At 66.3% G+C, this 115343-nt stretch carries 106 protein-coding genes and 2 pseudogenes (2 of these 108 running past the window's edge); 66 read left to right on the top strand and 42 right to left on the bottom strand.

Features of this window, described 5'->3' with window-relative positions; all coding sequences use genetic code 11:
* Window positions 1–327: the 5' portion of a DUF4126 domain-containing protein gene (locus U1701_RS03290; protein WP_332781095.1), read on the bottom strand. The gene continues 129 nt to the left of window position 1, outside the view; the window shows 327 of its 456 coding nt (coding positions 1–327); its start codon is at window positions 325–327; the stop codon falls past the left edge of the window.
* A 109-nt stretch (window positions 328–436) separates the two neighbouring features.
* On the opposite strand from U1701_RS03290, the pseudogene U1701_RS03285 reads away from it, so the two are divergent.
* Both U1701_RS03285 and U1701_RS03280 read left to right on the top strand, forming a co-directional pair.
* A pseudogene (locus U1701_RS03285) lies at window positions 437–598 on the top strand (DUF72 domain-containing protein); the annotation flags it as partial.
* A gap of 410 nt (window positions 599–1008) precedes the next feature.
* A pseudogene (locus tag U1701_RS03280) lies at window positions 1009–1095 on the top strand (excalibur calcium-binding domain-containing protein); the annotation flags it as partial.
* Window positions 1096–1222: 127 nt separating this feature from the next.
* On the opposite strand, the gene U1701_RS03275 reads toward U1701_RS03280, so the two are convergent.
* Genes U1701_RS03275 through U1701_RS03260 form a run of 4 tightly spaced genes read right to left on the bottom strand, consistent with a single transcriptional unit; the run spans window position 1223 to window position 5768 of the window.
* Entirely contained in the window at window positions 1223–1846 is a 624-nt protein-coding gene (locus tag U1701_RS03275; RefSeq protein WP_332781094.1) for an acetyltransferase, read from the bottom strand.
* On the bottom strand, window positions 1839–3785 hold the full coding sequence (locus U1701_RS03270) for a polysaccharide biosynthesis protein (RefSeq protein ID WP_332781093.1): 1947 nt from the start codon (window positions 3783–3785) through the stop codon (window positions 1839–1841). The genes U1701_RS03275 and U1701_RS03270 overlap by 8 nt, the downstream gene beginning before the upstream one ends.
* A gap of 11 nt (window positions 3786–3796) precedes the next feature.
* The gene (locus tag U1701_RS03265) at window positions 3797–4762 is read right to left on the bottom strand and encodes an NAD-dependent epimerase/dehydratase family protein (protein WP_332781092.1); all 966 of its coding nucleotides are present in this window, start codon (window positions 4760–4762) and stop codon (window positions 3797–3799) included.
* 10 nt (window positions 4763–4772) lie between these two features.
* A complete protein-coding gene (locus tag U1701_RS03260) occupies window positions 4773–5768 on the bottom strand; it encodes a GDP-mannose 4,6-dehydratase (RefSeq protein WP_332781091.1) in 996 nt (331 codons plus the stop codon).
* A 126-nt stretch (window positions 5769–5894) separates the two neighbouring features.
* Between U1701_RS03260 and U1701_RS03255 the strand changes: the two genes are divergently transcribed.
* The 17 genes from U1701_RS03255 to U1701_RS03175 all read left to right on the top strand — a co-directional run bounded on the left by U1701_RS03255 (window position 5895) and on the right by U1701_RS03175 (window position 28995).
* Window positions 5895–6515: a sugar transferase gene (locus U1701_RS03255; RefSeq protein ID WP_332781090.1), complete on the top strand. Its 621-nt coding sequence runs from the start codon at window positions 5895–5897 to the stop codon at window positions 6513–6515.
* A 98-nt stretch (window positions 6516–6613) separates the two neighbouring features.
* Entirely contained in the window at window positions 6614–7771 is a 1158-nt protein-coding gene (wecB, locus tag U1701_RS03250; protein ID WP_332781089.1) for a non-hydrolyzing UDP-N-acetylglucosamine 2-epimerase, read from the top strand.
* A complete protein-coding gene (gene wecC / locus U1701_RS03245; RefSeq protein WP_332781088.1) occupies window positions 7768–9012 on the top strand; it encodes a UDP-N-acetyl-D-mannosamine dehydrogenase in 1245 nt (414 codons plus the stop codon). The genes wecB and wecC overlap by 4 nt, the downstream gene beginning before the upstream one ends.
* A 9-nt stretch (window positions 9013–9021) precedes the next feature.
* Window positions 9022–10050, top strand: a complete 1029-nt coding sequence (locus tag U1701_RS03240; protein ID WP_332781087.1) for a glycosyltransferase family 4 protein — start codon at window positions 9022–9024, stop codon at window positions 10048–10050.
* Window positions 10047–11348: a polysaccharide biosynthesis protein gene (locus U1701_RS03235; protein ID WP_332781086.1), complete on the top strand. Its 1302-nt coding sequence runs from the start codon at window positions 10047–10049 to the stop codon at window positions 11346–11348. Before U1701_RS03240 ends, U1701_RS03235 begins: the two co-directional genes overlap by 4 nt.
* A gap of 1 nt (window position 11349) precedes the next feature.
* Window positions 11350–12636: an O-antigen polymerase gene (locus U1701_RS03230; RefSeq protein ID WP_332781085.1), complete on the top strand. Its 1287-nt coding sequence runs from the start codon at window positions 11350–11352 to the stop codon at window positions 12634–12636.
* 5 nt (window positions 12637–12641) lie between these two features.
* The gene (asnB, locus tag U1701_RS03225; RefSeq protein ID WP_332781084.1) at window positions 12642–14588 is read left to right on the top strand and encodes an asparagine synthase (glutamine-hydrolyzing); all 1947 of its coding nucleotides are present in this window, start codon (window positions 12642–12644) and stop codon (window positions 14586–14588) included.
* A gap of 4 nt (window positions 14589–14592) precedes the next feature.
* Window positions 14593–16710, top strand: coding sequence for a bi-domain-containing oxidoreductase (locus tag U1701_RS03220; RefSeq protein WP_332781083.1), 2118 nt, complete (start codon window positions 14593–14595; stop codon window positions 16708–16710).
* A 101-nt stretch (window positions 16711–16811) separates the two neighbouring features.
* Window positions 16812–18542 (top strand): heparinase II/III family protein, encoded by a 1731-nt coding sequence (locus U1701_RS03215; protein ID WP_332781082.1) that lies wholly within the window; start codon window positions 16812–16814, stop codon window positions 18540–18542.
* 5 nt (window positions 18543–18547) lie between these two features.
* Window positions 18548–19783 carry a glycosyltransferase family 4 protein gene (locus tag U1701_RS03210; protein WP_332781437.1) on the top strand — a complete coding sequence of 412 codons (1236 nt, stop codon included), beginning with the start codon at window positions 18548–18550 and terminating at the stop codon, window positions 19781–19783.
* A gap of 250 nt (window positions 19784–20033) precedes the next feature.
* Complete coding sequence (locus tag U1701_RS03205; protein WP_332781081.1) at window positions 20034–21413, top strand: O-antigen ligase family protein; 1380 nt, start codon at window positions 20034–20036, stop codon at window positions 21411–21413.
* 46 nt (window positions 21414–21459) lie between these two features.
* Window positions 21460–22170, top strand: a complete 711-nt coding sequence (locus U1701_RS03200; protein WP_332781080.1) for a polysaccharide biosynthesis/export family protein — start codon at window positions 21460–21462, stop codon at window positions 22168–22170.
* A 7-nt stretch (window positions 22171–22177) separates the two neighbouring features.
* Window positions 22178–24361, top strand: coding sequence for a GumC family protein (locus U1701_RS03195; protein WP_332781079.1), 2184 nt, complete (start codon window positions 22178–22180; stop codon window positions 24359–24361).
* An 8-nt stretch (window positions 24362–24369) separates the two neighbouring features.
* A complete protein-coding gene (locus U1701_RS03190) occupies window positions 24370–25557 on the top strand; it encodes a hypothetical protein (protein ID WP_332781078.1) in 1188 nt (395 codons plus the stop codon).
* Window positions 25558–25589: 32 nt separating this feature from the next.
* Window positions 25590–26696, top strand: coding sequence for a DegT/DnrJ/EryC1/StrS family aminotransferase (locus tag U1701_RS03185; RefSeq protein ID WP_332781077.1), 1107 nt, complete (start codon window positions 25590–25592; stop codon window positions 26694–26696).
* A gap of 17 nt (window positions 26697–26713) precedes the next feature.
* Window positions 26714–27979 carry a hypothetical protein gene (locus U1701_RS03180; protein ID WP_332781076.1) on the top strand — a complete coding sequence of 422 codons (1266 nt, stop codon included), beginning with the start codon at window positions 26714–26716 and terminating at the stop codon, window positions 27977–27979.
* Between the two features lie 221 nt (window positions 27980–28200).
* Complete coding sequence (locus U1701_RS03175) at window positions 28201–28995, top strand: DUF72 domain-containing protein (RefSeq protein ID WP_332781075.1); 795 nt, start codon at window positions 28201–28203, stop codon at window positions 28993–28995.
* Here U1701_RS03175 and U1701_RS03170 read toward each other — a convergent pair.
* The gene (locus tag U1701_RS03170; RefSeq protein ID WP_332781074.1) at window positions 28992–30626 is read right to left on the bottom strand and encodes a uroporphyrinogen-III synthase; all 1635 of its coding nucleotides are present in this window, start codon (window positions 30624–30626) and stop codon (window positions 28992–28994) included. The genes U1701_RS03175 and U1701_RS03170 overlap by 4 nt on opposite strands.
* Window positions 30623–31531: a hydroxymethylbilane synthase gene (gene hemC, locus U1701_RS03165; protein ID WP_332781073.1), complete on the bottom strand. Its 909-nt coding sequence runs from the start codon at window positions 31529–31531 to the stop codon at window positions 30623–30625. The genes U1701_RS03170 and hemC overlap by 4 nt, the downstream gene beginning before the upstream one ends.
* Before the next feature lie 66 nt (window positions 31532–31597).
* Here hemC and tsaD point away from each other — a divergent pair, with 66 nt between their 5' ends.
* Together tsaD and U1701_RS03155 are read left to right on the top strand one after the other, a co-directional pair.
* Complete coding sequence (gene tsaD / locus U1701_RS03160; RefSeq protein ID WP_332781072.1) at window positions 31598–32623, top strand: tRNA (adenosine(37)-N6)-threonylcarbamoyltransferase complex transferase subunit TsaD; 1026 nt, start codon at window positions 31598–31600, stop codon at window positions 32621–32623.
* Window positions 32620–33591, top strand: a complete 972-nt coding sequence (locus U1701_RS03155) for an NAD(P)H-dependent glycerol-3-phosphate dehydrogenase (protein ID WP_332781071.1) — start codon at window positions 32620–32622, stop codon at window positions 33589–33591. The genes tsaD and U1701_RS03155 overlap by 4 nt, the downstream gene beginning before the upstream one ends.
* Before the next feature lie 137 nt (window positions 33592–33728).
* Here U1701_RS03155 and U1701_RS03150 read toward each other — a convergent pair whose 3' ends face one another.
* Complete coding sequence (locus tag U1701_RS03150) at window positions 33729–33890, bottom strand: DUF1674 domain-containing protein (protein ID WP_332781070.1); 162 nt, start codon at window positions 33888–33890, stop codon at window positions 33729–33731.
* 65 nt (window positions 33891–33955) lie between these two features.
* On the opposite strand from U1701_RS03150, the gene U1701_RS03145 reads away from it, so the two are divergent.
* From U1701_RS03145 to purH, 4 genes are all read left to right on the top strand, one after another.
* Window positions 33956–35263, top strand: coding sequence for an RsmB/NOP family class I SAM-dependent RNA methyltransferase (locus tag U1701_RS03145; RefSeq protein ID WP_443025982.1), 1308 nt, complete (start codon window positions 33956–33958; stop codon window positions 35261–35263).
* A 141-nt stretch (window positions 35264–35404) separates the two neighbouring features.
* The gene (gene rpe, locus U1701_RS03140) at window positions 35405–36064 is read left to right on the top strand and encodes a ribulose-phosphate 3-epimerase (RefSeq protein ID WP_332781068.1); all 660 of its coding nucleotides are present in this window, start codon (window positions 35405–35407) and stop codon (window positions 36062–36064) included.
* Window positions 36061–37785, top strand: coding sequence for a heparinase II/III family protein (locus U1701_RS03135; protein WP_332781067.1), 1725 nt, complete (start codon window positions 36061–36063; stop codon window positions 37783–37785). Before rpe ends, U1701_RS03135 begins: the two co-directional genes overlap by 4 nt.
* A gap of 182 nt (window positions 37786–37967) precedes the next feature.
* Entirely contained in the window at window positions 37968–39530 is a 1563-nt protein-coding gene (purH, locus tag U1701_RS03130) for a bifunctional phosphoribosylaminoimidazolecarboxamide formyltransferase/IMP cyclohydrolase (RefSeq protein WP_332781066.1), read from the top strand.
* A gap of 122 nt (window positions 39531–39652) precedes the next feature.
* On the opposite strand, the gene U1701_RS03125 is transcribed toward purH, so the two are convergent.
* From U1701_RS03125 to nadB, 4 genes are all read right to left on the bottom strand, one after another.
* Window positions 39653–41173 (bottom strand): lipopolysaccharide biosynthesis protein, encoded by a 1521-nt coding sequence (locus U1701_RS03125; RefSeq protein ID WP_332781065.1) that lies wholly within the window; start codon window positions 41171–41173, stop codon window positions 39653–39655.
* A gap of 124 nt (window positions 41174–41297) precedes the next feature.
* Window positions 41298–44054, bottom strand: coding sequence for a DNA polymerase I (polA, locus tag U1701_RS03120; RefSeq protein ID WP_332781064.1), 2757 nt, complete (start codon window positions 44052–44054; stop codon window positions 41298–41300).
* Window positions 44055–44231: 177 nt separating this feature from the next.
* Window positions 44232–45332, bottom strand: a complete 1101-nt coding sequence (locus U1701_RS03115) for a serine hydrolase (RefSeq protein WP_332781063.1) — start codon at window positions 45330–45332, stop codon at window positions 44232–44234.
* Window positions 45333–45551: 219 nt separating this feature from the next.
* A complete protein-coding gene (gene nadB / locus U1701_RS03110; RefSeq protein WP_332781062.1) occupies window positions 45552–47129 on the bottom strand; it encodes an L-aspartate oxidase in 1578 nt (525 codons plus the stop codon).
* A gap of 382 nt (window positions 47130–47511) precedes the next feature.
* On the opposite strand from nadB, the gene U1701_RS03105 reads away from it, so the two are divergent.
* The 3 genes from U1701_RS03105 (at window position 47512) to U1701_RS03095 (ending at window position 51680) form a co-directional block, all read left to right on the top strand.
* On the top strand, window positions 47512–50244 hold the full coding sequence (locus U1701_RS03105; RefSeq protein ID WP_332781061.1) for a DUF3857 domain-containing protein: 2733 nt from the start codon (window positions 47512–47514) through the stop codon (window positions 50242–50244).
* A gap of 102 nt (window positions 50245–50346) precedes the next feature.
* Window positions 50347–51243 (top strand): CPBP family intramembrane glutamic endopeptidase, encoded by an 897-nt coding sequence (locus U1701_RS03100; protein WP_332781060.1) that lies wholly within the window; start codon window positions 50347–50349, stop codon window positions 51241–51243.
* Window positions 51244–51383: 140 nt separating this feature from the next.
* Window positions 51384–51680, top strand: coding sequence for a hypothetical protein (locus U1701_RS03095; RefSeq protein ID WP_332781059.1), 297 nt, complete (start codon window positions 51384–51386; stop codon window positions 51678–51680).
* A 4-nt stretch (window positions 51681–51684) separates the two neighbouring features.
* Here the strand turns inward: U1701_RS03095 and U1701_RS03090 are convergent, their stop codons facing one another.
* Together U1701_RS03090 and U1701_RS03085 are read right to left on the bottom strand one after the other, a co-directional pair.
* Entirely contained in the window at window positions 51685–52212 is a 528-nt protein-coding gene (locus U1701_RS03090) for an rRNA large subunit pseudouridine synthase E (protein WP_332781058.1), read from the bottom strand.
* An 8-nt stretch (window positions 52213–52220) separates the two neighbouring features.
* Entirely contained in the window at window positions 52221–53147 is a 927-nt protein-coding gene (locus tag U1701_RS03085) for an ABC transporter ATP-binding protein (RefSeq protein ID WP_332781057.1), read from the bottom strand.
* 227 nt (window positions 53148–53374) lie between these two features.
* Between U1701_RS03085 and U1701_RS03080 the strand changes: the two genes are divergently transcribed.
* Together U1701_RS03080 and tldD are read left to right on the top strand one after the other, a co-directional pair.
* The gene (locus U1701_RS03080; RefSeq protein WP_332781056.1) at window positions 53375–53608 is read left to right on the top strand and encodes a zinc-finger domain-containing protein; all 234 of its coding nucleotides are present in this window, start codon (window positions 53375–53377) and stop codon (window positions 53606–53608) included.
* 18 nt (window positions 53609–53626) lie between these two features.
* Complete coding sequence (tldD, locus tag U1701_RS03075) at window positions 53627–55051, top strand: metalloprotease TldD (protein ID WP_332781055.1); 1425 nt, start codon at window positions 53627–53629, stop codon at window positions 55049–55051.
* Between the two features lie 4 nt (window positions 55052–55055).
* On the opposite strand, the gene U1701_RS03070 is transcribed toward tldD, so the two are convergent.
* Entirely contained in the window at window positions 55056–55352 is a 297-nt protein-coding gene (locus tag U1701_RS03070; RefSeq protein WP_332781054.1) for a CcdB family protein, read from the bottom strand.
* Window positions 55353–55589: a type II toxin-antitoxin system CcdA family antitoxin gene (locus U1701_RS03065; RefSeq protein WP_332781053.1), complete on the bottom strand. Its 237-nt coding sequence runs from the start codon at window positions 55587–55589 to the stop codon at window positions 55353–55355. It lies immediately after the preceding gene.
* A gap of 166 nt (window positions 55590–55755) precedes the next feature.
* Here U1701_RS03065 and U1701_RS03060 point away from each other — a divergent pair, with 166 nt between their 5' ends.
* The 4 genes from U1701_RS03060 to U1701_RS03045 all read left to right on the top strand — a co-directional run bounded on the left by U1701_RS03060 (window position 55756) and on the right by U1701_RS03045 (window position 58431).
* Complete coding sequence (locus U1701_RS03060) at window positions 55756–56301, top strand: pyridoxamine 5'-phosphate oxidase family protein (protein WP_332781052.1); 546 nt, start codon at window positions 55756–55758, stop codon at window positions 56299–56301.
* Window positions 56302–56311: 10 nt separating this feature from the next.
* The gene (locus U1701_RS03055; protein ID WP_332781051.1) at window positions 56312–56509 is read left to right on the top strand and encodes a putative signal transducing protein; all 198 of its coding nucleotides are present in this window, start codon (window positions 56312–56314) and stop codon (window positions 56507–56509) included.
* A 142-nt stretch (window positions 56510–56651) separates the two neighbouring features.
* Window positions 56652–56990 carry a P-II family nitrogen regulator gene (locus U1701_RS03050; RefSeq protein WP_332781050.1) on the top strand — a complete coding sequence of 113 codons (339 nt, stop codon included), beginning with the start codon at window positions 56652–56654 and terminating at the stop codon, window positions 56988–56990.
* A 13-nt stretch (window positions 56991–57003) separates the two neighbouring features.
* On the top strand, window positions 57004–58431 hold the full coding sequence (locus U1701_RS03045; protein WP_332781436.1) for an ammonium transporter: 1428 nt from the start codon (window positions 57004–57006) through the stop codon (window positions 58429–58431).
* Between the two features lie 234 nt (window positions 58432–58665).
* Here U1701_RS03045 and U1701_RS03040 read toward each other — a convergent pair whose 3' ends face one another.
* From U1701_RS03040 to recQ, 3 genes are read right to left on the bottom strand one after another with little or no spacing between them, the layout of a single operon-like run.
* A complete protein-coding gene (locus U1701_RS03040) occupies window positions 58666–59046 on the bottom strand; it encodes a hypothetical protein (protein WP_332781049.1) in 381 nt (126 codons plus the stop codon).
* Entirely contained in the window at window positions 59043–59471 is a 429-nt protein-coding gene (locus tag U1701_RS03035; protein ID WP_332781048.1) for a protein tyrosine phosphatase family protein, read from the bottom strand. The genes U1701_RS03040 and U1701_RS03035 overlap by 4 nt, the downstream gene beginning before the upstream one ends.
* Window positions 59468–61237, bottom strand: a complete 1770-nt coding sequence (recQ, locus tag U1701_RS03030; RefSeq protein WP_332781047.1) for a DNA helicase RecQ — start codon at window positions 61235–61237, stop codon at window positions 59468–59470. Before recQ ends, U1701_RS03035 begins: the two co-directional genes overlap by 4 nt.
* A gap of 147 nt (window positions 61238–61384) precedes the next feature.
* Between recQ and U1701_RS03025 the strand changes: the two genes are divergently transcribed.
* From U1701_RS03025 to U1701_RS03010, 4 genes are all read left to right on the top strand, one after another.
* Window positions 61385–62008, top strand: coding sequence for a retropepsin-like aspartic protease family protein (locus tag U1701_RS03025; RefSeq protein WP_332781046.1), 624 nt, complete (start codon window positions 61385–61387; stop codon window positions 62006–62008).
* 94 nt (window positions 62009–62102) lie between these two features.
* The gene (locus tag U1701_RS03020; RefSeq protein WP_332781045.1) at window positions 62103–63047 is read left to right on the top strand and encodes a hypothetical protein; all 945 of its coding nucleotides are present in this window, start codon (window positions 62103–62105) and stop codon (window positions 63045–63047) included.
* A gap of 173 nt (window positions 63048–63220) precedes the next feature.
* Window positions 63221–63514: a metalloregulator ArsR/SmtB family transcription factor gene (locus U1701_RS03015; RefSeq protein WP_332781044.1), complete on the top strand. Its 294-nt coding sequence runs from the start codon at window positions 63221–63223 to the stop codon at window positions 63512–63514.
* On the top strand, window positions 63496–64155 hold the full coding sequence (locus U1701_RS03010) for an SdpI family protein (protein WP_332781043.1): 660 nt from the start codon (window positions 63496–63498) through the stop codon (window positions 64153–64155). Before U1701_RS03015 ends, U1701_RS03010 begins: the two co-directional genes overlap by 19 nt.
* Window position 64156: 1 nt before the next feature.
* Here U1701_RS03010 and U1701_RS03005 read toward each other — a convergent pair whose 3' ends face one another.
* Window positions 64157–65983, bottom strand: coding sequence for an ABCB family ABC transporter ATP-binding protein/permease (locus U1701_RS03005; protein ID WP_332781042.1), 1827 nt, complete (start codon window positions 65981–65983; stop codon window positions 64157–64159).
* Between the two features lie 98 nt (window positions 65984–66081).
* Between U1701_RS03005 and U1701_RS03000 the strand changes: the two genes are divergently transcribed.
* Window positions 66082–66312, top strand: a complete 231-nt coding sequence (locus U1701_RS03000; protein WP_332781041.1) for a hypothetical protein — start codon at window positions 66082–66084, stop codon at window positions 66310–66312.
* Between the two features lie 99 nt (window positions 66313–66411).
* Here U1701_RS03000 and U1701_RS02995 read toward each other — a convergent pair whose 3' ends face one another.
* The 4 genes from U1701_RS02995 to crtY all read right to left on the bottom strand — a co-directional run bounded on the left by U1701_RS02995 (window position 66412) and on the right by crtY (window position 70856).
* On the bottom strand, window positions 66412–67359 hold the full coding sequence (locus U1701_RS02995) for a phytoene/squalene synthase family protein (RefSeq protein WP_332781040.1): 948 nt from the start codon (window positions 67357–67359) through the stop codon (window positions 66412–66414).
* A gap of 88 nt (window positions 67360–67447) precedes the next feature.
* Window positions 67448–68029: an LOG family protein gene (locus U1701_RS02990; protein WP_332781039.1), complete on the bottom strand. Its 582-nt coding sequence runs from the start codon at window positions 68027–68029 to the stop codon at window positions 67448–67450.
* A gap of 185 nt (window positions 68030–68214) precedes the next feature.
* Window positions 68215–69693 carry a phytoene desaturase gene (locus U1701_RS02985; protein ID WP_332781038.1) on the bottom strand — a complete coding sequence of 493 codons (1479 nt, stop codon included), beginning with the start codon at window positions 69691–69693 and terminating at the stop codon, window positions 68215–68217.
* Window positions 69694–69695: 2 nt separating this feature from the next.
* The gene (gene crtY / locus U1701_RS02980) at window positions 69696–70856 is read right to left on the bottom strand and encodes a lycopene beta-cyclase CrtY (RefSeq protein WP_332781037.1); all 1161 of its coding nucleotides are present in this window, start codon (window positions 70854–70856) and stop codon (window positions 69696–69698) included.
* A gap of 186 nt (window positions 70857–71042) precedes the next feature.
* Here crtY and U1701_RS02975 point away from each other — a divergent pair, with 186 nt between their 5' ends.
* From U1701_RS02975 to thiC, 8 genes are all read left to right on the top strand, one after another.
* The gene (locus U1701_RS02975; protein ID WP_332781036.1) at window positions 71043–71600 is read left to right on the top strand and encodes a GNAT family N-acetyltransferase; all 558 of its coding nucleotides are present in this window, start codon (window positions 71043–71045) and stop codon (window positions 71598–71600) included.
* Between the two features lie 310 nt (window positions 71601–71910).
* The gene (locus U1701_RS02970; protein ID WP_332781035.1) at window positions 71911–72612 is read left to right on the top strand and encodes a hypothetical protein; all 702 of its coding nucleotides are present in this window, start codon (window positions 71911–71913) and stop codon (window positions 72610–72612) included.
* Window positions 72613–72851: 239 nt separating this feature from the next.
* Window positions 72852–73664, top strand: a complete 813-nt coding sequence (locus U1701_RS02965) for a sterol desaturase family protein (protein WP_443025981.1) — start codon at window positions 72852–72854, stop codon at window positions 73662–73664.
* Window positions 73618–74019 carry a DUF2141 domain-containing protein gene (locus U1701_RS02960; protein ID WP_332781034.1) on the top strand — a complete coding sequence of 134 codons (402 nt, stop codon included), beginning with the start codon at window positions 73618–73620 and terminating at the stop codon, window positions 74017–74019. The genes U1701_RS02965 and U1701_RS02960 overlap by 47 nt, the downstream gene beginning before the upstream one ends.
* Before the next feature lie 70 nt (window positions 74020–74089).
* Window positions 74090–74956, top strand: a complete 867-nt coding sequence (locus U1701_RS02955; protein WP_332781033.1) for a MipA/OmpV family protein — start codon at window positions 74090–74092, stop codon at window positions 74954–74956.
* 199 nt (window positions 74957–75155) lie between these two features.
* Window positions 75156–76181, top strand: coding sequence for a ferritin-like domain-containing protein (locus tag U1701_RS02950; protein WP_332781032.1), 1026 nt, complete (start codon window positions 75156–75158; stop codon window positions 76179–76181).
* 21 nt (window positions 76182–76202) lie between these two features.
* On the top strand, window positions 76203–77213 hold the full coding sequence (locus tag U1701_RS02945) for a ferritin-like domain-containing protein (protein ID WP_332781031.1): 1011 nt from the start codon (window positions 76203–76205) through the stop codon (window positions 77211–77213).
* A gap of 239 nt (window positions 77214–77452) precedes the next feature.
* Window positions 77453–79390: a phosphomethylpyrimidine synthase ThiC gene (thiC, locus tag U1701_RS02940; protein WP_332781030.1), complete on the top strand. Its 1938-nt coding sequence runs from the start codon at window positions 77453–77455 to the stop codon at window positions 79388–79390.
* An 82-nt stretch (window positions 79391–79472) separates the two neighbouring features.
* Here thiC and U1701_RS02935 read toward each other — a convergent pair whose 3' ends face one another.
* Complete coding sequence (locus U1701_RS02935; protein ID WP_332781029.1) at window positions 79473–81188, bottom strand: hypothetical protein; 1716 nt, start codon at window positions 81186–81188, stop codon at window positions 79473–79475.
* 371 nt (window positions 81189–81559) lie between these two features.
* Between U1701_RS02935 and U1701_RS02930 the strand changes: the two genes are divergently transcribed.
* Genes U1701_RS02930 through U1701_RS02920 form a run of 3 tightly spaced genes read left to right on the top strand, consistent with a single transcriptional unit; the run spans window position 81560 to window position 82807 of the window.
* Window positions 81560–82030 (top strand): GNAT family N-acetyltransferase, encoded by a 471-nt coding sequence (locus U1701_RS02930; protein ID WP_332781028.1) that lies wholly within the window; start codon window positions 81560–81562, stop codon window positions 82028–82030.
* A gap of 13 nt (window positions 82031–82043) precedes the next feature.
* Entirely contained in the window at window positions 82044–82463 is a 420-nt protein-coding gene (locus tag U1701_RS02925; RefSeq protein ID WP_332781027.1) for a VOC family protein, read from the top strand.
* 41 nt (window positions 82464–82504) lie between these two features.
* Window positions 82505–82807 carry a LysR family transcriptional regulator gene (locus tag U1701_RS02920; protein ID WP_332781026.1) on the top strand — a complete coding sequence of 101 codons (303 nt, stop codon included), beginning with the start codon at window positions 82505–82507 and terminating at the stop codon, window positions 82805–82807.
* Between the two features lie 192 nt (window positions 82808–82999).
* Here U1701_RS02920 and U1701_RS02915 read toward each other — a convergent pair whose 3' ends face one another.
* From U1701_RS02915 to U1701_RS02895, 5 genes are all read right to left on the bottom strand, one after another.
* Entirely contained in the window at window positions 83000–84478 is a 1479-nt protein-coding gene (locus U1701_RS02915) for a S41 family peptidase (protein ID WP_332781025.1), read from the bottom strand.
* 83 nt (window positions 84479–84561) lie between these two features.
* Window positions 84562–84855 carry an alkylphosphonate utilization protein gene (locus tag U1701_RS02910; RefSeq protein ID WP_332781024.1) on the bottom strand — a complete coding sequence of 98 codons (294 nt, stop codon included), beginning with the start codon at window positions 84853–84855 and terminating at the stop codon, window positions 84562–84564.
* The gene (gene ung, locus U1701_RS02905; protein ID WP_332781023.1) at window positions 84852–85559 is read right to left on the bottom strand and encodes a uracil-DNA glycosylase; all 708 of its coding nucleotides are present in this window, start codon (window positions 85557–85559) and stop codon (window positions 84852–84854) included. The genes U1701_RS02910 and ung overlap by 4 nt, the downstream gene beginning before the upstream one ends.
* Complete coding sequence (locus U1701_RS02900; protein ID WP_332781022.1) at window positions 85556–85681, bottom strand: hypothetical protein; 126 nt, start codon at window positions 85679–85681, stop codon at window positions 85556–85558. The genes ung and U1701_RS02900 overlap by 4 nt, the downstream gene beginning before the upstream one ends.
* A gap of 46 nt (window positions 85682–85727) precedes the next feature.
* Entirely contained in the window at window positions 85728–86195 is a 468-nt protein-coding gene (locus tag U1701_RS02895) for a DUF1810 domain-containing protein (RefSeq protein WP_443025979.1), read from the bottom strand.
* Window positions 86196–86228: 33 nt separating this feature from the next.
* Between U1701_RS02895 and U1701_RS02890 the strand changes: the two genes are divergently transcribed.
* Both U1701_RS02890 and U1701_RS02885 read left to right on the top strand, forming a co-directional pair.
* On the top strand, window positions 86229–86732 hold the full coding sequence (locus tag U1701_RS02890) for an Ivy family c-type lysozyme inhibitor (RefSeq protein WP_332781021.1): 504 nt from the start codon (window positions 86229–86231) through the stop codon (window positions 86730–86732).
* Between the two features lie 2 nt (window positions 86733–86734).
* The gene (locus U1701_RS02885) at window positions 86735–87373 is read left to right on the top strand and encodes a YbhB/YbcL family Raf kinase inhibitor-like protein (RefSeq protein WP_332781020.1); all 639 of its coding nucleotides are present in this window, start codon (window positions 86735–86737) and stop codon (window positions 87371–87373) included.
* A 391-nt stretch (window positions 87374–87764) separates the two neighbouring features.
* Here U1701_RS02885 and U1701_RS02880 read toward each other — a convergent pair whose 3' ends face one another.
* Both U1701_RS02880 and U1701_RS02875 read right to left on the bottom strand, forming a co-directional pair.
* Window positions 87765–88790: a GGDEF domain-containing protein gene (locus U1701_RS02880; protein WP_332781019.1), complete on the bottom strand. Its 1026-nt coding sequence runs from the start codon at window positions 88788–88790 to the stop codon at window positions 87765–87767.
* Window positions 88791–88865: 75 nt separating this feature from the next.
* A complete protein-coding gene (locus tag U1701_RS02875) occupies window positions 88866–89411 on the bottom strand; it encodes a peroxiredoxin (RefSeq protein WP_332781433.1) in 546 nt (181 codons plus the stop codon).
* 67 nt (window positions 89412–89478) lie between these two features.
* Here U1701_RS02875 and U1701_RS02870 point away from each other — a divergent pair, with 67 nt between their 5' ends.
* The gene (locus U1701_RS02870; protein WP_332781018.1) at window positions 89479–90327 is read left to right on the top strand and encodes an inositol monophosphatase family protein; all 849 of its coding nucleotides are present in this window, start codon (window positions 89479–89481) and stop codon (window positions 90325–90327) included.
* Between the two features lie 119 nt (window positions 90328–90446).
* Here the strand turns inward: U1701_RS02870 and U1701_RS02865 are convergent, their stop codons facing one another.
* Complete coding sequence (locus U1701_RS02865) at window positions 90447–92600, bottom strand: AsmA family protein (RefSeq protein WP_332781017.1); 2154 nt, start codon at window positions 92598–92600, stop codon at window positions 90447–90449.
* A gap of 179 nt (window positions 92601–92779) precedes the next feature.
* Here U1701_RS02865 and rpmI point away from each other — a divergent pair, with 179 nt between their 5' ends.
* From rpmI to U1701_RS02830, 7 genes are all read left to right on the top strand, one after another.
* Window positions 92780–92983: a 50S ribosomal protein L35 gene (rpmI, locus tag U1701_RS02860; protein WP_147083819.1), complete on the top strand. Its 204-nt coding sequence runs from the start codon at window positions 92780–92782 to the stop codon at window positions 92981–92983.
* Between the two features lie 18 nt (window positions 92984–93001).
* A complete protein-coding gene (gene rplT / locus U1701_RS02855; RefSeq protein ID WP_056054375.1) occupies window positions 93002–93367 on the top strand; it encodes a 50S ribosomal protein L20 in 366 nt (121 codons plus the stop codon).
* Between the two features lie 193 nt (window positions 93368–93560).
* A complete protein-coding gene (locus U1701_RS02850) occupies window positions 93561–93881 on the top strand; it encodes a GIY-YIG nuclease family protein (protein WP_332781016.1) in 321 nt (106 codons plus the stop codon).
* A 119-nt stretch (window positions 93882–94000) separates the two neighbouring features.
* A complete protein-coding gene (gene pheS / locus U1701_RS02845) occupies window positions 94001–95095 on the top strand; it encodes a phenylalanine--tRNA ligase subunit alpha (protein ID WP_332781432.1) in 1095 nt (364 codons plus the stop codon).
* Window positions 95096–95216: 121 nt separating this feature from the next.
* A complete protein-coding gene (gene pheT, locus U1701_RS02840; protein WP_332781015.1) occupies window positions 95217–97631 on the top strand; it encodes a phenylalanine--tRNA ligase subunit beta in 2415 nt (804 codons plus the stop codon).
* Window positions 97632–97716: 85 nt separating this feature from the next.
* Entirely contained in the window at window positions 97717–98592 is an 876-nt protein-coding gene (locus U1701_RS02835) for an aldose 1-epimerase family protein (protein WP_332781014.1), read from the top strand.
* A 161-nt stretch (window positions 98593–98753) separates the two neighbouring features.
* Entirely contained in the window at window positions 98754–100322 is a 1569-nt protein-coding gene (locus U1701_RS02830) for a peptide chain release factor 3 (RefSeq protein WP_332781013.1), read from the top strand.
* 10 nt (window positions 100323–100332) lie between these two features.
* On the opposite strand, the gene U1701_RS02825 is transcribed toward U1701_RS02830, so the two are convergent.
* The 5 genes from U1701_RS02825 to rpmF form a co-directional block, all read right to left on the bottom strand.
* Window positions 100333–100683: a MerR family transcriptional regulator gene (locus U1701_RS02825; protein ID WP_332781012.1), complete on the bottom strand. Its 351-nt coding sequence runs from the start codon at window positions 100681–100683 to the stop codon at window positions 100333–100335.
* Window positions 100684–100688: 5 nt separating this feature from the next.
* Window positions 100689–100985: an integration host factor subunit alpha gene (locus tag U1701_RS02820; protein ID WP_332781011.1), complete on the bottom strand. Its 297-nt coding sequence runs from the start codon at window positions 100983–100985 to the stop codon at window positions 100689–100691.
* Between the two features lie 70 nt (window positions 100986–101055).
* Window positions 101056–102024, bottom strand: a complete 969-nt coding sequence (locus U1701_RS02815; protein ID WP_332781010.1) for a beta-ketoacyl-ACP synthase III — start codon at window positions 102022–102024, stop codon at window positions 101056–101058.
* Window positions 102021–103049: a phosphate acyltransferase PlsX gene (gene plsX / locus U1701_RS02810; protein ID WP_332781009.1), complete on the bottom strand. Its 1029-nt coding sequence runs from the start codon at window positions 103047–103049 to the stop codon at window positions 102021–102023. The genes U1701_RS02815 and plsX overlap by 4 nt, the downstream gene beginning before the upstream one ends.
* A 109-nt stretch (window positions 103050–103158) precedes the next feature.
* Window positions 103159–103338: a 50S ribosomal protein L32 gene (rpmF, locus tag U1701_RS02805; RefSeq protein ID WP_332781008.1), complete on the bottom strand. Its 180-nt coding sequence runs from the start codon at window positions 103336–103338 to the stop codon at window positions 103159–103161.
* A 200-nt stretch (window positions 103339–103538) separates the two neighbouring features.
* Between rpmF and U1701_RS02800 the strand changes: the two genes are divergently transcribed.
* Complete coding sequence (locus U1701_RS02800; protein WP_332781007.1) at window positions 103539–105170, top strand: M28 family metallopeptidase; 1632 nt, start codon at window positions 103539–103541, stop codon at window positions 105168–105170.
* A gap of 187 nt (window positions 105171–105357) precedes the next feature.
* On the opposite strand, the gene U1701_RS02795 is transcribed toward U1701_RS02800, so the two are convergent.
* On the bottom strand, window positions 105358–106017 hold the full coding sequence (locus tag U1701_RS02795; RefSeq protein WP_332781006.1) for an MBL fold metallo-hydrolase: 660 nt from the start codon (window positions 106015–106017) through the stop codon (window positions 105358–105360).
* A gap of 77 nt (window positions 106018–106094) precedes the next feature.
* Between U1701_RS02795 and pabB the strand changes: the two genes are divergently transcribed.
* From pabB to msrA, 4 genes are all read left to right on the top strand, one after another.
* A complete protein-coding gene (pabB, locus tag U1701_RS02790) occupies window positions 106095–107828 on the top strand; it encodes an aminodeoxychorismate synthase component I (RefSeq protein ID WP_332781005.1) in 1734 nt (577 codons plus the stop codon).
* A gap of 50 nt (window positions 107829–107878) precedes the next feature.
* Entirely contained in the window at window positions 107879–109078 is a 1200-nt protein-coding gene (locus U1701_RS02785) for a pyridoxal phosphate-dependent aminotransferase (protein WP_332781004.1), read from the top strand.
* Window positions 109079–109231: 153 nt separating this feature from the next.
* On the top strand, window positions 109232–109375 hold the full coding sequence (locus U1701_RS02780; protein WP_332781003.1) for a hypothetical protein: 144 nt from the start codon (window positions 109232–109234) through the stop codon (window positions 109373–109375).
* Between the two features lie 73 nt (window positions 109376–109448).
* Window positions 109449–110108 carry a peptide-methionine (S)-S-oxide reductase MsrA gene (msrA, locus tag U1701_RS02775; protein ID WP_332781002.1) on the top strand — a complete coding sequence of 220 codons (660 nt, stop codon included), beginning with the start codon at window positions 109449–109451 and terminating at the stop codon, window positions 110106–110108.
* A gap of 87 nt (window positions 110109–110195) precedes the next feature.
* On the opposite strand, the gene pdeM is transcribed toward msrA, so the two are convergent.
* Window positions 110196–110858, bottom strand: a complete 663-nt coding sequence (gene pdeM / locus U1701_RS02770; RefSeq protein WP_332781001.1) for a ligase-associated DNA damage response endonuclease PdeM — start codon at window positions 110856–110858, stop codon at window positions 110196–110198.
* A gap of 101 nt (window positions 110859–110959) precedes the next feature.
* On the opposite strand from pdeM, the gene U1701_RS02765 reads away from it, so the two are divergent.
* Entirely contained in the window at window positions 110960–112921 is a 1962-nt protein-coding gene (locus U1701_RS02765; protein ID WP_332781000.1) for a potassium transporter Kup, read from the top strand.
* A 137-nt stretch (window positions 112922–113058) separates the two neighbouring features.
* Here the strand turns inward: U1701_RS02765 and U1701_RS02760 are convergent, their stop codons facing one another.
* Both U1701_RS02760 and U1701_RS02755 read right to left on the bottom strand, forming a co-directional pair.
* The gene (locus U1701_RS02760) at window positions 113059–114459 is read right to left on the bottom strand and encodes a M20/M25/M40 family metallo-hydrolase (RefSeq protein WP_332780999.1); all 1401 of its coding nucleotides are present in this window, start codon (window positions 114457–114459) and stop codon (window positions 113059–113061) included.
* 92 nt (window positions 114460–114551) lie between these two features.
* Window positions 114552–115343, bottom strand: the 3' portion of a protein-coding gene (locus U1701_RS02755) for an aspartyl protease family protein (RefSeq protein WP_332780998.1). 147 nt of this gene lie beyond the right edge of the window; the window shows 792 of its 939 coding nt (coding positions 148–939); its start codon lies off the right edge, out of view; the stop codon is at window positions 114552–114554.

Raw genomic sequence — 115343 nt, 5'->3', positions numbered from 1 at the left:
CACCGCGCCGACGATGCCGAGACCGACGCCGGGCCACAGGCTGCCGATCGACGCGCCGATCGCGCCGCCGCTTAGCCCGCCCATCAGCATCCGCGCGATGAACTGCGGTGGCACCTTGCGACTGGGCGTGCCGGCCAGCTTGTCGGTGACGAGTTCGCCGAGCGCCAGCAGCGTGAGGATCCACGGCGTGAAGCGATAGCCGAGAAAGGCGAGCAGCGTGCCGTCGAGCGGCAGCCCGCCGGAATGCGCCGCCCAGCTGACGGCGGCAGGGGCGGTGAGGGCGCGAAGGCCGGCGATGATGCCGATAAGCAAGGCGAACAGAAGCATGGCAGTCTCCCCATGGTGTTCCGGCGCCAGGATAGGCGATCTTTCCCGTTATACCAGCATCGAGATGGCACGCGTCGCCACGGCGCGATGTTGGCGTATACTGGCGCGCATGACCATGCGAATCGGTATTGGCGGCTGGACCTACGAGCCGTGGCGCGGGACCTTCTATCCCGAGAAATGGCCGCAGAAGCGCGAGCTGGAGTACGCCGCGAGCCACGTCACCGCGATCGAGATCAACGGCACCTATTATGGCAGCCAGAAGCCCGCGACCTGCTCGTCGCAGTTCTGAGCCTGCCATTCTGGCACTCGCATCCCGTATTGGTGATTGTCGGCTGGATCATGGCTCTCCTAGGAACCGGCGGCGAAGCCCAAACAGCCCGGCGTTGACCGGGCATTGCTTTTGACCACGCCGAGGCAGCAACGGCGGTATACGGGCGGTACGCTCGCGGCCGTCGGCGTTGTGGCGTTCCTAGTCGGACGGTGGTCCGGCACGCCGGAAGCGCCGACGAGGTCGGCACCGACAATGTCGCTTGTCGAGGCAGGGGCTCAACCGGCTCTGTGGATGCCGCCGAAGAGTCGATGACCGACCATCTGACGACGGCCGCGGACGAGCCGCGCGATGACCGCGTATACGGAACGACTGATGAGCCGGTCTATTACCGGAACTGATCTGCCGCGCGCGCCGCGGGGGTCACGCCGATCCGTGCGGGTGATCCGGGGTTTGCTTCGCATCTAGATCGTGATGGGGACGGAGTGGCTTGCGAATAAAGTTCGATGAAGAACGATCAGGCGGAGACTATCCTGAATGCCAGCTGCGATCGCATGCGGCTCGATCGGCATATTCCGGAAATCCAGAATCATGTGCCAATAGAGATTGCGCACAGCCAAACGGCCTCTAGATCGCCGCAACCGCCTTGACGACCGTACCTGGTGGGACATTCCGCGTGACGATCGCTCCCATGCCGATAAATGCCCCCTCGCCAATTACCAACGGCGCATCAGGCTGACCTTGCCGGATCATCGCGCCCGTTCCGATAAACACGTTGTCCCCAATATGGACGTTTCCGTTGCAACTGACGCGAGGCGACATCGTGACGAAATCGCCAACGATACATTCATGCGCGACATAGCTGTGAAGGTTCGCGTGGAAATGCCGGCCAATGCGACAATTCGCCTCGATGATCACGCCATGGGCCAGAATGGCGCCGGGACCCATTGCAGCCGCCCGAGACACGATTGCCGTGTCAGCCACCAGCCTGTCCCAGACTAGATCATCGCGCCGTCCAGCGACCAAGCGCCGAGTTTGCGGCCGTGAAATCGCAATGACCGCGCGGCCCTGCGAGGGAACATCGGCGACGTCCACCACGGGATATCCGGCCATTTCAGCAATCGCTGCATCGTCAGCAATGACGATGGACCGTCCCTGCGCCGCCAACTGATCAAGCGTATCCAGCATCTGCAAGGCAAATCCGCCTGCGCCCAGGACATACAACGGCTTCTTCGTTTCCCGGTCAGGCATGGCTGCGGACGGACACCGATCGCCGAGCGCTGACACTCTCGCGCATCCAGTCGACCGTCTCTCGCTCGGGCGTAAATTCCGGCACTAGCTCGCGCAGGAATGCAATGGCCCGCTCACCATCCTCGTCGCGCGCTGCCTCTGCAAGTGGCGCCAAAAAGGATTCGAGCTCGCTAATTGGAATATAGGGTTCTTGTGCCATAAAGATTCGCGGGTGAGATGTGGTTAGTGGGTTGTTGCCGATGAGCAATTCTTCGTAAAGCTTTTCGCCTGGGCGCAGTCCCACCGATACTATCTCGATTTCGCCGTCGGGATTGCCCGCATCCCGCCGGGTCAGACCGCACAGCTGGATCATCTTCTCGGCTAGATCGAGTATTTTGATCGGTTCTCCCATATCCAGAACGAAGACCTCGCCTCCCTCGGCCATGGCGCCCGCCTGAATCACGAGCTGGGCCGCCTCCGGTATAGTCATAAAGAAGCGGACGACGCCGAAGTCGGTAATGGTGATTGGCCCCCCCGCCGCGATCTGGCGCCGAAACAACGGGACTACAGAGCCGCTTGATCCCAGGACGTTGCCGAACCGGACCATATTGAAACAGGTGCTCGGATATTCCCTGTCGAGAGCTTGCAGCGTCAGTTCCGCCGCCCTCTTGGTTGCTCCCATCACATTCGTCGGACGCACCGCCTTGTCCGTGCTCACCAAAACGAAGTTTTTGACCTTCTTCCGGCCGGCGAGGCGGGCGATCGTCAGCGTGCCGAAGATATTGTTCTGAATACCCTGTGACACATTGTGTTCAACCAACGGCACATGCTTGTATGCGGCGGCATGATAGATCGTGTCCACTGCCCATGTATCAAGCAGGGCCTCGAAGCGGTTCGCGTCAAGTACCGAACCGATGATCGGAACGCATTCGACTGAGGAATCAAGCAGAACGGTGTTCAATAGCTCCTGATGAATGGAGTATAACGCATATTCGTTCAATTCGAACAGTATGAGCCGCGTTGGTCCAACAGCCGCGATTTGACGGCACAGTTCGCTTCCGATCGAGCCTCCGGCGCCGGTCACCAGCACGGTCTTTCCAGCAATCGTTCGAGACAGCAACACGGCATCGGGTTCGATTGCCGGGCGTCCCAGCAGGTCCTCGACATCGAGTTCGCGCAAATCGGTGACGCTCACCCGCCCGCTCGCCAAATCGATAATGCCCGGCAGGGTGCGCACGTGGACGCCGGTATGTTTGAGTTCCTCAATGATCTGCTGGCGCCGGATCCGCGGGACCGACGGCAGCGCCAGATAGATTTCGGCCACGTTCAATCGTGCGACCGCCACCCGTGCCGCGGCTGAAGGGATGATCGGAACGCCGTCGATCGTGCTTTGATGAAGCGCGGAATCATCATCAATGAAACCCACGACGCGGATTTCCCCGGATCCCCGCAATGCTCCGGCCAACTGGCGGCCCGATGCCCCGGCGCCATAGATCAGGACGCGGGGACGATCCTTCACGCTTGTCAGGTCGCTTAGCCAAACCTGCGCAAACACGCGCGAGATCGACATCAATAGAAACAGCAAGATGGGCTGAAGGACCCCCACCGTCCGCGGAACACCTGATATGCTCCCGAACGTGAACACGGTGGCGTAGAACAATCCATAGATCAGGACGGCGCGACCGATCACCAACAGTGCTCGCGACCCAGCCTGACTGAAGATCGTGCGGTACAGACCCCCAACGGCAAAAACGGGAAATGCGAGACAGACGGCCACAATCGTAGCCGGCCACAATTGTAGGCCCGATTGCGGGATCTCCCCCAGTCGCAACCACACCGCGAGATAAACAGATACCCCACCGAGTGCGGCGTCGAGAAGTGCGACGAGTCCACGCTTGGAGCCTCGCGACATTAGCGAAATCCAGCGAGCCAACGAGCGGTGAAAGAAAGTGGTCGCCACGACGTATGATCCTAGTTGATTCGACTGCGCCAGAACGCCAGGATGTCGGAAAGCGTCGCTTCGAATGGGATGACCGGCTGCCAATCTAGCATCATTCTTGCTCTATCGGCATTCCCCCCGGCATAGCCGGTTTCCGCTCGGCGGATAAGGGCGGCGTCCTGCAGGACCGAAACCTTTGCCGTACTGAGAGACAAGAGCAGGTTCAGCATGTCCCCGATGCAAATGCGACGGCCGCCAGCGATATTCACGACCGTCCCCCGCCAACAGGGGGCTGGAGCCTCGAATGCCAGCGCATAGGCCCTGGCGACATCGCGCACGTCGAGAAATTCACGCGTAGCTGAGAGATCGCCAACCTTCATCACCGGCTCGCGCCGACCCGCCTCGATTTCGGCGATCTGGCGCGCAAACGCGCTTACCACGAAGCGATCGTCCTGCCCGGGGCCAATATGGTTGAAGGGGCGAAGCCGAATGACTTGCAGACCATTGGCCGCCGCGGCTCCCAGCGTAAGATCCCCCGCCGCCTTGGACAGAGAATAAGCGTTCAACGGTGCGATAACTGCGTCTTCGGCTAACGGCATCGCACTGGTCTGCAGCGTTGCGCCGTAGACGTCGGCGCTACCCACATGGACCAAGCGCGCGGCGGGCACGTATGTCAGCAAAGACTGCGCCAGATGCCGCGTACCGTGCAGGTTGACGTCATAGGCGCGCAAGACGTCCGCTTCGGCATCATGCACTGCAGAAATGCCCGCCAGATGCAGGACGCCGTCGGGCCGATGGCGGGATATGAAGCTCTCAACGGCGGTCTGCTCGGTCACGTCCAAGCGCTCGATGGACGCTTCGATCGGCAGGCGCCACGTCGCCTGCCATTCACCGCGCGTCGTCAGGATCAACGACGCACCAGGAAAACGTTGCGTCAGTGCCTCGACCGCCCAACGGCCGACAAAGCCATCCGCACCTGTGATGACGATACGCTTCATACCGCTTCGATCAGTTCCGTCGGTCCAGGCCCTGCCGGATACGGAGGAGGTCGGCGTCGACCATTTCGGTGATCATCTCTTCTAGCGTGATCGCCGGTTCCCAGCCAAACGCCGCCTTTGCCTTGGAGGCATCGCCAAGCAGCACCTCGACTTCGGCCGGGCGGTAGAATGCGGGATCGATCACGACATGATCGTCCATGTCCAGCCCGACATGGGAAAAAGCGATCCGGCACATGTCGCGCACCGTCACGGTGCGCCCGGTGGCGATCACATAGTCGTCCGCTATTTCCTGCTGCAGCATCAGCCACATGGCCCGGACATAATCACGTGAATGGCCCCAATCGCGCTTGGCGTCGATATTGCCCAGCCGCAGTTCGGTGTCGAGCCCGAGCTTGATGCGGGCAACAGCATCCGTCACCTTACGGGTAACGAATTCGACCCCGCGCAGCGGGCTTTCGTGATTGAACAAGATCCCCGACGAGGCGTGCATGCCAAAGCTCTCGCGGTAATTGACGGTAATCCAATGTCCGTAGAGCTTGGCGACCGCATAGGGCGAACGGGGATAGAAGGGCGTTTGCTCGTCCTGCACCGGCTGCTGGATAAGGCCGTACATCTCTGAGGACGAGGCCTGGTAAAATCGGATGTCAGGATTAACGAGTCGGATCGCTTCCAATGCATTGGTCACGCCTAATGCAGTGATGTGCCCGGTCAGCAGCGGCTGCGCCCAAGACGATGCGACAAAGGATTGCGCAGCCAGATTGTAGAACTCTGCTGGGTTCACATCCTTCACCACCCGCATCAGCGATGACATGTCCAGAAGATTTGCATCATGCAGCCGGACATCCTTTTCGATACCGAGCCATCGCAAGCGATGATCTGCGATACCGGCATGTGAAGACCTGCGTACGACACCGTGAACTTCATAGCCTTCTTTAAGCAAAAGCTGGGCTAGATAAGCGCCATCTTGACCAGTGATACCGGTGATAAGCGCTGTTTTCTTGCCCATCTTCTTCCCTTATTCTTTTACGTGTGCGCAACAAACTGCGGTCTTGCGCCTGCGTGCCTCCCCCTACAAGGCAGGTTCGATTTTGCAAGTGGACAATCTAGAACGCCAACGGCAAGGCGGGGCCGCATGAAAAAAGCACGAACTGCCTATCTGGTGGCAAAGCGAGTACTCGACATCGTGGCGGCGGCCGGTGCGTTGACCCTTGCCGCCGTGCCTCTGGCGGTCGCGGCGATCCTGATCCGTGTGCGCCTCGGTGCACCGATCTTGTTTCGGCAGGTGCGGCCTGGGCGGGGCGGCAGGCCGTTTATGATCTTCAAGTTTCGCACAATGTCGGACGCACGAGATCCGTCGGGGCAACTGCTTCCCGACGAGGTCCGGCTCGGTGCCTTTGGTCGCGCCTTGCGGCGGTGGAGCGTTGACGAACTACCACAATTGTTCAACGTATTGCGCGGAGACATGAGCTTCATCGGCCCACGTCCGCTCCTGATGCAGTATCTGCCGCTCTACGATGCCTGGCAATCGCGGCGGATGGAGGTGCGTCCTGGAATCACCGGCTGGGCGCAGGTCCGCGGTCGCAACCGGTCGACATGGCCCCAACGCTTTGCCGATGACGTCTATTATGTGGATCATGTGAGCCTCGGCCTCGATCTGCGCATTCTTCTGCTTACCCTGCGCAAGGTGGTGAGCGGGGACGGCGTCAGCGCGGAGGGCCAAGCGACGGTAGAGCCGTTTCGCGGGAACCCCTAGTCCGGCGCGGAAGCGCATGATCCCCATCAAAGGTGGACAGGCAGGCGGTCGTGTGCGAGGCGGGCGCCGCTTTTTTGTGTGATTAACGAGGGATTGAGATGCTGAAGGTCCTTACGATCGTTGGAACTCGGCCCGAGGCAATCAAGATGGCGCCGTTGATCCGTGCTCTGGCCGAAGCAAGCGATATAGAGGCACGTCTGTGCCTGACCGCGCAGCACCGCGATATGCTTGATCAGGTGCTTGAGGTCTTCGATCTTCGTCCCGACTTCGATCTCGATCTGATGCGGGCCGGGCAGGATCTAACCGACGTGACCTGCGGTATTCTGGCGGGGCTCAAGGATGTCTTTTCGCAGTGGCGGCCAGACATCGTTCTTGTCCACGGTGATACCGCCACGACGCTGGGCGGTGCCCTGGCCGCCTATTATCATCGCATTCCGCTCGGCCATGTTGAGGCTGGTCTGCGAAGCGGAGATCTCGCGTCGCCCTGGCCCGAGGAGGGCAACCGGCGCCTGACCAGCGTGATCACCGCGCTTCATTTCGCGCCAACGGAAACGGCCAAAGCGCATCTTCTGCGCGAAGGCTCGGATCCCAAAACCATCCTTGTGACCGGCAATACCGTGATCGATGCGCTTCTCAGTGTCGTTCCGGAGACGTCCGCTCCGCAGCGGGCGGCCGAACTCGACGCCGCATTGCCGATGATTGCGGCAGATGCGCGGATTCTGCTCGTCACGGGCCATCGACGTGAGAGTTTCGGCGGCGGTTTCGAGCGTATCTGTCAGGCGTTGTCGATCATTGCCGCACGGTATCCGGAACTGCAGATCGTCTACCCCGTGCACCTCAACCCCAACGTGCGCGAACCCGTCAATCGGTTGCTCGCGGACCGCAGCAATGTCCATTTGATCGAACCGCTGGGCTATTTGGGTTTCGTGCGCCTGATGTCGCGCTCTCATCTGATCCTCACTGATTCCGGGGGCGTGCAAGAAGAGGCGCCTTCGCTGGGCAAGCCGGTACTGGTGATGCGCGACGTGAGCGAGCGGCTGGAAGCCGTGGATGCAGGCACCGTCGTCCTGGTCGGCACAGACGTCGATCGGATCGTCGCTGAAGTCTGCTCTCTGCTCGACGATGCGGATCGCTACGACACGATGAGCCGCGCCCATAATCCCTATGGCGATGGCCACGCCTGCGCGCGGATCCTGGATGGGTTGCGCGCCTGGTATGGCTCCACCGTCACCCCTGCTCTAGGAAAACGTTCATGAAAGTCTGCATTGTCGGCCTGGGCTATATCGGCCTTCCTACAGCGGCGGTTATCGCGGGTCGTGGCATTCAGGTTGTCGGCCTCGACGTGAGCCAGGTCGCGGTAGATGCGGTCAATGCCGGCCGCCCCCATATCGTGGAGCCCGGGCTGCCCGAGCTAGTGGCGGATGTGGTTCAGAAGGGCCACCTGCGCGCAACCGTCACGCCCGAGCCGGCCGATGTGTTCGTGGTTGCCGTGCCGACCCCCTTTACCGAGGATCGCCAGCCCGATCTGAAGTACATTTCGTCGGCCATCCGGACGATCGCCCCATTGGTCGAGCCCGGCAACCTGATCATCCTGGAATCAACCTCGCCCGTCGGCGCCACCGAGCAGATGGCGCGTTGGCTCGCAGAGGTCCGTCCGGATCTGAAGCTGCCTCTCGGCGAAGCCGCCGGGCAGGCCGAGGTGCGCATCGCGCACTGCCCCGAGCGCGTGCTGCCGGGCAAGATCATCCGCGAACTGGTCGAAAACGACCGCGTCATCGGTGGCCTGTCGCCGGCCTGCTCGGAAACCGCACGCGATTTCTATCGCAGCTTCGTCGAAGGCGAATGCATCGTTACCGACGCGCGTACCGCCGAGATGTGCAAGCTGGCAGAGAACAGCTTTCGCGACGTCAACATCGCCTATGCGAACGAAATGTCGGTGATCTGCGATCGTCTGGGCATTGACGTCTGGGAGCTGATCGCGCTCGCCAACCGTCACCCGCGCGTCAACATCCTGTCCCCCGGCCCGGGCGTCGGCGGCCATTGCATCGCCGTCGATCCCTGGTTCATCGTTGCATCGGCACCTGATCAGGCGCGGCTGATCCGCACGGCGCGCAACGTCAACGACGATAAGGAGCAATGGGTCATCGATCGCGTCGCCGATCGTCTGGCCGGCAAGGATGCCGCAGGCGGGCGGGCGACCGTCGCTTGCTACGGCCTGGCCTTCAAACCGGACATCGACGATCTGCGCGAAAGTCCGGCGGTGGCAATCACGCGCCGTTTGAGCGAGATGTTCGGCGATCGCGTCATTGCGGTGGAGCCCAACATCGATGAGATGCCCGCCCAACTCGCCGCGGTGCGTTTGGTTGATCTCGAAACCGCGCTGGACACCGCCGACCTTCACGTCCTGCTCGTCGATCACCAGCCGTTCCGCGCCTTGGCACGCGAGCGGCTGGCCGATCTGGACATCATCGACACCCGCGGCGCATGGCTCCGATAGGATAGACCGATGCGCATCTGTTTCTATGCCAACCTTGCGGCGCATCCGGACCGCAAGGAACTGTTGCGTCGCATTGAGTTTTACCGTCTCGACCTCGAACTGCTGCGGGATCTCGGTCACGAGGTCGTAGAGGCGACGCGTCCCAGCGAGGTCGTTTGGGACGCCGATCTCTATTACAGTTGGTGGTGGGGCCATGCCATCGTTCCACTGGCGATCGCGCGGCTGCGCCGACGACCGATCATCGTCACCGGCGCGTTCGATTACGCCACCTGTCGGGGTGAGATACCTGGGCTCTGCTATTTGGAACGTCCCGCGTGGCAGCGCTCCCTTATGCGCATCGTATTGCGAAGCGCGGATACCAATCTATTCATCTCGCAATATGAATATGACGAAGTGACCGACCATCTCCCGGTTCGCCGCCCAGTCGCGCTGCCGCTGGCGATCGATACCGAGACGTACCGCCCCGACCTTGATCCCTCAACGGTGCGGGAGCCCTATTTCTTTACTGTTTCGCTCCTGACCGAAACCAACGTCCGGCGTAAGGGTGTAGGAACGACAATTGAAGCGTTCGCCCGGCTTGCCGACCGCTTTCCTGAGGCGCGGCTGAAGATCGCGGGCAAACACGGCGACTACATAGACGTCTTGCGGCAACGCTGCGCTGCGCTGAACATCACCTCACGCGTCGATTTTCTCGGACTGATTCCGGAAGAAGAGAAGCTATACCATTACCACCACTGCTCGGCCTATGTGCAGCCGACCTTGTACGAGGGGTTTGGTCACGCCATTGGCGAAGCTGTATCGTGCGGCACGCCGGTGGTTACGTCCCTGCGCGGGGCGGTACCCGAAGTCGTGGGTCCATACGGCACCTGTGTCGATCCGCATGACCTCGCCGCGCTGACCGAAGCTATGGCTGCCGCCCTCGGGCGTGCCGCTGATCCCGTCTCGGCTGAGGCGGCGCATCAGTGGATCGTCGATCATTTCTCTATTGCGCGCCGACGCGAACGTTTGAGCGCGGCCATCGGGTCTGTCGCGCGGTGAGCATCGTGACCAGGACAGCCACGCTGGTCCGTCAATTCGAGAAAAATGGTTATCTTCCCCTCCTGATGCTCACCGTTGCGATCCAGGGCACGGTGCTGATCAGTCAAACGCTAGCTTCGCTGTTGCTTCCATTGGAGAAAACGGGGGCCATTCGTACCTTCGAAAGCGTTGCCTCGGTTACTATTCTGTGCGCCAGCCTGGGTACGCAGACGCTCGCGGTTCGCGAAATTGCGGCGGCTCGCAACGACGAAGATCGAACGCGCATTTTCGGCGAATTGCTTGCCCTTCCGTTCATCGGTGTCGGCGTGTTGGCGCTCGTAGCGCTGACATCGCTGGCGATGGGCCGCGCGCCGGGCGGCATTGGCCTCGCGTCGTTGCTGCCCGCAGTCGCCCTCGTCTTGTTGGTCAGCATGACCCGGCTGCTGTCAGGCGCCGCGCAAGGGTTGTTCAAGGTCGGCGCGATCTACCGAAGCGTGATAGTCGGGTCGGGCATCGCGGTCGTATTCCACCTATTCGGCGCGCTGAGCGGGTCGATTACCGGATGGATCATCGGACGCTGCCTGGGCGAAGCCGCGCTGTTGGCTGCGGTCGCGACATCGCTTGCGAAGGCCTATCCGTTCCTGTCTCGCATCGGCGAGGCGTCCCGCCGGGGCATTTTCAAGCAGCTCCGCACCGGCATTTCAGTGAATCTAGCGCTAATCCTGCGCATGACTGCGGATGCGCTGCCGATCGTTATGATGGGCAGTGCCAGCTCGGCGCTGGTGATCGGGCAGTTCGGCATCGCGACATTGGCGCTGACGCTAGCGATATTGCCCATCGCCGTCCTGACGCAGCTTGCCCTCCCGCGTCTCACCGCGGCGAGCTCGACGGAGCAGAAGCGCGCTTTCCGCCGGCTGGCGCTAAGCGTCTTCGGCGGCGCGATCGTTCTGGCGGCGGCTGCCTCGTTGCTCGGCATTGTGGTCCGGCCGGCGATGACGCCGCCCGTGCAGGCCAGCATCGTCGCAGTGCTCGTCATCCTCTGGACCTTGCCGCTGCGCTCGCTCGCGCTGGCGTTCGGTTCCCTTTCGTTGGCACGCTCCAACTATTTCGGGCCCTTGGCAGTCAATGTCTTCGAGGTATTGGCGGTGATCTCCGTCATGACAATCCGCCCGTTTGGCGGTACGATCTGGACATCGTTGGTCGCGGTCTGTATCGGAGCTGGCGTCTCGCTGCTTGGCATGATTATCCAGACTTTGCTGATCGGAACTCGGGAAAACCCCTCGGGCAACAGGCTGGATGAAATGGCGATGGTGGATTAAAGTGCGCGTTGATTGGCTGTCTCCTGTCCCGATTTTTCTATTTATCGTCATAATGGGCGTGATATTACCGGTATTTTCTTTCCTGAACTATACCGATTCATTCAGTATCACGTGGCCTTTTCTTTTCGTCGACAAAGTTCATACGGCTGAACAAGCGTTGGCGATCTATGTTGCCATCACCATCTTGTTCGTCTTTTCCTGCCAGCGCGGCATTGCGTCGGTCGGCAAGGCTTCGGGGTCCCGTCAGGAGGGCCGCGGAAGCATAGCGCTGCCACCCGGCCGTTTTCATGTCATAGCCGCAATCCTGGGCGGCTTTACTATTCTGGTCTTTGGGGCCCTTGTTATCGCCTTTGGCGGGATCGGCGAAATTCTGGCCGGCGCGTCGGATCGTACGCGGGCCTTCGCGGGGTTTCAGGGCCTCTTCCTCGCGCTCAATGTTGGCGTATCTGTCGTATTGGTCTGGTTTGTCCAGGCGCTGCGCTATCGGTCCGGCGTGGCGGACTGGACGGCCTTCATCGGGTTCGCGCTCATCGCGCTGCTGATCGTCGCGTTGCAGGGGCAGAAATCGACGATCTTCATCGTCATCGCTGCGCTCGCGGTCGTGTACAATCGCCGCGTACGCCGGATTGGTCTGGCGCCTTTGCTGGTAGGTATCATCGTCACCTTCGTCGGTCTGATGGCGTACCACGTCTACAAGCAAGAATATCTCGTGTTGGGCCGCGTGGTTTCGTTCAGTGGCGGTAAGCAATTCTGGTCGTCGGCAAGCGAATTTCTCGATACCCAGCTCTTCGGGAACTTCATGCAGGTCCAGACCATGTCTGTCCTGATCGAAGGCATGCCGGAGCCACTGCCGTTCCAATGGGGATACACGTATATCGCCGGCGTACTGACCTTGATTCCGCGAGTCATCTTTCCTGACAAGCCGTTGCCCTCGACGGGAACGTTCACGCAGGCTTTTTGGCCCGATCAATGGAACAACTTCGGCACAACCCTGCCCGCCGGCGTATTCGGCGAAGCCTATATGAACTTCGGCGTTTCAGGCGCTCTATTGGGTGCGTTGCTGCTGGGCTGGTTCACTGGCCGCATCTACGGACGCCACCTCCGCAATCCGGAGGACGACGCGTATCTTTTGGATTATGCGATCGCACTCGCCGCACTGCTACATTTCTTCCGCGGCGAGTTCACCTCCGTCATGATCCTTCTTCTGTCGATTGCCCTACCCATGCGTCTGATGATCGAGCATCGTAAGAAGGCCGTTGACACGGCGACAGCCCAGATCACGAGGTAATCGATATGTGTGGTATTTATGGCGTGGTCGGTCGTTGGTCCAAGCCGGACATCGGTTTGGCCGCGATTGGTCGGCGGGGACCGGACGGATGCGATCGCTGGATGGATCGCGATGCCGGCTGCTATCTCGGCCATGGCCGACTGGCGATCCTCGATCCGACGCCGGCTGGTCGGCAGCCCATGGTCTCGCCCGACGGTCGCGTCGTGATGGTGTTCAATGGAGAGATTTACAATTTTCCGACGTTGCGCGCCGAGCTCGAGGGCAAGGGTGAGGCGTTCCGCAGCGACTGCGATTCCGAGGTCCTTCTCCGCCTGTTCGCACGGGAGGGCACGGCTTGCTTCCAGCGGCTGAACGGCATTTTTGCCGTGGCGTTTTGGGAACGGGATAGCCGAACCCTTACCCTTTGCCGGGACGAAATGGGCGTGAAGCCGCTGTACGTCGCGGCCGATGGCCAACGGATAGCCTTTGCCAGTGAAATGAAGGCGCTGATCCGGGCGGGCGACGTACGGGCGCAAGTGAACCCGAAGGTTGCCGCCCGTCATATCGGACTGCTCTGGGCGCCCGGCTCGGAAACGATCGCGGAGGGCATCATCAAGTTGCTTCCCGGTCAGGTCATGCGCTTTCGTGACGGCACGCTGATGGAGGACAGCCTTTATGCGGATGCCGCACACCCCCATCCCGCACCCTTGACCGGAGGGGTTGACGAAGCGATCGCGGGCGTTCGCCGCGAAGTCACTGCTGCCGTCGAGCGGCAGCTGATTTCCGACGTGCCGCTTGGCGCCTTTTTGTCGGGCGGTCTCGATTCCTCGTCCATTGTCGCGATCGCAGCCGCACGGCTGCGCGAGCAGGGCCAGCGGCTGCAATGCTTCTCCATGGAACTGGTCGGCGCCGACATTGCCGCCGAAGGCTTCGCAGACGATCTGCCTTATGCCAAGCGCGTAGCCGATGCGCTCGACGTGGATTTGCACATCGTGAAAGCGGATCCGTCGATGATGGATCGGCTGGCCGAGATGGTCTATCTGCTCGACGAGCCCACGCCCGACCCTTCCGCCCTGAATACGGAACTGATCGCCGGGCTCGCACGCCAGAATGGCATAAAGGTGCTGTTATCCGGTGCGGGCGGAGACGACATCTTTACAGGCTATCGTCGACACTATGCGCTTCAGCAGGAACGCTGGTGGGGATGGATGCCCGCACCTGCCCGCCAATTGCTGGCTGCCACGGCCAACGGCCTGCCGCAAAGCAATGCCTATACGCGACGGATCGCGAAGGCATTCCGCTACGCCGGGGAATCGACGGATTCCCGGCTGGCTCATTATTTCCTTTGGCTCGATCCAGCCAACGTCCGGCGTCTGTTTACCCCCGAACTACGGGCTGCGATGGACGACGACATGCTGTTGGCGCCGCTCAAGCAATCGCTGGCACGGATCGACGACGTCACCGATCCGCTGGCGCGGATGCTTTACCTCGAGTGCCGCCACTTCCTGGTGGATCACAACCTCAACTTTGCCGACAAGATGGGCATGGCTGCCGGGGTCGAAATTCGCGTTCCGCTGATCGATCGCGACCTCGTGCGCTATGCCATGACGCTGCCGACTTCGATCAAGCAAAAGGGCGCGACCGGTAAATGGGTGTTCAAGAAGGCCATGGAGGGCTTGTTGCCAGACGAGGTCATCTACCGCCCCAAGACGGGCTTCGGCGCGCCGTTACGCAAATGGCTGCACGGTCCGATGGCGCCATTGATCGACGACTGCCTAAGCGCCGATCGTCTGAGGGCACGTGGAATATTCGACCCTATAGCGGTCGCCGACCTTCGCGCGAATGATCGCGCGGGCAGGATCGATGCGGCCTATCCCATCCTAGGTCTTGCGTGCATCGAGCTCTGGTGCCGCCAATTCGTCGACGGCAACTACGTCCTCGACGCGGACCTTCCCGAAATGAAAGCCGCCTAACATCATGCGTCAGCTTATTCAGCACCTCGATAGCGGCACCACGGAGCTCATCGAGGTTCCCTATCCCGCCGATCGCGCCCATCATCTCGTGATCGAAAGCCGCGCTACGCTGATCTCGGCCGGCACGGAAAGAATGCTCGTCGATTTTGCCAAGGCAAGTCTCCTCAGCAAGGCACGCCAGCAGCCGGAGCGGGTGAAGGAGGTGCTCGACAAGGCAATGACGAACGGCCTGCTCACGACCATCGACGCCGTCCGCTCGAAGCTCGGCCAACCGATAGCGTTGGGGTATTGCAACGTCGGTGTCGTGCGATCCGTCGGCAGCAACGTCTCTGGGTTCGCCGTAGGAGATCGTGTGGCTTCGAACGGAGCGCACAGCGAGGTCGTGCGCGTTCCTGCGAATTTGTGCGCCAAGGTTCCAGATGGCGTCGACGACGAGAGCGCTGCCTTTACCGTGCTCGCGAGCATCGGCCTGCAGGGGATCCGGCTTGCCCAGCCAACGCTGGGGGAACGTTTCATGGTCATCGGTGCAGGCCTTATCGGCCTTGTCACCATTCAGATGCTCGTCTCGAACGGCGTGCGGGTGCTGGCGGTCGACGTGGACGACAGCCGGCTGGAACTGGCCCGCCGGTTCGGCGCCGAAACATGCAATCCCGCAGAGCAGGACCCGGTGGTTGCAGCGCAGATGTTCAGCAATGGCATCGGCGTGGACGCGGTGCTCATCACCGCCTCCACAACCGCCAACACGCTTGTAAACCAGGCCGCCGACTCGTGTCGGCAGCGCGGTCGCATCATCCTGATCGGCGTCACGGGACTCGAGCTGGATCGTGCGAAATTCTACAACAAGGAAATCAGCTTTCAGGTTTCCTGTTCCTATGGACCGGGCCGCTACGACCCGTCCTATGAGGAAGGGGGTAACGATTACCCGATCGGTTTCGTGCGTTGGACGGAACAGCGCAACTTCGCGACTATCCTGGATCTCATGGCGGCGGGTCGGATCGACACGCAATCGCTGGTCACACATCGTTTCGCCTTTAGCGACGCGACCCAGGCCTATGCCGCGCTGACCGAATCCAAGAGCACGCTCGGCGTCGTCATGCGCTATGCCGCTCAGGAGACGGCCCCCAGCCGGACCGTAACCCTCGCCACGCCCGATTTCCGTACCGACAAGCCGGTGCTGACGTTGATCGGGGCGGGCAATTACGCTTCGCGTGTGCTTATCCCGGCTCTGCGCGCCAACAACGCGCAGCTAGATACGATCGTGACGTCCGGCGGCTTTGCCGGCGTCGTCAATGCCCGTCGTGCCGAGTTCGCGCGCAGCAGTACCGATGCAAGCGCCGCCATCGCGGATCCGCGTTCCAATACAATCATCGTCGTCACGCGGCATGACAGCCATGCGGCATTCGTCCTCCAGGCGGTCAATCTGGAAAAGCACGTCTTCGTCGAAAAACCGCTGGCGCTAAAGTTGGAAGAGGTGGACGCGATCGAAGCATCCTACCGCCGACAGGACAATCCGCGTCAGATCATGGTCGGATTCAATCGCCGCTTCGCGCCGACCGTCCGCGCGTTGAAGAAGGCGCTCGATACGATAACCGAGCCCAAGGCGTTGGTCCTGACGATGAATGCCGGTGCGCTGCCGCGAAGCCACTGGGCTCAGGATTCGGCAATCGGCGGTGGGCGGATCATCGGCGAGGCCTGTCATTTCATCGATCTCGCCCGCTTCCTGATCGGCGCCCCGATCCAGGAAGTCATTTCGCGGGCCATGACGGTACCGGACAGCAGTGGGACGGCGGACGACAAGGCCAGCATCATCCTGACGTTCGCCGACGGCAGCATCGCCACCATCCACTATCTTGCCAATGGCGGCAGTGCTTTTCCAAAGGAAAGGATCGAGGCGTTCGCCGGCGGGCGAACCGCACAGATCGATAATTTCCGCGCCTTGCGCACGTTCAACTGGCCCGGTCTGGCGAACAGCCGTTCGATGCGCCAAGACAAGGGTCAGGAAGCCTGCATCGGCGCGTTCCTGCAGGCGATCGAGACGGGCACGCCGGCGATCGATCCAACCGAGATCTTCGAGGTTGCTCGTATCACGATCGAGGCAGCCCGGCAGATTGCGGGGTCGTGAGTTCGTGGCGCATTCGGGCTCGCAGTTACGCCGCACTCGGGTGGCGCAATCTGGGCCGGGTCGGCGTGTATCGGATGGGACTGCGGACGGGGCTTCATCCCGTGCTACGTGCGCGTCCCGTTGCGAACGCCGCGTGCGACGCATTCTTCACGGGCGTTGCCGGCGGCCCCGTTCCACATGAGAGAAACCGAGCCTGGGACGACCGCCTGAGGCTTTACGGTCACCATCAGGTGGCGCAACGATCATCGTCCTCGCCGGATTTTCTCGCCAATCCGATGACTGGCAGTCGTTGGCGCGCGGCCGAGCAGCCCTGGTTTCATATCCCGGATTTCGATCCCGAGAACGGGGACGTGAAGATGGTGTGGGAATTGTCGCGGTTCGAATGGGCGCCCGCCTTCGCGCAAGCCGCACGCCAGGGTCAGGCGGGCATGCTGGATCGGCTCAACGACTGGCTGGATCGTTGGGAAGAACAGAACCTGGGATACGTCGGTCCAAACTGGAAGTGCGGTCAGGAGGCGAGCTTACGCGTACTGCATCTCGCGCTCGCTGCGGTGATCTTGGATCCGCAGCCGTCCGTGACTGTTCGGTTGCTGGACTTCATTGAAACCCATCTCCGCCGGGTCCGCCCCACCCTGTCCTACGCTCTGGGTCAGGACAATAATCACGGTACATCGGAAGCGGCCGCCCTGTTCGTGGGGGGGCTCTGGCTCGCTTCCGCCGGGCGTACGATCGGCCGGCGGTATGCACACGTTGGGCGTCGCTGGCTGGAGGAACGCGCCCACCGACTGTTCCTGCCCGACGGTACCTTCAGCCAATATTCTGTCAATTATCACCGTTTGGCGTTGGATACCTTCGTCATAGCCGAGTTATCCCGGCGTCGCTTCGAGCAGCCGGAGTTCAGCAAAGGGTTACGCGATCGGCTGTGCGCCGCGACCGACTGGCTGCATACGCTGGTTGATCCCCTGACCGGCGACGCGCCCAATCTGGGTCATAATGACGGCGCGCGTATCGCGGTCCTCACCGATTCTCTCTATCGGGATTATCGCCCCAGCGTCGCACGCGGCAAAGCGCTGTTCTGCGATCAGCAGGCGTATGACGATCCGTTGGTGACAGCGGATCTGGCCTGGTTGAACATTGAGCCGGGCAAACGGCCTGCAGCCCCGCCGACGTCTCGCCTGTTCGCCGATGGCGGTCTGGTGGTGCTGCGCCAGGGTCCAGCGATGGCGCTGTTACGCTATCCCCGGTTTCACTTCCGGCCGGCGCATGATGACATCATGCACGTCGATATGTGGTTGAACGGTCGCAGTATCCTGCCTGACGGCGGCAGCTACAGTTACAATGCCGGCGAGGAATGGATCCGCTACTTCATGGGTTCGGAAAGCCACAACAGCATATCCTTCGACGCGCGCGGGCATATGCCCAAGGTCAGCCGCTTTCTTTTCGGTGCATGGCCGCAGGGACAGATCGATGTGGCGCTGGACGAAACGGACGGTGGCGTTCGCTTTGCCTGCCATTATCGCGACTGGCACGGGGTCCAACATCGCCGCGAATTGCGATTGTCGGAGTCCAGACTAACGGTGATCGACCAGTTCACGGGCGTTGCGTCGAAAGCGACGCTGCGATGGCGACTGGGTGGGGGGCAATGGACGGCCGACGCGGATGGCATGTCGCGCGACACCGTCCGTATCGGCGTGCAATCGAGTCCGCCGACCGCCGCGGAGCGGACCTTGGAGGGCTACGAATCTCTCCATTATGGCGAAAAGTCCTCGGTCCAGGTCTGGGAATTGGACACGAGCGTTCCGGGATGCTTCGAAACGACGGTAAGTTGGTGACCCAGATGCATATTCTCTACATCCATCAGCATTTTACGACGCCCCAAGGCAAGGGCGGCGTCCGATCGTACCAAATGGCACGCCGACTGGTAGACCGCGGCCATCGCGTGACCATGGTCTGCGGTACGTTCGATGGCGGCAACACCGGCATCACCGCCCCATTCGTCGACGGAATGCGACGGGGTAACGTCGATGGTATCGACGTGATCGAGGTCAACCTTGTCTATTCCAACCAATTGAGTTTTATCGAGCGATCGCGTCTCTTCTTCCGCTTTGCCTTTGTTTCGAGCCGGCTGGCGATGACGGAAAGATACGATCTCATCTTTGCGACGACGACTCCGTTGACGGTTGCCGTACCGGGCATTCTCGCGCGGTGGCTGCGACGAAAGCCCTTCGTCTTCGAGGTGCGGGATCTCTGGCCCGAACTGCCCAAAGCGATGGGCGTTATCACCAACCCGGTCGTGCTTGCCGCAATGGCAACGCTGGAACGCACCGCCTATCGTTCGGCCGACCGGGTGATCGGGCTGGCACCGGGCATCGTCGAAGGTATCCGCCGCCACGGCATTCCCGCCGACCGCGTCGTTTCCGTCCCCAACGGATGCGATATGGATATCTTCGCGTCGGCCGCTCCCGTTGCTATTCCAGGAGTAGGGGCCGGCGAGACCATAGCGATCTTCACGGGAACGCACGGCATCGCCAACGGGCTCGATCAGCTGCTCGACGGTGCGGAGATACTGCAGCGCCGCGGGCGGACCGATATTCGTATCGTCCTGGTGGGCGACGGCAAGTTGAAAGCGGATCTCATCCGATCCGCCGAGCGGCGTAAACTCGGCAACGTCCTTTTTCTGCCGCCTGTCAGCAAGCACGTCTTGGCCAGCTATCTGAAAGCTGCGGATATCGGTGTGCAATGCCTTAAAAATATCGAGGCGTTTTACAACGGAACGTCGCCGAACAAGTTTTTCGATTATCTCGCGTCCGGTCTGCCGGTTTTGATCAACTATCCAGGATGGATCGCGGACATGGTCCGTACCAACGACTCCGGACTTGCCGTACCGCCCGGCGAACCCGAAGCGTTGGCGACAGCTTTGGAACAGATGGCGGACGATCCTGTCCGACGGGACATGATGGGGCGAAACGCGCAGGATCTGGCTCGCCGCGAGTTCGATCGCGACGTACTCGCTGCGCGATGGGTGCAGACGATAGAGGCCACCGGGCCCGGTACCGGGCGTTCGGCACATTAGCTGTTGAGTGCGCTGTGTCGCCACCTTCATCTCGCCATGCGCCGCGTTGGCGGCTGGAATCATCGACTTCGGATTGCGCGACCGACGATCGATGACGCACTTGGCATGTGGATGGCGCCTGGCGACATGTTGCGACCATATAGCGAGATTCCGATTGAGCACATGTCCGGCCAGTCATTACTAGGAAGAGAATGTTTGGCCGGCATCGGACGGCCGATGCCGCGGTTCAAGATTAGAGACAGGATATGTAATGATCACAGGGCAGCATAAAACGCCTCCCATTCCCGTCATGCTGGCGTGGTTATGGCTTGGTTGCCTTACTCTGTTCGGTGGTACTGCACAGGCCCGGGATTTTCATAACGTAATACTTGAAGTAATCGCGATACCTATCGGCGCGTTCTTGCTATGGAGAAATCCCAGCCTGTTTCATCCACGGGGCATCATGATTTTCATGTATGCCGTGGTAGCGGTGGCGATATCACAGATTGTACCGTTGCCCTATAGTCTGTGGGCCATGATGCCGGGGCATGACATTTACGCAGATGCGCTAAAACAAGCGGCAATCATCCCGCGAGCGCGACCATGGTCTTTGACGCCCGATTTGACGCTTGCATCATTGACCGGGCTCATTCCACTCGTCGTAACCGTTGTTACGATGCGTGCAATGGACGCTAAGCAGCGCCGTCAGTTGATCATACCGGTCTTCGTCATCGTTTTTCTAGGCGCCATCCTCGGTAACGCTCAGATGGCGCAAGGGGCGGACAGCCCGTTGCGCCTGTATCGCCTCAGCACGGCCGATGGTCCCGTAGGCTTTTTCTCGAACCGAAATCACCACGCATTGTCGCTGGCCATGGCTATCCCGTTGGCCGTCGTCGTACTTCAGGTAACCCGGTCGCGCGATAAGTCGTGGTTGACGCCGTGGTTGACGCTTGGTGTTGCTGCCTTGTTTGCACTGGCCGTCGTCATTGCCGGCTCGCGCGGTGCTTTGCTGATCGCGATTCCTGGCCTGGCGTTCTTGATTCTACCCTTTCGCAGCTTGATCCAACGCGGCGTGCTCAAACGTCGTGGTTGGGGTCTGGGTGCGGTGGCCGTTCTGGTCATCGCGGCGTTCGGCCTGGTCGCGCTGATCCTGACCAATTCTGGACGAGCCCTATCACTGACTCGACTGTTGCACACGGCGACCACGGATGAATTGCGTTGGCGAAGCCTTGGCCCGATCTGGCATATCGCATCCGCGTATTTTCCCTTTGGCAGCGGTTTCGGATCGTTCGACACCGTATTCCGCGCCGCTGAACCGATGAGCTTGCTAAAACCAACTTATCTCAACCAGGCGCATAACGAGCCCTTGCAAGTATTGCTCGAGGCCGGGGTGCCGGGGATCGCCATCGTCGTGATCATGCTGATCGTCATCGGCCGTCTTGCCCTCGGAGTGATTGCCGCCAAAGAGGGGAGGCGAACATTCGGTTTCCTGGGGCTGATGATTCTGGTCCAGCTCGGGTTGACCAGTCTGGCGGATTACCCGTTGCGCACGCCTTTGTTGGCATCGCTTGCGCTGGTGGCGTGCTTCTGGCTCGCCGATGCGTCGGCGCACGATGAGGGTGCGGTTGCGTCCCCGTCGCGGATATCCTAGGCAGCCCGCGTCACTTACTTCCTATTTTGGCCGATAAAGCTAACCCATGCGCTTTCCTTTTTTTGCTGCGACGATGAGCGTCTTGGTTGCCGGCTGCGCCGGTAACCCTCCGCTCGGGGATCCCCGTTATCCAAGCGCCGTCCGGGTGGCGGAAACCCTGCCGCCACCCAGCGGCCGCGATGTCATCCTGTCGGCGCAGTCGTACATCATTGGTCCGCTCGACAAACTGAACGTGTCGGTCTTCGGTATCGGCGAGCTTAGTGGCGATGTTCAAGCGGACGCCAGCGGGCAAATCACGCTGCCGTTGATCGGTACGATCGAAGCGGCAGGCAATACGCCCGTTCAGCTTTCACGTATCATCACAAGCGCCTACGACCGGTACGTTCGTAACCCCGTCGTATCGGTCAACATCCGCGAGGCGACGAGCCAGACGTTTACCGTCGATGGCCAAGTGACCGAGCCGGGCATCTATCCTGTTGTCGGCAACATGTCGCTGATGCGCGCGATCGCGAACGCCAAGGGCGCTGCGGAATTCGCGAAGCTCGATGACGTGGTGGTCTTCCGCACCGTGAACGGCGAGCGCATGGCGGCTCTGTACAACCTTGGGGCTATTCGGCGCGGCATGTATGCCGATCCCCAAATCTATTCGAACGATATCATCGTGGTGGGCGAGTCGTCTTCGCGCCGACTGTTTAAAGACTTCCTACAGGTAGCACCGGCACTGGCGGCTCCAGTCGTGCTCCTGCTGCAGAATTGATAGGTATATGAACGTGGAAGCCGGCTTTACCAAGGCGCTGTCTGGCGTGCCAGATGCCGATGTTGCGGTAGTCAAAACGCCGCTCCTGGCGCAAATCGGGCGGATTGCTTGGCGTCGTCGCTGGTTGATCGCGAGCGGTACCGCTGCGGCGGTGATTTTGGGTCTCATCATCACCTTGCTGATGACGCCGCTGTATACGGCGACGAGCCAGATCGAGATCTCGCGCGAAGGCAATCGGGTAACCGAAATCCAGGGCGTCGAGCGCGAGGCGACCACCTCCGACCTAGAATTCTATCAGACGCAATACGGATTGCTCCAATCGGAAAGCTTGGCTCAGCAGATCGCCCGCGACCTAAAGCTCGCCGATAATCCCCAGTTTTTCAAAATGTTTAACGTCAATCCGGACAAGCGATTTAGTGCGGTCAACGGCGCCGGCAAGCCCGCGACCCGTGAGCAGCGCGTCCGCGCCGCAGCTACAGTGCTGCTTGATAACGCGACGATTGCCCCGATCCGCGGGTCTCGTCTGGTGGATATCAGCTTTACCAGCCCTGACCCTGCTTTGTCGCTGGGTGTCGCGAATGCGTGGGGTAAGAACTTCATTTCTACGAACCTTGCGCGGCGGTACGATGCGACGAGCTACGCGCGCAACTTCCTAGAAAGCCGGTTGGCAGGTCTGCGCGAACGGCTGGAGCGTTCCGAACGCGAGCTGGTCGCTTACGCGCAGCGTAGTGGCATCATAAACTTGCCCGGTAACATCGACCGGCAGACCGGGGCGACTACGGGCGAACGGTCGCTGACCGCCGACACGCTCGAGAAGCTCAACGCCTCGCTGAGTGAAGCGATCGCGGAGCGGATCGCCGCGGAGAGCCAGGTGCAGAACGGTAGCGGGGCGAGCAACGCCGAGACGATCCGTAACACGGCGATCAACCAGCTTCGCGAACGCCGCGCCGAGCTTTCCGCAGACTACGCCAAGCTGATGACCCAGTTCGAGCCGGAGTATCCCGCTGCCCGTGCTCTTCAAAGTCAGATCGCCGCATTGGATCGCAATATCCAGCGCGAAGAAGCACGTGTCAGTTCCTCCTTCTCAACGGCGTATAACGCCAGCCGCGAGCGCGAACGAAACCTGGGCGAGAACGTCGACCAGTTGAAGAAGTCGCTTACCGGTTTGCGGACGCGGTCCATCCAGTACAATATCCTTCAGCGAGAGGTAGATACCAACCGCCAATTGTATGACGGTCTGCTTCAGCGCTATAAGGAGATCGGCGTCGCGGGCGGCGTTGGTAACAACAACATCTCGATCGTGGATCAGGCAGAACTGCCGACCAAGCCTTCGAAGCCACGCCTTGCGCTGAACCTCTTCCTCGCTTTGATCGCCGGTCTGTTGCTGTCGAGCGGTGCTGCATGGTTGCTGGAGCATGTGTCCGAAGGGATCAATGATCCGTCCGACCTGCCGCAGAAGCTGGGTATCCCGCTGCTCGGTACGGTTCCGATCAGTGATGGTGATGCATTGGCCGATCTGGACAATCCGAAGTCGGAACTGATCGACGCGTATCTGGCAATCCAGACCAATCTGGCGCTAGCTACGCCGGAAGGGTTCCCGCGGTCGCTATCGATGACGAGCACCCGCCCCAAGGAGGGCAAATCGACCTCGGCGTACGCCCTGGCCCATGCGTTGGCTCGTCGGGAGCGGCGCGTGGTACTCGTCGACGGCGACATGCGGGCACCGATGGTGCATAAAGAATTCCACCTGTCGAACGATACGGGCCTGAGCAATTTCCTGTCGGGCAATGAGGACATTACAAAATCCCTCCATTCCGCCACACAGGCTAACCTCACGATCATGACTGCTGGCCCGACGCCGCCAAATGCTGCGGACCTGCTGGCCGGACCACGCCTGCGCATGTTGGTGGATAGGCTGCTCGAAAGTTACGATCATGTGATCATCGACTCCCCGCCGGTAATGGGCTTGGCCGACGCTCCTTTGATCGCGCGTGCGGTTACGGGTACGATCTATGCGGTAGAGTCGCATAATCTGCGGACGAGCCTGGCCGTCGTGGCGCTGGGGCGCCTCCGTTCGGCGAAGGTCAATGTTTTGGGCGCGGTGATGACCAAGTTCAACGCCAAGCAATCCAGCTATGGTTATGGCTATGACTATGGCTACGGCTATGGACACCAAACCAGCGCGAAGTAATCAGGCCCATGCCGCTTATGACGCGCTCCTTTGATTGGCGGCCGTTTCGCCTGATACCCGTCGTGGTCGGGGCGCTGGTTCTGTTGGTCGTCGTAGCCGGATCCGGTCTAGGCCGCGTATCGCAGGTATCGGATCCGGCGCGCGCCCAAGCGATGTGGCCGTGGAATCCGGTGGCCCCCATCGCCATCGCGCAAGCGATATTGGTTGCCAAGCCCGATGCCGCCGGGGCTGACCGAGCGGAATCCCTTGCCCGGCGGGCGCTGCAACTGGATGCGTCTCAGGCGCTCGCATACTCGGTTCTCGGCATGGCGATGGACGTGAAGCACGACCCGAGGGGGCGTGAATTGATCCTTTTGTCGGATCGCTTCAGCCGGCGGTTGTTGCTGTCGCGGATCTGGCTGATCGAAGATGCTGTGAATCGAGGCGATATCGATACCGCTCTGCGGAACTACGATATCGCGCTGCGTACGTCTGGGGAGGCACCCGCTCTGCTCTTTCCCGTGCTCTTGAACGCGGCCGCCGACCCGAACATCACCGATAAGCTAGCAAAGCTGTTGCGTGCGCGGCCGTTGTGGCGCGACGCCTTTCTGGCCGAGCTGACGCAAAAGGGTGATCCGCTTGTTGCCTACAGCGTGCTTCGTGCGGGAGTGGGGAGCAAGATCCCCGAGTCCGCGCGGCAATCGCTGGTCGCACGATTGGTGGCGGCTAATCGCCCCGATCTCGCATACGGTCTGGCTGCGGCGGGCATAACGCCGCTGCACAACGATGTCGCGGTCGATCTGGCGCGATCCCCCGGGCGCCTGGCTCCATTCGGGTGGAGTCTATCGACGACGGACATGGTCGATGCCTCGCAGGACATCGATGGTACCTTCGTTGCACAAACCAGAAGCAATACCCCGCAAACGGCGATCAGTCGGCTCGTCGCGCTTGCGCCGGGGCAATATGTCATGGCGGCCCGCGGCGAATTCCGGTCGGGGAGTGGCACTGCACGCTGGACGGCGAGTTGCTTCGGCGGAAACCCGCTCGGTGCCATACCGGCGACGGGAGGCTCTAGCTCGACCGGCTTTTCCGTACCCGCGGGTTGCGCTTTTCAGTGGCTCCGGTTGGAAGTCACTGCGTCGCTCGATGCCGACCACGTGGAAGCAGTAATAACCTCTTATCGCGTGGCCCCGCTTACCGCCGCCGCCAAGGATTGATCTCCGCCATGCTATATCTTTCCCCGCCGCACATGAGCGGACGCGAGCGTGTTCTGGTTTCGGAAGTCTTCGATTCCAACTGGATCGCGCCGATCGGACCTATGGTCGATGCTTTCGAACGAAAGCTCGGCGAATTGACGGGCATGCCTCACGTTGCAGCATTGTCTAGCGGCACAGCGGCGTTGCACCTGGCGTTGCGGATAGCGGGTATCGGCGAAGGCGATGCCGTTTGGTGCCCCAGCATGACGTTCATCGGAGGAGTGGCGGCGATTGGCTACGTCGGTGCGCGGCCGGTGTTCGTGGACTGCGCCGATGATGGCGATATGCTGATCGATCTCGACCTGCTGGAAGAGGCGCTCTCGAGTGACGCCCTGGATCAGCGGCCGCGTGCGGTGATCACGACCGACCTCTACGGCAACGTCGTCGATATGCAGCGCATGCGAAATCTAGCCGACCGCTACGGTTTCGTGTGGATCAGCGATACGGCCGAAGCGGTGGGATCCTATAGGAAGGATCACCACGCGGGCTACGGCGCCGATTTCGTCATCCTTTCGTTTAATGGCAACAAGATCATTACCACGTCCGGCGGGGGAGCACTGGCCAGCTCGAACGCGGCATACATCGAGCAGGCGCGGTTCTTAGCGACGCAGGCGCGCGATCCGGCACCGCATTACGAGCATTCCACCACCGGTTATAACTATCGCCTGAGCAACGTGTGTGCGGCCATCGGGGTCGGACAGCTCGAGGTGCTCGCTGATCGGGTGGCGGCTCGCCGAGGGGTCTACCGAAGGTATTACGAGCGGCTGTCGGCATTGCCCGGGATCGCGATGAACGACGATCCGGCGGGAACGATGCCCAACAGATGGCTGACGACGCTATTCATCGACCCTGTCGAAGCACCCTTTGATCGCGAGTCCGTACGCCTCGCGCTGCTCGCAGAAGAGATCGAAAGTCGTCCGTTGTGGAAGCCGATGCACCTCCAGCCGGTTTACGCCGGCACCCGGATGATCGGCGACCGCGGCCATGCGGAAAGGGCGTTTGAACTCGGCCTTTGCCTTCCGTCCGGATCGAGCATGACCGAAGAGGACGTCGATCGCGTTTGTGGGGTTATTGAGCAGCTCGCGTCTGCGCGCGGCTGATGTTCAGCAGACGGCAGATGATGGTCACGGGCGGGGGCGCTGCGGTGGCCCTGGCGATGTTCTCCGACTGCCGTGCTGGCCCTGCTGCGACACGGTCGCTCGCCGATTTCCGGCGGTCGAAGGAAAGCTGGACGGATACGTGGCTCCGCGCGCTCGCGGCGATCGAACCTGGCACCACGCTGATGATTCCGGCCGAGGTTATGACGATCGAATCCTCGCTGATGATCCTTTCGGACGATATCGGACTACGCGCCATGCCCGGGGCCGCGTTGACCGCCGCCGGCGGGACGAGTTTTGAATATCTGCTCGGAGCCCGTGGTCGTCGGGGCATTCGGATCAGCGGCCTGTTGCTGAATGTGAACCAGGAACAACGTCGGCGTGTTCAACGGCATCGTTTCATGGGGCTCGGGCTCGATGCATGCCGAGATTGCAATCTGTCAGACCTTACGGTCCGCGGGACGCTCGGTTTTGCAGGCATACCGGCGGTCGCGATCGCAATCGCCGGAGAGGGACGTGGCGTCACGATCGACCGCGTTACCATGACGAGTTGCGGAACCACCGAGCAGCCTTCCGACGGCTTGTACATATCGGGCGACGACCATAGCGCCACCAATGTCGTTGCGCGCGGCGTGACTGATACGGCCGTCGTTCTCGAAGCGTGCAACCGGTCCCGCATCCACGGCGTCGATGTCTCGGACAGCAGTGCGGCCGCTGCCATCACCAACATCACGCCTTATTCTAAGGTAGGCAACGCAATAACCGGTTTAGTAGGCCGCAACCTGTCGGCGCCGGTCACGGGGTGGGTGCAGATCGGCTGTCCGCTCGCGTCCGATGGCGATCTCATCGATAGTACGATCGCGGTCGACCTCGCCTCCAAGGCAGGGCCGGGACCCGGGATCAATATTCGCCATGTCGGCAAAGGACGAGCGCGAGGCGTCTCGATCACGGGCACGATTGCCGGGGCGGCCGCGCAAGGAATCCTTGCTGATGGCACGGACGCGCGGATGACCGTCCGCGTCGCCGATTGCGGCGGTGCGGCGGTTCAGTTCGAACCGGGTTCAAGCGGCCAGGTATCCGATAGCGACATCAGTGGGGGGACGTTTGGCGTACTGGTCGGACGTGGGGCCGACGTGACGACCCGCAACACCAGTTTTCGTGATCAGCGCTACTGGAACATGTACGTCTATCGGGGCGGGCGCTTGCAGTCACAGCGCGACCGGTTCGGCGCTGCTGGGATCGATCATCATGGGCATGATGTAGGCGGGACGCTGACGAAGACCTAGATGGTCAATCGCAGCCGCTGACACGGCCCGCCGGCATGACCTGACCGTGGGCTGAGGAGTGACTTGGACAACTTGTGTCGAAGCCTATGCGGCGGCAGTTGAGCTGCCCATCTTTGCGTGGTCCATCGACGTTGAGGTAACTTTGAGCCCAGACATGGCGCCGGCACTGGCGTCGACACTGGCGCGTCGCCAAGCGGCGATCTCGGCGTATACTCCGGCGCATGACCATGCGAATCGGTATTGGCGGCTGGACCTACGAGCCGTGGCGCGGGACCTTCTATCCCGAGAAATGGCCGCAAAAGCGCGAGCTGGAGTACGCCGCGAGCCACGTCACCGCGATCGAGATCAACGGCACCTATTATGGCAGCCAGAAGCCCGCGACCTTCGCGTCCTGGGCGGCGGCGGTGCCCGACGGGTTCGTCTTCACGCTGAAGGCGTCGCGCTACTGCACCACGCGCAAAGTGCTGGCCGAGGCGGGGGAGTCGGTCGCCAAGTTCGTCGGGCAGGGGATCGTCGAGCTGGGCGATAAGCTCGGGCCGATCCTGTGGCAGTTCATGGAGACGAAAAAGTTCGATGCGGACGATTTCGCTGCGTTCCTCAAACTGCTTCCGGCGAAACAGGACGGGCTCACGCTGCGTCATGCGGTCCAGGTCCGGCACGAGAGTTTCGCGGTGCCCGAGTTCGTCGCGCTGTGCCGCGCCGCCGGGGTCGCGATCGTGTTCGCGGAGTCGACCAGCTACCCCGCGATCGCCGACATCACCGGCGATTTCGTCTATGCGCGGCTGGAATCGGCGGAGGAGCGGTTCGTCGCCGGCTACGCGCCGCAGGCGCTCGACGCTTGGGCGGCGAAGGCCAAGCTATGGGCGGCGGGAGGGCGGCCCGAGGGGTTGCCCTACGTCACCGACACGGTGCCGGCGCAGACGCCGCGTGAAACGTTCGTGTTCTTCATCAACGGCGCCAAGGTGCGCGCGCCGCAGGGGGCGATGGCGCTGATCGAGCGCATCGCACAGGCCTAGCGCGTCGGTGCGACCCCCAAGACGGGGGCCTGGACGGGGGCGGTGGCCCCGCCTGATACGGGCGCAAGAGCAGTCGCAGGAGCGGGCGCCAGCGCAGGTGGTGCCACCTGCCCCAGGATCGCGGCGTTCTCGATCGTGTCCAGCGCCTGCCGTGCCTGCACGAAGCGCGCCGCTGCCGCCAGCCAGGGGCCTGCGTTGCGTGCGCCCGGCAGACGGGCGACTTCGGCCCGCGCGGCCTCGACCTGACCGCCGTCGAGCCAATGCTGCGCGCGCACCAGCCGGTCGGCGGCCATCGGCGACGGCGTTTCCGACCGGCGCAGCACGATCAGCTGATCGATCTGGCGGCGGAGAGTCGACGCCCAGGTGTCTCCGGTCGCCGCGGTGATTTCCGGCGCGATGTCGTCGAGCCCCTGGCGCAGCGTTTCGATCGTCACCGGCTGACGGGCAGCCTGGATTACCGCAACGGTCGCGCGGGGTTGCGTGGCGGCGAAGCGAAGGCGCAGTTGCTCCTCGAGATAGCCGAGCGGCAACCCCCGATCGAGCGCACGCCGCGCCGCGAACGCGATCAGCAGCGATTCTGCGCGCGTCGCCTGGCCACTCGCGGCGGCGGCATCGGCGGTGACCGCGGCGGTGCGTGCCTCAAGCGCCGCCAATTGCCCCGCGAGTGCGGCCTCGCGCGTTGCCAGCATCGCCGGATCGAGCGCGGCGGCGACCGCGGGCGCCTCGCCATTCGCGTTCAGCGGCTGTTGCGGGACATAGTCGGCAGACCCCGTCGCACGCTGCGCGACCGCGGCGACCGGCGCGGCGGCGCTCAGCCAGCCGCGGCGCATCGCATAGCCCATCAGCGCCAATCCGGCGGCAAAGGCCAGCCCGATGCACAGGATGATGATGCCAAGCCTGGCCCTGCGTGGCTGTTGGGTCGGCACATAGTCGGTCATGGCGTGCTTATCCCCGCGGGCGGTGCTGCGGTCAATCGCGCGCATCGCCGCGATCCGGACGAGCGAGTCGTCGCTGGGCTCGGTGGCGATATCGACGCTTTGCCAGCCCTCGCCAGCGGCTTGGGCAATGGCGGGCGACAGCGCGGCGATCGCGATGCGATCCCGTTCGGTTTCAAACACCCGTGCCGCCAGCATTTGCGCGGCGCGCGCCGAGTGCAGCAGGACGACACAGCCGGCGAGCGCGCGGATTTCGGCCTCGCCGACCGGAACCGGGTCGCTCGCATAGACGGTCAGTGCGGCCGCGCCGTCGCCGGTCGGCGCGCGGTCTCGGCCTGCCAGGTGCAGGAGCCGCACGAACCCGGCGTCGCGGGCGCGCCGCACCGCCTCGGCCGCGTCGCCCTCTCCGACCTGCACGACAGTGAAACCCGCCGTACGCGCCGCGCTGGCGGTCGCGGTGCCGACGGCGACGACGGGCAGCGCGGTCAACGCCGCCAGTCCTTCACCGCCATGCCGAACCGCGTTCGCGCTGGTTAGCAGCAGCGCGTCGTACCCCCCGGGATCGGGCACGGTCCACGGGACCGGGGCGGCGGCGAAGAACGGCAGCTGGCGGACGGTCACGTTCAGCGCGCGCAGTCGGGTGGCGGTCGCGGCGTCGCCCGGGGCCGGGCGCAGCACCACGACGGTGCGAGTCATGCCGCGAACAGGCGCCGGACGCTGTCGGGCGCGCGCGTGAGCAGGTCGAGCGCCAGCGCGGTGCCGAGATCGTCGCCGAGCGCGCCTTCGATCGATCCGGCGACGTCGCAGCTGCCGTCTTCGGCGATCAGTTCGGCACGCAGGCTGAGCGTCTCGCCCGCCAGCGCCGCCAGCGCCGCGACCGGCGAATGGCAGTCCGCGCCGAGCCGCGCGAGCAACGCGCGCTCGGCCAGCACGCACGCGCTGGTATCGGCGTGGTCGATCGCCGCGACCAGGCCGTGCGCCGCGCTGCCGTCGAGCACTTCGATCCCCACCGCGCCCTGTGCCGGTGCGGGCAGCATGACGTCGGTCGGGATCGCATGGCCGCAATCGTCGCGGCCCAGCCGGTCGAGCCCCGCCGCCGCCAGCAGAGTCGCGTCCATCTCGCCCCCCGCGACCTTCCCGAGCCGCGTGTCGACATTGCCGCGGATCAGCACGATGTTGAGGTCGGGGCGGAGCCGCAGCAACTGCGCCCGCCGCCGCGGCGAGCTCGTGCCCACCACTGCGCCGTCGCGCAGATCCTCGATCCGCTCCGCGCCGATCAGCCGGTCGCGCACATCCGCGCGCGGCAGCATCGCGGCGATGCGGATTTGCGCGGGCCGGATCGTCTCGACGTCCTTCATCGAATGCACGCAGGCGTCGATCTCGCCGCCGAGCAGCGCGCGGTCGAGCTCCTTGGTCCACAGCGCCTTGCCGCCGATCTCGGCCAGCGCACGATCCTGCACGCGGTCGCCCGTCGTCTTGATGATCACGGTTTCGATGTCGTCGGGCGCCCAGCCATGCGCGGCGCACAGGGCATCGCGCACCATCCCCGCTTGCGTGAGTGCCAGCGGCGAACCGCGCGTGCCGAGCCGGAAACGAACCATAGGGCGCGATCATGCCGAAGCCACACGGCTTCGACAAGCGCCCGCACCGGCGATAGGGTGCGCGGCATGATCATCCTCGGCATCGAATCCTCCTGCGACGAAACCGCCGCCGCGCTCGTGACCGGCGACCGCCGGGTGCTCGCGCACCGCCTGCTCGGCCAGGAGGCCGCGCACGCGCCGTTTGGCGGCGTCGTCCCCGAAATCGCCGCGCGCGCGCATGTCGAAGCGCTCGAACCGCTGATCGTCGCCGCGCTCGCCGACGCCGAGCTGACGCTCGCCGATGTCGACGCGATCGCCGCGACCGCAGGGCCGGGGCTGATCGGCGGGGTAATGGTGGGGCTGGTGACCGGCAAGGCGCTGGCGCACGCCGCGGGCAAGCCGTTGATCGCGGTCAACCATCTGGAGGGCCATGCGCTCAGCCCGCGGCTGTCCGACCCCGATCTCGAATTCCCCTATCTGCTGCTGCTCGTCTCGGGCGGCCATTGCCAGTTGCTGCTGGTCGAGGGGGTGGGGCGGTATCGCCGGCTCGCGACGACGATCGACGACGCCGCGGGGGAGGCGTTCGACAAGACCGCCAAGATTTTGGGGCTCGGCTTTCCCGGCGGTCCCGCGGTCGAACGCGCCGCGGCGCTCGGCAACCCCAAGGCGGTGCCGCTCCCGCGCCCGTTGAAGGGCTCGGCCGAACCGCATTTCTCGTTCGCGGGGCTGAAGAGCGCAGTCGCGCGCGCCGCGGGCGATTACAGCCCCGAGGATCTCGCCGCGTCGTTCCAGGCGGCGGTGGTCGACTGCCTGATCGACCGCACCACCAAGGCGCTCGGCACCAGCCACGGCGCCACAGCGCTGGTCGTCGCCGGCGGGGTCGCGGCGAACGGCGCGGTACGGTCGTCGCTGCAGGCGCTCGCCACCGCGCACGGCCTGCGCTTCGTCGCGCCGCCCTTGTGGCTGTGTACCGACAACGCCGCGATGATCGCCTGGGCGGGGGCGGAGCGCTTCGCCGCCGGGCTCACCGATCCGCTCGACGTCGCCGCGCGCCCACGCTGGCCGCTAGACCCTGCCGCGGAAGCGGTGCGCGGCGCGGGGGTGAAGGCATGATTGGCGTCATCGGTGGCGGCGCCTGGGGCACCGCGCTTGCGCAGGTCGCGGCGCAGCGCAGCGACGTGCTGCTCTGGGCGCGCGAACCCGAGGTGGTGGCGGGGATCAACGCCGCGCACGAGAATGCGCTGTTCCTGCCCGGCCGCACGCTCGACCCCGCGATCCGCGCGACCGGCGATCTTGCGGAGCTGGCACGCTGCAGCATCATCCTGGTCGTCGCGCCCGCGCAGCATGTCGGCGCGGTGCTGGCGGCGGCAGCGGTCGGCGATACCCCCCTCGTGCTGTGCGCCAAGGGGATCGAGGCGGGCAGCAAGCGGCTGATCGGCGAGGTCGCGCGTGCCGTCCACCCGCATGCGCCGATCGCGGTGCTGTCGGGCCCGACCTTCGCACATGAAGTCGCGGCCGGCATGCCGACCGCCGTTACGCTCGCCTGCGAGGATGCGGCGCTGGGCGAACGCCTGGCGAGCCAGCTCGCGGTGCCGCATTTCCGCACCTATGCGACCACCGACGTGGTTGGCGCCGAGATCGGCGGTGCGGTCAAGAACGTGCTCGCGATCGGCTGCGGTGTCGTCGAGGGCGCCGGGCTCGGCCAGAATGCCCGCGCTGCGCTGATCGCGCGTGGCTTTGCCGAGATGACACGGTTCGGCCTGGCGCGGGGCGCCCGGGCGGAAACGCTCGCTGGGCTGTCCGGGCTCGGCGATCTGGTGCTCACCTGCTCGTCGACCAGCTCGCGCAACTTCTCGCTCGGTGTCGGGCTCGGCCGCGGCGAATCGGCACAGGCGCTGCTCGCGGATCGCCGCACCGTGGCGGAAGGCGCGTTCACCGCGCCCGTCCTCCGCGAAGCCGCACGCGACGCGCGGGTCGACATGCCGATCACCGAGGCGGTGTGCCGCCTGCTCGAAGGCGCCGCGGTCGGCGACGTGATCGGCGACCTGCTCGCCCGCCCGCTCAAGGGCGAGGCTGGGTAACGCCGCCGCTCCTCCACCCCGGCGAAGGCCGGGGCGCAGGTGGGAAGGCCTTCGTGACCGCGGGGTGCGCCCCGTTACCGCGGTCCCCCCAATTGGGCCCCGGCCTCCGCCGGGGTGGTATCCCTGGTAACACCCCGTCAAAAATCGATCGCGATGCCCTTCAACTCCCAATCGCCATAGCGCACCGGGTTCAGACCCATCGGGTCCTCGCTCGGTTCGGGCACCGCCTCCGGCACCGGCACCGGCGGGTTCTCCGACAGATAGGCGGGGGGCTTCACATGGTCGGGGCGCTGGCCCATCGCGGGTCTCCGAGTTGCGGGTTTGCGGTCTAGCGTCCACATGGGGGCAGTCGCGCCGTTTTTCTATGCGGACGACCCCGAAGCGGAGGACCTTGATGCCCGATTATACCCATGCGCCCGAACCCTTGGGCGTGCCCACGCGCCGCGCCGCGATCCGCCTGCTCGACGCGGTGCTCCGCCGTGGCGAAGCGCTCGAATCCGCGCTGCCCGCCGCGACCCGTGCGATCCACGGCCCCGATCGCGGCCTCGCGCATGCGATCGCCGCGGAAACGCTGCGCCGCCTGCCCGATCTCGATGCGCTGATCGATTCGGCGACCAAGACCAACCTGCCCGACGATGCCAAGGCGCGGATGGCGCTGCGCATCGCGCTGGTCCAGACCCTCGTGCTCGGGACGCCCAGCCACGCCGCGATCGCGACCGTGCTGCCTTTGGTCGATGGCGGCCCGCGCAAGCTCGTCCACGGTGTGTTCGGCACGTTGTTCCGCGCCGGCGTGCTGCTGCCCGAAGTGCCGACGCTGCCTGCACCGGTCGAGCTGCGCTGGGACGCGGCGTGGGGCGAGGAGATGGTCGACGCCGCCTGCGTCGCGATCGCGGTGCCGCCGCCGCTCGACCTGACGCTCGCCGATCCGTCCGAGACCGAGGGCTGGCGCGAGAAGCTGGGCGGGGTCAGCTTCATGCCCGGGCATCTCCGGCTCGACGATCATGATTCGGTGCCCGACATGGACGGCTTTTCAGATGGCGCCTGGTGGGTGCAGGACATCGCCGCGTCGCTGCCGGCACGGTTGCTCGGGCAGGGGGCGGGCCACGTCCTCGACCTGTGCGCGGCGCCCGGTGGCAAGTCGCTGCAGCTCGCGGCGGCGGGCTGGACCGTCACTTCGGTCGACAACTCCCAGAGCCGGATCAAGCGGCTGCGCGAGAATCTGTTCCGGACGCATCTGAAGGCCGAGGTCGTCAACGCCGACATCCTCGACTGGACGCCCGCCGAGCCCGCCGACGCGATCCTGATCGACGCGCCGTGCAGCGCGACCGGCATCTTCCGTCGCCACCCCGATGTGCTGCACCGCGTCCGCCCGTCGATCATCGCCGAGACCGCGGCGCTGCAGGCAAGGATCTTCGCGCGGGCGGCGGACTGGGTGAAGCCGGGCGGAACCTTGGTCTATGCGACCTGCTCGCTCGAGCCGAGCGAGGGCGAGGCGCAGCTCGATGCGTTCCTGGCTGCGCGCAGCGATTATGCGGTGGTGCCGGTGGAGCAGAGCGAACTACCTGATGGCATCACGCCGACGGAACTGGGTACGGTGCGGACGTTGCCGAGGATGCTGGCAGAACACGGCGGTGCCGACGGCTTCTTCATCGCGCGGGTGCGGCGCAACTAGCCTCCGTCATGCCGGACTTGGTCCGGCATCCATCGCTCCGCATATTCCGTGGCAGGAGAGTTTGCGTCATCATGGACCCCGGACCAAGTCCGGGGTGACGGATACTTCCGCCCCCACCAATCCCGCGCTAGGACACTTCCCATGCAACCCGTCCGCATCGCCCCCTCGATCCTCTCCGCCGACTTTGCCAAACTCGGCGACGAGGTCCGCGCGATCGACGCGGCCGGCGCCGACTGGATCCATGTCGATGTGATGGACGGGCATTTCGTCCCCAACATCTCGTTCGGCCCGGCGGTGATGAAGTCGGTGCGCGGCGTCACGACCAAGCCGTTCGACGTCCACCTGATGATCTCGCCGGTCGATGCCTATCTCGACGCGTTCGCCGAGGCGGGCGCGGACTGCATCACCGTGCATTACGAGGCCGGCCCGCACATCCACCGCTCGCTCCAGCACATCAAGGGCCTCGGCAAGCGCGCCGGCGTGGTGCTCTGCCCCGGCACGCCCGCGAAAATGCTCGATTACCTGCTCGACAGTGTCGATCTGGTGCTGGTGATGAGCGTCAACCCGGGCTTCGGCGGCCAGAGCTTCATCCCCAGCCAGCTCAAGAAGATTTCCGCGATCCGCACGATGATCGAGAAGAGCGGCCGCGCGATCGATCTCGAGGTCGATGGCGGGATCGACGCCGACTGGGCGAAGCGCTGCATCGACGCCGGCGCCGACGCGCTGGTCGCGGGCACCTCGGTCTTCCGCGGCGGCCCATCCGCCTATGCCGCCAACATCGCGGCGCTGAGGGGCGCTTGACTACCGAGCCCGCGCCCGACGGGATCGACGAAGGCCGTCGGCTGATCCGGCTCGGCGGCGACACCGCGCTGTCGCTCGCCGATAGGCTGGCCGAGCGCTTCCACCGGCTGACCTGGCGCACGCCGATCCACGCGCTGCGGCTCAAGGGGCGCTATCCGCTCAAGCTGATCGCGGTGCCCGACGATCCGGTGATGGGCGACGTCAAGCGCGGCAGCGCGCTGCTCGAAGGCACGCTCGGCCTCCGCGGCGAGACGCGCGACATCGAGACGCTCGACCTGGCGAAACCCGATTGGGGCCGGCCGTTCGCCGAACATCTGCACAGCTTCGCCTGGTTGCGCGACCTCTCGACGGTGGCGACGCGCGCGCGCGGCGCACCGATCGCCGAACATCTGATGAGCCTGTGGCTCGCCACGCATGCCGACACCGTCAGCGGACTGGCCTGGCGCCCCGATCTCTGGGGCCGGCGCATCCTGTTCTGGACGTGCCACGCGCCGCTGATCCTGTCGTCGACCGACCTGGTCTACCGCTCGAAGGTGCTGAACGCGCTCGCCCGCGGCGCGCGCCATCTCGATCGCGGCGCCGACAAGGCACCCGCGGGCGCACCGCGGATCGCCGCCTGGTGCGGTGTCGTCGCGGCGGGCTTGCTGATCCCCGGCGGCGAACCGCGCCAGGCGTTCGGCGAGGCCGGGCTCGCGCGCGCGCTCGGCACCGGGCTGTTCGACGATGGCGGGTCGGTCTCGCGCAGCCCGGCGATGCTGCTCGATTGCGTCCAGCTGCTCAGCATGCTGCAGGAAACCTATGTCGCGCGCGGCATGGAACTGCCCGACCCCGTCGCGGCGACGCTGTCGCGGATGGTCGCGGCGTTGCTCGGCGTGATGCACGGCGACCGCGCGCTGTCGAGCTGGCAGGGCGGTGGCCCGTTCGCCGCGACCGAGGTCGCCGCCGTGATCGAGGCGAGCGGCGTGCGCACCCGGCCGCTCCGCCAGGCCCGCGACTGGGGCTATCAGCGGCTCGCCGCCGGCACCGCGGTGCTGATCGTCGACGCCGCGCCGCCGCCGGTCGCGCGGCTGGTCGAGGGCGGTTGCGCCTCGACGTTGGCGTTCGAATTCTCCGATGGGCCGGTGCGGATCGTCGTCAATTGCGGCGGTGCCCGCGCGGGCGTGGCGCAGCTGCCCGCGAGCCTGGCCGAGGGGCTGCGCTCGACCGCGGCGCATTCGACGCTGATCGTCGCCGACAGCAATTCGACCGCGATCCATGCCGACGGCACGCTCGGACGCGGCGTCGTCGAGGTCGAGCTGAGCCGCCAGGAATCGGATGCCGCCAGCCGGATCGAGGCGAGCCATGACGGCTATGTGCGCCGCTGGGGGTTCGCGCATCGCCGCCAGCTGATGCTGACTGGCGACGGCAAGGAGCTGCGCGGCGAGGATGCGCTGCTGCCGCAGGGCCGCAAGCGCCGCGTGGGGACGACGCCGTTCGCGATCCGCTTCCACCTCGGCGCGGGCGTGCAGGTATCGATGACCGCTGACGCGCTCGGCGCGATCCTGCGGCTGCCCGGCGGCGCGCTGTGGCAGTTCCGCTGCCGCGGCGGGCTGCTCGCGGTCGAGGACAGCGTGTGGATCGATGCCGATGGCCGCCCGGTCTCGACGCAGCAGCTGGTGGTGACGGGCGAAGCCGCCGCCGGCGGGGCCAATGTCAGCTGGGCGATCAAGAAGGCGCTTTAATCGCTCCCCTCCCTGGAAGGGAGGGGTCGGGGGTGGGTCGGCCAGTTGGCTGGCGTGCCCGTGCCCCGATAGCGACCCACCCCCAGCCCCTCCCTTCCAGGGAGGGGAGCAAACGCCGTCTGTTCCCCGCCGCCAACCGACGCTAAGGCCCCCCGCATCCTCGCCGCCGACGAAAGACCTTCATGACCAGCATCCCGATCCGCCGCGCGCTCCTGTCGGTGTCCGACAAGACCGGCATCGTCGACCTCGCCACCGCGCTTGCGGCACAGGGCGTCGAGCTCGTCTCGACCGGCGGCACCGCCACCGCGCTGCGCGCCGCCGGCCTTGCGGTACGCGACGTGAGCGAGCTCACCGGCTTTCCCGAGATGATGGACGGCCGCGTCAAGACGCTGCACCCGATGGTCCATGGCGGGCTGCTCGCGGTGCGCGACGATGCCGGCCACGCCGCCTCGATGAAGGAACACGGCATCGGCGCGATCGACCTCGTCATCGTCAACCTCTACCCGTTCGAGGCGACCGTCGCGAAGGGTGCCGACCGCGACACCGTGATCGAGAATATCGACATCGGCGGCCCCAGCATGGTGCGCTCGGCGGCCAAGAACCACGCCTTCGTCGCGATCGTCACCGACCCCGCCGACTATGCGCTGGTCGCGGGTGGCAGCACGACGCTCGACGACCGCAAGCGGCTCGCCGCGAAGGCGTTCGCGACCACCGCGGCCTATGACTCGGCGATCGCGACCTGGTTCGGCACCGTCGACCAGGACGAGGCATTTCCCGAAACGCTGCCGATCACGCTCAAGCGCGGCGATACCTTGCGCTACGGCGAGAACCCGCACCAGTCCGCCGCCTTCTACACCGCGACCGGTTCGGTGCGCGGCATCGGCCAGGCGCGTCAGGTGCAGGGCAAGGCGCTCAGCTACAACAACCTCAACGACGCCGATGCGGCCTTAGAACTCGTCGCCGAATTCCGCGACGCCGCGCCTTCGGTCGTCATCGTCAAGCACGCCAACCCCTGCGGCGTCGCCACCGGCACCACGCTTGCCGAAGCCTATGCCGCCGCCTTCGCGTGCGACACGGTGTCGGCGTTCGGTGGCATTATCGCGGTCAATCGCAAGCTGGACGCACAGACCGCGCGCGCGATCACCGGCATCTTCACCGAAGTCGTCGTCGCCCCCGACGCCGACGAGGAAGCCATCGCGCTGTTCGCCGCCAAGAAAAATCTCCGCCTGCTGCTGACCGGCGAACTGCCCGATCCGGCACGCGGCGGACTCAGCGCCAAGTCGATCGCCGGCGGCTGGCTCGTCCAGGGTCGCGACAACGGAACGCCCGGCGACCTCACCGTCGTCACCAAGCGCCAGCCGACCGCGCAGGAACTCGCCGACTGCCGCTTCGCCTGGACGATCGCCAAGCACACCAAGTCGAACGCGATCGTCTACGCCAAGGACGGCAGCACCGCCGGCATCGGCGCCGGTCAGATGAACCGCCTCGAATCCGCGCGCATCGCCGCGTGGAAGGCCAAGGACGCCGCCGACAAGGCCGGCTGGGCGATCCCGCGCACGATCGGCTCTGCGGTGGCGTCGGACGCGTTCTTCCCGTTCGCCGACGGCCTGCTGGCGGCGGTCGAGGCTGGCGCAACGGCGGTGATCCAGCCGGGCGGCTCGATCCGCGACGCCGACGTGATCGCCGCGGCGGACGAAGCGGGCCTCGCCATGGTGTTCACGGGCATGCGCCACTTCCGCCACTGATCGCCCCGTCACCCCGGCCTTGAGCCGGGGTCCCGCTTCTTTCCGCCGTCGAGATAGCGGGACCCCGGGTCAAGCCCGGGGTGACGGACCACCTTACTCGACTACCGCTTTGAGCGAAGGCGTTACCGGATCGGCGACCCCGAATGCGGCAGGCTCGCCGGCTCGATCCCGGGCTTCTTCCCGAACAGCGCGCGGTCGGCGGGCCCGAACGCCCATTTCCACAGGATGAAGAGATAGGTCGCCGCGATCGCCGGCTCGCCGATCACCAGCTCCACCCATTCGTAGCGTTTGGGTAGCGCGGTGAAGGCGGACCCGACCACGATCGCGGCCAGCGCGGCGATAACCAGCGGCATCCGCCACGGATTGACCGACGCGCCGAGCAGATGCCCCAGCAACTTCGACTTGATCACCGAGGTCAGCGCGACCGACAGCATCAGCGCGATCGCGGGCCCCGCCGCCTGGTAGTTGACGGGATAGCCGAGCGCGCGGATCGCGAAGATCAGGGCAAAGCTCAGCCCAACTTGGAACGCCAGCATCGCGCCCGAGATCATCAGGTTGCGATGCCGCGCGATATAGACCAGCGCGGATTCGCTGACCGCCCCGGTCGACGCCAGGAACTCGGCGGTCAGCAGGAAGGCGAGGGCCGCGGTGCCCGCGACGAACTGCGGCCCGACCACGCCCATCACCGCTTCGCCGGGGATCGATCCCATCAGCGCAAGGCCCCCTTGCGCCGCCATGATCCAGAACGCCACCTGCCGCACCTGGTTAGCGATCGCGAGGCGGTCGTTGATCGCGAGACTTTGCGTGATCACCGGGCCGAGGATCGGGTCGAAGCTGGTCTTCAGCTTCTGCGGCAGGGATGCCACCTGCTGCGCCATGTAATAGATGCCGACGATCTTGGGTTCGAACATCACGCCGAGGATGAAGCGGTCGACGTTGCGGCTGCCCCATTCCAGGATGTCCGCGCCTGCCAGCGGCACGTTGGCGCGCGCCAGCGCATAGAGCGGCCGCAACTGTGGCGACCAGCCGCGCGGGATCCCGTAGCTGCGCAGGAACGGCACCAGACTCGCGACCAGCGCGGCGATCATCGATGCGATATAGCTGAGCACCAGCCCGTCGCGGATCGTGAAATAGCTGAACGCCCACGCCGCGATCGAGATCGTCCACGGCTCGACCACCGCGCGCGCGGTGACCGCGGCCTTGACGTTCAGCCGATAGGCGAGCGCGGCGAGGCTGACGTCGGACCAGGCGATCGCGACGATGATCAGCGGCAGGAACCGGTCGAGCCCGGTGATCGCACTGTTCGGATACATGATCCCGGGAAAGGTGCAGAGCACCGCGCTCGCGATCATCGACGCGACGAACGCGACCGCCATCGCGTCCCACACCACGCAACCATGCGGGCGATCGGATTTGCTCAACGCCTGCGCGAGCCCGCGCTTGAGGCCGAGCGTCGCGAGCAACGCCGCGAGTTCGACGACGACGACCGCGATCGCGAACCGGCCGACGAGGTCAGGGCCGTAGATGCGCCCGGCGATGAACAGAAACGGAATCCGCGCGGCGAGGCGCAGCACGAAGCCGGCGATGTTGGTGCGGCCGCCCTTGGCGAGCGTGTCGATGTCGGCGGTGGATTCGGTCACCATCCTGCACCCCTCTCTGAAAGGGAGGGGCTGGGGGTGGGTCGGCTTGGGGCGGATGCTGCGGTCCCACGATAGCGACCCACCCCCGACCCCTCCCTTTCAGGGAGGGGAGATTGCGCAGCGTAACTCAATGCGCGGCGCCCCAGCTCGCGCCCGTCCCGATCTCGATCCCCAGCGGCACGTCCAGCGTGACAGCCGGCTCGGCCGCGGTCGCCATGACCCGCTCGATCACTGGCTTCGCCGCCGCGACGTCGCCTTCGGGCAGCTCGAACACGAGTTCGTCGTGCACCTGCAACAGCATCCGGACGTTGGGCAGCCCGGCCTCCAGCAACGCCGGCCCCATCCGCACCATCGCGCGCTTGATGATGTCGGCGCTCGTCCCCTGGATCGGCGCGTTGATCGCGGCGCGTTCGGCGCCCTGGCGTTCGTGCTGCACCTTCGAATGGATCCGCGAGAAATGCGTCTTCCGCCCGAACAAGGTCGACGTGTAACCCTTCTCGCGGACGAACTCGGTGGTCGCGGCGATGTAGTTTGAGATGCCGGGGAAGCGATCGAAATAGCGGTCGATCATCGCCTGCGCTTCGTCCGCGGTCACGTCGAGCCGCCCGGCGAGCCCCCAGCGCGAGATGCCGTAGAGGATCGCGAAGTTGATCGTCTTCGCGCGCCCGCGCGTGTCGCGGTTGACCTCGCCGAACAGCTCCTGCGCGGTCAGGCTGTGGATGTCGTCGCCGTTCGCGAACGCCTGTTTGAGCGCCGGCACGTCGGCCATGTGCGCCGCCAGCCGCAGCTCGATCTGCGAATAGTCGGCGGCGAGGATGACGTTGCCCGGCTCCGCCACGAACGCGTCACGGATCTGCCGGCCCACTTCGGTGCGGATCGGGATGTTCTGCAGATTGGGGTCGGTCGACGACAGCCGCCCGGTCTGCGCGCCCGTCAGCGAGTAGGACGTGTGCACGCGCCCGGTCGCCGGGTTGATCTGCGCCTGCAGCGCATCGGTATAGGTGGACTTCAGCTTCGATAGCTGGCGCCAGTCGAGCACCCGCCGCGAGATCACCGCGCCGGGCGAATCCTTGTCCGCCGCGATCCGCTCCAGCTCGTTGACGTCGGTCGAATAGACGCCCGACTTGCCCTTGCGGCCGCCCTTGATCCCCATCTTCTCGAACAGCACGTCGCCGAGTTGCTTGGGGGACCCGATCGTGAACGGTCCGCCGGCGAGTGCGTGGATTTCGGTTTCCAGCGTCGCCATCTGCGTCGAGAACTCGCCAGACAGCCGCGCGAGCACTTCGCGGTCGACCTTGATCCCGTGCATCTCCATCTGCGCGATGACAGGCACCAGCGGCCGGTCGACCATCTCGTACACCCGCGTCGCAGCCTCGGCCGGCAAGCGCCGCTTGAACCGCCGCCACAGCCGCAGCGTCACATCGGCATCCTCCGCGGCGTAGCGGGTGGCCGCCTTCAGATCGATCTCGTTGAAGCTGCGCTGCGTCTTGCCGGTGCCGACCACGTCCTTGAACGCGATGCAGCTGTGCGACAGGTGCGTCGCCGCCAGCTCGTCCATCCCGTGGCCGTGCAGCCCGGCGTCGAGATCGAAGCTCATCAGGATCGTGTCGTCGAACGGCGCGACCGACACCCCGAGCCGGCCGAGCACGATCATGTCGTATTTCAAGTTATGCCCGATCTTGAGCACCGCAGGATCCTCGAACAACGGCTTCAGCTTCGCGAGCACCAGGTCGCGCGGCAATTGCTCGGGATTCTCGGCGAGCAGGTCGGTGCCGCCATGCGCGATCGGGATATAGCAGGCGAGGTTGGCGTGCAGCGCCAGGCTGATCCCGACCAGATCGGCGCGCGTCGCGTCGATCCCGGTGGTCTCGGTATCGACCGCGACCCAGCCCTGATGCTTGGCGACCTGTACCCAGCGGTCGAGCGCGGCCTCGTCCACCACGGTCTCGTAGAAGTCATGGTTGCACGGCTCTTCCTCTTCGTGTGGTACGCTGGTGGGCTCGGGCACCGGCGCATCCGCGACCGCTGACAGCTTCGCCAGCAGCGACTTGAAGCCGTGATGTTCCAGGAACGCGCGGAGCGGCGCGTCGGGAATCCCCTTCAGCTCGAGGTCGTCGAGTGGTTCGGGCAGCGCGACGTCGCATTTCAGCGTCACCAGCACCTTCGACAGCCGCGCCATTTCGGCATGCTCGATCAGATTGTCGCGCATCTTGCTGGGCTTCATCGTCGGTGCAGCCGCCAGCACGGCTTCGAGGTCGCCATGCTCCAGGATCAGTTTCGCCGCGGTCTTGGGGCCGACACCGGGCACGCCCGGCACGTTGTCGACGCTGTCGCCCATCAGCGCCAGCACGTCGCCGAGCTGCGCGGGCGTGACGCCGTGGAATTTCTCCGCGACATGCTCCGCGCCCAGCCGACGGTTGTTCATCGTGTCGTACATGTCGAGCCCGGGCTCGATCAGCTGCATCAGATCCTTGTCGGAGCTGACGATCGTCACTTCCCAGCCCTGCGCCAGCGCCGCCCGGGAATAGCAGGCGATGATGTCGTCCGCCTCCAGCCCCTCGGTCTCGATGCACGGCAGGCTGAACGCGCGCGTCGCGTCGCGGATCATCGGGAACTGCGGGACGAGGTCCTCGGGCGGCGGCGGCCGCTGCGCCTTGTACTTGTCGTAGAGATCGTTGCGGAACGTCTTCGACGATTTGTCGAGGATGACCGCCATGTGCGTTGGCCCGTCGGCGGCATGGACCTCGTCGGCGAGCTTCCACAGCATCGTCGTATAGCCATAGACTGCGCCGACCGGCTCGCCATGCTTGTTGGTGAGCGGCGGCAGGCGATGATAGGCGCGGAAGATATAGCCGGAGCCGTCGACGAGGTAGAGATGGGGCATGGCGCCGAGATAGCGGATGCGCGCGCCCGGACCAATGGGCGAAGCGTGGCGCGCGGGTAACGGTGCGGGGAAATCGTGCCTCCGTCACCCTGAACTTGTTTCAGGGTCCACCTTTCCCCAGGCGCTGGCGTTTGCGGTGGGGTGGATGCTGAAACGAGTTCAGCATGACGAAGGCTCTTAGCCCCGCCCTCCCGCGTAACTCGCGACCGCGGCGGCGACCGACTGGATCAGCCGCTGGCGTTCCTGGATCGGACGCATCGTATCCCCGATCATCACCGCGATCGCATAGCGCCGCCCGTCGGGCGCGGTCAGCAGGCCGACGTCGTTGAACCCGGCGTTGCGCGCGCCGAGGTCCTGCCCCGTCCCGGTCTTATGCTGGATCGTCCACCCCGCCGGCAGCGCCGCGCGCAGCCGGGCACGGCCGGTCACCGACGCGCCCATCGTGTCGAGCAGGATCCGCGTCGAGGTTTCGCTCAGCAATTCGCCGCGCGCCAGCCGGGCGAGCGAATCGGCGATCGCGATCGGCGCGGCGCCATCGGGCGGGCTCGCGACATAGGCGTCGAGCGCGGCGGCGCGCACCGCGGGCGCCAACCGCGACCGCGCGATCAGGAAGCCGTTGTCGACCGCATAGGACGGCTGCCAGGTCAGCCCCGCGGTCTTCGCCTGCAGATAGCGTTCGCCGGGGCCGAAACGGATATCGCCGAGCTGCTTGCGCTCGATCATCGCGCGCACCGCGGTCGGGCCGCCGACATAGCTCAGCAGCCGGTCGTTGGCGGTGTTGTCGCTATGCGTCAGCGCCCGCGTGAGAAGATCGCCGACCGTGGTCTGGTATCCGGCGCCCTTGACCAGCATCGCGATCGGCTGGTGGAACAGCGTCAGGTCCTGCGGCCGGACCAGGATCGGATCGTCCAACCGCGCCTTGCCCTGGTCGCGCAGGTCGAGCAGCGTGATCGCCACCCACAATTTGCTGACCGATTGCTGCGGTAGCGACTGGCGCCCGCCGGCCTCGACCGTCCAGCCTTCGTCGACCGCGCGGATCGCGATTCCCGCCTTGCCCGCGAACCCGCGGTGCAGCGCGTCGATCGTCGCGGCCAGCTGCGCTGGCGCGGCGCGGGCGATACGCGGGGCAGGGGGCGGGACGGGGATCGAGACGGTGATCGCGGGTGGGAGGGTCGGCGCACCCGCGCTTTGCGCCGGCCGCGACGACGGGCCGCAGCCACCCAGCGCGACCGCAAGGCCGGCGGTGACGATCAGACGCGCGATTGAGACCGAAACCATGGGTGAAAAAGCCTTACCGTACGCAAACGACCCTTATCCGCGGATTCTTGGCGTGAAAGCATATGGTTCCCGGCGCTGCGACGAAGCGCGCGTGCGCCGGGCCCAACCGATGACGTCCCCCCGTTTATCGTCACCCCGGCCTTGAGCCGGGGTCCCGCTTCCTTTTAGCCGCTGACAAAGCGGGACCCCGGGTCGAGCCCGGGGTGACGAATTAAAAGTTCACGGCACCAGCACCGTATCGACCGCATCGGGCAGCGTTTCCGGATAATCCAGCGTATAGTGCAGCCCGCGGCTTTCATGCCGGTGCAACGCGCTCCGCACGATCAACTCGGCGGTCTGGAGCAGGTTGCGCAGCTCGATCAGGTCGGGCGTGACGCGGAAATGCTGGTAATATTCGGCGACCTCGTCGGTCAGCAGCTTGATCCGGTGCTGCGCGCGTTCCAGCCGCTTGGTGGTGCGGACGATGCCGACATAATTCCACATGAAGCGGCGGATCTCGGTCCAGGTCTGCTGGATCACGACCTCCTCGTCGGAATCGGTGACGCGGCTCTCGTCCCAGGGGCGGATCGGCGGGGGCGGGGGCAGGCTGTCCCACGCGGCCGCGATGCTGTCCGCCGCCGCCTCGCCGAACACGAAGCATTCGAGCAGCGAGTTGCTGGCGAGCCGGTTGGCGCCGTGCAGCCCGCTCTCGGTGCATTCGCCGGCGGCATAGAGGCCCGGCAGGTCGGTGCACCCGTGTTCGTCGACGACGATCCCGCCGCAGGTATAATGCTGCGCGGGCACCACCGGGATCGGCCCGGTGGTCATGTCGATGCCGAGCCCGATCAGCTTTTCGTGGATGTTCGGGAAGTGATGCCGGACGAAATCGGGCGGCATGTGGCTGATGTCGAGATGGACGTAGTCGAGCCCGTAGCGCTTGATCTCGGCATCGATCGCGCGGGCCACCACGTCGCGCGGCGCCAGCTCCATCCGCTCGGGGTCGTAATAGGTCATGAAGCGCTTGCCGGTGGTCGGGTTGATCAGCCGCCCGCCCTCGCCGCGCACCGCCTCGGTGATCAGGAAATTCTTGACCTCCAGATTGTAGAGGCAGGTCGGGTGGAACTGCATCATCTCCATGTTGGAGACGCGCGCGCCCGCCCGCCACGCCATCGCGATACCGTCCCCGGTCGCGCCGCGCGGCGCGGTCGAGAAGAGATAGGTCCGCCCCGCGCCGCCGGTCGCCAGGATCGTCGCGCGCGCGGTGTAGAGGTTGACGCTGCCCGTCACCTTGTCGACCGCATAGACGCCCCAGACCCGGCCCGCGCCCGAATAGCGTTCCTCGTGCCGCCCGGTCGCCAGATCGATCGCGACCTGGTTTGGCACCAGCGTGATGTTGGGATGCGCCTCGGCAGCGCGTTGCAATGCCTCCTGCACCGCCCAGCCGGTGGCGTCGGCGACATGGACGATCCGGCGATGCGAATGCCCGCCCTCGCGCGTCAGGTGCAGCGCATTGCCTTCGGTCTCGAACGGTACGCCCAGATGCGTCAGCCGCTCGATCGCCGCAGGCGCGCCCTCGACGACCATCTCGACGATCGCGCGGTCGTTAAGGCCGGCGCCTGCGACCATCGTGTCCTCGACATGGTTCTCGAACGTGTCGCCGGGTTCGAGCACCGCGGCGATCCCCCCTTGCGCCCAGGCGGTCGACCCTTCGTTCATCGCGCCCTTGGCCAGCACGGTAACGGTGAAGCGCTCGGCCAGGTTCAGTGCTGCGGTGAGCCCGGCGGCGCCCGATCCGACGATGAGGACGTCGCTGGTCATGCGAACCGCTCCGATGCGCCGCGAATGTTGAGAATGTTGAGACGATAAGGCTGTTTTGCGATGCGCCCGGCCGGTGATGCGTTCGCCGCCGTCGGGCGGCGCGGGGCGGGGCAATAGGCTAGAGCACGATCCTGCATTCCGCCGCATTGGCATAGAAGCGGGGCTGTAGGACAGGGGGAACGTAAGACGCTTTCCTGGTTGGCAATCCGCGCGGTCATCCGCTTGCAGGGGCGACGCGAATTCGCGCTGTCTTTGCCGAATTTCTCCTGTACCCATTGTCCAGGATCAGACCGTGGGGGCGAGTTTGCAACGATTTTTGCGTGCGGCATCGGTTTCGTTTGTAGTCGCGGGGGCGACGCCCGCCTTCGCCGGCGAAATTCCCTTGTACCAACCCGCGCCGTCCTGGGTCACCCCGGTTTCGCTCGCGGACGTCACCAAATCCAACACCAATACGGCGTCGATCGTCATCTTCGATATCCAGCAGCGGATCGAAGACGGTCGGCTATGGTCGTACAGCGACGGCGCGACGCGGATCACCTCGCCCGAATTGCTGGCACAGGCCGCCACGCTCGCCTTGCCCTGGGCACCCGACAAGGGCGACCTGGTGATCCACGAACTGTCGATCCAGCGCGGCGCCGAGCGGATCGACCTGCTGGCCAAGGGGCAGAAGTTCACCGTGCTCCGCCGCGAGGAGTCGCTCGAACAGCGTATGCTGACCGGCGTCCTGACCGCGACGATGGCGGTCGAGGGGCTGCAGGTCGGCGACATCCTGCGGCTGCGATGGTCCGCGAGTTCGAAGGACGCTGCGCTTGGCGGCCGCGTCCAGAACGTCGCGCCGATCCTCGCGGCACCGGCGCAGGTCGGCTTCGCGCGCGTCAAGGTGTCGTGGCCCGCCGCGGTGACGCCACACTGGAAGATCCGCGCGACCGGTCTTGCCGCCGAACCGGTCCGCAACGGCGCGTACACCGAACTCACGTTGAACCTGCCCGCGGCGAAGCAGCCGGAGATGCCGAACGACGCGCCCGCGCGCTATCGCTTCCCGCCGGTGCTCGAGGTCGCCACCTTCGCCGACTGGGCCGATGTCTCGCGGACCTTCGCGCCCTTGTATGCGACCGACGGCGCGGTCGCCCCCGGCAGCCCGCTCGCGCGTGAAATTGCGGCGATCAAGGCCGCGGAGGCATCGCCGATCGGCCGCGCCCAGCGTGCGCTCGAACTCGTCCAGGACAAGATCCGCTATCTCGCGGTCGGCATGGACGGTGGCAATTACGTCCCGCAACCGCCCGCCAAGACCTGGGACCTGCGCTACGGCGACTGCAAGGCGAAGACCGTGTTGTTGCTGGCGATCCTGCGCGGGCTGGATATCGAGGCCGATCCGGTGCTGGCCAATGTCGGCCTGGGCGACCTGGTCCCCGATCGGTTGCCGAGCGCGGCCGCCTTCAACCATGTGTTCGTCCGGGCGAAGATCGGCGGCGAGACCCTGTGGCTCGACGGGACGGGATCGGGGTCGCGGATCGGCGACATCCGTGACACGCCGGGGGTGGGCTATGTCCTGCCGATCAGCGCCGCGGGCGCCGCGCTCGTCAAGATCGAGACTCATGCCAACGCCCGGCCGGTGATCGACCTGACCATCGACGCCGACGAGAGTGCCAGCGTCGATCTCCCCAGCGCGTTCCAGGCGACCGCCGTGGTTCAGGGCCCGCCCGCATCGATGCTGACGCTCGCGAAGAGCCAGCTCGGCGAGAAGGAGCAGCGCCAGGCCGTCGCGCAGTTCCTCCAAGGCTTTATCGGCGAAGGGCAGTTCACCGACGCGTCGATCGTCCCCGATCCGGTGGCGGGGATCGTCACGCTGAAGGCGCGCGGCGTGGTCAGCACGCCGTGGCGCACCGACGATCGCCTGCGCAAACGCGGGGTGACCCGGCTGATCGACCAGGTCACGTTCGATCCCGATCGCAGCAAGACGAGCTGGGCGGCGGTCCCGGTCGCGGTCAATTCGCCCGGGGGCATGCGCTATCGCCTGCGGCTGCGGCTTCCCGATGGCGGGCGCGGCTTCACGATCGAGGGTGCACCCGACCTCAAGGCGCGGGTCGCCGGATACGATGTGTCGCGCACCGCCAGCCTGTCAGGCGGCCTGTTCGTGCTGGATGAACGCGTCGATGCGACCGGCGGCGAGATTCCGGTCGCGCGCATCCCCGCGGAGCGCGACGCGGTCGCGACCGCGAAGGCGCGCGCGCCGCAGCTCGTCGCGCCGGCCGATACCCGCCGCCGATGGGATATCGTCGCGACGGACCCTGCGGGCGCAACCCAGCTCAAGGCGATCCAAACCGTGTTCGCAAAGGTGATCGCCGACGATCCGGACGAGGTCACCGGCTATACCAGCCGGGCCTCGCTCGCGGATGGCATTGCCGACCGCCGCGGCGCGCTTGCCGACCTGACGCACGCGATCGCGATCGCGCCATCGGTCGATCTCTACCTGCAGCGTGCGGCGATCGCCTATCAACTCAACGACACGGCGGCGGCGCTGGCGGACGCGGAGGCGGCGCGTGCACTCGATCCCTCGTCGGAAGCCGCGGTGTCCGAGGTCGCCACCCAAAAGGCCGAGCGCGGCGATCTCGGCGGCGCGACCGCGCTACTCGACGCACGGATCGGGCTCGGCGGAACCACGGGGTTTGCCTATCGCGAGGCCAAGGCCAGCCTCCTGTCGGAATATGGCGACGGGCGCGAGGCGCTGGCGCTGTACGATGCGATGATCACCGCAAAGCCGGGGTCGCCATCGCTGCTCAACGCGCGCTGCTGGGTAAAGGGGATCCGCTCGGTGATGCTCGATACCGCGCTGAAGGATTGTACGCGGTCGATCGAGCTCAGCAGCGATACGGCCGCCGCGCTCGATAGCCGTGCCATGGTCTGGTATCGGATGGGCCGATATGACGAGGCGCTCGCCGATCTTGACGCGGTTCTCGCCGGCGCTCCTGGGCAGGCGCCATCACGGTTCCTGCGCAGCGTCGTCCTGAAACAGCTGCACCGCGACGGCGAAGCGGCGCGCGAACTCGCGCTGGCACGGCGGATGCAGCCCAGCGTCGACCGCCAATATGCGCGCTACGGGATCAAGGCGTCGTAGGCACGTTCGGCGGCAGGGGCACGCTGCGGACTCGATCCGGGTTGCGGTATCGCCGCGGTCCTGCTGTATTGTTCCGGTAATACAGGGGGCGACAGGATGGTGATGACGGAGCTGGCGTTGGGCGATGCGGGGGTGTTGTCGCCGGGGCGGTGGCGCTGGGCGCGTACGCTCGGTTGGGCGGCGCTGATGCTGGCGGTTCTGATCGCCGCGCTCGCGACCCAGGCGATCGCGCGCAAGTTGGTCGGCGAGCATCACGCCGGGATCCCGGTGATCGCGCTGGTGTCGCTGCTTCTGGCGTATGGCGCCTATTACGCGATGGTGCGGTTCGGCGAGCGCCGCCGCGTCAGCGAACTGTCGCTGCGTGCGCTGCCGCGTGATCTCGGCATCGGGCTGCTGATCGGGGTCGGCATGTTCACGCTGGTGTTCGCGAGTCTGCGCCTGTTGGGCGTCTACACGCTGGCGCCCGGGCTTTGGACCGACTGGGGGCATGACGTCCGCGAGACGCTGGCGACCGGTCTGGTCGAGGAACTGCTGATACGCCTCGTGCTGTTCCGACTGCTGATGCGCGCGTTCGGGGTATGGCCTGCGCTGATCGGGTCGGCGCTGTTCTTCGGCGCCGCGCATCTGGCGAACGCCAACGCGACCTATGTCGCTGCGATCGCCATCGCGGTGGAGGCGGGGCTCATGCTCGCCGCCTTCTACCTGCTGACCGGGCGGATCTGGATGTCGGTCGGTGTTCACGCCGCATGGAATTTCACGCAAGGCGCAATCTTCGGTGCGCGCGTGTCAGGGCAGACGGGAACGGGCAGTCTGTTCGTCAGCGGGCCCGTTCCGGGCAGCTCGGAGATGCTGTCGGGCGGCGCGTTCGGCCCCGAAGCGTCCTTGCCCGCGGTGATCGTCGGGCTGGCGATCTTCCTGATCGTCCTGCGCGCAGCGCTCGATCGGCAGCCTGCGCTCCGGAGCGCGGATGCTGTCGGCGGTACCGAGATTCAGCCTTAGCCGAACGCGCATCGGCAAGGACCCGGGTCGCACCGTGGATGTCCCGCTGTGGAGATTGATCCAAATCCGATACTAATCGGGCTGGGGCGGTCGGAGCATGTCCTGTACACTCCCGTTCGAACGAACTTGGGAGTCGGGCGATGAAACTGGGGGTTTCGCTGCTGATATTGTGTCTGCCGGGCGTCGCCACGGCGCAGGCCTTTCGCCCTTCGGAACCGGCCTATCCATTCGTCGACCTGGCACGGCAGAGCGACGGGCATTACAATCTCGTCCGGTCGAACGACACGCCGACGATGCGCGCGCAAAAGCTGCGGCGCGCGATCGCGCTCCGCGACGAGGCGGCGGCGTTGGTGGCGCAGGACGGCGGTACGCTGACCGATCGTCACCGCGCCTATCTGCGGCGCGAGGCCAGCAACATCCTCGACGGCAGCCGCTGACGCCTCACGCCCCGCGCCACGTGCCCGGCGCGAGGGTGTCGAGCGACCAGTCGCCGATCCGCCAGCGCACCAGCCGCAGCGTCGGCAGGCCGACCGCCGCGGTCATGCGGCGCACTTGGCGGTTGCGACCCTCGCGGATCGTCAAACGCAGCCACGAATCGGGAATGCTCTTGCGCACCCGGATCGGCGGGTCGCGCGGCCATAAGGCCGGCGCGTCGATCCGCTCGGCCTCGGCGGGCAGGGTCGGGCCATCCTTCAGCGCCACGCCGCGGCGCAGCGCGTCGAGTTGCGCCGCATCGGGATCGCCCTCGACCTGGACCAGATAGGTCTTCTCGGTCTTGAACCGCGGGTCGGCGATCCGCGCCTGCAGCCGACCGTCGTCGGTCAGCAGCAGCAATCCCTCGCTGTCGCGGTCGAGTCGTCCGGCCGGATAGACGTCGGGCACGTCGATGAAGTGGGCGAGCGTTTTTCGCGTCCCCTCGTCGGTGAACTGCGAGAGGACGTCGTACGGCTTGTTGAACAGCAGCAGCACGCAGCACCTCAGGCCGCGTTGGCCGCCCGGGTCAGGCTGAGGAACACGTCCTCCAGGTCCGGTTCCTTGGTCGAGACGTCGACGATCCCGAACCCGCCGCCCTGCACCGCGGCCAGCACCTCGCCCGCGTTGACGCGGTCCTTGGCGTAGGTGATTTCCAGCGTCCGCGTGCCCTTCAGCGCGATCTTGCGGAAGCAAGCGTTGCTCGGCACGTCGGTGACGTCGCGGTCGACGGTCACCGCAACGATCTTCTCCTGCGCCTTGCCGACCAGCTCGCGCGTCGGTTCGTTGGCGATCAGCCGCCCGTTGTTGATGATCGCGATGCGGTCGCACAGCTCCTCGGCTTCCTCCAGGTAATGTGTCGTCAGCACTACCGTCACCCCGGCGCGGTTGAGCTCGCGGACGTAGGACCAGAGTTGCTGGCGCAGCTCGATGTCGACGCCCGCGGTCGGCTCGTCGAGCACCAGCACCGGCGGCGAATGCACCATCGCCTTGGCGACCATCAGCCGCCGCTTCATGCCCCCCGACAGCGTGCGCGCATAGGCGTGCGCCTTGTCCTCCAGATGCACCGCGCGCAGCAGCTCCATCGTCCGGCGCTTGGCCTTGGGCACGCCGTACAGCCCGGCCTGGATCTCGAGCGTCTCGAACGGCGAGAAGAACGGGTCGAACAGGATCTCCTGGTTGACGATGCCGATCGACGCCTTGGCGTTGCGCGGGTGCGCGTCGATGTCGAACCCCCAGATCGACGCGCTGCCCTCGGTCTTGTTGACGAGTCCTGCGAGCGTGTTGATCAGCGTCGACTTGCCGGCGCCGTTGGGCCCGAGCAGCCCGAAGATCTGGCCGCGGGGGACGTCGAACGTCACCCCGTCGAGCGCGCGCTTGCCGCCCGCATAGGTCTTGCACAGATTCGAGATGGCGATCGCGGCTTCGGTCATGCGCCCTGCCATAGCGGGGCCGGCATCCCTCGGATAGAAGGAAGAAGCGGGTTCGCGCGGAGGCGCGGAGACGCGGAGGTGTGGCGCTCGTCGCGAAGCGACCTTCAACCCACGCACGTTGCAGGCAGAATATGCCCGTTCCGGGCAAGCCCCCTCCGCGTCTCCGCGCCTCCGCGCGAACCAATCTTCTTCTTTCTTCCTGACCCGCACCACGCTATCGGCGGCGCATGAAGCCGCCGCTAGAAACCACCCGCGTCTCCCAGCCCCGCGTCGCCTGTGACGGCGCCAGCGACATTCCCGGCGGCGCGGCGCTCGGGCATCCGCGCGTCTGGCTGCAGATCGACGAGTCGGGTTACGTCGATTGCGGCTATTGCGACCGCCGCTTCATCCTGACCGGCGGGCCCGCCGACGGCGCCGACCAGAGCACGCTACGCGACCATGGGGATGGCGCCGGGCGGTAAGCCGCCTATATTCCGGGGATGATAGCAGCAGATCCCCGCTCGTTCCTTTACCGCACGCTCGACCCCGAACAGGCGCAGGCGCTCACCGCCAAGGCGCTGGGCCAGGCCGATGACGGCGAACTCTACCTCCAATATCGCAAGGCCGAGGCGTTCGGGTTCGACGATGGCCGGCTGAAGACCGCCAGCTACGACACCAATTCGGGCTTCGGCCTGCGCGCGGTGTCGGGCGAGATGACCGCGTTCGCGCACGCCAACGAGATGACGCCGGCCGCGATCCGCCGCGCCGCCGAGACGATGACGCTGATCGAGCCGAGCAGCGTCGCGAAATCGGGTCCGCCCCAGGGCACCAACCGCCACCTCTACACTGCCGCCGACCCGCTCGATCTGGTGCCGTTCGCCGACAAGGTGAACCTCTGCCAGACGATCGACGCCGCCGCGCGCGCGCGCGATCCGCGTGTCGCGCAGGTCTCGGTCAGCCTGTCGGGCAGCTGGAGCGTCGTCGAGATCGTCCGCGCCGACGGCTTCGTCGCCACCGACGTGCGGCCCCTCGTACGCCTGAACGTCACGATCGTCGCCGAGCAGAATGGCCGCCGCGAGACCGGCAGCTACGGCATCGGCGGGCGCTATCTCTACGATGACCTATTCACGCCGGAGACCTACAACCGCGCGATCGACGAGGCCTTGGCCCAGGCGCTGGTGAACCTCGACTCGATCGCCGCGCCCGCGGGCGAGATGACCGTGCTGCTCGGCAATGGCTGGCCCGGCATCCTGCTGCACGAGGCGATCGGCCACGGGCTCGAAGGCGATTTCAACCGCAAGGGCACCAGCGCCTTCTCCGGCCGGATCGGCGAGCGCGTAGCAGCACCCGGCGTCACCGTGGTCGACGACGGCAGCCTACCAGATCGTCGCGGTTCGCTGTCGATCGACGACGAGGGCACCCCGACGCGAGAGACCGTGCTGATCGAGGACGGCATCCTCAAGGGCTATATGCAGGATCGGTTGAACGCCCGCCTGATGGGCGTCGACGCGACCGGCAACGGTCGCCGCGAAAGCTTCGCGCACGCGCCGATGCCGCGCATGACCAACACCTTCATGAAGGCCGGCAACGACGACCCCGCCGAGCTGCTCAGCCGGGTCAAGAAGGGCATCTTCGCGAAAGCGTTCGGCGGCGGCCAGGTCGACATCGTCTCGGGCAAATTCGTGTTCAGCTGCACCGAGGCGTATCTGATCGAGGACGGCAAGCTGGGCGCGCCGATCAAGGGCGCGACGCTGATCGGCGACGGCCCCAGCTCGCTGACCCGCGTCCGCGGCATCGGCAACGACTTCGCGCTCGACGAGGGTATCGGCATGTGCGGCAAGGCCGGGCAGAGCGTGCCAGCGGGGGTGGGCCAGCCGACGCTGCTGGTCGACGGACTGACGGTTGGGGGGACGGCGGCGGCCTGATCGGTCAATATCCGCCGACGAGCTTATCGATCGCAGCGGTTATCGTGGTGTACTGCGTTTCGAGCGAGCCGATCGGCGGGCCAAGTATGCGGCGGTACACCACGCTGATCAATTGGGTGGCAAGAAGTCGGTTTTCGCCGTTGATGTCAAAGGACGGATGAAGCCGGTGAATGACCGACACATCGGCATCGGGCGGTATCAACGGTATCACGACCCGCGTATTGTAGATTGCCAACAGGTCGGACTGGACATCGACGACCCAAGTTCCGTCCGGCAGTACGAACACATCGAACTGCGCCATTTACCAGACGCGATACTTCTCGAGCGGTAGGCCGTTCTTTTCGACCCAGCGATTCCACCCCTCGATCGCCCCCCGGTTCGCGATCCGCCAGCGGCGTTCGAGCTCGGCCTTCACGACTCGGCGAAGGTCCTCGAGATCGTCCGGCACGGCGATACTGAGACGCAGTGCTTCGGCGCGGAGTTCGTGCGGCTCCATTTGCCGCGTACTCTTTACCGGGAGGTCTGCCGTGGTGGCCATAATCGCAGGCTATCACGATGGGCCCCGGCGTCAATCGATCTGGATGCTCGCGTAGCGTCCACCACGTTCTTACCCGAACTTGGTACACCCATAACCACTGTGATCATGGCGCGGCGTGGCACACTAACGCGTGCGCTCGCGAGCAGGCGCTGCTATTTCGAAACGCATGCACTTCTTCGACGCCCTCAACGACGATCATCGCGCGTTCGTCGCGCGTCAGCCGGTGTTCTTCGTCGCCACCGCGGCGGAGGGCGCGCGGATCAACCTCAGTCCCAAGGGCATGGACAGTTTCCGCGTGCTCGACGCCAACACCGTCGCCTATCTCGACGTCGGCGGTTCGGGCAACGAGACCAACGCGCATCTCGCCGCCGACGGCCGCATCACGATCATGTTCTGCGCGTTCGACCGGCCCGCGCTGATCTTTCGGATCTATGGCCGCGGCCACGCGGTGCTGCCGCAGGACGACGGCTGGGACGATCTGTACGCGCGCTTCACGCCGTTGCCCGGCACCCGCCAAATCTTCGTGATCGCGGTCGATCAGGTGCAGACCAGTTGCGGCTGGGGCGTGCCGTTCATGACTCTCGACCGCGAACGCCAGACGCTGTCGAAATATCACGCCAAACAGCCGCGCGAGGAACGGCTCGCGGAATGGGCGGAGCATACGCAGAGCATCGACGGCCTGCCGGTCCGCGTCGCGACGATCGCGCCGTGAGGCCCGCTATATGAGCCTGGCCGAACTCGGCCGCTACGAGCGGATGGAAGCGTATATCATCGTAGGGCGCCTTGAGAGCGAAGGCATCCCCGCGATCGCGTTCGACGGTGAAAGCTCGATCGGCGACGGCAGCTGGCTGCTGATCCCGGTCCGCGTGATGGTCGACGAAGACGATCTTGCCGAAGCGCGTGCGATCCTCACTGCCTGAAAATCGGGCAGATCCGCGACGCTGCCCGATTTTTGCCGTCCGGCGACCCGGCGTTTCGCGGCCGAAACGATCCGCCACAGGCTGAGCGCAATTGGCACGATGATTGCGAGACCTCTTCCGTGCAACTGGGGAAGGGGGCGCGATGAAACTCGTCATTGCCATCATCAAGCCGTTCAAGCTCGACGAGGTCCGCGAGGCGCTCACCGGCATCGGTGTCGCCGGCATGACCGTTACCGAGGTCAAGGGATTCGGTCGCCAGAAGGGCCAGACCGAAATCTATCGCGGGGCCGAATACAGCACCAACATGGTGCCCAAGATCAAGATCGAGGTGGTCTGCGCGACCGACCTGGCCGAGCGCGTCGTCGAGACGGTGCAGGCGTCGGCGAACACCGGTGCGATCGGCGACGGCAAGATCTTCGTGCTCGACGTCAGCCAGGCGGTGCGGATTCGCACCGGCGAAACCGACGATTCGGCGCTCTGAGGGGGATGAGATGATGCAAGCTTTGAAGAGGGTCGCAATGCTGGCGGGGGGCGTCGGCACCGCCGCGTTCGCCGCCATGCCCGCCTGGGCGCAGGCGCCTGCCGCCGCGGCGCCGTTCGTGCCGACCGCCGAGATGGTCAACAAGGGCGACACCAGCTGGATGCTGATCTCGTCGGCGTTGGTGCTGATGATGTCGGTGCCCGGCCTCGCGCTGTTCTACGGCGGCCTGGTCCGCACCAAGAACATGCTGTCGGTGCTGATGCAGGTACTGATGATCGTCTGCGTCGCGTCGCTGGTCTGGGTCTGCTGGGGCTACAGCATGGCGTTTACGCCCGGATCGGGTGCGACCGCGCCGTTCGTCGGCGGCTTTTCGAAGGCGTTCCTCAACGGGGTCAACGCCGGCACCTTCGCCGCGACCTTCTCGAACGGCGTCTACATCCCGGAATTCGCCTATGTCGTGTTCCAGATGACCTTTGCGTGCATCACGCCCGCGCTGATCGTCGGTGCGTTCGCCGAACGCGTGAAGTTCACCCCGCTGATCATCTTCGTCGTCGCCTGGCTGACGCTCGTCTATTTCCCGATCGCGCACATGGTCTGGTACTGGGCGGGCCCGGACTTCCTGCCGACGCAGCCGGGTGACTATGGTTTCCTCTACGGCAAGGGCGCGCTCGATTTCGCCGGCGGCACCGTGGTCCACATCAACGCAGGGATCGCCGGGCTGGTCGGCTGCCTCGTGATGGGCAAGCGCCTGGGCTACAAGAAGGAGCCGATGGCGCCGCATTCGCTGACGATGACGATGATCGGCACCTCGCTGCTGTGGGTCGGTTGGTTCGGTTTCAACGCGGGCTCCAACCTGGAGGCGAACGGCGTCACCTCGGTCGCGTTCATCAACACCTATGTCGCCACGGCGGCCGCCGCGGTGTCGTGGGCGATCCTCGACCAGATCATCCACAAGAAGCCGTCGCTGCTCGGCGCTGCCACGGGTGCGGTCGCCGGCCTCGTCGCGATCACCCCGGCATCGGGGTTCGCAGCGCCGATGACGTCGATCCTGATCGGGCTGATCGTCTCGCCGCTGTGCTTCTTCTTCGTGACCACCGTGAAGAACAAGTTCGGCTATGACGACACGCTCGACGTGTTCGGCGTGCACTGCGTCGGCGGCATCTTCGGCGCGATCGCGACCGGCGTGGTCGCCGATCCGGCGCTCGGCGGTCAGGGCTGGTTCGACTACACTGCCAAGGTGGCGGTGGCCGGCAAGTACGACATGGCAGGCCAGTTGATCACCCAGATCGAGGCGGTCGGCATCACCCTGTTGTGGTCGGGCCTGGTGTCCGCCGCGCTGTTCATCCTGCTCGACAAGACGATCGGCCTGCGTCCGTCGGACGACGTCGAGTCCGAAGGGCTCGACATCAACGAGCATGGCGAACGCGCCTACAATTACTGAGTTCGGGCGGGCCGCAACGGTCCGCCCCACCGATGTTCCTCCTGCGGACCACCTCAGCCCGGTACGGCAACGTACCGGGCCTTTTTTTGGCGATCGACGGAGACATGTTCGATGGCGTTTCGCGCCGCGCGTGTCTCGCGCCGTTCTCCCGCGAAGGCGGGAGCCCAGGGTACGGAACGCCGCGCTGCTTGGCTCCTGGACTCCCGCCTTCGCGGGAGAACGGCGGGGTGCCGGCTAAGCCACCAGCCGCCGGATATCGAGCACGTCGATTCCCGCCAGCGCGACATCGCCCAGCGTCCGGTCGCCCGTCTCGATCAGCATCCCGCCCGCGGTCGATCGCACCGCGCGCCACGCGACCTCGCGCACCACCAGCTTCCGCCCGCGGCGCTTGACCGCCGCGACGCGCCCGTCGCCGGTCACCGCCAATGCGCCCTGACCATCCGCGCCGACCACCGCAGCGCTGACCGCAAACCCGCCCAGCGACGCCTCGGCCGCTTCCGCGACCTCCTCGGGTGTGTCGATCCGCACGGGCTTGCGCATCGCGGACCACGCCCAGCCGCCCCCGCCCAGCACCACCACAGCACCGGCCGTAGCGGCCGGCAGGATCCAGGTCATCGCGGGCCCGCGAGCGCGTCCAGCATCGGCCGGATGCCGCTCAGATCATAGCCGGCATCTTCGGCCTGCGCCATCAGCAGGTTCGGGTTGCGCCCGGCCTTCGCCGCCGCCAGCGCCCACAAATTGCAGCTGCGCGTGCCCGACCGGCAATAGGCGAGCACCGGGCCCGTGGACGCGCCGAGCGCCTCGGCCATCGCGTCGAGCTGCGGATGCGAGAAGCCCGCATGCGTCACCGGAATCGCGACATAGGCGAGCCCGGCCGCCTCCGCCGCGGCCTGGATCTCTGCGCCCGATGGCTGATCCGGCTCCTCGTCATCGGGGCGGTTGTTGACGATCGTCTTGAACCCGGCCGCGGCGATTGTCCCGACGTCCGCGACCGTGATCTGCGGCGCGACCGAAATGCTCTCGTTGACGGTACGGATCATGCGAACTCTCGGATCACCTGGAGGAAGGCCTCGCCATAGGCCTCGAGTTTCCGCGCGCCAATGCCCGACAGCATCGCGAGTTGCTGCCCGCTCGCTGGTCGCACCCGCGCCATGTCGCGCAGCACCGAATCGTGGAAGATCACATAGGGCGGCACCCCCGCGTCCTTGGCGAGGTCACGGCGGCGGAGGCGCAACGCCTCGAACAGCGGATCGTCGACCGGATCGGGCACGGCGCCCGGCGCAGCCTTGCGCCGCCGCTCGCGCTTCGGCGGCACGATCACCGACAGCGTCGCCTCGCCCTTCAGGATCGCCTTGGCCGCCGGCCCGAACTCCAGCCCCCCATGCGCATTGGTGCGCAGCGCATCCTTCAGCATCAGCGCGCGCGACACAGGCTTGAGCAGCGCGACCTCGTCGCCATCGACGATGCCATACACCGACAGCGCCTCATGCCCGTTCATCAGGCTCCGCTCGGACGACACGCCGGTCAGGATTCCCTCGATATAGCCGACCCCGAACATCTGCCCGGTGCGGAACACCGCCGACAGGAATTTCCGCGCGGTCTCGGTCGCGTCGACCGCGTTGGTATCGCCCAGGCAATTGTCGCAATTGCCGCAATCCTCGTGCCGCTCCTCGCCGAAATGCTTGAGCAGGATTCGCCGTCGGCAGCCTGCGCTCTCGACCAGCCCGCCCATCGCGGCCAGCCGCGTGCGCTCGCCAGCCTGCCGTTCGGGCTCGACCTCGCCGATCCGCTGGCGCGCGCGCGCGAAATCCTCCGCGCCCCAGAAGAGGTGCGCGATCGCCGGATCGCCGTCGCGCCCCGCGCGCCCGGTCTCCTGATAATAGGCCTCGATCGATTTCGGCAGCCCGGCATGCGCGACGAACCGCACGTCGGGCTTGTCGATCCCCATCCCGAACGCGACCGTCGCGCAGATCACCATGTCTTCGCTCGCGACGAAATCCGCCTGGTTCTTGGCGCGGATGTGCGGGTCTAGGCCCGCATGATAGGCGCGCGTCGGGCGCCCGCTGCGCCCCAGCGCCTCGGCCAGCTTCTCGGTCGCGGCGCGGGTCTGCGCGTAGACGATCCCCGGTCCCGGGATCTTCTCCAGGATATCGGCGATCTGCCGGTTGACGTTGTCGCGCGGCGAGATCGCGTAACGGATGTTCGGCCGGTCGAACCCCGAGATGATCAGCCCGTCCTTGGGCAGCCCCAGCTGTTCGAGAATGTCCGCACGGGTGTGCGCATCCGCGGTCGCGGTCAGCGCGAGCCGCGGCACGTCCGGGAAATGATCGAGCAACGGCCGCAGCAGGCGGTAGTCGGGACGGAAATCATGGCCCCATTCGCTGACGCAGTGCGCCTCGTCGATCGCGAACAGCGACAGCTTCGCCTGGCCGAGCAGGTTGCGGAAACTCTCGTTCGAAGCACGCTCGGGCGCGACGTAGAGCAGGTCGAGGTCGCCGGCGCGGAACCGCGCGATGGTCTCCTCGCGGTTGGTGTCGACGCTGGTCAGCGTCGCCGCCTTGATCCCGACCGCGGTCGCCGCGCGCAACTGGTCGTGCATCAGCGCGATCAGTGGCGAGACGACCACGCACGTCCCGTCGAGCATCGTCGCGGGCAACTGATAGCAGAGCGACTTGCCCGCACCCGTCGGCATGACGGCGAGCGTCCGCTGCCCCGCCAGCACGCGATCGACCACGTCGCGCTGCACCCCGCGGAACTCGGGAAAACCAAAGATGCGCTGCAGGTCGGGAAGGGGGTCTAGGGCCATCGGCGTCGATATAGCGCGCCGCACCCGTCGCGGGAGGGGAAATGCGCCGCGCGGGTGCGAATGTCCGCGAGATGGTCAGCCGCGGTACAGGTCGCGCTTGGTAGAGCCAAAGTTGGCCGCGACCCCGCGGATGAGGTATCCCGCTCCGTGCCCGCTATCCCCGACCTTGGCGGCAACGGCCCGCTCTATCTGCTGATCGCCGCGATCCTCGTCGCGGGGGTGATCGCGCGCCGCGTGCCGGTGCTGCGCGTCGTCACGTCGCTCGCCGGCTGGGGCGTGCTGGCGGTGCTGCTCTACACGCTGATCGACCAGCGCAAGCAGGTCGATCCCTATCTCGGCCGGTTCGCGGCGTTGATCGGGGGCGACGACCAGCGCGTCGTCGGTGGCGAGGTGCGCATCCGCATGGCGCGCGACGGGCATTTCTGGGCACGCGTGCGGATCGGCGGCGTCGAGCGGCGGATGCTGATCGACAGCGGCGCGACGATCACCGCGCTGTCCGATACCGCCGCCGCCGAAGCCGGGCTGAAAGTGCGCGACGGGCTGATCCCGATGATGATCCAGACCGCCAACGGCACGATCCGCGCGCAGACCGCTAGTATCCCCGAACTCCGCCTCGGCGCGATCGTCGCGCGCGATCTCGACGTCGTCGTCTCGCCCGCGTTCGGCTCGACCAACGTGCTCGGCATGAACTTCCTCTCGCGGCTCAAATCCTGGCGCGTCGAGGAGCGCACGCTGATCCTCGTGCCGCATCACCCCCAGAAGACGGTCTGAGCACGTCAAGTGCATCGATAACCACGCCTTTTGGCCGTTGCGCATGCGGTACGATGTGCGACACTCGCGGCCTGGGTTGATGGGAGGGTTGCCGATGATGAAGCGCACCGGGGCGGCGATGCTGCTGTGTCTAGCAAGCGCGGCGGTCGCCAGGGACGCGACGGTCCGCGACGTGCCGATCGGCGGCATGATCGCGGCGACGATCGACGGCCAGCCGGTCAGCCTGCGCGCCGACCCCGCCGCGCCGGGCCTCGTGCTGGTCACCACCGCCACTGCGGAACGCCTCGGCCTCAAGAGCGGCGCGCTGGGCCTCGGCTATTCGGTCGGGCGGCAGGGCGCGATGCAGGCCTCGACGGTCAAGCCGATGACCTTCGACGGTGCGCGCGTGAAGCGGCGGATCGCCTTCCCCAGCCGCAAACACGTCACCGCCGATGCGCGCTGGGTCGGGCGCGCCTATGGTACCGTCGGCGACGGCAGCATCGGGCCCGGATCGCTCCCCGAACCGGTGGTGCGCTTCGCGTTGCGCGCGCCACGCGCCGGCGAGCGGACGCTGGCGCTGCCGCTGGTCGATGGCGGTGGGATGTTCGGTCGACTGTCGGGCGAATTCGCGCAGGTCGTGATCGCCGGCCAGCCGGTGCGCGTCCGATTCGACCCCTATCACCCGCGCACCACCGTCACCGCCAACGCCGCCGCGCTGATCGCGCAAGCGCAGGGCGGGCGGCTGACCGGCGCCACCGAACCGGTCGAGATCGCGTTCGGCATCGCCCGGCCGGTGCGCACGATGACGCTCGCCACGCCGCTCGCGATCGGCCCGCTCGCGGTAACCACGCTCGGCGTGCGCACCGCGGATGTCGGCAGTGCGGCGGCGATCCCCGACGCCGATGCCGCGGCCCCCGACCCGGACGAGATCGTCGTCACCGCCAAGGGCAAACGCGACCCCAAACGCGACCGCCTGACGCTCGGCGCGGATCTGCTCGATCGCTGTTCGTCGATCGTGTTCGACCAGACGAAGAAGCAGGTGCGGCTGACCTGCATCTAAATCCTCCCCGGCACGGGGAGGGGGACCGCGCCCGAAGGGCGGGGTGGAGGGGGGCTTCGGCGAACGCGCCGCTTGCCGACCGCCCCCTCCACCAGCTGCGCTGGTCCCCCTCCCCTTGCAGGGGAGGATTTAGGCGTCTTGCTAATTAGCCGGATAGCTAATATAAGTCGCGCATGGACTCGGTCTTCGACGCCCTTGCGCACCCGACGCGCCGCCGCATCCTCGAGCTGCTGAAACGCGGCGCGATGACCGCGGGGCAGCTCGCCGATGCGTTCGCGGTGTCGAAGCCGACCATGTCGAATCACTTCGCCAAGCTGAAGGCAGCCGGGCTGATCCAGGCCGAACAGCGCGGGACGTCGATCGTCTACACGCTCGACCTGTCGGTGATGGAAGAAGTGGTGATGGGGTTCATGGGCCGGCTGCGCGTCGGCGATACTGAGGGGGACTCATGCGCTACCGAAACCTGATCCTGGCCTCGGCCGTCACCGCCGCCGCGCTTGCCGTCGTCGCCGCGGTCGCGCTCGGGCGGCTGCCGGCGGGCACGCAGCTGCCGACGCACTGGGGCGCGAGCGGGCTGCCCGATCGCTTCGCCGCTGCAGGGACCGCGCTGTTCATGCCGGTCGGCGTGACGATCCTCCTGTCGCTGGTGATGGCCGCGTTGCCGTCGCTTGAACCGCTGCAGGACAGGCTCGCCCAATCCGCGCCGCTCTACCGCACCGCCTGGGCTGGACTGCTCGGCATGGCCGTGCTCGTCGAAGCGATGATCGCGGCGCCCGCCTTTGGGATCGTGCTTCCCGTCACGACGATCCTGGCGGGCGTAGGGATATTCTTCGCGGTGCTCGGCAATGTGCTGCCCAAATCGCGCCCGGGCTTTTTCGTCGGCATCCGCACGCCATGGACGATTTCCGATCCCGACAATTGGATCGCGACGCACCGCTATGGCGGGCGGATGATGATGGCCGGCGGCGCGGCTTTGCTGGTGCTGGCGGCGGTGCCGATGCAGGGTGAGTCGCGAGGGTCGTTCGTGATCACGATCCTGCTCGCGACTTTCGCGACGCCGGTGGTCTACTCCTTCTTCTACTGGCGCGTAACGCGTCGGCGCGTCTAGACTATTCCGCTGCCAGCGCGCCGACTTCCTCGCGCTCCTGCGCCTGGCGCGCCCACATCTCGGCATAGATGCCGTCGCGCCGCAGCAGCTCGGCATGCGTGCCGGTCTCGGCGACGCGGCCGGCGTCGAGCACGACGATCTGGTCGGCCTGCACCACGGTCGACAGCCGGTGCGCGATGACGATCGTGGTGCGGCCGCGCTCGATCCGCTCCAGCGTCTCCAGAATCTCCGCCTCGGTGCGGCTGTCGAGCGCGCTGGTCGCTTCGTCGAGGATCAGGATCGGCGGGTTCTTGAGGAGGGTGCGGGCGATCGCCACGCGCTGCTTCTCGCCGCCCGACAGCTTCAGCCCGCGTTCGCCGACCCGCGTCGCATAGCCGATCGGCTGGCGCTCGATGAATCCCGCGATCGCCGCGCCCTTCGCCGCCGCCTCGACCTCGGCCATCTCCGCGCCCTCGCGGCCATAGGCGATGTTGTAGCCGATCGTGTCGTTGAACAGCACCGTGTCCTGCGGCACGATTCCGATCGCCGCGCGCAATGACGCTTGCGTCACGCCCGCGATATCCTGCCCGTCGACCGTGATCCGCCCGCCGGTGAGGTCGTAGAACCGGTAGAGCAGCCGCGCGAGCGTCGACTTGCCCGCGCCCGAACGGCCGACGATCGCGCAGGTCGTGCCCGCAGGCACGTCGAGCGTCAGGTCGGTCAGGATCGGCCGCCCCGCATCGTATCCGAACGACACATGCTCGAACCGCACATGCCCCGTCGTCACCGCCAGCAGGCTCGCATCCGGCGCATCGCGGATCGTCGCGGGGGTATCGATCAGGTCGAACATCGCCGCCATGTCGAGCGCGCCCTGGCGGATCGTGCGATACACCATGCCGAGCAGGTCGAGCGGGCGGAACAGCTGCGCCAGCAGCGTCGACACGAACACCACGTCGCCGGCCGACGCGGTGCCGCGGCTCCACTGCCACACGACATAGGCCATCCCGCCCGCGAGCATCACATTGGTGATCGCGGCCTGCCCGAGGTTCAGCCACGCGAGCGAATTCTCGCTCTTCACCGCCGCCTCGGCATAGGCGGCAATCGCGCTGTCATAGCGTTTCGCCTCGCGCTCCTCCGCGCCGAAATATTTGACCGTCTCGAAATTCAGCAGCGAATCCACCGCGTGCGCGACCGCCCCGGTGTCGAGGTCGTTCATCCGCGCGCGCAGCGCGTTGCGCCAGTCGGTGACCATCCGCGTGAAGAGGATATAGCCGACCACCATCACCACCGTCGCCGCGACCAGCGGCCAGCCGAACTTGGTCCAGAACAGCCCGAGCACCAGCGCCAGTTCGAACACCGTCGGCGCGATGTTGAACAGCAGGAAATACAGCATCGTGTCGATGCTCTTGGTCCCGCGCTCGACCACCTTGGTCACCGCACCGGTGCGCCGCGACAGGTGGAAATCGAGGCTCAGCGCGTGGAGGTGCCGGAACACCGTCGCCGCCAGCCGCCGCGTCGCATCCTGCCCGACGCGCTCGAACACCGCGTTGCGCAGATTGTCGAACAGCGTCGTCCCGAACCGCGACGCGGCATAGCCGACCACCAGCAGGATCACGAGCGTGCTCAGGCTGCGATCGTCCGCCGCCATCCGGTCGACCGCGTATTTGAGCGTAAAGGCGGCGCCGAACACCTGGATCAGCTTCGACGCGATCACCAGCAGCATCGCGATCACGATCCGCGCCTTCAGCTGCGGCTGCCCCGCCGGCCACAGGAATGGCAGGAAACGGCGCAGCGTCGGCAACAGCGGCTGGTCGGCGCGGGTGGTGGAGGAAATGGTGTCAGGTGGCATTGCTTCAGCCGATGTAGGCGCAGTCAAGCCCATGCGAAAGCATTTGGGGGAACAATCCTGCCGCTTCGTCGCTTTTTCCTTCGAACTGGAGGCACGAAATGGAACCGTTGTTCTACGTCATGGCGATCATGGGTTGCGGCGACGGCAACACGCAATGCACCGAGGCGCGCATCGTCCGCGCGCGCTATGAATCGATGGCGCAGTGCCGCGCCGCGCTGCCCGATCAGCTCGCGCAGAACACCGATGTGCCCTTTCCGATGATCGGCGCGAATTGCCGCACGGCGGGGTCGCAGATCGCAAAGACCGGCAAGATGAAGACCCAGGGGTAAGCGTCATGCCGGACTTGTTCCGGCATCCATGGTGCCCCGAACCCCGGACCATCGAGCACGCGGAGCGATGGACCCCGGACCACGTCCGGGATGACGAAGTTACCGCGGCCGCGTCCACAACCCCGGATCGCGCGGCGTTCGCGGATACAGTCGCTCGCGCCCCACCGCCTCCCGCGCAGCGCGCGCGATGAACCCCAGCTTCTGCCACCCCGACGTCGTCACCCGGTGGTCCCACGCATGTTCCCCCCGTGCGGCAACCTCGCGCCCGATCGCACCATAGATACCCGCCGCCGCCAGCACCGCCCAGGCCGATCGGAACGGCAGCGTCGGAGTCCCCTCGCGTGCGCTAGCCTCGAACGCCGCGCCGCGCGCCGCCATCCGCTTGGTCAGCACCGCTAGGCGCGACCGGAACGGCGGCTTCATGTGCTGTCCGGGCGGGAAATCCATCTCGACCAGCCAGTCCTCGGGGACGTAGCAGCGCCCGACCCGGTCATCCTCCTCGATATCGCGCGCGATATTCGCCAGCTGGAACGCCATCCCCAGGTCGCACGCGCGGTCGAGCGTCTCCTCGTCGTCCGGGTCGACGCCCATCACCACCGCCATCATGCACCCGACGGCGCCGGCGACATGGTAGCAATATTTGTACAGGTCGTTCTCCGACCGCGGCACCCATTCGCGCGCGTCGAGCGCGAACCCGGCGATCAGGTCGCGCGCGAACCGGTGCGGCATCCGCGTCTCGGCGGCGACGATGCGCAGCGCGTCGAACGCGGGTTCGCCGACGACGTCGCCCGCGAGCGCGGCCTCGGTCATCGCCGACAGTCGCTCGAGCCGCACCTGCGCATCGGCGACGACGGTCATGCCGTGGCCATGGTCCTGTCCGTCGGCGATGTCGTCGCACGCGCGGCACCACGCATAGAGCAGCCACGCGCGCTCCCGCGTCGCCTTGTCGAACAGCATGCTGGCGGCCGCGAAGCTCTTAGACCCCCGCGAGATCGACTCATGCGCGGCGGCGACGATCGCGTCGCGCGAGGGCAGGGCGCCAGCCACTACCGTTCTCCCGCGAAAGCGGGAGCCCAGGGTTCCGGGCGCCGCACTCCGGAACCCTGGACTCCCGCCTTCGCGGGAAAACGGCAGCTCACAGATCGTCCGCCTTCATCCGGATGATCGGCTGCGTCGGCACATGCGCGCCCATCCGGTCGAGCAGCACGTCGAGCGTATCCGCAATGATCAGCAGATCGCGGTGCTGCTCCCGCAAGAACCCGACCTCGCCCATCTTTTCCCAGAACGCGATCAGGTGGTCGTAATAGCCCGCGGTGTTCAGCAGCCCGACCGGATCGGTGTGATAGCCGAGCTGCGCCCAGCTCAGCGCCTCCCACAATTCGTCCATCGTGCCCGTCCCGCCGGGGATCGTGACGAAGCCGTCGGCCAGATCGGTGAACTTCGCCTTGCGCTCGTGCATCCCGCTGACGACGTGCAGTTCGGTGAGGCCACGATGCGCGACCTCGGCATCGACCAGCGCCTGTGGGATCACGCCGATCACCTCGCCGCCCGCCGCCAGCGCGCTATCGGCGATCGCGCCCATCAGCCCGAGCCGTCCGCCGCCATAGACGACCCCGATCCCCCGCTCGGCCAGAGTCCGCCCGATCTCCCGCGCGGCGTCGATATAGGTCGTATCGGCCGGCGTCGCCGACCCGCAATAGATTGCAAGGCGTTTCATGCGGGCAGCGCTACGCGACGTTCGGGCGCTTCTTCAAGGAAGAAGTGGGTTCACGCGGAGGCGCGGAGACGCGGAGGATGTCCCGCCCGGAACGGGCTATACCTATCAAGCTCGGTTGGGATGAAGGTCGCTACGCGACAAGCGAACCACCTCCGCGTCTCCGCGCCTCCGCGTGAACCAACCTTCTACCGTCCTTCTTCCAACATCAGCCGCGCAGTCGCCTTCGCGCTGCCGACGACGCCCGGGATTCCCGCCCCCGGATGCGTCCCCGCGCCGACGAAATACAGGTTCGGGATCGCCTCGTCCCGGTTGTGCACCCGGAAATACGCGCTCTGCGTCAGCGTCGGCTCCAGCGAGAAGGCCGACCCCAGATGCGCGTTCAGATCCTCCGCGAAGTCGCTCGGCGCGTACGAGAACTTCGTCACGATCCGCTCGTGGATATCCGGGATCAACCGCCGCCCGATCTCGTCGAGGATGCGCTTCTCCAGCACCGGCGCGATCTCGTCCCAGTCGACCGGGAATTTGCCCATGTGCGGCACCGGCGCCAGCGCGTAGAAGGTCGAATGCCCTTCCGGTGCCAGGCTCGGATCGGTCACGGTCGGATGGTGCAGGTACAGCGAGAAATCCTCGGCCAGCACGCCGTGGTCGTAAATGTCCTCGAGCAGCCCCTTATAGCGCGGTCCGAACAGGATCATGTGGTGCGGGATGCCCGGCCACGTCCCCTTGATCCCGAAATGCACGACGAACAGCGACGGCGAGTACTTCTTCCGCTCGAGCGACGCCTTCTTGCGCTGCGCACTGCGCGAGCTGGCGAGCAGGTCGCGGTAGGTGTGCATGATGTCGCTGTTCGCCGCGACCGCATCCGCTGTGGCGGACCAGCCGCTTGCCGTCGTCACGCCGGTGGCGCGATCGCCCAGCGTCTCGATCGACGTCACCGGATCGTCGAGCCGCAGCACGCCGCCGATCCGCTCGAAATGCGTCACCATGCCGGCGACCAGCCGGTTGGTGCCGCCGCGCGCGAACCACACCCCGCCGTCGCGCTCCAGCTTGTGGATCAGCGCATAGATCGCGCTCGTCGTCATCGGATTGCCGCCGACCAGCAGCGTGTGGAACGACAGCGCCTCGCGCAGTTTCTCCGATTTCACGAACCCCGACACGATCGAATAGACCGACCGCCACGCCTGGTACTTGGCCAGGCTCGGCGCCGCCTTGATCATCGACCCGAAGTCGAGGAACGCGACATGGCCGAGCTTTTCATAGCCTTCGCGGAACACGCCCGCCGAATAATCGAGGAACTTCAGATACCCCGACCAGTCCTCGGGATGCAGCTTCTCGATCTCCGACCGCATCTGCGTGTCGTCGTTGGTATAGTCGAAATTGGTCCCGTCGGGCCAGTTGAGCCGGTAGAACGGCAGCACCGGATCGAGGGTCACGTCCTCGCTCATGTCGCGCCCGGTCAGCGCCCATAGTTCGCGCAGGCAATCGGGATCGGTGATCACCGTCGGCCCGGCATCGAAGGTGAAGCCGTCGCGTTCCCAATAATAACCGCGCCCGCCCGGTTTATCGCGCGATTCGACGATCGTCGTCTGCACCCCGGCGGATTGCAGCCTGATCGCGAGCGCGAGCCCGCCGAATCCGGCCCCGATAACGATCGCTGTCTTCATGATCATAGTCTGCCTACGATGGCGCGAAGGGCCCGTAAAATGGGGATGGGGGGTTTGCCGGTCAAGATACGGGCCTTGTCGATCAGCGTCGATTTGCCCGCGTAGAACCGACCGACCAAAGGCGGCGAAAGCCGGTAGAAGCGTTCGAGCACGCGGTAGCGCTCCTCGGGCTCGGCCGCGCGGAACAGCATCGTGTCGAGCATCCGGTAGAAGCCGCGCGCCTTCCACGTCTTGCGCGCCATCGCATAGGTCGCGTCGTGCAGCGCCAGCCCTGAAAAATCGCGGCGGTTCGCCAGCATCGCCGCGGTACGCACCGCATCGGGCAGCGAATAGCCGGTGGTCGGGTGGAACATCCCCGCGCGCATCCCGGCCTTGCCGACGCGCGCGCCGCTCGATCGCCAATAGGCGTCGAAATCGCCACCCAGCGCGACCGGCAGCACGCCCGATTCCTCGCGCGCCGCCTGCGCCACGCGCCAGCCGCTCGCCGCGGCATAGTCGTGGATGCGCGTCGTCAGCGTCTCGACGTCGAGGTCTGGGGTGTCGCTGTAATAGGTGTCCTCGACGAACATCCGGTCGTCGCCCATCGGCAGGCAATAGACGAAGCGATAGCCGTCGATCTGCGGCACGGTTGCGTCCATCACGATCGGTACCGGGCTCTCGTGCGGCGCGTGCAGCACCAGTTCGCGCCCGACGAATTTCTGCCAGCCGAGGTCGAGCAGCGACAGGTCGCCGGGCCCGCGCGCGTCGATCACCCCGGTCGCCTCGATCCGGTCGCCATCCGCCAGCACGACCGCGGTGGCGCTCGCCGCCAGCACCTTGCGGCCCAGCATCAGCGCGTGCGGCGGCAGCACCCGGCGCACGTCCTGGTCGAGCCGCTCGCTCTCGATCGAATGATAGGTCGCCTCGATCGTCCGCGCATGCGCGGGGAAGCGAATGTCGTAGCGCGGCCAGGCATGCACCACGAGCGGATCGACGATCCACCGATCGGCCTTGGCGACGTCGCTGCCGAAGAACGACCAGACATGATTGCCGCCGACCGTCTGCGCGGAATCGATCAGCCGGACGTCGAGCGTGGGATGTTTCGCCTTGAGTGCCAGCGCGATCAGCCCGCCGGCCAGGCCGGCGCCGACGATCGCGACGTCGCAGGAGATCGTCGATGCCATTCCCGACGACTATCGCAATCCGCCAACGCGGAGAAGCCGGGAAAATCCCCGTGCTCCTGCGAAAGCAGGAGCCCAGGGTTACGGGGCACACCGCCGGCGACTCCTGGACCCCTGCTCTCGCAGGAGAACCGCAGTTTCGTGGCGCCAGTGGATCGACATTATAGCAGTCCGCGATAGCATCTGCCGATGACCCCACCCGTCCTCAGCACCCCGCGTCTCACGCTCGCCGGCCACGCTGCCACCGATCTGGAGGACTGCGCCGCGCTGTGGGCCGACCCGCGAGTCTACGCGATGATCGGCGGTCAGCCGCGGTCACGCGAGGATGTCTGGATCCGCCTGCTCCGCTCGGTCGGGCAGTGGACGCTGTTCGGCTATGGCGCGTGGATCGCGCGTGAGACCGCCACCGGGCGGCTGGTCGGCGAACTCGGCCTGATCCAGGCACGGCGCGCGATCGACCCGGGAATCGACGACGCCCCCGAACTCGGCTGGGCGCTCGCCGGCGACGCGCAGGGGCAGGGCTATGCGTCGGAAGCGCTCGCCGCGATCTTCGCCTGGGCCGACCCGCGCATCGCGCGCACCTGCTGCATCATCGACCCCGCCAACGCCCCCTCGCTCCGCCTCGCCGCGCGGTTCGCCTACAGCGTCCGCACCACCGGCACCTACCAGGCCAAACCGATCCTGATCCTCGACCGTGCCGCCAGCGTGCACACGCCTCTGCTGACGGAACCTCGATGCAAAACTTAAAGATTTTGCATCATGAGGACGTCGCTATCGCGCGCCGATTGCCGGCGCTCGTGGAGAATGCCAAGATCGGGATATGCTGACTTTCCTACCAGTCTTGCTTGCCGCTGCGCCGGCTGTTGCAACGCCCTGTACGACAGGCGCTTGGGCTTTGCAGGCTAGCGGTCAGACGATTTTTCGTATCGAGATCAGCACAACGCCCTCCAGTACGACAGCGACATGGGAGCGGCCTGAACATTTCGAGACAGATGGCGAAAGCTTCTCGCGAGTTAGCGGTCCAACGGTTCGTCGTTCGGCACGGAGTGCCAAGTTGGTGAACGGGGACGTCGAACTCAGCTTTGATGATCCAGCACCGGGAGCTACTCCCGACATTTTCCGACTGCGTTGCATCGGCCCAGACCATCTCAATGCCACCTATCAGGGAACGGGGTTTGAACCTTTCGATTTCATCAGGATACAAGCCAAGGGGGTACCACTAGGCCCTTGGGATGCTGGACGTAGTTATGTTCGTGTGGTTACCCGACCAACAAACGTCGAAATGACTGCTATTTTCGATGCAGATCAAGCAGATCGCCAAGCCGAGCGTATCGATTGGTCGATCGTCGGCCCAGCGGACAAGAAACGTCAGATTCGCACTGATGAATTGCTCAGCTCGGGTGCTCTCCAGAGCGGCGATGACTTCTACCATGCCGCCTTCGTTTTCCAGCATGGCAGTGTGGCAGACGACTACCTAAAGGCGCATCTTCTTGCCATGATTGCTGCCGCGAGAGGTAAACCAGGAGCCGTGTGGATCGCATCCGCGACACTCGACAGGTATCTTCAAGCCATTGGTAAGCCTCAGGTGCTCGGTACCCAATATAAGATACCAAAAGGGACTCCGGCCACTCAAGAACCGTATGACCGTGCTCTAGTGTCCGACGCCATGCGCAAGGCGCTTCATGTTCCACCTATATCCGAGCAGGAACAGCGGCGGCAGCAGTATACAGTGAAGGCTTTAGAGCCGAAAAAACCGTAAATTTACCGGGAACGGGTGCCGGGTTTCTGCTCGCTTAATTCGCCCTTCTGGAATCCACCATTTTCCGGTTTCTGATGCGAAAATCACAAGTTTTGCATCAAACCGGAAGTCGAAGGAATCCCGGCTCTTGCACGATGCACATATCCGATGCGTATCGCGGCATACGAAACGTGACGCGCCCCCAGACCGCTCGACCAACCCCATTACCCCGCACCGCAAAACCCCCTATACACCCGCTCATGACGATCGCCCTGGCCATCCTCCTCTCCGCGCTCGCGATGACCGTCATCGTCGGCGTGCGCTATCTGATCGTGTCGGGCGCGTTCGCGGCGGCGACGCGGGTGCGGCATCCCGGGCTCTACCGCGGGCTCGACGCGCAGATGCGCCGCGAGATCTGGTGGAGCGTCGCCTCGGCCGCGATCTACGGCGTGCCCGCCGGGATCGTCGCCTGGGGCTGGCAGAATCGCGGCTGGACGCAGGTCTATACCGACGTCCACGCCTATCCGCTCTGGTATCTGCCGGTGTCGGTGGTCGCCTATCTGTTCGCGCACGACACCTGGTTCTACTGGACGCACCGCTGGATGCACCGACCGCAGCCGTTCCGCATCGCGCACGCCGTCCACCACGCCAGCCGACCGCCGACCGCCTGGGCGGCGATGGCGTTCCACCCGATCGAGGCGATCACCGGTGCTGTGGTAATTCCGCTACTGGTGTTCGCGATTCCGATCCATATCGGCGCGCTCGGATTGGTGCTGAGCGTGATGACGGTTATGGGCGTCACCAATCACATGGGGTGGGAGGTTTTCCCCCGGTTCATGTGGGCCGGTCCAATGGGGGGCTGGCTGATCACCGCGAGCCACCATCAGCGGCATCACGAACAATATGGGTGCAATTATGGCCTCTATTTCCGGTTCTGGGATCGGCTGTGCGGCACCGACCGTGGCCTTGGCGACTTCGCGAAAGCGCACGCCCGCGCGGCGCGCGCTCACGGCGGGGGGGCTGGCGGTGCTGGCCTCGACGCTGATCGGCGCGGCGCCGGTCGGCCGGCTTGATATCGTCGTCGACAATCTGCGCTCGGCCAAGGGGCTGATCCGCATCTGCCTGACCGCAGATCCCGACAATTTCCCCGCCTGCGTCGATGATGCGCGCGCCGTCACGCGCAATGTGCCCGCACGCGAATCGACGATCGACATCACCGGCCTGCCGCGCGGCAATTACGCGTTCGCGGTGATCCATGACGAGAATGGCAACGCCAAGCTCGACACCATTGCCGGCATCCCGCGCGAGGGCTTCGGCTTCTCGCGCAACCCCGCCTCGACCTTCGGGCCGCCGCGGTTCGCCGCCGCCCGCTTCGCGCTGGATGGCGATGCCGAAAAGCAACAGGTCAAAATGCGTTACATCTTCTGACCCGATTGTTGTGGACCAAATCGCATTGACCTGCGTTGCGTCCGGGAACCTATTTCTCCGGAGCGAAATCTTGCGCGCATCAACCCTGATCTTCACCGCGGCCGCTTTGGCCGCGACTTCGCCTGCTTTCGCGCAGGACGCGCCGAACGCAGCGCCTCCCGGCGCCGGCGGTTCCGCGGCCGCTGACGACAATCGCCTGACGATCGGCATCGGTGCGGCTTCGCTGCCCGATTACGAAGGCGCCAGCAAGAACGTCATCACCCCCGGCGCGGTCGCGATCGGCGTCGTCGGCGGGCATGATTTCTTCACCCGCGGCACGCAGCTCTACGTCAACCTGCTCAAGACGCAGCCGGGGCCGGTGCTCAATTTCGAACTCGGCGCGATCGGTTCGCTGCGCTTCCAGCGCACCGGCAAGGTCGACAACCGCCAGGTCCGCGCGCTCGGCGAGATCGACACCGCGTATGAGGCCGGCGGCTATGTCGGCGTGTCGAAGACTGGCGTCATCACCAGCCCGTACGACACGCTCACCGCGCGTGTCGCCTATGTCCACGATGTGTCGGGCACGCATGACAGCTATGTGATCACGCCGCAGATCAACTACACCACGCCGCTGTCGATCCGCACCTTGGTGTCGCTCGGCGCCTCGGCGGATTATGTCGGCAAGGGCTATGGCCGCACCTATTTCGGCGTGACGCCGATCGGCACCACGCTCAGCGGCCTGCGCACCTACGACATCGGCGACGCCGGCTTCAAGAACTTCAACGTCTCGGCGTTCGTGCTGCAGAGCCTGTCGGGCGACATCCGTCACGGCCTCGGCGTCGGCGCGGGCGTGCTCTACGGCAAGATGCTCGGCAAGTATAAGAACAGCCCGCTGGTGCGCGACGTCGGCGATGCCGACCAGCTCGCGGTCGCCGCCGGCCTGACCTACACCTTCTGACCGGCCATTCCGGCGGCTTGTCCGCCGGAGTGTCTGTATCGATCTATGAAATTATTCGCCCGCCCGGATGCATCCGGGCGGGCTTTTCGTGCGTAACTGTCTTGGCCGAACAAATAAAACGTCGGCAGGCCAGCCGGACCGAACGTTTTGTCACCCGACGACAACCCATTCGTGATCACCATCTAGGGAGGATCCTGACATGACCGAGAGCGCCCATCTTATCGAGGCCCTCGACGCCCGCGTCGAGCGACGCGTCGAACGCCGCAACTTGTTCAAGGCCGTTCTCGGCACCGCCGCAGTCGGCGCCGGGGCGTTCGCCTTCGCCAGTGCCGCGCAAGCCCAGGCCGTCACCGATGCCGACGTCCTGAACTTTGCGCTCAACCTCGAATATCTCGAGGCCAATTTCTATTATTACGCCGTGTTCGGCACGCCGATCCCGGCCACCTCGACCACCGGCGTCGGCACCCCCGTGCTGACCACCGCGCTGCCGCTGAACGCCGGCGCCCGCGCGGTGACGTTCACCGATCCGGTCGTTGCGCAATATGCCCGCGAGATCGCCGCCGACGAACTGGCGCACGTCAACTTCCTGCGTTCGGCACTCGGTGTCGCCGCGGTCGCGCAGCCCGCAATCGATGTCGGCATCACCCCCGATGGCGCCTTCAGCAGTGCGGCACGCGCGGCCGGTCTGATCGGCGCCAGCACGGCGACCGCGCCGACCTTCTTCGATCCCTATGCGAACGACGAGAGCTTCCTGCTCGGCGCGTTCATCTTCGAGGATGTCGGTGTCACCGCCTACAAGGGCGCCGCACCGCTGATCACCAACAAGACCTATCTCGAGGCCGCCGCCGGCATCCTTGCGGTCGAGGCCTATCACGCCGCGATCGTCCGCACCGTGCTGTACCGCAAGGGCATGGGCACGCCTGCAGTCGGCACCACCCCGGCGATTGCCGCGCAGCCGGCGATCCTGACCAATGTCGGCAAGATTTCGGACGCCCGCGACTCGCTCGACGGCACGACCGATCTCGATCAGGGCGTTGCCCCGATCACGACCGGCACCGGCCTGCAGTCGAACATCGCGCCGCTCGACAACAACGGTCTCGCCTACAGCCGCAGCGCCGCGCAGGTGCTCAACATCGTCTACCTGAACAAGGCGGCGGTCACGATGGGCGGGTTCTTCCCGGCCGGCGTCAACGGCAGCATCAAGACCAGCGCGAACAACGCCTGATCCGAGCAGAGGACACGTACCATGATCCAGAACAATCTGATGCTCGAGATCCTCGAGCGCTCCGACGACCGCCGCACTGCCCGCCGTCGTTTCATGAAGTTCGCCGGCGGCGGCATCGCCGCGACCGCGGGCCTGTCGCTGCTGTCCGCATGCGGTGACGACGACGACCAGAACACGCCCGCGCCGACGCCGACCCCGACCCCGACGTCCGAGGCGCAGATCGATATCGACGTCCTGAACTTCGCGCTGAACCTCGAATATCTCGAGGCGACGTTCTACTCCTACGCCGCGTTCGGCGCGCCGCTGTCGCCCGCCGTCACCAACGGCGTCGGCACGGCCGGGACCGTCACCGGTGGCCGCGCGGTCAACTTCACCGATCCCGTCGTCCAGCAATATGCCCGCGAGATCGCGGCAGACGAAGTCGCGCACGTCAACTTCCTGCGCAATGCACTTGGCAGCGCTGCGGTGGCCCTGCCGGCGCTCAACATCGATGGCGGCGCGAACGGCGCCTTCACCGCGGCGGCACGCGCGGCAGGCCTCGTGCCCGCGACCGGCACCTTCGATGCCTATGCCAGCGACGAGAACTTCCTGCTCGCCGCGTTCATCTTCGAGGATGTCGGCGTCACCGCGTACAAGGGCGGCGCCCCGTTGCTGGTCAACAAGACCTATCTCGAGGCAGCTGCAGGCCTGCTCGCGGCCGAGGCCTATCACGCCGGCCTGATCCGCACCGTGCTCTACGCAAAGGGTGTCCAGACCCCGGCGCTGCGCACCTCGGCGGATGCGATCTCGAACGCGCGCGACTCGCTCGACGGCGCGTCCGACATCGATCAGGGCATCACCGGCACGGGCACCGGCCTGACCGGTACGTCCAACATCGTGCCGACCGACGCCAACGGCATTGCCTTCAGCCGTTCGGTCGCGCAGGTGCACAACATCGCGTACCTGACCAACACCGCGAAGATCGGCGGCGGCTTCTTCCCCGCAGGTACCAACAACCGCACCGACGCGCTGCGGAGCAGCGGCGCGTTCTGATCGTTCTTTAGTCGATCAAATGGGGCGTCCGGCCAGTCCGGGCGCCCCTTTTTCGTTTGTAGTGCGCCAGCTTGCGCCTATGCTGATCCCATCCCCGGGGAAGCGCTTCGACTGCGCTTGAGAGGAGGGCAGGAGCCTTCGACCCGCTGAACCTGATCCGGCCCCGCTGAAATGGGCTCACCGGCGTAGGGAGGGAAGCGGTGCCCGCCCAAGGACCCGTCTCTCTCCGAACATGGAGAATGCACGTGGCCGACATCGACAGCCCCATCGAACGCACCCCACAGCCCGCGATCGGCGTCACCACCGGCCCGATCCGCGGCAGCCGGAAGATCCACGTCGCGGTGCCGACCAGCCCCGACGTCCGCGTCGCGATGCGCGAGATCGTCCTCGACCCGAGCTGCTCCGAACCCCCCTTGCGCGTCTACGACACCAGCGGCCCCTACACCGACCCCCGCGCACAGATCGACATCAACGCCGGCCTGCCCCCGATCCGCAGCGCCTGGATCGCGGCCCGCGGCGACGTCGAGTCCTACGACCCCCGCGAAGTCCGCCCCGAGGACAATGGCCAGCTCGGCCCCGACCGCTCGGGCGGCGTGCCCCAATTCCCCGCTGCGCACCGCCGCCCGCTGCGCGCGAAACCCGGCCACAATCTCAGCCAGATGCACTATGCCCGCCGCGGCATCATCACGCCCGAGATGGAATATGTCGCCACCCGCGAGAATCTCGGCCGCGCGATGCTCAAGGACTACAAGCGCGATGGCGAGAGCTTCGGCGCGTCGATCCCCGACTATGTCACCCCCGAATTCGTCCGCGACGAGGTCGCCCGCGGCCGCGCGATCATCCCCAACAACGTCAACCACCCCGAATCCGAACCGATGGCGATCGGCCGCAACTTCCTGGTCAAGATCAACGCCAATATCGGCAACTCCGCGGTCGCCAGCAACGTCGCGGCCGAGGTCGACAAGCTCGTCTGGTCGATCCGCTGGGGCGCCGACACCGTCATGGATCTGTCGACCGGCCGCAACATCCACGACACCCGCGAATGGATCATCCGCAACTCGCCCGTGCCGATCGGCACCGTGCCGATCTACCAGGCGCTCGAAAAGGTCGGCGGCGTCGCCGAGGACCTGACCTGGGAGATCTTCCGCGATACCCTCATCGAGCAGGCCGAGCAGGGCGTGGATTACTTCACGATCCACGCCGGCGTGCGGCTCGCCTATGTGCCGATGGCGGCCAAGCGCGTCACCGGCATTGTCTCGCGTGGCGGGTCGATCATGGCGAAATGGTGCCTCAGCCACCACAAGGAGAGCTTCCTCTACGAGCGCTTCGACGAGATCACCGAGATCATGAAGGCGTACGACATCGCCTATTCGCTCGGCGACGGCCTGCGCCCCGGCAGCATCGCCGACGCCAACGACGAAGCGCAGTTCAGCGAACTCTACACGCTCGGCGAACTCACCCACCGCGCATGGAAGAGCGACGTCCAGGTCATGATCGAAGGCCCCGGCCACGTGCCGATGCACAAGATCAAGGAGAATATGGAAAAGCAGCTCGAAGTCTGCGGCGAGGCGCCATTCTACACCTTGGGGCCGCTCACCACCGACATCGCGCCCGGCTACGACCACATCACCAGCGGCATCGGCGCCGCGATGATCGGCTGGTACGGCACCGCGATGCTTTGCTACGTCACGCCCAAGGAGCATCTCGGCCTCCCCGACCGCGACGACGTGAAAGTCGGCGTCGTCACCTACAAGCTGGCCGCCCACGCCGCCGATCTCGCCAAGGGCCACCCCGCGGCGCAGATGCGCGACGACGCGCTCAGCCGCGCCCGGTTCGAATTCCGCTGGCGCGACCAGTTCAACCTCAGCCTCGATCCCGACACGGCGGAGAGCTACCACGACCAGACGCTCCCGGCCGAAGGCGCCAAGACTGCCCATTTCTGCTCGATGTGCGGCCCCAAATTCTGCTCGATGCAGATCAGCCAGGAAGTCCGCGACTTCGCGGCCAAGCAGAACGCCTCGGCGGACACGTTCCTCGCGGCGGACGGCGCGAGCGCTGCCGACACCGACCGCGCGCTGTTCGCCAAGGGCGCACATGCGGAGGCCGAGAAGGGGATGGCGGCGATGAGCGAGGCGTTCAAGGAGAAGGGCGGGGAGATCTACCTGCCGGCGGAGTGAAGCCCCGGGCCGCGGACTGCCGGGCAAACCCGCCCGGCGGTCCGTGGTCCCATCGTCCCGCGCCGGGCCGCGCCGGTGCGGCTCAGTCGAGAAACTGCTTCGCCTCGAACTGCGCGCCCGCCGACCGTTCGATAGCGACCAGTCTTTCGCGGGCTTCGCGCTGCGATGTCTGCAGGTCGCTCGAGAACGCCTTGGCGCCGATCGCCATGCCCTCGGCCAGTGCCGCGGCGACCTGCTTGTCGTCGACCGCGCCGCTTTTCTCGCCTTCGGCATATCCCACTTCAAGCATCCGCTTGGTGATACCGCCCAGTACATAGGTCTCGAACACGTCCCAGCTCGGCGTGGCGAGCTCGGGGACCTTGGTCTTGATGTCCTCCGGTCGCTCGAGCAGGAACGGGCGCCACTCGACGAAATGCGGCGACAGCCATGAATAGGTCGCACACCGCGACGCGCGCCGGCCAATCGCGTCCTTGGCGATCCCGCCCAGTTCCCAGATCGGCAGCTTCGGCGAGACGAACTCGGCGAGCGGATAGCGCACCACGATTCCCCAGGTCGCGCGCATGAACATGCAGTTCTGCTTGGCCGGTGCGGCCAGCCACTGCGCGACGTTGAGGAAATAGTTCTTGATCCGCGCATAGCTGGCCCGGCCCGCCGCGCTGTATTCGAACCCGAACGCCTTGGGATCGTCGTTGGGGACGGCATCTACCTGATCGCCCGAGCGCGGCCGCCCGATCAGGTTGACGTCGAACCAGTGATGCCAGGTCGAATCCACCACGACCCGCCCGACATTGCCACGATGCCCGTCATAGGCACCGATCGCGCCGAATTCCTTCGCGGTCGCCGGGCCCTTGTTGCGATCGGTGCCGCTGTTGCCATTGCGCCCCTCGGTATGGTCTCCCTGCACGCGCGCCCAGGCGATGATCTGTGGCATGACCCGCGTGCCGCCGACCTCGGGATATTCGGGCTTGTTGGCATAGCTGCCGAAGCTGAACGTCGCGGTCGGGTTGGTCGGCTCGATCACCTCGCCCTCGTGCGGGTGGTCGGGCAGGATGTCGATGACGCCGTCCTTGCCGCACAGCACCGGATGCGGTGCCCAACGATAGCTGAACGGCGAGGTCGACCATAAAGGATAGCGCCGGACGCGCGTCGTCATCGGAATGTCGTCCGATTCGTCGTTGAACGTATAGAAATTGTCGTGGCCGCGGCGCAGCGTGTCGTGACGGTTGACGCCGGTATTGGTCGGCGGGTTTTGCGCGACCGCCCATTTGCGCATCGTGCTGACGCGCGGGATGCGCCCGCACAGCGACGCGCCCAGATCGAAATGATCGCCGACGGCGAACACGCCGCCCTTCTTCTCGTCCATCCACCGCGCGACAATCGCGAGCTCGGCATCGTTGAGCCGCTCCGGGTCGTCGACGTTCTGCCGCGCACCGAAGAACCAGATCTGGTCGAACTGGTTGATGTCGAACGTCGGGTTGGTGAAGCGAAAGCCGTCGATATCGGCGGCGCCGAGCGGGTCGGCCTGTCGATGCGCCTTTGTGACATCGTACCGCACCCACCAGTCCGGGCTGTGCGCGAGCAGGTCGACCACCGCCGAGAGGCTGAAATATAACCGGCCATAGGTGATGTTGACGAAGCTGCCGGGACCGTTGCCGTCGGCGACCATCAGGATCCTGATCCGGCACGGCTTCAGCGCCCAGGGTAGCAGTATGTCGCCGCGATCGATCGCATCAAAGCGTATCTTGTTCACGTCGCGCAGTTCGGCGCGGGCGATAATTGTCTTGCGAACGCTTTCCATAAATCCCTCCGTCAATGACCGGGTTCGGTAAGTATGAATACGCTGTCGACTCGCAGGCAACTATAATGGGTCTAATCCTGGAAATCACAGTATTGATAGTACCAGATATTGATATGTGCAGTAGAATGGTATGAACGAAATCGGATGTAGTATTTTAAATGGCACTTGATGGATTCAATATCGGAATTGATCTGGCAGTTGATATGGAATGCAAAAAAGGTGCGCTACGCGGAAAAGACGGCCGCTCTAAATCGGCGGAGGACGCGTGAAATTCCGTCGCATCGACACGCCGCCGAGCCCCCGTTCCAAGAAACCCCCGTCTCGCGAAAAACCGGGTGCACGCCCCGCCAACTCCCCTACAACCTCCTCCCATGCGCATCCTCCCCTACACCGACGCCCTCGCGCCCGCCTTCGCCGCGATCAACGCCGCCTGGATCGAGGCGATGTTCACGCTCGAGCCGCACGACCGCCACGTCCTGTCGCACCCGCGCGAGGCGATCGTCGATCGCGGCGGCATCATCCTGTTCGCGCAAGCCGATGACGGCGCGATCATCGGCACCGGCGCGCTGATGCCGACCGGCCCGGGCGCGGTCGAGCTCACCAAGATGGGTGTCCTGGAAACCGCGCGCGGCACCGGCGCCGGCCGCGCCCTGCTCGCCGCGCTGATCGACGCCGCCCGCGTAATGCCCGGCATCGACACGCTCTATCTGCTCACCAGCCGCAAATGCGCCGCCGCGATCCACCTCTACGAAGCGGCGGGGTTCGTCCACGACGCCGACATCATGGCGCGCTACGGCGCCGGCTATGCCCGCTGCGACGTCGCGATGCGCTACCCGCTATAGGGCCCGCTCTAGCATGCCGCATCTCGCCCATGTCACGCTGGTCGTCCCCGATTATGACGAAGCGCTCGCCTTCTATGTCGGCACGCTCGGTTTCACGCTCGTCGAGGATACGCCGCTCGACGGCAAGCGCTGGATCACGATCCGCCCGCCCGGCGCGCCCGGCGGGGTCAGGGGGGAGGGCGCCACCATCCTGCTCGCCCGCGCCGCCACCCCCGAACAGCAGGCCGCGATCGGCAACCAGACCGGAGGCCGCGTCGCGTTCTTCCTCGCCACCGACGATGTCGCCCGCGATCACGCCGCCTTCACCGCCGCCGGCGTCGACTGGGTCCGTGCGCCCGTCCGCGCGGCGTACGGCATCGTCGCCGTCTTCCGCGATCCGTTCGGCAACCTCTGGGATCTGATCGAGTACAGGCCCGCCGCGGCCTATCGATAAATCGCTGTCCTACAGCGCGACGATATGATCCAAACTCGTCAATGACCGACTCGCACCACCCCGCTCCCGGGCCGTCGCCGGCGTCGCCGCTGCCGGTTCCGTCGCCCGCCCGCCGCGCGCACTGGACGCCCGCGAAGCAGCGGATCTTCCTGGCCGCGCTGCTCGAATGCGGCAGCATCGCCGCCGCCGCGCGCGCCGCCGGCATGTCGCGGTCGAGCGCGCATCGGCTGCGCGCGCGCCTCGCCGGTACGCCGTTCGTGCGCATCTGGGATCAGGCGCTGGCGGCCCATGCCCAGCGCCTCGCCGATCCGTTCGGTCCCGCCGCGACGCAGGCGCGTCGGTGACGCGGCGGCGTGCCTATCCGTCGCGACCGCGACGCGCGACCGTGGCGCCGGTATCGCCCCAGTGTCGTCCCAGTGTCGTCGCAGTGTCGCCCCGGTGTTGCGTGCGCGTGGCGCGCCCGTCGCGTCGCCGGAGCGTCCGCGGCGCAATCGCCGCCGGAGTCCGCTATCGCGTCAAAATCCGCAATATCCGCCTCAATACAGCCCCGGCACCTCGCGCTGCGGCGTCGTCGGGCGGTCCGGGATCAACAGGTCGCGTGCCTGCACGTCCGGCTCCAGCGTGGTCACGGTCCGCTGGCCGCTCGTGCCGGCACCGCTTGTCGCGGTCGAGCCGGCCACCGCGGCGATCCGCGTGCAGCTCCGCCCCGCGAGGAAGTCGAGCGCGGCACGCGTCGAGGCTTCGCGCGGATCGCCCATCGGATAGCCGATGTCGTCGTTCGCGCGGCAGCTCGCCTCGACCTTGGTCGCCAGCCCATCGAAATAATCGCCCTGCCGCGCGGCGTTCTGCGTCGCGATCGCGACCACGCGCAGCCGGTCGTCGCAGGCCGGCTTGTCGAGCCCGATCTGCCCGACCGGCTTGCCATAGGTATTGCTGCCGATCAGCGCGCCGTTGGCGTGGAGATAGGGGATGAAGGCGTTGATCACGAGCTCGCTTGCCGATGCCGAACCGCCGGTGCCGATGAACGCGACTCGGGTCGGCGCCACCGATTGCGGCTGCGGCGCGAACATCTTGGTGAAGTTCTCCGCCGATTTCTCCGGCCGGAACACGGTGTAGCTGAACACTTCGGAGGTCGACCGGTTCGCGCCCATCAGGTCGCCCATCAGCTCGGCGATCGATCCCAGTCCGCCGCCATTGTAGCGCAGGTCGACGATGATGTTGGTGACCCCGGCGGCGCGGAACTGCGCGAACGCGGCGCGCAAGGCCGGGTCCGCTGTGGTGATGAAGGTGCGCAGGTTGACATAGCCGACGCTCTGCCCGCCCTCGCTGATCACCTTGGCGCCATAGCGGCTCGACACCGGAGTCAGCGTGAAGTCGGTCTTGGCGAGCGTCACGTTGCGCGTCCCGCCGGCGTCGGTGATGCGCAGCACGCGCGCGGTGCCCGCCGTGTCGGGGCCAAGCGCGTTGATCAGCCCCTGGCTGCCTTCTGCCGCGACGATCGCGCTAACCGTGCGCAAATTGCTCGCGGTGGTACCGATCGAGACGATCTCGGCGCCGCGATCGACGCCGGCGGCCAGCGCCGGCGCGCCTTCGAACGCCTCGGTGATGAACAGCCGCTGCCCGGTCGAATCGAGCGCCAGCCGGATCCCGAACCCGGCGCTCTGGCCCGAGTTGTAATAGGCGTCTTCCGCCTTGATCGAAGTGAGAAAGGTGAAATAGCGGTCGCGCCGCTGGCCCCGCGCGGTGGCGGTCAGCGCGTCGACATAGTCGCTGACATTGGCATAGGGCGTCGGGTCGAGCGACGTCGGCAGCGTCTCGGGGAACAGATACCATTCGCGCAACTGCGCCGCGGCCCAGTCCTGCCGCTCGCGCAGCGAACAGCCCGCGACCGCGGTGGGCGTCGGAGTCGCGCCGGGGTTCGAGGCCACCGCACCCGACCCGCCGCCGCCACCGCCGCCGCCACACCCCGCCAGCATGGCCGCCAACGCGAGACTCGCACCCCAGTTCCTACGCATACATACCCCTGTTTTTCGGCAGCTTATGCCTACCGAAACAGCCTGTCAGGCGAAATATCGTCGATCCGTCGGGGGCCGGGTAATCACCGCTTCCGCACGAACTCCGCGCGCAGCACCAGTCCCTTGATCCCCTCGTACCGGCAGTCGATTTCCTGCGCGTCGCCGGTGAGCCGAATCGCCTTGATCAGCGTGCCACGCTTGAGCGTCTGCCCCGCGCCCTTGACCGTCAGGTCCTTGATCAATGTCACCTGATCGCCGTCCGCCAGCACGTTGCCGACCGAATCGCGCACCACGATCGCAGCGTCGTCGGTGCCCGGCACATCCTTCGCCGGCCCCCACTCGCCGGTGTCCTCGTCATAGACATAGTCGTCGGTCATGCGGCTTCGCTTTCGCTAAGGTCGGGCAGCGCCCAGTCGATCGGCGCGCGGCCATGGTCCACCAGAAAGGCGTTGGCCCGACTGAACGGCCGCGACCCGAAAAAGCCGCGCCGCGCCGACAGCGGGGATGGGTGTGGCGACGCGATCACCAGGTGCGGCGCGTGCACCAGCGCTGCCTTGGCCTGCGCATGCGCACCCCACAGGATGAACACCACCGGCTGCGGCTGCGCATCGACCGCGCGGATCGCCGCGTCGGTGAACGCCTCCCAGCCGCGCCCGCGATGCGCGTTGGCCTGCCCGATCGGCACCGACAGTACCGCATTCAGCAACAGCACGCCCTGCCGCGCCCAATGTTCGAGGAAGCCGTGACGCGCACGGGGCACGCCCAGGTCTGTCTCCATCTCGGCATAGATGTTGGCCAGACTCCGCGGCACCGCGACGCCCGGCCGGACCGAAAAGGACAGGCCGTGGGCCTGGCCTTCGCTATGATAGGGGTCCTGCCCCAGGATCACGACGCGCACCTGGTCGAGCGGGGTCAGCGCGAACGCGGCGAACCGATCCGCGGCGGGCGGGAAGATGCGCGCACCCGCCGCCTCGTCCGCGGCGATTTGGCGTTCGAGCGCGGCGATCGCCGGCCGGTCACGCTCCGCGGCGAGCACCGGCGCCCAGCTTGGGTGCCAGTGGGCGGAAAGGGCGTCCGTCACTTGAGCGTCGTCATCTCCACAGGCTTGCCCTTGGTGGTCGGGTTGGACGCGTTCGCCTTGGGCGCCTTTTCGGCCTTGGGCTTGCGCACTTCCTTGTTCGATTTCTTCTGGCTCTTGGCCATCACGGTTCCTCGGATGGGCAGCAGCGCCCGCTGGCATCGTACACGCCTATTCCTTCAGCAACGCAAGCGTCGCCGGATCGTCCGCGCCGCCGAAGAACCGCGTCAGCGCGGCACAAAACGGCGCGGAGTCGTCGGCGACCGCCGCGAACAGCGTCATCGACGACCGCAGCTTGACCGCATCGATCCCGCCCAGGATCGCCTCCGCCGACCCTGTCGCCGCGGTCACCGCCTGCGTCGCCTCGATCAACCGCGGCCCCAGCACCGGATGCGCCAGATAGGCGCGCGCCTCGTCCGCCGAGGCGATCGCATAGGCCTGCGCCATCGCGCTCCGCCCCAGCCCGGCGATCTGCGGAAAGACGAACCACATCCAGTGGCTGGTCTTGGCGCCGCGGCGCAATTCGGCGAGCGCCTGCGGGTAGACGCCGTCCTGCGCGGCGAGAAATCGGTCGAGATCGTGGTTCATCTCGCCGAAATGGTCGCGGCGGGGGGTGCGCGCAACCGCGGCTCCGTGCATGCGTTGGGTGCGAAACGACTCGAAGGGAGCGCCATGCGCCGGATGATGCTGGGGACCGCGCTGCTGCTGGCAGGCTGTGGCGCCGCCGAAAAGACGCCCGACACCGCGGTCGCCGCGAGCGGTTTCACGCCGCCCGCGCCACAGATGCCCAAACCCCTGCCTGGGCAGGCGCAAACGACTCCGCTGACCGCCTATGTTGGCAAATATCCGCACGACGCGGTCGACGGCGTGGGGTTCTACGACCGGTCCGAAGTCGCCAACGGCCTAGTCGCAGCGGTCGGCGACCCGGCGCTGCGCGAGCGCATCCGCGGTCGCTCGGGTCCCGAGAACCCGATCTTCCAGCGCGGCAAGCAGATCGCGGCGTGGGGCTGCGAAGCGCATAATTGCGGAGACCATAACTGGACCGTGCTGATCGACCCGACCCGCGGCAAGACCCAGGTCTGCTATCACGACACCGCGACGATGGGCACGCGCAGCCGCTGGTATGCCGACGCCGCGCCCGTGCTCCGCGCTGGCGCCTGCCCGGCGGAGGGCTGACCATGCTCGAACATATCCCCGCCTGGCTCGGCAAGGCGATGAGCGGTCTGCGCGCCGGGTCCGACAAGCTGGCGATCGTCCAGCTCGGCAAGGGGTTCGACACGCTCGACCTTACCAGCCCAGCGTTCGCGAACGGTGCCCGTCTGCCCGAGCGCTTCACCGCGGACGGGCAGGGCGTATCGCCGCCGTTGACCTGGGGCACGCCGCCCGCCGGCACCGCGATGCTCGTGCTGATCGTCGAGGACGCCGACGCGCCTACCCCGCAGCCGCTCGTTCACGCGGTGGTATGGGCGCTGCCGGCCGATTCGGGACGGTTGGCGGAAGGCGCGATCGTTGCGGACGGCGTCGGCAATGCCCGGGGCAATGCACGGGGCGATGCCCGCGGCGATGTCGGCCGCAATTCCTATCGGCGCGAAGGCTGGCTGCCGCCCGATCCGCCGAGCGGCCACGGCGTTCATGACTATGCGTTTCAAGTGTTCGCGGTCGGCGCCGGGGCAGGCGATCCGGGCGATACGCCCGGCCGCGCCGCGGTGATCGGCGCGATCAGCGGGCATGTGCTCGCAGCGGGATTGTTGATCGGGACCTATTCGCGCGACGAGCCCGCGCCGGTCGGTCCCGTTGGTGCTGTCGTGCCCGCCTGAGTCAGGCGAGCACGACTCCGGCGTAGGTGGCGATCAGCAGGGCGGTGGTGGTAAAGGCGGCAAAGCCGATGACGACGCTGCGCATGGCGAGTCTCCCTGAGTGTGCGATCAGGCGATCGGCAGGACGGGAACCGCGGCGCTGACCGCGAGCGATGCGAAGACCAGCGCGCCGACGAACGAAACGGCGAAACGCTGGGCGGAGGCGAGACGGAGCGACATGGTGGTTTCCTCTGGTTGGCGGCGTCCGGACCATCCGTCCGCCGATACCGGGATGTTTGCATGTGGCGTGCCAATTCCGCACTGCGTTGGTTTCGCTGGATTTATTTAAAATCGCGCTTCGGTGTTGGCGATCCCCGCCAACTCGCCGGGCAAGCTACGCCATTATCCGGCGTCAGGCGGCCGAGACCTGGTCGCGCCCGCCGTTCTTGGCGGCGTACAGCAGCTGATCGGCGCGTGCCAACGCCGCCTCGGCGGGTTCGCCGGCATGAATTGCGGTGACGCCGCCGGAAAAGGTGATTTGCCCCAGCGGTGCATCGGTATCGCGGTTGCGGAAGCGTTTGGCGGCGACGACGGCGCGCACGTTGTCGAGCAGGTCGACCGCCTCGACCAGGGTCAATCCCTGCAGAAGCACCGCGAATTCCTCGCCGCCGTGCCGCACCACCAGATGCGGCGCGCATTCGCTGGCGATCGTCTGCCCGATCGTGCTCAACACGCGATCGCCGACACCGTGGCCGAACTCGTCGTTGATCCGCTTGAATCGGTCGATATCGCAGACCGCGAGGCAATAGGGGCCCGCATCGACGTCGCGTTCGGCGAACGCCTCTTCGAACGCGCGGCGGTTGGGCAGCCCCGTCAGCGTATCGCGCCGGGCGGTGTCGCGGGCTTCGGCCAGTTTTGCGCGCAACGCTTCGGTTTCGGCGGTCGCCTGCGCCAACCGGACTTCGGTGTCGCGAATCCGCGCGATCATCCGCGTCGTGATCGCCCCGATGGCGTCGATCTCGGCCAGCTGCGGCACGCGAAAGATCGCCGCCGCGCTCTGCTCGAGATCGCGGCCAAAGACGCGCGTTTCGACCTGCATGTCGCGCACCATTTGCGCAAATCCATCGATTTGCAGCTGCGTCTGGGCGACCAGCGTCGCCGCCTGGTCCTCGATCTCTTCGCAGTCGGCCGCGCTCGTCGCAAACGCCCCTTCGAACGCCGGCCCACCCAGCGCCTTCAGGTCCGCCATCCGCAACCGAACGCCACCCTGAGTCAGTTCGGCAACGCGCTTGGACAGCACCCCGTCGGGATCGGAAAGCACCGCATATGCGAAGCTGTAATGGACGGGGTCGGGGATCAGATGATGCGCGTCGAGAAACGCACCGATCCGCCCGAATAGCTCCCACGTCCGTACCGGCGCGGTCTGTGCGTGCCCCATCCTGCCCTCCGTCCAAACGCCAGTTAGCCTTGAAACAGTTAGGAAAAGGTCACCAGACGCACCGAAACGGATGCATTATTTGCGCGATAGCTTCTGCGCAGCGGCCAAAGTCATCCCGACATGGTCGGCGGGGTTCATGTCCGAATGGACGAACGCGACCGTGCCGTTCTTCGCGATGACATAGCTGGTGCGGCTGGTGACGCTGCGACCCTGGATCTGCTGCGGCAGCGCGACGTCGTAGCCGCGGACAACCGCCGGGCCTGCGCTCGCGACCGCGAACTTGCCGGCGCACTTCTCGGCAGAGAATTTGGCGAGCGTGTCGACGGTGTCCGCCGACATCCCGATCACGGTCGCACCCGCCTTGGTGAACGCGGGGATCGCCTCGGCAAAGGCGTGCGCCTCGGCGTTGCAGCCACCGGTATAGGCCGCGGGGAAGAAGTAGAGCACGACTGGGCCCTTCTTCAGCTGTTCTGCCAGATGCACCGTGAACACTTTCCCTGCGATCGCACCGCGCGTCGTGAAGTCCGGTGCCTTCGCGCCCGGCGCCAGCGCCGCGACGGCAGGGGCGGTCACCGCAAAGGCGGCGGCGGTCAGGGCGGCGGCGGTCAATAGGCGGCGCATCGGCAATTCCTCTTTGGTCTCGCCGCCGATCCTAGCGCAGCGCGGGCGGGTGCGATAGGCGGTGGCCATGCCCGTGACCAAAGCCGATATCGATCTCGCCCACCGCCTCGCCGACGCTGCGGGCCAGGTGATCCGCCCCTATTTCCGCCACGAATTCGGGCTGGAGATCAAGGACGACCTTTCGCCCGTGACGCGCGCGGACCGCGAGGCGGAGGCGGCGATGCGCCGGCTGCTCGACGCCGAACGCTCGGGTGACGGTGTGATCGGCGAGGAACATGGCGAGAAGGCTGGCGTCACCAACCGCCAATGGGTGCTCGACCCGATCGACGGCACGCGCAGCTTCACTGTCGGACGCGCGATCTTCGGCACGCTGATCGCGCTCGTCGAGGATGGTTGGCCGGTGCTCGGGATCATCGACCAGCCGGTCCAGCGCGAACGGTGGGTCGGCGTCGCCGGGCGACCGACGACGTTCAACGGCGTACCCGTCCGCACCCGCGCCTGCGCTGCCTTGGAGGGTGCTATCGTCGCGACGACCAGCCCGCATCTGTTCGACGAAGGCGAAGTGCAGCCCTTCCTGAAACTCATCGCCGCCGTCTCGGGCGGCAATCCCCGGCAGGGTCCGGTCTATGGCGGCGACTGCTACAATTACGGGCTGCTCGCGAGCGGGCATCTGGACGTGGTGTGCGAGTCCGGCCTGAAGCTCTACGATTTCGCCGCGCTGGTGCCGATCGTCGAGGGCGCTGGCGGGCGGATGTGCGACTGGAACGGCGACCCGCTCACCGCCGCCAGCGAGGGCCATGTCCTCGCGATCGGCGACCCCGCGCGGATGGACGAGGTGCTGGAGGCGATGCACGGCGTGCCGCATGACGACGAGGACCACGGCGAGGGGCATAGCGACGAGGGCCACGACCACTGACACCCGTCACCCCAGCGCAGGCTGGGGTCTCCCGTTGCAGCGTGCCCGCCTGGCCCCGGAGAGATCCCGGCCTTCGCTGGGATGACGCAAGGGGAGGGGGTGCCGGAAGAACGCTAGCCTCAGAAAATCCCGAGAAACTTCTTCCGCTGCCCCTTCTTCTCGTCGGCGGACGCCTTGCCGTCTTCGGCCTTGGCGGTCGTGCCGTGGCCGACATCGTCGCGCGCCTCGCCCTTGGTGGTGCGCTGCGCCTTGGCCGTCGCGCCGGCCAGTACCGGGCCGCACGCGGTCGCCTTCGCGTCGCCGACATCGACGAACGCCAGGAGCCCGGCCACCGGCGTCGCCACCAGCGCCAGCCCAAGCCCCCCGCCGACGCGGGCGAGCAGATCCTTGGAGATCAGGTTCATCTTGGGCGCCGCGAACACCCCGCCAAGACCGATCGGCGACTGGCCCGCAAACACGCTGAACTTCTTCGAATCCGCGCGGAAGGCCAGGTCGACGGCTTCGTTGCGGAAGCTGAACCCGCCGCGCCCGACGATCACGTTCTTCTTCGTATCGATCAGGATCGGATCGGCTGCCGCTACGCCGCCGCGCACCGTGAAGCCGATCAGCCCGCAGTTCATCTGCACCGGCTCGTCGAGCTTGCCCTGGAACATACGCTGCGAGAACGTCCCGATGTCGAGCTCGGCCAGCTGCACGTTGCGCACCGACAAGGCGCCCGACGGCATCACGAACGCGATCCGCCCGGCGGACGAGGCGAGCGAATCATGGATCGAATCGCCGCGTCCCTTCAGCTCGATGCGGCCCTTGATCGTGCCCGTCGTCCCCGACTCGGTCAGGCCATAGCCCTTGAGCAGGCGCCCCAGCGGCGTCGGTGCGAGACGGATGTCGTAGGACACCGCGCTCGGCCGCGACCGCGTATCGAACACGACGTCCGACGATACGTTGCCACGCGCCATCGCAAAGGTCAGCGGCGACAATGCGAGGCGTCCGCGCTCCAGGTCCAGCGTCAGGTCGACGTTGGATATCGGGATGTTCTTCGATTTGACGACCCCGATCGTCCATTTCAGGTCGGCATCGAACCGCCGCATCGTTTCGACCGGGAAGTTGGCGTCGGGCATCAGCCGCTGCGGCGCGGCACCGGTCGCGGCGGCAGCAGCGATTGCCCCCTTGGTCGCGACGATGTCGGGGTTGTAGCCGATGAACGGCGCTGCATCGACGATGTCGAGGCTCTTGGTCGCCAGCACGGAATCAAGGTGGATCCGCGCGCCGTTGGTGATCGTCAGCTTGCCGGCCAGGTCGGTGTTGCCCGCCACGCCGGTGATGCGCGTAAAGCGATACGTTTCCCCGTCCTTCACCATCTGCGAGCGCAGCCGATAGGTACGCGTATTGGGGATCACCACGCCGATGATCGCCAGCAGGTCCGCAAGGTTGCGGCCGCGCGCACGGGTCTGCAGCGGCACGTTCTCGATATCGGCGATGCTCGGCAGCGTCCCCGAAACGTCGAGCACGTTACCCGCCGCGTGCATCTGTGCGACCAGCTTGTTCTCGCCGCGATTGGCGGTTGCATCGGGCGACAGCAATTGCGCGGTCAGCGTGAACGGCGTGTCGCGCACCTGCCCGCCGCCCTTCAGCCCGACTGCCCGCCCGATCTGCGCGTCGACCGAGCGAATGTCGTCGACCTTGAGATCGGCCAGCACACGCATCCGCGGGTCGAGATAGCGCACCGTCGTGCCGGTCACCGTCGCGACGTCGATCCGCGGGAATTCAAGCGGCTTGCCGCCCTTGTTGTCGGTCTCGAAGGTCCAGGTGTTGGCGGTATGCGCGGCGTTCCACTCGAGATCGAGCGCGCCGTCGACCAGATCCAGCCAGTAGAGCCGGCGCTTGCCGAAGACCAGCGACAGCGGCGCGATCCGCGTATCGACGCGCTTGGCTTGGAACAAATTGGGCCGCGTCGCCCAATCCGGGTTCGAGATCGTGAAATCCTCGGCGTAGAATTTGATGCGGAACGGCGCGAAATACAGCTGGAAGTCGCCGCGGACGGTGACGGTGCGATGCGTCTGCGCGCCGACCACGCGCTCGAACGTGTGTTTGAGGAACCGTCCCTTGGTGACGTACAGCACCAGCCACACCGCGAAGATCGTACCGATGACCGCCAGGATCGTGTTGCGGATGATCCGCCGCCGCTTCGCGCGTCGCGCATCGGGGGCTGTAGCCGGAGCCGGATTGGGGGTGGGGGGCGCCGCGGGCGGCTCGGGGGTTACGGTCGCATCCATCAAAAGGCGTATCGCACGGACGCCGCGTCGGTTCCATGGGACACCGGCGCGGTTGCGTCGCGCGGGGCATGCCGCTATGCGGCGCGCTTCTTCGAAAGGCACGCGCCTTACGAATCGCCCGGCCAGTGTGGGCTGCCGCGGCGATTTCAGCGTGTCCTTCGTCAACCGAAAGGAAAAAAATGCCCAAGCTGAAGACCAAGAGCGGCGTCAAGAAACGCTTCAAGCTCACTGCCACCGGCCTGCTCAAGCACGGCGTCGCGGGCAAGCGTCACCGTCTTGCCCACCACAACGGCAAGTACATCCGTCAGAACCGCGGCACCAAGCTGCTGTCGAAGGCGAGCACCGCAGCGGTAAAGGCCTGGGCGCCTTACGGCCTGAGCTGAGCTGAGAGGAATTAGAGAATGGCACGCGTAAAACGGGGTGTAACCACCCGCGCCAAGCACAAGCGTATTTTGGTTCAGGCGAAGGGCTATTATGGCCGTCGCAAGAACACCATCCGCATCGCCCGCCAGGCCGTCGAAAAGGCCGGCCAGTACGCTTACCGCGACCGCAAGGTTAAGAAGCGCACGTTCCGCGGTCTGTGGATCCAGCGCATCAACGCCGGCGTCCGCGCCGAGGGCCTGACCTATTCGCAGTTCATGCACGGCGTTAAGCTCGCCGGCATCGAACTCGACCGCAAGGTCCTGGCCGACATCGCGATGCACGAGGGCGCAGCCTTCAGCGCGATCGTCGCGCAGGTGAAGGCGGCTCTGCCCCAGGCCGCGTAAGCGCCTGACGTAGCGTTGCGAAAAGGGCGTCGGTGGCAACACCGGCGCCCTTTTTCGTTAGGCGCGACGCCGTTGCCCCCCCTTTCCTTCGTCATTCCCGCGAAGGCGGGAATCCATACTGGCAACCGGTTGTGATAGACCGCACCGTTCGCCACTATGGATTCCCGCCTTCGCGGGAATGACGGGAGAGGTGATGGACCGGCAACCCTGCGTCTACATCCTTGCCAGCGGCAAGCACGGCACCCTTTACATCGGCGTGACGTCGAACCTGCTCGGACGGCTGCAGCAGCATCGCGAAGGGTTGATCAAGGGGTTCACGTCCCGCTACGGCGTGGTGCGGCTGGTGCACTATGAGATGGCCGACACGATGGACGCTGCGATCGCGCGCGAGAAGCAGCTCAAGAAATGGAACCGCGACTGGAAGGTGACACTGATCGAGCGTGACAATCCGGACTGGGACGATCTGGCGATCGGCTTGGGACTGGACCCCGTTCCAGGTCGCCGTTCCCGCTAGGCGGGGGCCTTGGTCTCAAGGGCCAGGTATAGAGGCGCTACGGTAGCCAGTATGGATCCCCGCCTCCGCGGGGATGACGAAGTTAGGATTGCGACACTGTGACCAACGACCTCGACCAGATGCGCGAACACATGCTGACCGCGATCGGCGCGGCCTCGGGCCTCGACGCGCTCGACGCGTGCCGGATCGAGGCGCTCGGCAAGCAGGGCACGATCACGGCCCTGCTGAAGACGCTCGGCAAGATGAGCCCCGACGAACGCCAGTCGCAGGGCCCGCTGATCCAGGGCCTGCGCGAGGCCGTCGCTAACGCCATCGCCGAGCGCAAGGCGACGCTCGAACGCGCCGCGCTCGACGCCCGCCTCGCGAGCGAGACGCTCGACATGACCTTGCCCGCCGACGCGACGCCCGCCGGCACGATCCATCCGGTCAGCCAGGTGATGGACGAGCTGGCCGAGATCTTCGCCGACCTCGGCTTCGCGGTCGCGACCGGTCCCGAGATCGAGACCGACTGGCATAATTTCTCCGCGCTCAACATCCCCGAGACGCATCCGGCGCGCGCGATGCACGACACCTTCTATCTGCAGCAGGGGATCGACGCCAAGGCCGCCGGCACCGCCGACGAGAAGACGACCTTCTCGCTGCTGCGCACGCACACCTCGCCGGTCCAGATCCGCACGATGCTGTCGCAGAAGCCGCCGATCCGCATCATCGCCCCCGGCCGCACCTACCGCTCCGATTCCGACGCCACCCACACCCCGATGTTCCATCAGGTCGAGGGCCTCGTGATCGACAAGGGCATCACGCTCGGCCATCTCAAATGGACGCTCGAGACGTTCGTGAAGGCGTTCTTCGAGCGCGACGATATCGTGCTCCGCCTGCGCCCCAGCTACTTCCCCTTCACCGAACCCTCGGTCGAGATCGACGTCGGCTACACGCTGGTGAAGCGCAAGCGCGTCGTCGGCGGCGCCGAGCCCGACGGCTGGCTCGAGATCCTCGGCTCCGGCATGGTCCATCGGAAAGTGATCGAGGCGTGCGGGCTCGATCCCGACGAATGGCAGGGCTTCGCGTTCGGCTGCGGCATCGATCGCCTCGCGATGCTCAAATACGGCATGGACGATTTGCGCGCGTTCTTCGACGGCGATATCCGCTGGCTGAAGCATTATGGCTTTTCGAGCCTCGACGTTCCCACGCTCAGCGGCGGGGTGGGGGCATGATGACCTCCATCCGTCACCCCAGCGAAGGCTGGGGTCTCCCCGTTGGAGAGCACAGCACCCGCCCCGCAGAGATCCCAGCCTTCGCTGGGATGACGGCAATCGAAGTGACGGACATCAGCGCATGAAGTTCACCCTCAGCTGGCTGAAGCAGCACCTCGACACGACCGCGACGCTCGACCAGATCGTCGACGCGCTGACCCGCATCGGTCTCGAAGTCGAAGGCGTCGAGAACCCCGGCGAAAAGCTCGCGGCGTTCACGGTGGCAAGGGTCCTCAGCGCCGAACGCCATCCGCAGGCCGACAAGCTCCAGATCCTCTCGGTCGACGCCGGAAACGGCCCGCTTCAGGTCGTCTGCGGCGCGCCCAACGCGCGTGCGGGGCTCGTCGGCGTGTTCGGCGCGCCCGGCGCCTATGTTCCGGGCCTCGACGTCACGCTCAAGCTCGCCAGCATCCGCGGCGTTGAATCGAACGGCATGATGTGCTCGACGCGCGAGCTGGAACTCGGCGACGACCATGACGGCATCATCGAGCTGCCTGAAGACGCACCGATCGGCACGCCGTATCCCGATTATGCCGGCCTGACCGACCCGGTCATCGACGTCGCGATCACGCCCAACCGCCAGGATTGCATGGGCGTCCGCGGCATCGCGCGCGATCTCGCTGCGGCCGGGCTCGGCACGCTGACGCCGCTGATCTTCGACCCGATCGCGTGCCAGGGCGACGGCCCCGACGTCCGCACCGACGACACCGCCGGCTGTCCCGCCTTCTTCGCGCAGACCGTTTCCGGCGTGACGAACGGCGAATCCCCCGACTGGATGCGCCGCAGCCTGCTCGCGATCGGCCAGAAGCCGATCTCCGCGCTCGTCGACATCACCAACTATCTGATGATCGACCTCGGTCGTCCGCTGCACGTCTACGACCGCGCGAAACTCTCGGGCGGCCTCGTCGCGCGCAAGGCGAAGGGCGGCGAACAGGTCGTCGCGCTAAACGGCAAGACCTACACGCTCGACGAGACGATGACCGTCATCGCCGACGATGCGAGCGTCCACGACATCGGCGGCATCATGGGCGGCGAGCATTCAGGCGTGTCCGCGGACACCACCGACGTCCTGATCGAATGCGCGTATTTCGATCCCGACCACATCGCCCGCACCGGCCAGAAGCTGCTGCTCACCTCCGACGCGCGCAGCCGGTTCGAGCGCGGCGTCGACCCCGCCTTCCTCGAAGACGGTCTCGCGATCGCCACCGCGCTCGTGCTCCATGTCTGCGGTGGCACCGCGAGCGGCGTCACGCGATCCGGCGAACCTCCGGTCGCGCCCCGCGTGGTCCAGTATGATCCACGCCTGTGCGCGGACCTCGGTGGCCTCCACGTCGCGCCCGAGCGCCAGGCCCGCATCCTGCTCTCGCTCGGTTTCACAGTCGGCGCGATCGCCGCGCCCGACGCCTATAGCGACGCGCTGTTCGCGACGATCGAAGGCGCCTGGCCGGTGACGGTCCCGAGCTGGCGCCGCGACGTCGACGGTCCCGCCGACCTGGTCGAGGAAATCGTCCGCATCGAAGGGATCGACAAGATTCCCTCGACCCCGCTCCCCCGGATGCCCGGCGTCGCCACCCCGACGGCGACCCCGGAGCAGAAGCTCGAACGCCGCGCCCGCCGCGCCGCCGCCACGCGCGGCCTCGACGAGGCCGTGACGTGGAGCTTCCTGTCCGACGCCGAGGCCGCGCCGTTCGGCGGCGGCGCCTGGACGCTCGCCAACCCGATCAGCGAAGACCTGAAGGTCATGCGCCCCTCGCTCCTCCCCGGCCTGCTGGCCGCGTCCGCGCGCAACCTCAAGCGCGGTGCGCAGACGGTGCGGCTGTTCGAGATCGGCCGGCGCTATCTCGCCGACGCCGAACGCCCGACGCTCGGCGTCGTCCTTGCCGGCGACCGTCGCCCGCGCGGCTGGCGCGAGGGCAAGGCTGCGAGCTTCGACGCGTATGACGCCAAGGCGGAGGCTTTGGCGCTCCTCGCGGCGTCGGGCGCACCGGTCGATAACTTGCAAGTCATGGGTGAGGCGGGCGAAGCTTGGCACCCCGGCCAGTCCGGCACGCTCCGCCTCGGGCCCAAGACCGTGCTGGCGAGCTTCGGCATGCTCCACCCGTCGGTCCTTAAGGCGTTCGACCTCGACGGCGCGGTCGCCGCGGTGGAACTCTACCTCGACGCCATCCCGCCCAAGCGAGCCTCAGGTTTCGCCCGCCCGGCCTACACGCCCCCCGCGCAGCAGGCCGTCCGTCGCGACTTCGCCTTCCTCGTGCCGGCGGCGCTCGCCACCGACGCGCTGGTCCGCGCCGTCAAGGGCGCCGACAAGGCCGTCATCGTCTCCGCCCGCGTGTTCGACGTGTTCACCGGCCAGGGCGTCGAGGACGGCCACAAGTCGGTCGCGGTCGAGATCGTCCTGCAACCGACCACCAAGAGCTTCACCGACGAGGAACTGAAGGCGGTGGCCGACAAGGTCGTCGCAGCGGCGGCCAAACAGGGCGCCAGCCTGCGCGTCTAGGTAACGCCCCTTTCGTCATCCCCGCGCACGCGGGGATGACGGGAAGTGGGATGCACCGAATGGCAGACCGTAGCGGAGTACAGACATGACCGACCTGATCACCATCGCCAACGCCCATCTGACCGCCGCGATCAACCCGTTCGGCGCCGAACTGACGCACCTGCGCGACGCCGCCGGCCGCGAGCTGATGACCGATGCAGACCCGGCCTTCTGGACCGGCCACGCGCCGATCCTCTTCCCCGTCGTCGGTGTCGTGAACGACGGCGTGATCCGCCTCGACGGCCGCGACTATCCGATGCCCAAGCACGGCTTCGCGCGACGCACCGCCTTCACGCTCGTCGATCACAGCGCAACGACGGCCACCTTCCGCCTCACCGACAGCGACGAAACACGCGCCGCCTATCCCTTCGCCTTCGCGCTCGACATCGTCTTCACGCTCGATGGCGCCACGCTCGCCATCGACGCGCAGGTCCGCAACACCGGTGACGTGACGCTGCCTGCCAGTTTCGGCTTCCACCCCGCCTTCGCCTGGCCGCTGCCCTATGGCCAGGACCGCGCCGACCACCGGATCATGTTCGAATCCGAGGAGCCCGATGCGCTCCGCGTCATCGCCCCCGACGGCACGATCGCGCGTGAAGACCGTACCTCGCCGCTCGACGGCCGCGACCTGTTCCTGCGCGACGACCTGTTCGCCACCGATGCGCTGGTCTGGGACGATGTGAAGAGCCACGCGGTGATTTATGGTGCCCCGCAGGGCCCGCATCTCGCCATCGCCTTCCCCGACACCCCCAAGCTCGGCATCTGGACCAAGCCGGGTGCCGCTTATGTCTGCGTCGAGCCCTGGCACGGCATCGCCGACCCGACCGGCTATACGGGCGACTACCGCGACAAGCCCGGCGTGTTCGAAGTCGCCGCGGGGGATACGAAACGCATTGCGATGAGCGTGACTTTGGTGCCGTAGCGATCCCGCTCCCCTCCCTGAAAGGGAGGGGCTGGGGGTGGGTGGGGGCGGCCTGAGCCAACCCGGTCGGCTCCGCGCGGCAACCGACCCACCCCCGACCCCTCCCTTCCAGGGAGGGGAGAACCCTGTCCTACCGCCCTCGCATCTGCCAAGAGCCCGTCATGACCATCTCCCCCCGCCGCACCTTCGCGATCATCTCGCACCCCGATGCCGGCAAGACGACGCTGACCGAAAAGCTGCTGTATTTCGGCGGCGCGATCCATCTCGCCGGCGAGGTGAAGGCGCGCGGGCAGAACCGCCGCGCGCGCTCCGACTGGATGAAGATCGAGCAGCAGCGCGGCATCTCGGTCACCTCCTCGGTGATGACGTTCGAGCGGCAGGGGATCACCTTCAACCTGCTCGACACGCCCGGCCACGAGGATTTCTCGGAAGACACCTATCGCACGCTGACCGCGGTCGACTCCGCGGTGATGGTCATCGACGCCGCCAAGGGCATCGAGCCGCAGACGCGGAAACTGTTCGAGGTCTGCCGCCTGCGCAACGTGCCGATCATCACCTTCGTCAACAAGGTCGACCGCGAGGGGCGGCCGCCGTTCGAGCTGCTCGACGAGGTCGCCGAGATGCTCCAGCTCGACGTCTGCCCGATGAGCTGGCCGGTCGGCATGGGCGGCGAGTTCGAGGGCGTGTACGACCTCTACGCCAACACGCTGAGCCGCCCCGAAGGCGACAGCCGCGAATATCTCGGCAAGCCGCTGCCCTTCACCGACCTTAACGACACGGCGCTTGCCGACATTCTCAGCCCCGAAGGCTTGGAGAAGCTCGTCGAGGAAGCCGAACTCGCGCAAGGCGGCTACGCGACCTTCGACGCAGAGTCCTACCGCGCGGGCAACCTGACCCCGGTCTATTTCGGCTCGGCATTGAAGGATTTCGGCGTCGCCGAACTGATCGCCGCGCTGGCCGATTACGCGCCCAGCCCCCGCGCGCAGCCCGCCGAACCCGCGCCGGTCAGCCCCGACGGCAGCGAAGTCACCGGTTTCGTGTTCAAGGTCCAGGCCAACATGGACCCCAACCACCGCGACCGGATCGCGTTCATGCGGTTGTGCTCGGGCGTGTTCAAACGCGGCATGAAGCTCACGCCCTCGGGCTCGGGCAAGCCGATCGCGGTGCATTCGCCGATCCTGTTCTTCGCGCAGAATCGCGAGCTCGCCGACGAGGCCTTCCCGGGCGACATCATCGGCATCCCCAACCACGGCACGCTGCGCGTCGGCGACACGCTGAGCGAGAAGGCGGATGTCCGCTTCACCGGCCTGCCGAACTTCGCCCCCGAAATCCTGCGCCGCGTCGTGCTGAAGGATTTCACCAAGACCAAGCAGCTTCGGAAAGCGCTCGACGACATGGCCGAAGAGGGGGTGACGCAGGTCTTCTACCCCGACATCGGTTCGAACTGGATCATCGGCGTCGTGGGCCAGCTCCAGCTCGAAGTGCTGCTGAGCCGTCTCGATGCGGAGTACAAGGTCGCCGCCGGTCTCGAACCCGCCCCGTTCGACACCGCCCGCTGGGTCAGCGCCGCCGACCCTGCGGACCTCAAGGATTTCATGGACCAGAATCGCGGCGCGATGGCGAAGGATCGCGACGGCAACCCCGTGTTCCTGGCCAAGAGCGCGTGGGAAGTGGGCTACATCGCCGACCGCTATGCGAAGGTGAAGTTCGCGGCGACGCGCGAACGGTAAGGAAGCGAGCCTAAACCCCGTCCTCGGCCAGCGCCCGCGCCAGCAAATCCCGAATCGCCCGCAACGTATCGATCGGCGTCCCGACATTGCTGCCGACTTCCTTGGCGAGCAGTTGCTGCACGCCGCGCACCGTATAGCCCTCGCGGTTCAGCAGCGTGTCGATCCGCCGCACCAGCGCGACGTCCTCGGTGCGGTAGTAACGCCGGTTGCCCGCGCGCTGCAGCGGCCGCAGTTGGGGAAACCGCGTCTCCCAATAGCGCAGAATATGCTGCGGCAGACCGGTGTCGCGCGACAGCTCTCCGATGGTGCGAAACGCGGTACTGGTCTTGCCGCCCCTCTCGTCGACGGGCGCGTCGGGCACCCGAATCAGCCCGCGCCGACGATGCGTTCGCGCATCATCTGGCTGGCGCGGAAGGTCAGCACGCGGCGCGGCGCGATCGGCACTTCGATCCCGGTCTTGGGGTTGCGGCCGATCCGCTCGCCCTTGTCGCGCAGGACGAACGTGCCGAAGCCGGAGATCTTGACGTTCTCGCCGCGCGACAAGGCGCCGCACATTTCGGCCAGAATCTGTTCAACGATCTTCGAGGAGTCCGCACGCGACAGACCGACTTCGCGGTGCAGCGATTCGGCGAGATCCGCCCGCGTCAACGTCCCTGTGGTCATCGCTACTCTCCCCGGCCCAAATCGTAATCTACACACGGCCGTACCGGACCGAAAGTGCTTTATGAAGCGCTCAGAATCGGACCACCGCGGCGCCCCAGGTGAAACCGCCGCCCATTGCCTCGAGCACGACGATCTGCCCCTCGCGGATTCGCCCGTCGCGCACCGCGACGTCGAGCGCGAGCGGCACCGAAGCGGCCGAGGTGTTTGCGTGCTGGTCGACCGTCACGACGACCTTGTCGGGCGCCAGGCCCAGCTTCCGCGCGGTCGCGTCCAGGATGCGCGCATTCGCCTGATGCGGCACCACCCAGTCGACGTCGGCGGCTTCGATCCCCGCCATCGCCAACGACTCGGTCATCACCGCGGCCAGGTTGGTGACCGCATGGCGGAACACCTCGCGGCCCTTCATGCGCAGCTTGCCGACGGTCCCGGTGGTCGAGACGCCGCCGTCGACATACAGCAATTCGTTGTGGCGCCCGTCGGCATGCAGTTTGGTCGTCAGGATCCCGCGGCCATCTGCGTCGCTAGTGTCCTGCGCTTCCAGCACGATCGCCCCGGCGCCGTCGCCGAACAGCACGCAGGTGGTGCGATCCTCCCAGTCGAGGATCCGGCTGAACGTCTCCGCACCGATCACCAGCGCACGCTTGGCGACGCCGCTACGGATCATGCTGTCGGCGACCTGCACCGCATAGAGGAAGCCCGAGCAGACTGCGGCGACGTCGAACGCGACGCAGTCGTCGATGCCCAGCATCGCCTGCACCTTGGTCGCGGTGCTGGGAAAGGTCTGGTCGGGCGTCGCGGTCGCGAGCACGATCAGGTCGATGTCCTGCGCCGCGCATCCTGCCGCAGCGAGCGCCGCCTTGGACGCGTCATGGGCGAGCGTGCCCGTGGTCTCGTCGGCGCCGGCGATATGCCGGAAGCGGATTCCGGTGCGCTCGACGATCCATTCGTCGCTGGTGTCGACGGTTTTCGCCAGTTCGGCGTTCGAGACGCGGCGTGCGGGAAGCGCGGAGCCGGTGCCGGTGATGACGCTGCGGATCATGCGGCCTTCTCGAGCGTGCCCAGATCGTCGGCGATGCGGCGGATCAGATCGTTGTTGACCATCTTGGCGGCGTTGCCGATCGCGGTCGCGACGCCGCGCTCGTTGGCGCCGCCATGGCTCTTCACGACGATGCCGTTCAGACCCAGGAAGACCGCGCCGTTGTGGTTGTTGGGGTCGAGATGATCGCGCAGCAATTCGGTCGCCGGCTTGGAGATCAGGAAGCCGAGCTTCGAGCGCACCGAGCTGCGGAACGCGCGCTTGAGCAGGTCGGCAACGAATCGCGCGGTGCCCTCGGCGGTCTTGAGCGCGATATTGCCCGAAAAGCCGTCGCAGACTACGACGTCGACTTCGCCGCGCGACAATCGGTCGCCCTCGACAAAGCCGTTGAACTGCATGTCGACCGCCGCCATCGCGCGCAGCTGCGCCGCGGCGTCGCGAATCTCGTCGGTGCCCTTCATGTCCTCGCTGCCGATGTTCAGCAGCGCGACCCGCGGGTGGGCGATGTCGAGCGCGGTGCGCGCATAGGCAGCACCCATGACGGCGAACTGGACGAGGTTGCGCGCGTCGCACTCGGTGTTCGCACCAAGGTCGAGCATCACCATGTCGGTGTCGCCGAGCGTCGGCAGCCGTGCGGCCAGCGCGGGCCGGTCGATCCCGGGCAGCATCCGCAACGACAGCTTCGCCATCGCCATCAGCGCGCCGGTATTGCCGGACGAGACCGCCGCCGAAGCGCGTCCCTTCTTCACCAGGTCGATCGCGATTCCCATCGAAGTCGTCTTGGCGCGACGCATCGCCTGGCTCGGCTTGTCGCTCGAGCCGACCACTTCGGGGGCGTGGACGATTTCGGAATGCTGGGACAGGTTCGGATGGGCCTTCAGCCCCTCGCGAATCGCCGTCTCGTCGCCGACGAGCAGGAACCGCATACCCGCTTGCTGATTGCGCGCGAGTGCGACCCCGGCGAGCATCACAGCCAACCCGTCATCGCCACCCATCGCGTCGACCGCGATCCAGCCGCTGTCGGGCATGCTACGTCCTTCGCAAGTGCATAGAGGCTTCGGAGCCGCACGAATCCGCGCGTCTCGCGGTGGCGATGCCCATCAACGGACAGCCGCCACCGCCTGTTCCAAAAGCCGCTTAGCCTTCGACCGAGACGATTTCACGACCGTTATAATGGCCGCAGGAATTGCACAGATTGTGCGGGCGCTTCAGCTCGCCGCAGTTCGGGCATTCCTGGAACGACGCGATGGTGAGTGCGTCGTGACCGCGGCGCATGCCACGCTTGGAGGGCGAAGTTTTTCTTTTGGGGACGGCCATTTCGGCACCTTGTTCTTCTAAAAGGTCGGGGCTCCGATAAACCCGGACGCGGGACTCGGCAACCGACGAGAATGTCGGCCGCGTGAGCTACCATACGGCCGGACGCATCGCGAAGCGTGGCGCTATAGCGAGAATCGCTCGCGTTGCAAGGGTGCGCGCGGCGTGGCACGCCGTTGCCTCCTCCGTTTCTAGGGACGCCCATGCCACCAACGCTCCGCTTCGTCATCGCGTTCGCCGCCGCCGCGCTGGTCGCACCCTCCGCGGGCGCGCAGGAGGCGGCCCGCCTGTCCGCCGACGTAAAGACGCTCGCGTCCGATTCGTTCGAGGGGCGCGCACCCGGCACAGCCGGCGAAACCAAGACGATCGATTGGCTGGTCGCCCGGTTCAAGGCGCTGAAGCTGCAGCCGGGCGGGCCGGACGGCCAGTGGACGCAGCCCGTCCCGCTCGTCCACACCCGTCTCGGCAACGGCACGCTGACCGCGGGCGCGGTGCCGCTGGTGCAGGGGCGCGACGTCTATGTCAGCACGGTCCGCCCGGTCGACCGCGTGGCGATTCGCGACGCGGCGATGGTGTTCGTCGGCTACGGCGTCACCGCGCCCGAACGCGGCTGGGACGACTTCAAGGGAGTCGACCTTCGCGGCAAGATCGCGGTGTTTCTCGTCAACGACCCCGATTTCGAGGCGGCGGCGGGCGATGATTCGGCGGGCAAGTTCGGCGACCGCCGGATGACCTATTATGGCCGCTGGACGTATAAATATGAGGAAGCCGCGCGGCGGGGCGCGATCGGCGCGCTGATCGTCCACGACACGCCGGGCGCCGGCTATGGCTGGGCGACCGTCACCGCGCCCGCCGGCGAGAATTACGACATCGTCCGCCAGGATCCGGCGTCGCGCGTGCTGTTGCAGGGCTGGATCGAGGGGGCAGCCGCAACCCGGCTGTTCGCGGCGTCCGGTCTCGATCTGGCCACGCTGCGCAAAGCCGCGCGGCGCAGCGACTTCCGCCCGGTCTCGCTAAAGCAGACCTTCTCCGCCGACCTGCCAGTCATCTTCGAGCGCGCCGAAAGCCGCAACGTCCTCGCAAAACTCCCCGGCCGCGGTCACCCCGACGAGGTGGTGATGTTCGGCGCACACTGGGACGCGTACGGCAAGGGCGCGCCCGACGCGCAGGGCCGCACGATCCGCCCCGGTGCCAATGATGACGCGCTCGGCGTCGCCGGCGTGGTCGAACTCGCGCGGCTGTTCGCCGCCAAGCCGCCCGCCGATCGCACCATGGTTTTCGCGCTATGGAGCGGCGAGGAACGCGGGCTGCTCGGGTCGGAAACCTATGCCGTGAACCCGGTCTATCCCGCAGCCAAGACCGTCGCCAACCTGACTCTCGACATCCTGCAGACCGCCGGGCCGTCGCGCGATGTGATGCTGGTCGGCGCCGGCCAGAACGACCTGGAGGACATGCTCGCCGCGGCCGCCAAGGCGCAGGGCAGGGTAGTCACCCCCGAAGCGCTCCCCGAACGGGGTCTGTTCTACCGCGCCGATCATTTCTCGGTCGCCAGGCGCGGCGTGCCGACGTTGCTGCTGATGGCGATCAGCGGCGCGCCCGACCTCGTCGCCGGTGGCCGCGCCGCGGGGCAGGCATGGCTCGACGGTTACATGAAATGCTACCACCAGACCTGCGACGCCTGGGACGCGAGCTGGGATTTCCGCGGCGCGGCGCAGGATGTCGGGCTGTTCGCGGCGATCGGCGGGACGCTCGCCAACGGCCGGATGTGGCCACAGTGGCGCGACGGCTCCGAGTTCAAGGCGATCCGCGCCGAGACGACGGCGGAGCGGCGCTAAACCTCTCTCCCCTCCCTGGAAGGGAGGGGTCGGGGGTGGGTCGGCTTGGGGCGCGGCGTTCCCTCGACACTCACCCCCAGCCCCTCCCTGCCAGGGAGGGGAGCAATAGGGCCGCCGACTGCATGGGCCCAGGCGGTCGCCGGAGAGTAAGAGAATCCCATCAAAGTACCACCTTGATGGGCAGCGGTTACGCCGCCATCGCCCGATCGCTCACGAACATGTTGGTCGCGCGCTCATGCCCGAACGTGCTCGCTGCGCCGTGGCCGGGAATGAACGTCGTATCACTCCCCAGCGGCCATAATTTCTCGACGATCGATCGCAGCAGCACCTGATGATTCCCACCCGGCATGTCCGATCGCCCGACCGATCCCTGGAACAGCACGTCGCCGACCTGCGCGAACTTCGACGGCGCATGGTAGAAGATCACATGCCCCTCGGTGTGCCCCGGCGTCTCGTAGACGTCGAGCACCAGATCGCCGACCGTCACCGTGTCGCCCTCGACCAGCCACCGGTCGGGCTCGAAATTGACGCCCGTGATGCCGTATTTCGGGCCGTCCTGATCGAGCCGCTGCAACCAGAAGCGATCGGCCTCGTGCGGCCCCTCGATCGGCACGCCCAGATCGTCCGACAGCGCCTTGGCCTCGCCGGCATGATCGATATGGCCGTGCGTCAGCAGGATTTTCTCGACCGTCACGCCCGCCTTCGCGACCGCGGCCTTGATCCGCGGCAGGTCGCCGCCCGGATCGACGATCGCCGCCCTCATCGTCGCGGTGCACCAGATCAGTGTGCAGTTCTGCTGGATCGGCGTGACGGGGATGATGGTGGCGCGCAGCGGAGTGTCGGTCATGGCCGCAAAATAGGCGTCCGCGCGGTTTCCGGCAATCGTCGCTTGCGGTTCCGCGTGCGCCGCGTGCATCTGGCGTCATGCTGACTGCGCCTTTCGTATTGCTGGATGACGCCAGCGCAGGGGGCGCCCCGCCGCGGCTCTACCGCGATCCGGTACGGATCGTCCGCGCCGATATGCCCGCGCAGGTCCTGCCCGCGCTCGAAGCGCTGCGGGCAGCGTGCGCCGAGGGGCTCCATGCCGCGGGCTACCTAACCTACGAGGCCGGCGAGGCGCTCGCCGCGCGTCCCGTCGGCATGGCCGCCGTCGGCCCGCTGCTCTGGTTCGGTCTGTTCCGCGGTTACCAGAGCCCCGCCGACGTCGCCGCGCTGCTCCCCAACCCCGCCGGCGCGCGGGCTGGGCCGCCGCAGCCGGTGCTCGACGCTGCGGAGTACGACACCGCCTTCGCCCGCGTCTCGCAGCTGATCGCGGCGGGCGACATCTACCAGGCGAACCTGACTTTCGCGGCGACGATCCCGTTCGTCGGCGACCCGTTCGCGCTCTACGCGGGGCTCCGCGCTCAGTCGTGCGCCGGCTATGGCGCGCTGATCGACACCGGCGAACACCGTTTCCTCTCGCTGTCTCCCGAACTCTTCTTCGCGCTCGACGGCGACACGCTCACCTGCCGTCCAATGAAGGGCACCGCGGCCCGCGGCGACACGCCCGACGAGGATCGGGCCCTCGCCGCCGCGCTGGCTGCCGATCCCAAGCAGCGCGCCGAAAATCTGATGATCGTCGACCTGATGCGGAACGACATGTCGCGCGTCGCCCGTCACGTCGCCGTGCCCGACCTCTTCACTGTCGAGACCTACCCCACCGTCCACCAGATGACCTCGACGATCACCGCGACGCTTGAGGACGGCCGCGACTCGATCGACGTGATCGCCGCGCTGTTCCCCTGCGGTTCGATCACTGGCGCGCCCAAGCAGCGCGCGATGGAGGTGATCGCCGAAGTCGAACGCGCGCGTCCTCGCGGGCTCTACACCGGCGCGATCGGCTACCTCGATCCCAATGGCGACGCGATGTTCAACGTCGCGATCCGCACGCTGACCGTGGACGGCGCCACCGCCGTGATGGGCCTGGGCTCCGGGATCGTCGCCGACAGCGACGCCGGCGAGGAGCGCCGCGAATGCCTCGCCAAGGCGGCGTTCGTCACCGCCGGCCAGCGCGCGATCGACCTGATCGAGACGATGGCGTTCGATCCTGAGGCCGGCATCCCCCTGCTCGAACGCCATCTCGCGCGGATGAAGGCGAGCGCGGACACGCTGGGCCTCGCATTCGACCGCCACGCCGCGCGCAACGAACTGCAGGCCGCGACTTTCCGGCTGCGTAGCCCCAAGCGGATCCGTCTGCTGCTCGCCGCCTCGGGTGCGCTCGCGATCGAGGTCGGGTCGGTGCCGGTCTCGCCCGCGCTCGCCCAGGTCGCGATCGTTCCCTTGCCGGTCGCCGCAAGCGACTACCGTCTGCGCCACAAGACCAGCGACCGCGGCTTCTACGACGCCGCCCGCGCCGCCGCCGGCACGTTCGAGGTGCTGTTCGAGGATTCCGACGGCTGTCTGACCGAAGGCAGCTTCACCTCGCTGTTCGTGCCCCGCGGCGACACGCTCGTCACCCCGCCCGCGGGAGCGCTGCTGCCCGGCGTGCTGCGTGCGGAGCTGCTCGAAACCGGCCGTGCGATCCAGGGGCGACTCACCCGCGCCGACCTGACCCACGGATTCCGTATCGGAAATGCACTCCGGGGGCTCATTCCCGCCGTTGTTGCGGTTGCGAAATAGCGCGTATCCGCCCATAGCCACGCCGCCTCTTAACCGTAAGGCCCGACATCATGCACGCCTCCGCCGCTCTCGGCCGCATCAGCCCGTCGCCCACGCTCGCCATCACCAGCCGCGTCATCGAGCTGAAGCGCGCAGGCGTCGACGTGATCGGCCTGGGCGCGGGCGAGCCCGATTTCGACACGCCCGATTTCGTGAAGGATGCCGCGATCGCCGCGATCCGCGCGGGCCAGACCAAATACACCAATGTCGACGGCACGATCGAGCTGAAGCAGGCGATCGCCGCCAAGTTCGCGCGCGACAACGGCCTGACCTATGCGACCGACCAGATCAGCGTGAACGTCGGCGGTAAGCACACCTTGTTCAACGCGATGGTCGCGACGATCGACCCGGGCGACGAGGTCGTCATCCCGGCACCCTATTGGGTCAGCTATCCCGACGTCGTCCAGTTCGCCGGCGGCGTCCCCGTGATCGTCAAGGCGGGCCCCGAGGTCGGCTACAAGCTCGACCCCGCAGCCCTCGACGCCGCGATCACGCCGAAGACCAAGTGGGTGATTCTCAACTCGCCGTCGAACCCGACCGGCGCCGCTTACACGATCGACGAACTGAAGGCGCTCGGCGCCGTGCTCGCGCGCCATCCGCATGTCTGGATCTTCGCCGACGATATGTACGAGCATATCGTCTATGACGGCTTCAAGTTCGCGACGATCGCCGAGGCGTGTCCCGAGCTGTTCGACCGCACGCTAACCGTCAACGGCTGCTCCAAGGCCTATGCGATGACCGGCTGGCGGATCGGCTATGCCGGCGGCGCGTCGTGGCTGATCAAGGCGATGGCCAAGCTCCAGTCGCAGTCGACCTCGAACCCGTGCTCGATCGCGCAGGCCGCTGGGGTCGCCGCGCTCAACGGCGACCAGTCGTTCCTCGCCGAGCGCAACGCCGCCTTCCAGGGCCGCCGCGACCTCGTCGTGTCGATGCTCAACCAGATCGACGGCATGCACTGCCCGACCCCGGAGGGCGCGTTCTACGTCTATCCGTCGTTCGCCGAGCTGATCGGCAAGTCGACCCCGTCGGGCCGGCTGATCGACACCGATGAGGCGATGGTCGGCTATCTGCTCGACGACGCCAAGGTCGCGGTCGTGCAGGGCGCCGCGTTCGGCCTCTCGCCGGCGTTCCGGATCAGCTACGCGACCTCGGACGCGCTGCTCCGCGAAGCCTGCACGCGCATCCAGACCGCCTGCGCCGCGCTGCGCTAAACCTATCGCTCCGGTGAACGGGCGGGTCACGCCGCGTTCACCGGTGTGTTTCTAGAAACGACATTGCGGAACGGCACGATCGGGACGATCTGCCGCTACGGCATCGGCGTCGCTTTTTTGTCGACGCCGCGAACGACACTCAAAGGACGCACCATGCGTAACATCCTCTCATCAAGTTTCCTGTGGCAGTTCGCCGGGGGCTTCGTGCTCGGCGCGATCGGACTCGTCGCACTCCAGCCCGCCGCCGAAACGCAGGCACTGCGTAGCCACGTCGCGAGCATCGTCCACGATCGCTGATTACGGCACTGGTCATAGCGCTGTCCCCGCCGCCGACCTTGGCGCGGGGCGGGCGCATACCCATATCGCGGCCATGAAAAAGACCCTTCTATCGGCGTTGTGCGCGACCGGCATCCTCGGCGTCGCGTTGTCGACCGGCATGGCACAGGCCGAGCGCGCGGTGATCATCCCGGCGTCCAAGAACGACGTTCCCGCTACGCCCGGCCTGCAGACCGCGATCCTCGCCGGCGGGTGCTTTTGGGGGCTCGAAGCGGTATTCGAGCATGTGAAGGGCGTCACCTCGGTCACCAACGGCTATGCCGGCGGGACCCGAACGACCGCGACCTATGATCAAGTCTCCACCGAGACGACCGGCCACGCCGAGGCGGTGAAGATCACCTATGATCCGCGCCGCGTGAGCTACGGCACACTGCTTCGCGTCTATTTCTCGATCGCGCACGATCCGACTCAGCTGAATCGCCAGGGCCCCGACAGCGGCCCGAGCTACCGCTCTGCAATTTTCCCGCAGTCTCCGGCGCAGGCGCAGGTCGCGCGCGCGTACATCGCGCAGCTGGGCCAGACGCTCGCCTATTCGAAGCCGATCGTGACCAGGCTCGAGACCGGCGGCTTCTACCCGGCCGAGGCGTATCACCAGAACTTCTTCGACCGGAACCCGACGCATCCGTATATTGTCGCCTGGGACAAGCCCAAGCTGGCGGCGTTCCGGAAGGCGTTCCCGACGATCGCGAGCTGATCGGCTGGGGTGGGTAGACGCGCGCATGACGCCGGCGTGTGCCACAATCGACCCACCCCCGACCCCTCCCTTGCAGGGAGGGGAGGTTTACGCCGCCACCGGAAACCGCAACATCCGGTCCGCCACCGGCACCAGCGCCTCCGCCCCGAGCCCGACCGCGCGAACGATCTCGGGGTGGTCGACGTCCAGCCCACCGGTCAGCGCACCGAACGCCGGCAGGATCAGCTTGGTCGCGGTCGCCACGAAACACCGCCGCGCGACCTGTTTCCCCCGCACCCGCACGCGCAGCTTGGGGTGGAAATGCCCCGACAGCTCGGGGCACGATTCGGCCCGGTCGGCCTCGTGACGTAGCACCAACCCGTCGACGACCGCCTCGTCGACCACCTCGCCGCCGCAGCGGTCGAGGATCGTACGGTCGTGATTGCCCGTGATCCAGGTCCAGCGAGTCGCATCGGTCAGCGCGCGCAACATGTCCTGCGCGCGCTGCGGCAGGCGTTCGCAGCCGTCGCTGTCGTGGAAACTGTCGCCCAGGCACCAGATCTCGTCCGCGCCGGTCGCCGCGACCAGCGCGGTAAGGTCGGCGAGCGTCGCGATCGAATCATAGGGCGGCAGCATCTGTCCACGCAGCGCGAACCAGCTTGCCTTCTCGAAATGCAGGTCGGCGACCAGCAACGCGCGGCGTGCGGGCCAGAACAGGGCCCCCTGGGGTAGCGCGAGCAACGCGTGTCCGCCGAACGAAAAGGGAACCATCGCTGTGCCATGCCGATACGGCGCGGGTGAAGCAAGCTCTTGTGCGCCGTCGCAATCGGCGTAAAGCGCGCCGTCATCCGTGAAGGAGCGCTTTTCGCGCCATGTCGTCCGTCGCCGGAATTTCCGTCCACCCGAACGCTACCGTATCCTCGGCGGCGCACGTCCACGCGCATCCCGCGTTGCTCGCGCTTACCGTCGGCGCGATCGGCGTGGTGTTCGGCGATATCGGCACCAGCCCGCTCTATGCGTTCCGCGAAGCGCTGGGCCAGACCGCGGGCAACGGCATCGACCCGTCCGAGATCCTCGGCGTGCTCAGCCTGGCTCTGTGGTCGCTGTTCCTCGTCGTCACCGTCAAATACGTGCTGTTCCTGATGCGCGCCGACAATCAGGGTGAGGGCGGGGTGCTCGCGCTCGCCGCGCTGGCCCGCCGCGCGAAGGGCGTGCGCCCCCGCGTCGCGATCGTCCTCGGAGCCGCTGGCGCGTCGCTGTTCTACGGCGATGCGATCATTACGCCCGCACTGTCGGTGCTGTCCGCGATGGAGGGGCTGCGCACGATCCCGAGCGCGGCGCACATCTTCGATCAGGGAACGGTCCGCGCGCTGACGATCGCGATCCTGATCGCGTTGTTCCTGATCCAGTCGCGCGGCACCGCGCACGTTTCGAAGCTGTTCGGCCCGGTCTGCATCCTCTGGTTCCTCGCGATCGGCGGGCTGGGCGTGTGGCATATCGCCGACGAACCCTCGATCGTCCGCGTCTTCCTGCCCAGCTACGGCGTCATGTTCCTCGCGACGCACGGTGTCTTGGGACTGTTCGTGCTCGGCGCGGTGTTCCTGACGGTCACCGGTGCCGAGGCGCTGACCGCGGACATGGGGCATTTCGGGATCAAGCCGATCCGTCTCGGCTGGTTCTTCCTCGTTCTGCCCGCGCTCGCGCTCAACTATCTCGGGCAGGGGGCGTTCGCGCTATCGCGGCTCGAAGATGCGGCGGCGCGCGGTGTGCCGTTCGTCAACCAGGACTGGTTCTTCCTGATGGCGCCCGAGCCGCTGCGCCCCACGCTCGTCATCCTCGCGGGGCTCGCCACCGTGATCGCCAGCCAGGCGGTCATCACCGGTGCGTTCAGCCTGACTCAGCAGGCGATCCAGCTCGGCCTGTTGCCGCGGCTGCGCATCCGCCAGACCTCGGCCGCGTTCGCCGGGCAGATCTATCTGCCGACGATCAACTGGCTGTTGCTGGTCGGCGTCCTGATCCTCGTCGTGCAGTTCAAGACCTCGTCGGCGATGGCCGCGGCGTACGGCATCGCGGTGACGGGCACGATGGTCGTGACCACGTTGCTCGCCTACATCGTCGTGCGGCATCGCTGGAACTGGTCGCGCCCGCTCGCGCTCGCCGCGATCCTGCCGTTCCTCGCGCTCGACCTGATCTTCTTCGGCGCCAACATCCTGCGCGTGGTCGAGGGCGGCTGGGTACCGCTGGTGGTCGCCGCGGCGATCGGGCTGGTGATCTGGACCTGGGTGCGCGGCAAGACGATCGTCCGCGCGTTCGAACAGCGTCAGAGCATTCCGCTGCTCGACCTCGCCGCCGCGCTCGAAAAGCGTCCGCCCGAGCGCGTGTCGGGGACCGCGGTGTTCCTCACCGCCAACCCGCAGGCGACGCCCGGTGCGCTGCTCCACAATCTCAAGCACAACAAGGTGCTGCACGAGCGCAACCTGATCGTCAGTGTTCGCACGGCCGACCGGCCGTTCGTGCCCGACGACTGCCGTGCGCAGGTCGAACGGGTCAATGACGACTTTTCCAGCGTCGTCTTGACCTATGGCTTCATGGAATCGCCCGACGTGCCGCGCGACCTCGGCATCGGCGCCAAGTCCGAGCAGCTGGGGCTCGACCCGATGCGCACGTCGTTCTTCATCGGCCGCAACACGCTGAAGCCCGATGCGGAAAAGGGCATGCCGCCGTGGCAGGACCGCATCTTCGTGTTCCTGCAGCGCAACGCCAGCGACCCGACCGACTTCCTGCGGATTCCGCCGGGCAAGGTGCTGGAACTGGGCGAACAGGTCACGGTGTAGCGGTTGCTCCCCTCCCTGGAAGGGAGGGGCTGGGGGTGGGTGGGCTGGCGAGGAAACGCTGCTCACGCCCCAAGCCGACCCACCCCCGACCCCTCCCTTCCAGGGAGGGGGAAGGGGCCGTGCCTGGCGCTCGGCGCTTACCCCGCATACGCCTTGACCAGGTCGAACAGGTAATCGCGGCCCGTATACAGCGACGAGATCCGGATCCGCTCGTTCAGCCCGTGGATGCCGCCGAAATCCTTCTCGATCATGATCCCCGGCGCGCCGTAGACCGGGATGCCGATCGCCTCGAAGAAGATCCCGTCGGTTGCGCCCGTCGACATCAGCGGCAGCAGCGCCAGGCCGGGGAAATACTTCGCCGCCACCTTGGTCGCCGGCCCGGTGATCTTGGGATCGAGCGTCGGCGGAATCGCGGTAGGCCGCACCGGCTGGTTCGCCGTCACCGCCACCTTGGCGCCTGCCAGTTCCTTCAGCTTGGCGAGCGTCCCGTCGACCGTCTCGCCCGGAAAGATCCGGCAGTTGATGTTCGCGGTCGCGCGCTGCGGCAGCGCGTTCTCGGCATGGCCCGCGCTCAGCAGCGTCGCGACGCAGGTGGTGCGCAGCGTCGAATGCAGCGCCTTGTCGCGGCTGACGATCGCGTCGGCATCCTTGTCCTCGGGGTTGGCGAGCAGCCGCGTGATCGCGGTCCCGGTCTCGCCCGGGCTGGTCTTGGCGGTCGCGGTGAAGAAGGCGCGCGTCGTATCGGTGAACTTCACGGGGAATTCATAGCCCTGCACCGCCTTCACCGCGTCGGCGAGCTCGTAGATCGCGTTCGCCGGCGTCGGCTGCGAGCTATGCCCGCCGGGGTTGGTGGCTGCGAACGTATAGTTCTGCGAAGCCTTCTCGCCGACCTGGATCGCGAGCAATTGCGGCTTGCCGTCGTCGCCCAGCCGCCCGCCGCCGCCCTCGTTCAGCGCGAATTCGGCCGCGATCAGCTCAGGCCTGTTTGCTGCCAGATATTGCGCGCCGTTCCAGGCGAAGGTGGTCTCCTCGCCGCAGGTCAGCGCCAGCTTGATGGTGCGCTTGGGTTTATAGCCTTCGGTCTTGAAGCGGATCATCGCGTCCGCCCAGATCGCGGACTGTGCCTTGTCGTCGACCGTGCCGCGCGCGTAATAATAGCCGCCTTCCTCGACGAGCGTGAACGGGTCGCGCGCCCAGTCCTCGCGCTTGGCCTCGACCACGTCGAGATGCCCCAGCAGCAGCATCGGCTTGATCGATGCGTCGCTGCCCTTCAGCACCGCGACCAGCCCGCCGTCCTTGGGATGCTCCGGCACCGAGAAATAGGTGATGTCGGCATCGGCATAGCCCGCCGCCTTCAACCGCGCGCCGATCTGCGCGGCGGCCTGCGTACAGCTGCCTGCGGACAGCGTCGTGTTGGTCTCGACCAGCTCCTTGTACAGCCCGAAAAACGCCTTCTGGTCGGGCCGCGCCTGCGCCGTGGCGACCGAGGGGATCGTCAATATCGCGGTGGCCGCCATCAAGGCGTTGCGGATCGTCATGTAGTCCCCCTCATTGCTGTCGGCGCAAATAGAACCGCAATCGCGGCGACGCGCAACGGGTGTTCACCCCCTGCGTCATCCGGGTGACGATGCTAGAGCCCGAACCGCGGCGCCGGCCGGCCGGTGCGCGGCACGGTGAAGCGGATCTCGCGGTTGGCGAAGTCGATCTGTACGACGCGGAACAGCCGCAGCATGTCCATCCCCATCATCAGCGCCGGCCGGTGGTCGATCCCGAAGCGGCGGAACGGCGCGACATCGGCGAACGCGATCGGCACGTTGGAAAAGCCGATCCCGCCCAGCGACACGTCGTCGACCGCATAGCCGTCGGCGACCAGAGTCTCGCCGGTCGCCGCGACGACGCTGATCGGCCCCATCGCGGTGCCCGATTTGCCGATCGCCGCCCTGAGCGCCGCATTGCCCACCGAGATCGGCGACCCCGTGTCGATCACCACCGCGATCCGGGTACCCCGCCAATGCGCGTCGGTGACGATCAGCTGGCCATAGAGCGAGCGCGCGACGACGACGATCTCATCCGACGTGCCGCGCGAGGTGGTGCGCCGCTTGGTCGAGGGTTGCAGCGTCATCTGCTTGCGGTCGAAATCGATCCGCACCTTGTGCCCCTGCAGCACGTCGATCCCGATCATGCCCAGCGCCCCCAGGTTGCGCGCATCGAACGCAGGCGCGCGGATCGTTCCTTGCGTGATCGTGCTGACCGACAGATTCGGTATCAGCGTCGTCGCCACGGTCGAGGTGCCGACCATCGTGGTCACGCGCACGTCGCCGCCCGACGCTAGCCCCAGCACCCCCGCCAGTTCGCGCGCGACCACGGTGCGTTCGGCGCCGGTGTCGATCACGAACGGCCACGGCCCGCGCCTGGCGATCGT

The sequence above is a fragment of the Sphingomonas rhamnosi genome, assembly GCF_036663615.1.
Taxonomy (GTDB): Bacteria; Pseudomonadota; Alphaproteobacteria; order Sphingomonadales; family Sphingomonadaceae; genus Sphingomonas.
The sequence above is the reverse complement of the archived record's forward strand: the minus strand, read 5'-3'. Positions and strand labels throughout refer to the sequence as shown.

Bases quoted from the DNA above. Each gene is read 5' to 3' on its own strand.
- U1701_RS03275 (WP_332781094.1), bottom strand. From the start codon at position 1,846: ATGCCTGACCGGGAAACGAAGAAGCCGTTGTATGTCCTGGGCGCAGGC.
- U1701_RS03265 (WP_332781092.1), bottom strand. From the start codon at position 4,762: ATGAAGCGTATCGTCATCACAGGTGCGGATGGCTTTGTCGGCCGTTGG.
- U1701_RS03260 (WP_332781091.1), bottom strand. From the start codon at position 5,768: ATGGGCAAGAAAACAGCGCTTATCACCGGTATCACTGGTCAAGATGGC.
- U1701_RS03255 (WP_332781090.1), top strand. From the start codon at position 5,895: ATGAAAAAAGCACGAACTGCCTATCTGGTGGCAAAGCGAGTACTCGAC.
- wecB (WP_332781089.1), top strand. From the start codon at position 6,614: ATGCTGAAGGTCCTTACGATCGTTGGAACTCGGCCCGAGGCAATCAAG.
- wecC (WP_332781088.1), top strand. From the start codon at position 7,768: ATGAAAGTCTGCATTGTCGGCCTGGGCTATATCGGCCTTCCTACAGCG.
- U1701_RS03240 (WP_332781087.1), top strand. From the start codon at position 9,022: ATGCGCATCTGTTTCTATGCCAACCTTGCGGCGCATCCGGACCGCAAG.
- asnB (WP_332781084.1), top strand. From the start codon at position 12,642: ATGTGTGGTATTTATGGCGTGGTCGGTCGTTGGTCCAAGCCGGACATC.
- U1701_RS03220 (WP_332781083.1), top strand. From the start codon at position 14,593: ATGCGTCAGCTTATTCAGCACCTCGATAGCGGCACCACGGAGCTCATC.
- U1701_RS03210 (WP_332781437.1), top strand. From the start codon at position 18,548: ATGCATATTCTCTACATCCATCAGCATTTTACGACGCCCCAAGGCAAG.
- U1701_RS03205 (WP_332781081.1), top strand. From the start codon at position 20,034: ATGATCACAGGGCAGCATAAAACGCCTCCCATTCCCGTCATGCTGGCG.
- U1701_RS03200 (WP_332781080.1), top strand. From the start codon at position 21,460: ATGCGCTTTCCTTTTTTTGCTGCGACGATGAGCGTCTTGGTTGCCGGC.
- U1701_RS03195 (WP_332781079.1), top strand. From the start codon at position 22,178: ATGAACGTGGAAGCCGGCTTTACCAAGGCGCTGTCTGGCGTGCCAGAT.
- U1701_RS03190 (WP_332781078.1), top strand. From the start codon at position 24,370: ATGCCGCTTATGACGCGCTCCTTTGATTGGCGGCCGTTTCGCCTGATA.
- U1701_RS03185 (WP_332781077.1), top strand. From the start codon at position 25,590: ATGAGCGGACGCGAGCGTGTTCTGGTTTCGGAAGTCTTCGATTCCAAC.
- U1701_RS03180 (WP_332781076.1), top strand. From the start codon at position 26,714: ATGATGGTCACGGGCGGGGGCGCTGCGGTGGCCCTGGCGATGTTCTCC.
- U1701_RS03175 (WP_332781075.1), top strand. From the start codon at position 28,201: ATGACCATGCGAATCGGTATTGGCGGCTGGACCTACGAGCCGTGGCGC.
- U1701_RS03170 (WP_332781074.1), bottom strand. From the start codon at position 30,626: ATGACTCGCACCGTCGTGGTGCTGCGCCCGGCCCCGGGCGACGCCGCG.
- hemC (WP_332781073.1), bottom strand. From the start codon at position 31,531: ATGGTTCGTTTCCGGCTCGGCACGCGCGGTTCGCCGCTGGCACTCACG.
- tsaD (WP_332781072.1), top strand. From the start codon at position 31,598: ATGATCATCCTCGGCATCGAATCCTCCTGCGACGAAACCGCCGCCGCG.
- U1701_RS03155 (WP_332781071.1), top strand. From the start codon at position 32,620: ATGATTGGCGTCATCGGTGGCGGCGCCTGGGGCACCGCGCTTGCGCAG.
- U1701_RS03150 (WP_332781070.1), bottom strand. From the start codon at position 33,890: ATGGGCCAGCGCCCCGACCATGTGAAGCCCCCCGCCTATCTGTCGGAG.
- U1701_RS03145 (WP_443025982.1), top strand. From the start codon at position 33,956: ATGCGGACGACCCCGAAGCGGAGGACCTTGATGCCCGATTATACCCAT.
- rpe (WP_332781068.1), top strand. From the start codon at position 35,405: ATGCAACCCGTCCGCATCGCCCCCTCGATCCTCTCCGCCGACTTTGCC.
- purH (WP_332781066.1), top strand. From the start codon at position 37,968: ATGACCAGCATCCCGATCCGCCGCGCGCTCCTGTCGGTGTCCGACAAG.
- U1701_RS03125 (WP_332781065.1), bottom strand. From the start codon at position 41,173: ATGGTGACCGAATCCACCGCCGACATCGACACGCTCGCCAAGGGCGGC.
- polA (WP_332781064.1), bottom strand. From the start codon at position 44,054: ATGCCCCATCTCTACCTCGTCGACGGCTCCGGCTATATCTTCCGCGCC.
- U1701_RS03115 (WP_332781063.1), bottom strand. From the start codon at position 45,332: ATGGTTTCGGTCTCAATCGCGCGTCTGATCGTCACCGCCGGCCTTGCG.
- nadB (WP_332781062.1), bottom strand. From the start codon at position 47,129: ATGACCAGCGACGTCCTCATCGTCGGATCGGGCGCCGCCGGGCTCACC.
- U1701_RS03100 (WP_332781060.1), top strand. From the start codon at position 50,347: ATGACGGAGCTGGCGTTGGGCGATGCGGGGGTGTTGTCGCCGGGGCGG.
- U1701_RS03095 (WP_332781059.1), top strand. From the start codon at position 51,384: ATGAAACTGGGGGTTTCGCTGCTGATATTGTGTCTGCCGGGCGTCGCC.
- U1701_RS03085 (WP_332781057.1), bottom strand. From the start codon at position 53,147: ATGACCGAAGCCGCGATCGCCATCTCGAATCTGTGCAAGACCTATGCG.
- U1701_RS03080 (WP_332781056.1), top strand. From the start codon at position 53,375: ATGAAGCCGCCGCTAGAAACCACCCGCGTCTCCCAGCCCCGCGTCGCC.
- tldD (WP_332781055.1), top strand. From the start codon at position 53,627: ATGATAGCAGCAGATCCCCGCTCGTTCCTTTACCGCACGCTCGACCCC.
- U1701_RS03070 (WP_332781054.1), bottom strand. From the start codon at position 55,352: ATGGCGCAGTTCGATGTGTTCGTACTGCCGGACGGAACTTGGGTCGTC.
- U1701_RS03065 (WP_332781053.1), bottom strand. From the start codon at position 55,589: ATGGCCACCACGGCAGACCTCCCGGTAAAGAGTACGCGGCAAATGGAG.
- U1701_RS03060 (WP_332781052.1), top strand. From the start codon at position 55,756: ATGCACTTCTTCGACGCCCTCAACGACGATCATCGCGCGTTCGTCGCG.
- U1701_RS03055 (WP_332781051.1), top strand. From the start codon at position 56,312: ATGAGCCTGGCCGAACTCGGCCGCTACGAGCGGATGGAAGCGTATATC.
- U1701_RS03050 (WP_332781050.1), top strand. From the start codon at position 56,652: ATGAAACTCGTCATTGCCATCATCAAGCCGTTCAAGCTCGACGAGGTC.
- U1701_RS03045 (WP_332781436.1), top strand. From the start codon at position 57,004: ATGCAAGCTTTGAAGAGGGTCGCAATGCTGGCGGGGGGCGTCGGCACC.
- U1701_RS03040 (WP_332781049.1), bottom strand. From the start codon at position 59,046: ATGACCTGGATCCTGCCGGCCGCTACGGCCGGTGCTGTGGTGGTGCTG.
- U1701_RS03035 (WP_332781048.1), bottom strand. From the start codon at position 59,471: ATGATCCGTACCGTCAACGAGAGCATTTCGGTCGCGCCGCAGATCACG.
- recQ (WP_332781047.1), bottom strand. From the start codon at position 61,237: ATGGCCCTAGACCCCCTTCCCGACCTGCAGCGCATCTTTGGTTTTCCC.
- U1701_RS03020 (WP_332781045.1), top strand. From the start codon at position 62,103: ATGATGAAGCGCACCGGGGCGGCGATGCTGCTGTGTCTAGCAAGCGCG.
- U1701_RS03015 (WP_332781044.1), top strand. From the start codon at position 63,221: ATGGACTCGGTCTTCGACGCCCTTGCGCACCCGACGCGCCGCCGCATC.
- U1701_RS03010 (WP_332781043.1), top strand. From the start codon at position 63,496: ATGCGCTACCGAAACCTGATCCTGGCCTCGGCCGTCACCGCCGCCGCG.
- U1701_RS03005 (WP_332781042.1), bottom strand. From the start codon at position 65,983: ATGCCACCTGACACCATTTCCTCCACCACCCGCGCCGACCAGCCGCTG.
- U1701_RS03000 (WP_332781041.1), top strand. From the start codon at position 66,082: ATGGAACCGTTGTTCTACGTCATGGCGATCATGGGTTGCGGCGACGGC.
- U1701_RS02990 (WP_332781039.1), bottom strand. From the start codon at position 68,029: ATGAAACGCCTTGCAATCTATTGCGGGTCGGCGACGCCGGCCGATACG.
- U1701_RS02985 (WP_332781038.1), bottom strand. From the start codon at position 69,693: ATGAAGACAGCGATCGTTATCGGGGCCGGATTCGGCGGGCTCGCGCTC.
- crtY (WP_332781037.1), bottom strand. From the start codon at position 70,856: ATGGCATCGACGATCTCCTGCGACGTCGCGATCGTCGGCGCCGGCCTG.
- U1701_RS02975 (WP_332781036.1), top strand. From the start codon at position 71,043: ATGACCCCACCCGTCCTCAGCACCCCGCGTCTCACGCTCGCCGGCCAC.
- U1701_RS02965 (WP_443025981.1), top strand. From the start codon at position 72,852: ATGACGATCGCCCTGGCCATCCTCCTCTCCGCGCTCGCGATGACCGTC.
- U1701_RS02950 (WP_332781032.1), top strand. From the start codon at position 75,156: ATGACCGAGAGCGCCCATCTTATCGAGGCCCTCGACGCCCGCGTCGAG.
- U1701_RS02945 (WP_332781031.1), top strand. From the start codon at position 76,203: ATGATCCAGAACAATCTGATGCTCGAGATCCTCGAGCGCTCCGACGAC.
- thiC (WP_332781030.1), top strand. From the start codon at position 77,453: ATGCACGTGGCCGACATCGACAGCCCCATCGAACGCACCCCACAGCCC.
- U1701_RS02935 (WP_332781029.1), bottom strand. From the start codon at position 81,188: ATGGAAAGCGTTCGCAAGACAATTATCGCCCGCGCCGAACTGCGCGAC.
- U1701_RS02930 (WP_332781028.1), top strand. From the start codon at position 81,560: ATGCGCATCCTCCCCTACACCGACGCCCTCGCGCCCGCCTTCGCCGCG.
- U1701_RS02925 (WP_332781027.1), top strand. From the start codon at position 82,044: ATGCCGCATCTCGCCCATGTCACGCTGGTCGTCCCCGATTATGACGAA.
- U1701_RS02920 (WP_332781026.1), top strand. From the start codon at position 82,505: ATGACCGACTCGCACCACCCCGCTCCCGGGCCGTCGCCGGCGTCGCCG.
- U1701_RS02915 (WP_332781025.1), bottom strand. From the start codon at position 84,478: ATGCGTAGGAACTGGGGTGCGAGTCTCGCGTTGGCGGCCATGCTGGCG.
- U1701_RS02910 (WP_332781024.1), bottom strand. From the start codon at position 84,855: ATGACCGACGACTATGTCTATGACGAGGACACCGGCGAGTGGGGGCCG.
- U1701_RS02900 (WP_332781022.1), bottom strand. From the start codon at position 85,681: ATGGCCAAGAGCCAGAAGAAATCGAACAAGGAAGTGCGCAAGCCCAAG.
- U1701_RS02895 (WP_443025979.1), bottom strand. From the start codon at position 86,195: ATGCACGGAGCCGCGGTTGCGCGCACCCCCCGCCGCGACCATTTCGGC.
- U1701_RS02890 (WP_332781021.1), top strand. From the start codon at position 86,229: ATGCGCCGGATGATGCTGGGGACCGCGCTGCTGCTGGCAGGCTGTGGC.
- U1701_RS02885 (WP_332781020.1), top strand. From the start codon at position 86,735: ATGCTCGAACATATCCCCGCCTGGCTCGGCAAGGCGATGAGCGGTCTG.
- U1701_RS02880 (WP_332781019.1), bottom strand. From the start codon at position 88,790: ATGGGGCACGCACAGACCGCGCCGGTACGGACGTGGGAGCTATTCGGG.
- U1701_RS02875 (WP_332781433.1), bottom strand. From the start codon at position 89,411: ATGCGCCGCCTATTGACCGCCGCCGCCCTGACCGCCGCCGCCTTTGCG.
- U1701_RS02870 (WP_332781018.1), top strand. From the start codon at position 89,479: ATGCCCGTGACCAAAGCCGATATCGATCTCGCCCACCGCCTCGCCGAC.
- U1701_RS02865 (WP_332781017.1), bottom strand. From the start codon at position 92,600: ATGGATGCGACCGTAACCCCCGAGCCGCCCGCGGCGCCCCCCACCCCC.
- rpmI (WP_147083819.1), top strand. From the start codon at position 92,780: ATGCCCAAGCTGAAGACCAAGAGCGGCGTCAAGAAACGCTTCAAGCTC.
- rplT (WP_056054375.1), top strand. From the start codon at position 93,002: ATGGCACGCGTAAAACGGGGTGTAACCACCCGCGCCAAGCACAAGCGT.
- U1701_RS02850 (WP_332781016.1), top strand. From the start codon at position 93,561: ATGGACCGGCAACCCTGCGTCTACATCCTTGCCAGCGGCAAGCACGGC.
- pheS (WP_332781432.1), top strand. From the start codon at position 94,001: ATGCGCGAACACATGCTGACCGCGATCGGCGCGGCCTCGGGCCTCGAC.
- pheT (WP_332781015.1), top strand. From the start codon at position 95,217: ATGAAGTTCACCCTCAGCTGGCTGAAGCAGCACCTCGACACGACCGCG.
- U1701_RS02835 (WP_332781014.1), top strand. From the start codon at position 97,717: ATGACCGACCTGATCACCATCGCCAACGCCCATCTGACCGCCGCGATC.
- U1701_RS02830 (WP_332781013.1), top strand. From the start codon at position 98,754: ATGACCATCTCCCCCCGCCGCACCTTCGCGATCATCTCGCACCCCGAT.
- U1701_RS02820 (WP_332781011.1), bottom strand. From the start codon at position 100,985: ATGACCACAGGGACGTTGACGCGGGCGGATCTCGCCGAATCGCTGCAC.
- U1701_RS02815 (WP_332781010.1), bottom strand. From the start codon at position 102,024: ATGATCCGCAGCGTCATCACCGGCACCGGCTCCGCGCTTCCCGCACGC.
- plsX (WP_332781009.1), bottom strand. From the start codon at position 103,049: ATGCCCGACAGCGGCTGGATCGCGGTCGACGCGATGGGTGGCGATGAC.
- rpmF (WP_332781008.1), bottom strand. From the start codon at position 103,338: ATGGCCGTCCCCAAAAGAAAAACTTCGCCCTCCAAGCGTGGCATGCGC.
- U1701_RS02800 (WP_332781007.1), top strand. From the start codon at position 103,539: ATGCCACCAACGCTCCGCTTCGTCATCGCGTTCGCCGCCGCCGCGCTG.
- U1701_RS02795 (WP_332781006.1), bottom strand. From the start codon at position 106,017: ATGACCGACACTCCGCTGCGCGCCACCATCATCCCCGTCACGCCGATC.
- pabB (WP_332781005.1), top strand. From the start codon at position 106,095: ATGCTGACTGCGCCTTTCGTATTGCTGGATGACGCCAGCGCAGGGGGC.
- U1701_RS02785 (WP_332781004.1), top strand. From the start codon at position 107,879: ATGCACGCCTCCGCCGCTCTCGGCCGCATCAGCCCGTCGCCCACGCTC.
- U1701_RS02780 (WP_332781003.1), top strand. From the start codon at position 109,232: ATGCGTAACATCCTCTCATCAAGTTTCCTGTGGCAGTTCGCCGGGGGC.
- msrA (WP_332781002.1), top strand. From the start codon at position 109,449: ATGAAAAAGACCCTTCTATCGGCGTTGTGCGCGACCGGCATCCTCGGC.
- pdeM (WP_332781001.1), bottom strand. From the start codon at position 110,858: ATGGTTCCCTTTTCGTTCGGCGGACACGCGTTGCTCGCGCTACCCCAG.
- U1701_RS02765 (WP_332781000.1), top strand. From the start codon at position 110,960: ATGTCGTCCGTCGCCGGAATTTCCGTCCACCCGAACGCTACCGTATCC.
- U1701_RS02760 (WP_332780999.1), bottom strand. From the start codon at position 114,459: ATGACGATCCGCAACGCCTTGATGGCGGCCACCGCGATATTGACGATC.